The 98,026-nt window shown below is 64.7% G+C and carries 95 protein-coding genes, 2 tRNA genes and 2 pseudogenes (1 of these 99 cut by a window edge); 22 read left to right on the top strand and 77 right to left on the bottom strand.

What is annotated here, in order from left to right:
• The 14 genes and pseudogenes from V5F77_RS10555 to V5F77_RS10490 form a co-directional block, all read right to left on the bottom strand.
• Positions 1-213: pseudogene (locus V5F77_RS10555) on the bottom strand (hypothetical protein); the annotation flags it as partial.
• Positions 210-467, bottom strand: coding sequence for a hypothetical protein (locus V5F77_RS10550; protein ID WP_429005305.1), 258 nt, complete (start codon positions 465-467; stop codon positions 210-212). The gene V5F77_RS10550 and the pseudogene V5F77_RS10555, both read right to left, overlap by 4 nt.
• Entirely contained in the window at positions 464-868 is a 405-nt protein-coding gene (locus V5F77_RS10545) for a thermonuclease family protein (protein WP_429005304.1), read from the bottom strand. Before V5F77_RS10545 ends, V5F77_RS10550 begins: the two co-directional genes overlap by 4 nt.
• On the bottom strand, positions 865-1,416 hold the full coding sequence (locus V5F77_RS10540) for a helix-turn-helix domain-containing protein (RefSeq protein WP_429005303.1): 552 nt from the start codon (positions 1,414-1,416) through the stop codon (positions 865-867). The genes V5F77_RS10545 and V5F77_RS10540 overlap by 4 nt, the downstream gene beginning before the upstream one ends.
• Positions 1,413-1,613 (bottom strand): hypothetical protein, encoded by a 201-nt coding sequence (locus V5F77_RS10535; RefSeq protein ID WP_429005302.1) that lies wholly within the window; start codon positions 1,611-1,613, stop codon positions 1,413-1,415. The genes V5F77_RS10540 and V5F77_RS10535 overlap by 4 nt, the downstream gene beginning before the upstream one ends.
• 10 nt (positions 1,614-1,623) lie before the next feature.
• Positions 1,624-2,280 (bottom strand): DUF3164 family protein, encoded by a 657-nt coding sequence (locus V5F77_RS10530; RefSeq protein ID WP_429005301.1) that lies wholly within the window; start codon positions 2,278-2,280, stop codon positions 1,624-1,626.
• Positions 2,267-2,590, bottom strand: a complete 324-nt coding sequence (locus V5F77_RS10525; protein ID WP_429005300.1) for a hypothetical protein — start codon at positions 2,588-2,590, stop codon at positions 2,267-2,269. Before V5F77_RS10525 ends, V5F77_RS10530 begins: the two co-directional genes overlap by 14 nt.
• A complete protein-coding gene (locus tag V5F77_RS10520; RefSeq protein WP_429005299.1) occupies positions 2,587-2,892 on the bottom strand; it encodes a hypothetical protein in 306 nt (101 codons plus the stop codon). The genes V5F77_RS10525 and V5F77_RS10520 overlap by 4 nt, the downstream gene beginning before the upstream one ends.
• 10 nt (positions 2,893-2,902) lie before the next feature.
• Complete coding sequence (locus tag V5F77_RS10515) at positions 2,903-3,868, bottom strand: AAA family ATPase (RefSeq protein WP_429005298.1); 966 nt, start codon at positions 3,866-3,868, stop codon at positions 2,903-2,905.
• 42 nt (positions 3,869-3,910) lie between these two features.
• Positions 3,911-5,842, bottom strand: coding sequence for a transposase domain-containing protein (locus V5F77_RS10510; RefSeq protein WP_429005297.1), 1,932 nt, complete (start codon positions 5,840-5,842; stop codon positions 3,911-3,913).
• A 23-nt stretch (positions 5,843-5,865) separates the two neighbouring features.
• Positions 5,866-6,339 carry a DNA transposition protein gene (locus tag V5F77_RS10505; RefSeq protein WP_429005296.1) on the bottom strand — a complete coding sequence of 158 codons (474 nt, stop codon included), beginning with the start codon at positions 6,337-6,339 and terminating at the stop codon, positions 5,866-5,868.
• A complete protein-coding gene (locus tag V5F77_RS10500; protein ID WP_429005295.1) occupies positions 6,336-6,497 on the bottom strand; it encodes a hypothetical protein in 162 nt (53 codons plus the stop codon). The genes V5F77_RS10505 and V5F77_RS10500 overlap by 4 nt, the downstream gene beginning before the upstream one ends.
• Positions 6,497-7,324: a ParB N-terminal domain-containing protein gene (locus V5F77_RS10495; protein WP_429005294.1), complete on the bottom strand. Its 828-nt coding sequence runs from the start codon at positions 7,322-7,324 to the stop codon at positions 6,497-6,499. Before V5F77_RS10495 ends, V5F77_RS10500 begins: the two co-directional genes overlap by 1 nt.
• A 2-nt stretch (positions 7,325-7,326) precedes the next feature.
• Positions 7,327-7,644, bottom strand: coding sequence for a helix-turn-helix domain-containing protein (locus V5F77_RS10490; protein ID WP_429005293.1), 318 nt, complete (start codon positions 7,642-7,644; stop codon positions 7,327-7,329).
• Positions 7,645-7,881: 237 nt separating this feature from the next.
• Here V5F77_RS10490 and V5F77_RS10485 point away from each other — a divergent pair, with 237 nt between their 5' ends.
• From V5F77_RS10485 to V5F77_RS10475, 3 genes are all read left to right on the top strand, one after another.
• The gene (locus tag V5F77_RS10485) at positions 7,882-8,349 is read left to right on the top strand and encodes a helix-turn-helix domain-containing protein (RefSeq protein WP_429005292.1); all 468 of its coding nucleotides are present in this window, start codon (positions 7,882-7,884) and stop codon (positions 8,347-8,349) included.
• A 293-nt stretch (positions 8,350-8,642) separates the two neighbouring features.
• Positions 8,643-8,990 (top strand): hypothetical protein, encoded by a 348-nt coding sequence (locus V5F77_RS10480; protein WP_429005291.1) that lies wholly within the window; start codon positions 8,643-8,645, stop codon positions 8,988-8,990.
• A 37-nt stretch (positions 8,991-9,027) separates the two neighbouring features.
• Positions 9,028-9,534: a hypothetical protein gene (locus V5F77_RS10475; protein WP_429005290.1), complete on the top strand. Its 507-nt coding sequence runs from the start codon at positions 9,028-9,030 to the stop codon at positions 9,532-9,534.
• A 316-nt stretch (positions 9,535-9,850) separates the two neighbouring features.
• Here V5F77_RS10475 and V5F77_RS10470 read toward each other — a convergent pair whose 3' ends face one another.
• Both V5F77_RS10470 and V5F77_RS10465 read right to left on the bottom strand, forming a co-directional pair.
• On the bottom strand, positions 9,851-10,876 hold the full coding sequence (locus tag V5F77_RS10470) for an ABC transporter substrate-binding protein (protein WP_429005289.1): 1,026 nt from the start codon (positions 10,874-10,876) through the stop codon (positions 9,851-9,853).
• 86 nt (positions 10,877-10,962) lie between these two features.
• Positions 10,963-12,042: a LacI family DNA-binding transcriptional regulator gene (locus tag V5F77_RS10465; protein ID WP_429005288.1), complete on the bottom strand. Its 1,080-nt coding sequence runs from the start codon at positions 12,040-12,042 to the stop codon at positions 10,963-10,965.
• 604 nt (positions 12,043-12,646) lie between these two features.
• Between V5F77_RS10465 and recA the strand changes: the two genes are divergently transcribed.
• The 3 genes from recA to V5F77_RS10450 all read left to right on the top strand — a co-directional run bounded on the left by recA (position 12,647) and on the right by V5F77_RS10450 (position 18,520).
• A complete protein-coding gene (recA, locus tag V5F77_RS10460; protein WP_429005287.1) occupies positions 12,647-13,729 on the top strand; it encodes a recombinase RecA in 1,083 nt (360 codons plus the stop codon).
• A 295-nt stretch (positions 13,730-14,024) separates the two neighbouring features.
• Complete coding sequence (alaS, locus tag V5F77_RS10455; protein ID WP_429005286.1) at positions 14,025-16,673, top strand: alanine--tRNA ligase; 2,649 nt, start codon at positions 14,025-14,027, stop codon at positions 16,671-16,673.
• A 116-nt stretch (positions 16,674-16,789) separates the two neighbouring features.
• Positions 16,790-18,520, top strand: a complete 1,731-nt coding sequence (locus V5F77_RS10450) for a cation:proton antiporter domain-containing protein (RefSeq protein ID WP_429005285.1) — start codon at positions 16,790-16,792, stop codon at positions 18,518-18,520.
• 82 nt (positions 18,521-18,602) lie between these two features.
• On the opposite strand, the gene V5F77_RS10445 is transcribed toward V5F77_RS10450, so the two are convergent.
• Positions 18,603-19,817, bottom strand: a complete 1,215-nt coding sequence (locus V5F77_RS10445) for an NADP-dependent isocitrate dehydrogenase (RefSeq protein ID WP_429005284.1) — start codon at positions 19,815-19,817, stop codon at positions 18,603-18,605.
• 197 nt (positions 19,818-20,014) lie between these two features.
• On the opposite strand from V5F77_RS10445, the gene V5F77_RS10440 reads away from it, so the two are divergent.
• Positions 20,015-20,878 carry an RNA methyltransferase gene (locus V5F77_RS10440; RefSeq protein WP_429005283.1) on the top strand — a complete coding sequence of 288 codons (864 nt, stop codon included), beginning with the start codon at positions 20,015-20,017 and terminating at the stop codon, positions 20,876-20,878.
• Between the two features lie 127 nt (positions 20,879-21,005).
• Positions 21,006-21,082: transfer RNA gene (locus V5F77_RS10435), tRNA-Met, on the top strand.
• Positions 21,083-21,432: 350 nt separating this feature from the next.
• Here the strand turns inward: V5F77_RS10435 and sucD are convergent.
• The 6 genes from sucD to V5F77_RS10405 form a co-directional block, all read right to left on the bottom strand.
• On the bottom strand, positions 21,433-22,335 hold the full coding sequence (gene sucD / locus V5F77_RS10430; RefSeq protein ID WP_429005282.1) for a succinate--CoA ligase subunit alpha: 903 nt from the start codon (positions 22,333-22,335) through the stop codon (positions 21,433-21,435).
• Entirely contained in the window at positions 22,332-23,459 is a 1,128-nt protein-coding gene (locus V5F77_RS10425) for a succinate--CoA ligase subunit beta (RefSeq protein WP_429005281.1), read from the bottom strand. Before V5F77_RS10425 ends, sucD begins: the two co-directional genes overlap by 4 nt.
• Positions 23,456-24,895, bottom strand: a complete 1,440-nt coding sequence (gene sauS / locus V5F77_RS10420; RefSeq protein WP_429005310.1) for an acylating sulfoacetaldehyde dehydrogenase — start codon at positions 24,893-24,895, stop codon at positions 23,456-23,458. The genes V5F77_RS10425 and sauS overlap by 4 nt, the downstream gene beginning before the upstream one ends.
• Positions 24,896-25,189: 294 nt before the next feature.
• Entirely contained in the window at positions 25,190-26,698 is a 1,509-nt protein-coding gene (locus V5F77_RS10415) for a tripartite tricarboxylate transporter permease (protein ID WP_429005280.1), read from the bottom strand.
• Between the two features lie 35 nt (positions 26,699-26,733).
• The gene (locus V5F77_RS10410) at positions 26,734-27,291 is read right to left on the bottom strand and encodes a tripartite tricarboxylate transporter TctB family protein (RefSeq protein WP_429005279.1); all 558 of its coding nucleotides are present in this window, start codon (positions 27,289-27,291) and stop codon (positions 26,734-26,736) included.
• Between the two features lie 89 nt (positions 27,292-27,380).
• Complete coding sequence (locus V5F77_RS10405) at positions 27,381-28,244, bottom strand: tripartite tricarboxylate transporter substrate binding protein (RefSeq protein ID WP_429005278.1); 864 nt, start codon at positions 28,242-28,244, stop codon at positions 27,381-27,383.
• A 352-nt stretch (positions 28,245-28,596) separates the two neighbouring features.
• Between V5F77_RS10405 and V5F77_RS10400 the strand changes: the two genes are divergently transcribed.
• Positions 28,597-29,532 (top strand): LysR substrate-binding domain-containing protein, encoded by a 936-nt coding sequence (locus V5F77_RS10400; protein WP_429005277.1) that lies wholly within the window; start codon positions 28,597-28,599, stop codon positions 29,530-29,532.
• 469 nt (positions 29,533-30,001) lie between these two features.
• On the opposite strand, the gene xsc is transcribed toward V5F77_RS10400, so the two are convergent.
• Positions 30,002-31,795 (bottom strand): sulfoacetaldehyde acetyltransferase, encoded by a 1,794-nt coding sequence (gene xsc, locus V5F77_RS10395; protein ID WP_429005276.1) that lies wholly within the window; start codon positions 31,793-31,795, stop codon positions 30,002-30,004.
• Between the two features lie 313 nt (positions 31,796-32,108).
• On the opposite strand from xsc, the gene V5F77_RS10390 reads away from it, so the two are divergent.
• Positions 32,109-32,870 carry an IclR family transcriptional regulator gene (locus tag V5F77_RS10390; RefSeq protein WP_429005275.1) on the top strand — a complete coding sequence of 254 codons (762 nt, stop codon included), beginning with the start codon at positions 32,109-32,111 and terminating at the stop codon, positions 32,868-32,870.
• A gap of 367 nt (positions 32,871-33,237) precedes the next feature.
• Here the strand turns inward: V5F77_RS10390 and benD are convergent, their stop codons facing one another.
• The 5 genes from benD to V5F77_RS10365 all read right to left on the bottom strand — a co-directional run bounded on the left by benD (position 33,238) and on the right by V5F77_RS10365 (position 37,947).
• The gene (benD, locus tag V5F77_RS10385; RefSeq protein WP_429005274.1) at positions 33,238-34,038 is read right to left on the bottom strand and encodes a benzoate diol dehydrogenase BenD; all 801 of its coding nucleotides are present in this window, start codon (positions 34,036-34,038) and stop codon (positions 33,238-33,240) included.
• 66 nt (positions 34,039-34,104) lie between these two features.
• Positions 34,105-35,034, bottom strand: a complete 930-nt coding sequence (locus tag V5F77_RS10380) for a dioxygenase family protein (RefSeq protein ID WP_429005273.1) — start codon at positions 35,032-35,034, stop codon at positions 34,105-34,107.
• A gap of 53 nt (positions 35,035-35,087) precedes the next feature.
• Positions 35,088-36,260, bottom strand: a complete 1,173-nt coding sequence (locus tag V5F77_RS10375; RefSeq protein ID WP_429005272.1) for a muconate/chloromuconate family cycloisomerase — start codon at positions 36,258-36,260, stop codon at positions 35,088-35,090.
• A 79-nt stretch (positions 36,261-36,339) separates the two neighbouring features.
• Positions 36,340-37,689: an MFS transporter gene (locus V5F77_RS10370; protein ID WP_429005271.1), complete on the bottom strand. Its 1,350-nt coding sequence runs from the start codon at positions 37,687-37,689 to the stop codon at positions 36,340-36,342.
• Between the two features lie 9 nt (positions 37,690-37,698).
• Positions 37,699-37,947: a hypothetical protein gene (locus V5F77_RS10365; protein ID WP_429005270.1), complete on the bottom strand. Its 249-nt coding sequence runs from the start codon at positions 37,945-37,947 to the stop codon at positions 37,699-37,701.
• A 459-nt stretch (positions 37,948-38,406) separates the two neighbouring features.
• Here V5F77_RS10365 and V5F77_RS10360 point away from each other — a divergent pair, with 459 nt between their 5' ends.
• Complete coding sequence (locus tag V5F77_RS10360) at positions 38,407-39,291, top strand: LysR family transcriptional regulator (RefSeq protein ID WP_429005269.1); 885 nt, start codon at positions 38,407-38,409, stop codon at positions 39,289-39,291.
• Positions 39,292-39,503: 212 nt separating this feature from the next.
• Here the strand turns inward: V5F77_RS10360 and V5F77_RS10355 are convergent, their stop codons facing one another.
• The 32 genes from V5F77_RS10355 to V5F77_RS10200 form a co-directional block, all read right to left on the bottom strand.
• Positions 39,504-39,794, bottom strand: coding sequence for a hypothetical protein (locus tag V5F77_RS10355; protein WP_429005268.1), 291 nt, complete (start codon positions 39,792-39,794; stop codon positions 39,504-39,506).
• 161 nt (positions 39,795-39,955) lie between these two features.
• Complete coding sequence (arsC, locus tag V5F77_RS10350) at positions 39,956-40,390, bottom strand: arsenate reductase (glutaredoxin) (RefSeq protein ID WP_429005267.1); 435 nt, start codon at positions 40,388-40,390, stop codon at positions 39,956-39,958.
• A gap of 17 nt (positions 40,391-40,407) precedes the next feature.
• Positions 40,408-41,226 (bottom strand): phosphonate ABC transporter, permease protein PhnE, encoded by an 819-nt coding sequence (gene phnE / locus V5F77_RS10345; protein ID WP_429005266.1) that lies wholly within the window; start codon positions 41,224-41,226, stop codon positions 40,408-40,410.
• Positions 41,226-42,032 carry a phosphonate ABC transporter, permease protein PhnE gene (phnE, locus tag V5F77_RS10340; protein ID WP_429005265.1) on the bottom strand — a complete coding sequence of 269 codons (807 nt, stop codon included), beginning with the start codon at positions 42,030-42,032 and terminating at the stop codon, positions 41,226-41,228. The genes phnE (V5F77_RS10345) and phnE (V5F77_RS10340) overlap by 1 nt, the downstream gene beginning before the upstream one ends.
• Positions 42,029-42,883 (bottom strand): phosphonate ABC transporter ATP-binding protein, encoded by an 855-nt coding sequence (phnC, locus tag V5F77_RS10335; protein WP_429005264.1) that lies wholly within the window; start codon positions 42,881-42,883, stop codon positions 42,029-42,031. The genes phnE (V5F77_RS10340) and phnC overlap by 4 nt, the downstream gene beginning before the upstream one ends.
• Before the next feature lie 25 nt (positions 42,884-42,908).
• Positions 42,909-43,844: a phosphate/phosphite/phosphonate ABC transporter substrate-binding protein gene (gene phnD / locus V5F77_RS10330; RefSeq protein WP_429005309.1), complete on the bottom strand. Its 936-nt coding sequence runs from the start codon at positions 43,842-43,844 to the stop codon at positions 42,909-42,911.
• A 104-nt stretch (positions 43,845-43,948) separates the two neighbouring features.
• Complete coding sequence (arsJ, locus tag V5F77_RS10325; RefSeq protein ID WP_429005263.1) at positions 43,949-45,226, bottom strand: organoarsenical effux MFS transporter ArsJ; 1,278 nt, start codon at positions 45,224-45,226, stop codon at positions 43,949-43,951.
• Positions 45,226-46,266 carry an ArsJ-associated glyceraldehyde-3-phosphate dehydrogenase gene (locus V5F77_RS10320; RefSeq protein WP_429005262.1) on the bottom strand — a complete coding sequence of 347 codons (1,041 nt, stop codon included), beginning with the start codon at positions 46,264-46,266 and terminating at the stop codon, positions 45,226-45,228. Before V5F77_RS10320 ends, arsJ begins: the two co-directional genes overlap by 1 nt.
• Before the next feature lie 87 nt (positions 46,267-46,353).
• Positions 46,354-47,244 carry an arsenate reductase/protein-tyrosine-phosphatase family protein gene (locus V5F77_RS10315; protein ID WP_429005261.1) on the bottom strand — a complete coding sequence of 297 codons (891 nt, stop codon included), beginning with the start codon at positions 47,242-47,244 and terminating at the stop codon, positions 46,354-46,356.
• Positions 47,245-47,295: 51 nt separating this feature from the next.
• A complete protein-coding gene (pstS, locus tag V5F77_RS10310; RefSeq protein ID WP_429005260.1) occupies positions 47,296-48,324 on the bottom strand; it encodes a phosphate ABC transporter substrate-binding protein PstS in 1,029 nt (342 codons plus the stop codon).
• A 287-nt stretch (positions 48,325-48,611) separates the two neighbouring features.
• Positions 48,612-51,074: an arsenate reductase (azurin) large subunit gene (locus V5F77_RS10305; protein ID WP_429005259.1), complete on the bottom strand. Its 2,463-nt coding sequence runs from the start codon at positions 51,072-51,074 to the stop codon at positions 48,612-48,614.
• An 11-nt stretch (positions 51,075-51,085) separates the two neighbouring features.
• Positions 51,086-51,607, bottom strand: coding sequence for an arsenate reductase (azurin) small subunit (locus tag V5F77_RS10300; RefSeq protein ID WP_429005258.1), 522 nt, complete (start codon positions 51,605-51,607; stop codon positions 51,086-51,088).
• A 171-nt stretch (positions 51,608-51,778) separates the two neighbouring features.
• A complete protein-coding gene (locus tag V5F77_RS10295; RefSeq protein WP_429005257.1) occupies positions 51,779-53,101 on the bottom strand; it encodes a sigma-54-dependent transcriptional regulator in 1,323 nt (440 codons plus the stop codon).
• Positions 53,091-54,542, bottom strand: a complete 1,452-nt coding sequence (locus V5F77_RS10290; RefSeq protein ID WP_429005256.1) for an ATP-binding protein — start codon at positions 54,540-54,542, stop codon at positions 53,091-53,093. The genes V5F77_RS10295 and V5F77_RS10290 overlap by 11 nt, the downstream gene beginning before the upstream one ends.
• Positions 54,543-54,547: 5 nt before the next feature.
• Positions 54,548-55,423, bottom strand: coding sequence for a substrate-binding domain-containing protein (locus V5F77_RS10285; protein WP_429005255.1), 876 nt, complete (start codon positions 55,421-55,423; stop codon positions 54,548-54,550).
• A 199-nt stretch (positions 55,424-55,622) separates the two neighbouring features.
• A complete protein-coding gene (locus V5F77_RS10280) occupies positions 55,623-55,844 on the bottom strand; it encodes a hypothetical protein (protein ID WP_429005254.1) in 222 nt (73 codons plus the stop codon).
• A gap of 171 nt (positions 55,845-56,015) precedes the next feature.
• Entirely contained in the window at positions 56,016-56,315 is a 300-nt protein-coding gene (locus V5F77_RS10275; RefSeq protein ID WP_429005253.1) for an ArsR/SmtB family transcription factor, read from the bottom strand.
• 336 nt (positions 56,316-56,651) lie between these two features.
• Entirely contained in the window at positions 56,652-57,932 is a 1,281-nt protein-coding gene (locus tag V5F77_RS10270; protein WP_429005252.1) for a UxaA family hydrolase, read from the bottom strand.
• Positions 57,933-57,940: 8 nt separating this feature from the next.
• A complete protein-coding gene (locus V5F77_RS10265; protein ID WP_429005251.1) occupies positions 57,941-58,261 on the bottom strand; it encodes a UxaA family hydrolase in 321 nt (106 codons plus the stop codon).
• Positions 58,262-58,401: 140 nt separating this feature from the next.
• On the bottom strand, positions 58,402-59,400 hold the full coding sequence (locus V5F77_RS10260) for an ABC transporter substrate-binding protein (RefSeq protein ID WP_429005250.1): 999 nt from the start codon (positions 59,398-59,400) through the stop codon (positions 58,402-58,404).
• A gap of 60 nt (positions 59,401-59,460) precedes the next feature.
• Positions 59,461-61,095, bottom strand: coding sequence for a thiamine pyrophosphate-binding protein (locus V5F77_RS10255; RefSeq protein WP_429005249.1), 1,635 nt, complete (start codon positions 61,093-61,095; stop codon positions 59,461-59,463).
• Between the two features lie 38 nt (positions 61,096-61,133).
• Complete coding sequence (locus V5F77_RS10250; protein ID WP_429005248.1) at positions 61,134-62,864, bottom strand: L-aspartate oxidase; 1,731 nt, start codon at positions 62,862-62,864, stop codon at positions 61,134-61,136.
• A complete protein-coding gene (locus V5F77_RS10245; RefSeq protein ID WP_429005247.1) occupies positions 62,861-63,472 on the bottom strand; it encodes a fumarate hydratase C-terminal domain-containing protein in 612 nt (203 codons plus the stop codon). Before V5F77_RS10245 ends, V5F77_RS10250 begins: the two co-directional genes overlap by 4 nt.
• A gap of 23 nt (positions 63,473-63,495) precedes the next feature.
• A complete protein-coding gene (locus V5F77_RS10240) occupies positions 63,496-64,368 on the bottom strand; it encodes a fumarate hydratase (RefSeq protein WP_429005246.1) in 873 nt (290 codons plus the stop codon).
• Between the two features lie 9 nt (positions 64,369-64,377).
• Entirely contained in the window at positions 64,378-65,118 is a 741-nt protein-coding gene (locus V5F77_RS10235) for a sulfite exporter TauE/SafE family protein (protein ID WP_429005245.1), read from the bottom strand.
• Positions 65,115-65,474, bottom strand: coding sequence for a succinate dehydrogenase, cytochrome b556 subunit (locus V5F77_RS10230; protein ID WP_429005244.1), 360 nt, complete (start codon positions 65,472-65,474; stop codon positions 65,115-65,117). Before V5F77_RS10230 ends, V5F77_RS10235 begins: the two co-directional genes overlap by 4 nt.
• Positions 65,471-65,800, bottom strand: coding sequence for a succinate dehydrogenase (locus tag V5F77_RS10225; protein ID WP_429005243.1), 330 nt, complete (start codon positions 65,798-65,800; stop codon positions 65,471-65,473). The genes V5F77_RS10230 and V5F77_RS10225 overlap by 4 nt, the downstream gene beginning before the upstream one ends.
• Positions 65,797-66,549, bottom strand: coding sequence for a succinate dehydrogenase/fumarate reductase iron-sulfur subunit (locus V5F77_RS10220; protein ID WP_429005242.1), 753 nt, complete (start codon positions 66,547-66,549; stop codon positions 65,797-65,799). Before V5F77_RS10220 ends, V5F77_RS10225 begins: the two co-directional genes overlap by 4 nt.
• Positions 66,550-66,616: 67 nt before the next feature.
• Positions 66,617-67,624: an ABC transporter substrate-binding protein gene (locus V5F77_RS10215; protein ID WP_429005241.1), complete on the bottom strand. Its 1,008-nt coding sequence runs from the start codon at positions 67,622-67,624 to the stop codon at positions 66,617-66,619.
• Positions 67,625-67,800: 176 nt separating this feature from the next.
• The gene (locus V5F77_RS10210) at positions 67,801-68,691 is read right to left on the bottom strand and encodes an ABC transporter permease (protein ID WP_429005240.1); all 891 of its coding nucleotides are present in this window, start codon (positions 68,689-68,691) and stop codon (positions 67,801-67,803) included.
• Positions 68,684-69,454, bottom strand: coding sequence for an ABC transporter ATP-binding protein (locus V5F77_RS10205; RefSeq protein WP_429005308.1), 771 nt, complete (start codon positions 69,452-69,454; stop codon positions 68,684-68,686). Before V5F77_RS10205 ends, V5F77_RS10210 begins: the two co-directional genes overlap by 8 nt.
• A gap of 434 nt (positions 69,455-69,888) precedes the next feature.
• Positions 69,889-70,638, bottom strand: coding sequence for a GntR family transcriptional regulator (locus V5F77_RS10200; protein ID WP_429005239.1), 750 nt, complete (start codon positions 70,636-70,638; stop codon positions 69,889-69,891).
• Between the two features lie 203 nt (positions 70,639-70,841).
• Between V5F77_RS10200 and V5F77_RS10195 the strand changes: the two genes are divergently transcribed.
• Together V5F77_RS10195 and V5F77_RS10190 are read left to right on the top strand one after the other, a co-directional pair.
• Positions 70,842-71,774 carry a hydroxyacid dehydrogenase gene (locus V5F77_RS10195; RefSeq protein ID WP_429005238.1) on the top strand — a complete coding sequence of 311 codons (933 nt, stop codon included), beginning with the start codon at positions 70,842-70,844 and terminating at the stop codon, positions 71,772-71,774.
• Positions 71,771-72,790 carry an Ldh family oxidoreductase gene (locus tag V5F77_RS10190; RefSeq protein WP_429005237.1) on the top strand — a complete coding sequence of 340 codons (1,020 nt, stop codon included), beginning with the start codon at positions 71,771-71,773 and terminating at the stop codon, positions 72,788-72,790. The genes V5F77_RS10195 and V5F77_RS10190 overlap by 4 nt, the downstream gene beginning before the upstream one ends.
• Before the next feature lie 88 nt (positions 72,791-72,878).
• Here V5F77_RS10190 and V5F77_RS10185 read toward each other — a convergent pair whose 3' ends face one another.
• Complete coding sequence (locus V5F77_RS10185; RefSeq protein ID WP_429005236.1) at positions 72,879-73,232, bottom strand: hypothetical protein; 354 nt, start codon at positions 73,230-73,232, stop codon at positions 72,879-72,881.
• A 112-nt stretch (positions 73,233-73,344) separates the two neighbouring features.
• Positions 73,345-74,247, bottom strand: a complete 903-nt coding sequence (locus V5F77_RS10180; RefSeq protein ID WP_429005235.1) for a LysR substrate-binding domain-containing protein — start codon at positions 74,245-74,247, stop codon at positions 73,345-73,347.
• A 95-nt stretch (positions 74,248-74,342) separates the two neighbouring features.
• Here V5F77_RS10180 and V5F77_RS10175 point away from each other — a divergent pair, with 95 nt between their 5' ends.
• Positions 74,343-75,401 carry a YeiH family protein gene (locus V5F77_RS10175; RefSeq protein ID WP_429005234.1) on the top strand — a complete coding sequence of 353 codons (1,059 nt, stop codon included), beginning with the start codon at positions 74,343-74,345 and terminating at the stop codon, positions 75,399-75,401.
• Here V5F77_RS10175 and V5F77_RS10170 read toward each other — a convergent pair.
• Positions 75,398-76,453, bottom strand: a complete 1,056-nt coding sequence (locus V5F77_RS10170; protein WP_429005233.1) for a LacI family DNA-binding transcriptional regulator — start codon at positions 76,451-76,453, stop codon at positions 75,398-75,400. The genes V5F77_RS10175 and V5F77_RS10170 overlap by 4 nt on opposite strands.
• A 226-nt stretch (positions 76,454-76,679) precedes the next feature.
• Here V5F77_RS10170 and V5F77_RS10165 point away from each other — a divergent pair, with 226 nt between their 5' ends.
• The 7 genes from V5F77_RS10165 (at position 76,680) to V5F77_RS10135 (ending at position 83,321) form a co-directional block, all read left to right on the top strand.
• A complete protein-coding gene (locus tag V5F77_RS10165; protein ID WP_429005232.1) occupies positions 76,680-77,465 on the top strand; it encodes an ABC transporter permease in 786 nt (261 codons plus the stop codon).
• Positions 77,462-78,244 carry an ABC transporter permease gene (locus tag V5F77_RS10160; RefSeq protein ID WP_429005231.1) on the top strand — a complete coding sequence of 261 codons (783 nt, stop codon included), beginning with the start codon at positions 77,462-77,464 and terminating at the stop codon, positions 78,242-78,244. Before V5F77_RS10165 ends, V5F77_RS10160 begins: the two co-directional genes overlap by 4 nt.
• 6 nt (positions 78,245-78,250) lie before the next feature.
• Positions 78,251-79,039: an ABC transporter ATP-binding protein gene (locus V5F77_RS10155; protein ID WP_429005230.1), complete on the top strand. Its 789-nt coding sequence runs from the start codon at positions 78,251-78,253 to the stop codon at positions 79,037-79,039.
• Between the two features lie 51 nt (positions 79,040-79,090).
• On the top strand, positions 79,091-80,146 hold the full coding sequence (locus V5F77_RS10150; RefSeq protein WP_429005229.1) for an ABC transporter substrate-binding protein: 1,056 nt from the start codon (positions 79,091-79,093) through the stop codon (positions 80,144-80,146).
• Positions 80,147-80,220: 74 nt separating this feature from the next.
• Positions 80,221-81,534, top strand: a complete 1,314-nt coding sequence (locus V5F77_RS10145) for a sulfopropanediol 3-dehydrogenase (protein ID WP_429005228.1) — start codon at positions 80,221-80,223, stop codon at positions 81,532-81,534.
• On the top strand, positions 81,527-82,315 hold the full coding sequence (locus V5F77_RS10140; protein WP_429005227.1) for an SDR family NAD(P)-dependent oxidoreductase: 789 nt from the start codon (positions 81,527-81,529) through the stop codon (positions 82,313-82,315). The genes V5F77_RS10145 and V5F77_RS10140 overlap by 8 nt, the downstream gene beginning before the upstream one ends.
• A gap of 10 nt (positions 82,316-82,325) precedes the next feature.
• Complete coding sequence (locus V5F77_RS10135) at positions 82,326-83,321, top strand: zinc-dependent alcohol dehydrogenase (protein ID WP_429005226.1); 996 nt, start codon at positions 82,326-82,328, stop codon at positions 83,319-83,321.
• A gap of 18 nt (positions 83,322-83,339) precedes the next feature.
• On the opposite strand, the gene V5F77_RS10130 is transcribed toward V5F77_RS10135, so the two are convergent.
• Genes V5F77_RS10130 through V5F77_RS10120 form a run of 3 tightly spaced genes read right to left on the bottom strand, consistent with a single transcriptional unit; the run spans position 83,340 to position 86,090 of the window.
• A complete protein-coding gene (locus V5F77_RS10130) occupies positions 83,340-83,756 on the bottom strand; it encodes a GtrA family protein (RefSeq protein ID WP_429005225.1) in 417 nt (138 codons plus the stop codon).
• Between the two features lie 28 nt (positions 83,757-83,784).
• Complete coding sequence (locus V5F77_RS10125) at positions 83,785-85,101, bottom strand: NAD(P)/FAD-dependent oxidoreductase (protein ID WP_429005224.1); 1,317 nt, start codon at positions 85,099-85,101, stop codon at positions 83,785-83,787.
• Positions 85,102-85,112: 11 nt separating this feature from the next.
• Positions 85,113-86,090, bottom strand: a complete 978-nt coding sequence (locus tag V5F77_RS10120; protein WP_429005223.1) for an NAD-dependent epimerase/dehydratase family protein — start codon at positions 86,088-86,090, stop codon at positions 85,113-85,115.
• 105 nt (positions 86,091-86,195) lie between these two features.
• Between V5F77_RS10120 and V5F77_RS10115 the strand changes: the two genes are divergently transcribed.
• Positions 86,196-86,936: a M15 family metallopeptidase gene (locus V5F77_RS10115; protein WP_429005222.1), complete on the top strand. Its 741-nt coding sequence runs from the start codon at positions 86,196-86,198 to the stop codon at positions 86,934-86,936.
• Between the two features lie 12 nt (positions 86,937-86,948).
• Here the strand turns inward: V5F77_RS10115 and V5F77_RS10110 are convergent, their stop codons facing one another.
• The 10 genes and pseudogenes from V5F77_RS10110 to fdnG all read right to left on the bottom strand — a co-directional run.
• Positions 86,949-87,350: a hypothetical protein gene (locus tag V5F77_RS10110; RefSeq protein ID WP_429005221.1), complete on the bottom strand. Its 402-nt coding sequence runs from the start codon at positions 87,348-87,350 to the stop codon at positions 86,949-86,951.
• Positions 87,337-87,816: a hypothetical protein gene (locus V5F77_RS10105; RefSeq protein WP_429005220.1), complete on the bottom strand. Its 480-nt coding sequence runs from the start codon at positions 87,814-87,816 to the stop codon at positions 87,337-87,339. Before V5F77_RS10105 ends, V5F77_RS10110 begins: the two co-directional genes overlap by 14 nt.
• 113 nt (positions 87,817-87,929) lie before the next feature.
• Positions 87,930-88,025: transfer RNA gene (locus tag V5F77_RS10100), tRNA-Sec, on the bottom strand.
• A gap of 144 nt (positions 88,026-88,169) precedes the next feature.
• Positions 88,170-89,990: pseudogene (gene selB / locus V5F77_RS10095) on the bottom strand (selenocysteine-specific translation elongation factor); the annotation flags it as partial.
• A complete protein-coding gene (locus V5F77_RS10090; protein ID WP_429005219.1) occupies positions 89,987-90,880 on the bottom strand; it encodes a tetratricopeptide repeat protein in 894 nt (297 codons plus the stop codon). The pseudogene selB and the gene V5F77_RS10090, both read right to left, overlap by 4 nt.
• Entirely contained in the window at positions 90,867-92,303 is a 1,437-nt protein-coding gene (gene selA / locus V5F77_RS10085; protein ID WP_429005218.1) for an L-seryl-tRNA(Sec) selenium transferase, read from the bottom strand. The genes V5F77_RS10090 and selA overlap by 14 nt, the downstream gene beginning before the upstream one ends.
• Positions 92,304-92,310: 7 nt before the next feature.
• Positions 92,311-93,240 (bottom strand): formate dehydrogenase accessory protein FdhE, encoded by a 930-nt coding sequence (gene fdhE / locus V5F77_RS10080; protein ID WP_429005217.1) that lies wholly within the window; start codon positions 93,238-93,240, stop codon positions 92,311-92,313.
• 173 nt (positions 93,241-93,413) lie between these two features.
• Positions 93,414-94,106, bottom strand: a complete 693-nt coding sequence (locus V5F77_RS10075) for a formate dehydrogenase subunit gamma (protein WP_429005216.1) — start codon at positions 94,104-94,106, stop codon at positions 93,414-93,416.
• Positions 94,103-95,044: a formate dehydrogenase subunit beta gene (gene fdxH / locus V5F77_RS10070; RefSeq protein WP_429005215.1), complete on the bottom strand. Its 942-nt coding sequence runs from the start codon at positions 95,042-95,044 to the stop codon at positions 94,103-94,105. The genes V5F77_RS10075 and fdxH overlap by 4 nt, the downstream gene beginning before the upstream one ends.
• 13 nt (positions 95,045-95,057) lie before the next feature.
• Positions 95,058-98,026: the 3' portion of a formate dehydrogenase-N subunit alpha gene (fdnG, locus tag V5F77_RS10065; RefSeq protein WP_429005214.1), read on the bottom strand. The gene runs 118 nt beyond the window's last position; only the last 2,969 of its 3,087 coding nucleotides appear in the window; the start codon falls outside the window, past its right edge; its stop codon occupies positions 95,058-95,060.

The following is a 98,026-nucleotide window of genomic DNA, read 5'->3' as shown; positions in this document are numbered from 1 at the left end:
TGGCGCGGCATCCGGCGCTGCCGGTGCCGGATTGGTCCACAGCTTGAGCTTTTCCTGGACCTTCCAAGCAGCGTCTGAGGAAAGCCCCTTCGCGGTGCGCTGGCCGGTCTCGGCCTCCAACAGGTTGCGATAGCTGTCGTCGTCGAGGCCGAGTTTCGCCGCCATCGCGTGGATGGCGCCGATCTGCTTCGCACTGGCGGGCGCGGCGCTCATCGCTCCCCCCGATAGGTCAGCAGGCGCGGCGGGGCGGCGATTGCGCCCGCGCCTCGCTCGGCCTTCTTCGGCTTGTCGGCGCCCTTCTGGTCGCGCTGGATCTCGGCCAGATCCTGCAGGAGCATGCCGAGGCGGAGCGGGTCGAAGACCTCGATCTCGATTTTCACCAGGGCGCCGCCCTTGGCCTGTGTCGCCGCCGAAAAGGACTTGAGGCGGCCATCCTCGCCCGGCCAATAGATGCTGCGCAGGGTCATGGCCGCACCCCACACCAATGCGCTGCGCGCGCGGCCCACGCGTCATGCCCAGGCCGCCACGCGATGGCGAGGCCATCGGCCGAGAGCAGCGCGCCGACGTCGCGGCCGCCGACGGTGAGACGGGCGAGCGTGCGGCCGTACCGGTCGCGGCCGTGGCGGACGATCTCCACCGGCCGGCCGCGCAGCAGCTCCAGGAGCCGCGCCTTGGCGGCGAGGCCGAGCACAAGCTCGCTCTCGCAGCGCGGGTGGGCGGTCTCTGGCGCATCGATGTCGAGCAGGCGGATATGCTCGGTGCCGAGGGCGACGGTGTCGCCATCGATCACGCGCAGGCGGTTGCCATCGAGCGCGAGGGCTGGCGTGGCGGCCAGGAGCGCGGCCAGCAACAGCAATCGGGCGATCATGATGCGGCTCCCGCTGTCGCGTCGGCGCGATCGCGGATCATCGCTTCCAGGCGATCCAGCTCGGCCGCGTATGAGGGATCGCACAGCCGCTCGCGCACCGCTCTGCACGCGTGCGAGACGGTGGTGTGGTTCAACTCGAAATGGGCCGACACCGCTTTGTTGTTCTTCCCCGCGAGGCGCAGGGCGAGATAGACCGCCAGTTGCCGGGCGCGCACGACATGATATGCGCGACGCGCCGAGTGGATATCGACGAGACTGACCTGGCAGTGCTCGGCAACCACCGCTTCCACGGTATCGATCGTGATGGGCGCGGCATCCTCCCCCGGCACCGCGCGCAGCGCCGCGAGCAACACCGTGCGCACGGCACGCGGGCCCACCAGCGTGCTCATCTCCAGCGTTCCGGCGATCAGCGCATCCATGTAGGCCCGCATCTGCGCGGCAGGGGTGAGCTTCGACGCCGGCGCCGGCGCACCGCGATTGAGGCGGAGCGATGTGGAGCGGTAATGCGCCTGCAGCTGTGCGGCCGAGTTGAATTGCATCGCCGTCATTGCACCGTCTCCTTCCGCTCGATCTGCGGCTTGCCGGGTTGGATCAACAGATGTCCAGTCTCCAGACCGTCCGCGAACTTTTCGAACAGCCATTCCGCTTGCGCTGGGGTTTTGCACGTGACCGTCAACCGCACGACGTCATCGTCCAACAGCTCAAGCTCGACTTGTTTGACTTGGGCGGTGTTTGAATCGCTCATATTCGCCCCCTCACGCCGAAGCCAGATCGAAGGACACGGGTTTCCAGGCATCCGCGACCGTCGCGCGCCGGTAGAACCGCACGTATTCCTTGGTGCCCATGGGCTTCATGCTGGCGCGAATGGCGCGCATCGCTTCCTTCCAGCGCGCGTCCTCGATGTCGAGGCGCAGCAGAGAAAACAGATCGGCCTTGTTCACCTTCCCCGCCTGATCGACGTTGAAGGCGCGGCTGATGATGGCGCGGATCTCGGTGCGGCTTTCGGCCGACCACTCCCGCAGACATTCATCCACCAGTGTCTTCGCGGTTTGCAGCTGGCCCCGGAATTCGATCAGATCAGCGATCGCAACCTGGACCTTCTGTAACCCGTCGAAGCTGGTCAGGGTGACGTTGCCCTTCTCCCCGCCGGACTTGGCGCCGTATTCTTGCGCCAGCAACGCCTGGTAGCCCCTCACGTCGGCGAACGTGTGCTCCTTGAAGCGGCGCATCTCGGCCGACAGCGGTTCGGCATAGCCGAAGATCTTGCGCACCACCTCATCTTCCAGCCGATCTTCGGCGCTGATGCCTTCCAGCGGCACGAGATGGGCGCGCGCATCGTACATGTAGAGATGGCCGGATACTTCCACCACACCGGGCGGGATGGTGGCGGGAGCGACGTCAGTCGTTTCCATGTGCGGGTTCCTCTTCGACAAGGGTGACGTAGCCGAGCGTTACAAGCGCGGCGGTGAGTTGTTCCGTCGCCGCTTCCAGTGCGTCGTCCATGAGGACGCACTCGGAGAACGTGTCGGCATCGAGCATTTTTGACCGTGCGGCGAGCAGGTCGGCGGCGAGGCGCGCCACCTGATCGAGCGCGACCGTGGCGCGCGCCAGATCGACCAAGCGGTCGACCGGTATGCCGACGGCCTCGCGGCGCGGGTTCTTGTGCTCGGCGATCTGGCGGGCGTCGGCGACGCCCCGGCGGCAGATGTCAGCGGATGTCATGCGGCATCGCCTCCGCCGCTGTGGTGCTGATCCGACGGGCGGAACAGGATCACGACATTGCTGCCAGCCACCGGCACCGCCAGCGTCTCCGCTCGGGTGCGGCCGACGGCATCGAGGTCGCGGGCGACCTCGTCCATCTGTGCCAGATCGCGCTCAAGGTCGCGGGCCCGATCGACCATCGCGCTCATCATGAAGATGAGGGTCTGCACCGCCACGGCATGGAGTTGCATGCCGGCCGACTCGTACGGCTTGAACTGATCCCGCAGGGTGGCAAGGCTCTCGCTGAGGGGAGGATTTTGCATCGCCGCCCCCTCACGCCGTTTCGAGCTGCGATGAGGACAATTGCCCCCACGCCTGCCGAATATGGTTCGGGCCGAGCCCTTCGCCGCTGCTGCTCGCGAACATCCCGGCGAGCCGCAGCGTCTTCGTGAGGTTGCGCAGAGCGCCCGGCTTGCGGCCGATCTCCTTCAACAACTGGCCGGCGGGGGCGGCGCCGTCAATGCCCCAGGCCGCGAGGATTTCGCAGATGTCTTTTGCGCGCGCTTTCGGCTGTACGATCCGCATGCCCACTCGCGAATGCAGCTGCGCGAACTGGGCGCCGCGTGCCTCACCGCCCTGCAGGCGGCCGAAGACGCTCTCATTGCCGGCGATGGCGATGCCGCACTTCGCAAGATCATGCACCGTGCGCAGCTGATCGAGCGCCTTACTCTCCAGGTGCTGTGCCTCGTCGATGATGATCAGCGCTGCCGCGTTCTTGAGGCGGGCAACGACGGCGCGAGAGACGCGGTTTGTCGACCGCTCCACCACACCGACAGCGTCGGCGACTGCGGACAGCAGATTGTTGGGCGAGGACAAGCAAGGTTCGGCCGTCACCACAAAAACGTTGGAAGACCGCTTCTGATATTCCTCAATCGCCGTCGTCTTGCCGATCCCGGCGCCGCCCACCGCGACCACGAAGTCGGGTGCCGACTGTGCGAACGCAAACAGGTCGAGCATGGCGGAGGCGGTGGGCGTGCGCACGAAGCCGGGCGCCGTGGGCAGCACCATCGCGGTGCGCTCGCGCTCCCGGCGTGTCTCCAGCCAGCGCGAGACCTTTGCAGCGATGCCGGAGTTGTCGCCCTTGTAGGTGCCGCCCATCCACGGCGTGAATGTGCCGTAGGCCATGCCCGCTTCCTTGGCGATTTCCACCTGCGTCAGACCTTCTGTGGTCATGATGAGGCGCACTTCTTCCCGCACGTGGTCCAGTGGATCGGCAGGTTTTTCGATGGCGTCGTTCATGCTATGCTTCCTTTGCAACAGACTTTCAGCGGCGCGTGACGATCAATCGTCCGCGCCGTTCTCTTTTCTGACCACGTGCAGCTTCCTGACCGCGCGGCCGAACATTTCGAGCACCTCTTCCTGATCGTGCTCGTATGCTTGCTTGAGGGCGGTGCCGCCGGCGCCGAACAGCGGGCGCACCACCTTGTTTTCCGGCGGCTCCGGCGCCTCGATCTTGGCCATGAGGGCGCCGACCTGCTCGGGCGTGAGCTTGCGCTCGGCGGCCGCTGCGGCCTTGGTGGCGCGTAGGAAATCGTTGCGGGCGCGGGCGTGGACGCGGCTCGCGGCGGTGCTGAAAAAGCCAGCCGCCTCAAGGCAGGGCGCCTCGCCCAGGAACGCGCCGTCGGGCCGGTAGATGTAGACGCGGTCGTGCAGGGCGTCGGGATCGAACCGGACCATCACCTTTTTGCCCATGTGGCCGACCAAGAACTCGGACCAGTAGCGGTTGCCTTCCAGCCACACGGCTCCGTCCGGCGCCCGCGCGGTCACCAGATCGCTGGTGAGCAGGAGGCGGCGCAGCTGCTGCTCGGACGCCCGCTTGATCAGGGCGCCGTTGGCGATGGACAGGGCGTAGGCCTCGGCAAAGGAGAGGCGCCCGGCACAGACCTCCGTGCGCCGGCCGGCGCGGGTGTTGTGCTCGATGATGCCTTCGGTCACGATCGCCAAGAATGTTTCCAGCGGCACGGCCTTGGTGCCGTAATTCTCCGGCTTGTTCGCCACCGAGTTGCCGGTCCAGGCGCCGGCGAAACGCGGATCGCGGGCGACGTTTTGCGCGAGATCGCGCCACGCGCGCTCGATCGGTTTCGCCTGCCCGTGGTACGGCGTCGCCCAGTGCACCTCGCAGCCGAAGGCGGTGATGATGCCTTCCGGTTCCTCGTCCTTCACCTTGAAGCGATAGCGATTCTTCTGGCCGCCGGTGATCTGTTTCGAGGCAAAGGAGCGGCCGTTGTCGAACAGGACGTGTTCCGGGATGCCGTAGGTTTCGACCAAATCAGAGAACGCGAGCCGCACCAGATCCTTGTTTTCGCTGGTGTCGATGCGCCAGGACAGGATCATGCCGGAATGCAGATCCTGAAAGCCGACCATCCAGGGGCGGCAGATTTCGCCGTTCGGGAACTCTACGAACACGTCCCAATTGTGCCCGTCGGCGTTCACTGCTTCGAGGGCATGGAGGGTGCTGCGGTCGCGTTTCTGCGCCGGATAGAGGCGCTTAAGAGCCTCTTTGCCCTGGCGATAGAACACCACGATGGCGGGATCGAGCTTGGCGAGGCGGCGTTCCAGGGTCTTGCAGCTGGGGATGATCCAGCCCTGTTCCTTGGCCACTTTTTCGAGCTGGCGAAAACAGTGCGCGGCGGTCGGCTGCGACTGGGTGAGATAGGCGCCCTTCATCCATTCCCAGGCCGCCGGGTCGCAATCCACCGTGGTCTGCCGGCCGGCGTAGCGGGGGGCGAGATAGGCGAGCCAGTCGGCGCGGTCGATGCCGTGCACCTCGGATGCCCAGTTGTAGAGGGTGCGCAGGGACACGCCGACCTCCGAGGCGACCACGATCATGGCGAGGTCGCGCTCCTGCCCGGTGCGGGTGAGCGCATCCACGGCTTGCAGGGCGTCCAGCTTTTCCTTGGCCCGGGCCTTGAGGCGGTCCGGCAGGCCCTCAAACCAGTCCCACCGATTGCTCCGCTGTTCTTCCCGCGCGGCGGTGACGACGGGCGCAGGCGCGGCCTTTTCGGCCTGCTTTTGCCGCATGATCAGCGTGGTGCGGGCGCGCAGCGGCAGGCAGCTGTAATGATATTCATAACCGCCGCCGCGCCCCTCGCGCCGCCGCCAGTGACCCTTGGGATTCGCAGGGTATTCGTGCTCCGGCTGGCGCCAGTTTTCTGCCTTGCGCGCGATGTTTTCGCGCTCTCCAGGCATATCCGGCAGTCGTGCTTCAGCCAATTCCGCCGGTGTCCACCACTCTTTCACCGGATGACCCCCGTCTCTTTCAGAGCGCGCCGGCTCGCGTCGATGTCCCGGTCAAGTTTGGCGCGGGCTTCGATCTGTTCGGCCATGGCGATCGCCGGCAAATAGCGCCGCTCGATCACCGCCCACTCGAACTGGGCTGCCACAAGCTCCAGCAGCCGCCGGTCGCGGGTGACGTGGATCAGGGCGATGAAGCGCACCAGATTGATGATGTGCTCGCCGCGTGCCTCGGCCGCGTAGGCGTTGAGCATGTTCTCGGTGACGGCCTCGTCGAGATACTCGGACATGAGGCGCGCAACATCCGTGCGCGGCCGGCCGCAGGCGCGCAGCGAGGCACTCACCGCCTTTGAGATGCTCACGGCGATGGAGGCGCCGCGCACCTGTTCGGCCGGAAAAGCGACAACCGGATTGCTCGGCTGCCAGTCCCGCAGGAGGTCCATTTGCCCTGTCGGTGCGGCGCGGCGTCGGCTCATGGCAGCACCTGCAGTTGACGCAGGACCGCATAAATGGCGGCGAACACGGTGGCGCCCATCAGCAGGGCGGCCACGGTGCCCATGACGGCGGCGGCCTGCCGGCGCGCCCGGTGGAGGCTGGCATGTGCCGCCTGGATAGGGTGGATGGGGGCGGCCATCACGCGGCGTCCCGCTGTTCGCCCGAGGTTTCACCCTCGGATTTCAGGTAGGAAAGAAAGCGGTCGCGGGCGCGGCGGTCTGCCCTGCGCCAGCCCTTCAAGAGCGCGGCGTACTGCGCATCCGTCTCGTCCACCGGCGCGCCGGCGGCGCCATCGCCGCGCATCTGCTTCACGGCGGCGGCAATGCCCATGGCGGGGACGCCATCGCTCAAGGCCCATTGCACTGCGCTGCGCTGCTCTTCGGGCGACAGACGCGCCAGCGCGTCCAGTTCCGACCCGGTGTTGGCGATGGATGTCCCCGCGATCCGGTCGCGCACGTCCGGCACGATGGCGGCGCGGGCGATGATCCGTTGCAGGGTTCGCTCCGAGCAGCCGAGCCTCTCGCAGGCCTCCTCGGTAAAGCGCGGCAGCAAGTCGCCAAAGATGGCGACTTGCTCGGAACGGCGGTCGCCGCCGTGCTTGGCCTGCGGGTTCAGCTTCTCGTAAAGGCGCTTCTTCTCGCTGAGGAACACCGCCCGGTCGAGGTCGGAAAGCTCGGCGCGGTAAAGGTTTTCATCGATCTCCCGCATCCGCGCCTGATCGGCGGTGATGTCGAGGATCTCGGCGTCGATCTCGGTCCATTCGAGGAGCTTTGCGCCGCCAAGGCGGTGCCCGCCTGAGATCAGGGCATATCGGCCCTTCTTCCCGACCGGGCGCACCTCGATCGGATAGCGCTGCCCGTCCACTTTCATGCTGGCCGCCAGCAGCAGGGCTTTGTCCGGATCGACGCGGCGCAGGCGGTCGTCTGCGTCGATCAGATCGATGGCGATTTTTCTGCGTTCGGCCATGTCTAGGTTGCCCCGGTGATTTGACGGTGACTCGGCGCTTGGCGGCGGCTAGGTTTTTGCCGGCGAGAGGAGCGGGGCTGCCCGCTTCGGTCGTAGCGGCTGGGCCAGATGTCCTGAGGCCGCATGTCGAGGGCGGATGCGATGATGCCTTCGACGGCGGGCCAGGGGCGCACCAGGGCCTTGTAGAAGGACGAGGGCTCGTAACCCGCCTGCTCGGCCATCGAGCAGAGGGTTGCACCCTTCATGCGTACCGCTGCCTTGACCTGCTCGCGGTGCCAGTCCTTTGGCTCTGGGCGCTTTTTTGGACTAGGCGTCGTCATTAATCTCCACCTCAGCAGATCCCGCCCCGGCGTGATTCGCTGGGTGCAAACTGTCTGGTTTCGGAGTTAACGTGACACATAAAAATGAGTCATTCAAGGCGGAAAACCACGTCACGGTTCCAATGGACGATAGAGCCGGGCCTGATGCGGTCAACGCGTTGGTTTTTATGTGTTTTCTGCAATTTTATCATACGCAAACGGCACATTTTGCGAATGACACAGATCTGGAGGCGAGCTGTGTCACGTGATAAAATCGCCGAACGTCTGAGGATGGTGCGTGATAATTCACGCTTGTCACAACGTGCGTTGGCCACCCGTTTAGGTATCGCCTATCGGACATGGCAGGATATCGAGAATGGAAAGCACGTCCCCAGTGGAGAGACGCTGCTCAAAATCGCCGAACTCGGCATCAACCCCGGCTGGGTTCTGTTGGGCACAGGACCGATGCGTTCTGACGACTTCACCGGGGCCAGCGAGTTGCCTTCTGGCGGCCAAGCTGCACCCCAGTCGTTGGACACCGAATTATTGAAGTTAGCGCTTGAACTTGTGGACGTTTGGCTGCTGCAAAACCGGCGGACCCTGGCCCCGGAGAAGAAGGCGAACATCGTAACCATGATCTATCAGTTCGCCGCTGAAGACCGTGCGCGCGGCAAAGAGCCAATTGACAGCCACCGCGTTGCGCAGTTCCTTCGGTTAGTTGCCTGATGGCAACTACGCGCGGGGGGATTGTATGGACAGTGACGGGAGTGACCGAATTTCACAAATTCGGGAAGCACTATTAGCCGATGCCGCGCTGGGTAGCGATGATGACAATCAAATGACAAGTTTGAACACCTGCCGAAGGCAGACGAACATTGTCTTTTACGACTTCACCGGCGCTGTCATACATGGAAACGTCATAATGAGCGGGTCAGACGCGCCCGCCGAGGACTAGAGTTGCGGTGGAGCACGTCCCCAGACAGCTTGAACTGCGTCATAAGCACAGATCGAAGGGCACCATGCGAAAAGCTCGGCTCGCATTCATTGGGTTTATCGCAGTTGCGCCGGCGGTGTGCGGAAGTGCACAGGCGCAAGGTCTGCCGCCAGACCGTATTGTACGCAACGTAATTGGCTGCAGAGAGTGGGATGTCTATAAGAAAATGATGCGCTTTGTTGCCGACGGCGACCGGGAGGCCTTCGGCAAGATCGTATATCCATCGATCGCTGCCGGCATGTGCCGACGCTTTGTCGAGGGTGAAACAGTGCGGCTCACGGATTCAGCCGCCCTTTCGCTAGCATCCTGCGTCAGGCCGAAGGGCGCGACTGACTGTTTCTGGATTCCCTCCGACGCCTCAAAAATGGACTAGCCAGGCTATAGGCTTTGGAACGCAAGGATATAGGGAGATGGACGTACGCTTACTGGCCCGGATAGCCTGTTCAATTATGTTTGTCGCGTTACCCTGCTCGGTCATCGCTGCACCTCTTGGAGGGAGCGTCGATCAATTCGCCACGCGATTTAATGCTCAGGCAAAGAAGCTTGACGTTCTCGACAATGTGGCCGTGGCAAAGAGATCATGTCAGTCTGGGGTAAAACAGGCCTGCACTTATGCCGTTGCTAACGGTCTATCGATCGTCGCATCGTCATCTGAAGACAAGTCGACGCTGAATTCTCTGACGCTCATTATGACATCCAGCGAGAGCGATGCGACTTTGGCGTATGTTTTCACAATGGGTGTCATCATGTCCATATATGCGCCGGATGCCTCGGCCAGCGAGAGGGGCGTAATTCTCAAGCAGCTCGGCGCCGGATTGAAGGGGAGTACCGGCGGGACAGCGGAGCTGCACGGTATATCTTTCGCCCTCAAAGGGCTTGAGGGGATGGGGCTGACCACGGTCATAACGAGAGAGTGATGCGCGTTAAGAGGCAAATTATAGAGTCTACAGAGCAGCTTGAGCGCCGCGCCCCCGTCTGCAAGACTATGTGTCGCAAAGCGCCGATTTAGCGCCATCTGAAAGACATGGGGCGACGAAGCCAATTTTGCCCCGCCGCCCCATCAACGCCGATGAACGCTCACTTCGTCCCGCAGGATCCCGGCCAATCCCACCTAATCCCGCCACTGCAGATATATGTGTCTTCACTCACTCTCGCGGCGTGCTCCCTGCGCGCCGGGGGATGCCGCTTGCCCCCTCCCAACCCTCCCCCGCAAGCGGGAGAGGGCTTTGCGGGCTATTTCACCTCGGAGAGGTAGCGGTCGGAGAAGCCCTTCTGCACGCTCTCCATCTTGCCGTAGTCGACCGGCTTGGCGCGGGCGTAATCGGCGGCGGGTAGGAAGCGGTCGGCGACTTCCTTCGGCAGCGGAACGTCGCGCACCGGGCGCAGATAGGCGGCGGCCCACATGGCCTGTCCCTTGTCGGACAGAACATAGTCGAGCACCTTCTTGGCCGCCTCGGGGTGCGGGTCGTTCTTCACCATGGTCATCACATAGGGCACCACGATGGAGCCCTCGCAGGGGATGACGAAGGCGAAATTGCCCTTCTCGCTGTATTTGGCGCGATAGGCGTTGAAGTCATAATCGAACAGGATCGGGATCTCGCCGGAAACCACGCGCGCATAGGATGTCTGCTTCGGCACGATCGGCTGGTTGGCCGCGAGCTTCTTGAAGTAGTCGAGGCCAGGCGCGAAGTTTTCCAGCGAGCCGCCGAGCGCATTGTTCACCGCCACCGCGCCCACATAGCCGACGAAAGCGCTGGACGGGTCGAGATAGCCCACCATGCCCTTGTATTCGGGCTTCAGCAGGTCCGACCAGCAGGCCGGCACGGGGGCGCCGCCGAGCGCGTCCTTGTTGATGAACAGGCCGAGCGTGCCGGAATGGATGGTGAACCAATGGCCCTCGGGATCCTTCAGGCCGGCCGGGATCTGCGAGAAATTCTTCGGCTCATAGGCCTGGGTGACGCCGGCATCCTTGGCCTTGATGCCGAAGGTCACGCCGAGATAGGCGACATCCGCCACCGGGCTCGCCTTCTCGGCGAGGATCTGGGCCAGGGACTGGCCGGAATTCTTGTTGTCGGGGGGCACCTCGACGCCGGTATCGGCCTTGATGGCCTTGAGCATGCTGCCCCAATCGGCCCATTCGGTGGGGCAATTGTAGCAGATGGCATCGGCCGCCTTGGCGGGCGAGACGGCGGCGGCGGAAAGCATTGCGGCCGCGAGCAGCGGCGCGGCAAGCAGGGACTTCATCGCTGGGATGGTCATGCCTTGGTCTCTCAGATGGTCGCACAAAAGGGTCGCCCGGGCCGTTGAGACCGGACGGGGTCGGGACGCGGGTACGAAATGGACCGCTAACGCGCGGGTTCGGGCGACACGCCGGTCGGCGGATCGCAAGCTTGGAAAGCGGCGCCGCGCACCGGCGGCGCGACCGCAAGTGTGCCGGCGAGGCGCAATTGGTAGGGCAGGTGCTCGACGGCCCGGTTCGTGGTGCCCTCGAACATGTCGAACAGCCGCTCGATGGCCCGTGCCCCCATGAGGCGGGTCGGCTGATCCACGGTGGAGAGTTCCGGCGTCACCAGACGGCCGATGGCGATGCCGTCGAAGCCTGCCACCGACATGTCGCCGGGCACATCAAGCCCCATGGCGCGCACGGCGGCGATGATGGAGAGCGCCAGCAGGTCGTTGGAGCAGATCATGGCGGTCGGTCGCCCCCGGACGGCGAACAGTGCCTCCAGCGCGGCGCGATGGGCCGGGGCATCGGCGATATAGTCCAGTTCCAGCACCGGCTCGGGCAAAAGGCCGGCCGCGCCCATGGCGGCGAGATAGCCCTGGTGGCGCAGGCGCGAGCGATCGGAGGTGGAGAAGCGACCAGCGATGAACAGGATGCGCCGGTGTCCCCGCGCGATCAGTGCAGAGGTCAGCGCGTGGGTCGCGGCTGCATTATCGACCGTCACGGCCGGCCGGGGAATGCGCTGGGGTTCATTATAGACCAGCACATAGGGGATGCCCTCGGCATCCAGCATGTCGAGGGTGGAATTGGTGTCGGGGTCGGCCACCGTGAGAATCAGGCCGGCGACGCTCTGTGCCACCAGGGTGTCCACTACCGCGCGCTCACGGGCGGGGTCATAATCGGTGGCGGTGACCAAAAGGGCATGGCCGCGCACCCGCGCTTCCGCCTCAATGCCGGCGACCGAACTGGCAAAGACCGGGTTGGTCAGGCTCGGGATCACCACGCCGATGGTGCGCGTGCGCAGGGTCTTGAGCGAACGGCCGATTTCGCTCGGCCGGAACTCCAGTTCGGCGATCGCCGCCCGCACCCGCGTCTCGGCCTCCACGCTGGCCCGCGCCGTGCCGTTGATCACCCGGCTCACTGTGGCGATAGAGCAGCCGGCGCGTTCGGCCACGGTGCGGATGGTGACAGCGCGTGCCAAGGTCGATCCTGTGGAGAGAGGTGTGTAACCGTTTTCACAGCCTCTCTAGGGCCGACGTGTTACAGCCATATGACGCGTCCGGCCGGCATGGCCAGACGGCGATGGCGCGTCCGCCAGCGCGCAAGGCGCTGGTCGGCTCTTGGATCCGCGAGACATCGGTGGACCGGATTCTGAGAAGCAAGCGGCCCGCTGCCAGTGCCGTCGATCCGCATCCCCCCGGCTGCCACCGAAGGGCGCCGAAGGGATGCGTTTCGCACCGGCCTCAGGACGCGGCGACGTCCGAGCCGGTGATTGGCTGGTCGACGCTGAACGGGTAGTTCCGCGCCGCCTCCCTCCGTTGATACCGCCCCTCCGACCGGCGGCACAAGGTCAAAAGAGTTGGACGTTGGTTTATGCCGACACGAATTTGGGGGAGGAATTTATCTGCGAAGGGACGAGACGGCGTTGGCGAGGGCTCCCCGGGGGCGGCGCTTGTGCGGTTTCCTGAACTTCTGCGGAAAATGGAGAAAATTAACCGAAATCAGGAGAACATATTGCGAACATCGAACAAAACAGGTACAAATTCTCCCACACAATATCCTTGCACCTGGCGGAGACCACAGCGATGACTCAGTCCACACTCAGACTCGTCGAAGGTTCCTCCATGGATAAGACGAAAGCGCTCGACGCCGCGCTCTCACAGATCGAGCGGCATTTCGGCAAGGGCTCGATCATGCGGCTCGGCAAGAGCGGCAAAGCCATTGAAATTGAAAGCATTCCTTCCGGATCCCTGGGGCTGGACATCGCGCTGGGCATCGGTGGCCTGCCGCGCGGGCGGGTGGTGGAGATCTTCGGCCCCGAATCGTCCGGCAAAACCACGCTCGCCCTGCATACCGTTGCAGAGGCTCAGAAAAAGGGCGGCGTCTGTGCCTTTATCGACGCCGAGCATGCCCTCGATCCCATCTACGCCCGCAAGCTTGGTGTGAATCTCGACGATCTCCTTATTTCTCAACCGGATGCGGGCGAACAGGCGCTGGAGATTTGCGACACGCTGGTGCGTTCGGGCGCGGTGGATGTGCTGGTGATCGATTCGGTCGCTGCCCTGACCCCCAAGGCCGAGCTGGACGGCGAGATGGGTGACAGCCAGCCAGGCATGCAAGCTCGCCTGATGAGCCAGGCCCTGCGCAAGCTGACCGCCTCCATCTCCAAGTCCAACACCATGGTGATCTTCATCAATCAGATCCGGATGAAGATCGGCGTGATGTACGGTTCGCCGGAAACCACGACCGGCGGTAATGCCTTGAAATTCTATGCGTCCGTCCGCCTCGATATCCGCCGCATCGGGATGATCAAGGAGCGCGACGAGGTGATCGGCAACCAAACCCGCGTGAAGGTGGTGAAGAACAAGCTCGCCCCTCCGTTCAAGCAGGTTGAGTTCGATATCATCTATGGTGAAGGCGTCTCCAAGACCGGGGAATTGATTGACCTCGGCGTGCGTGCCGGCGTCGTGGAAAAGTCGGGCTCCTGGTTCTCCTATGACAGCCAGCGGCTTGGTCAGGGGCGCGAGAATGCCAAGACTTTCCTGAAGCAGAATCCTGAAGTTGCAGGGCGAATCGAGGCGGCTGTCCGCCAGAATGCCGGCCTCATCGCCGAACAGATTCTCGCCGGCCCCTCTGAGGAGGATGACGCCTCGCCAGCCGAGGAGTGACGCGCCGCGTTGCCCAGAGGGAAAGACAGAAAAACTTGTTTTTCCTCTGGGTGTGTTTGATTTCCATCGAACGTGCGGCAGTCTTCCTGATTGCCGCACGTCCCATCTTCCCAGCACATGGACCGCGTCCGACGCTGGTGGGTTAACGCTTTTCTGGACAAGCGGAAACGGCATCGTTAAACGATCTTCGCTTGTGCGTGGCGCTTTTGGAGTTCGTCCGGGCGTCCCTGCGAGAACCGGAGCCGTGCCTATCCGCGCGCCGGGCAAATCCAGTCAAGGGTATGGTGGCCGGCACATGAGCGGCGTGAATGAGATCCGGTCGACCTTCGTCGATTATTTCGTGAAGCAGGGGCACGAGGCCGTGCCGTCCTCGCCGCTGGTGCCCCGCAACGATCCGACACTCATGTTCACCAATGCGGGCATGGTGCAGTTCAAGAATGTCTTCACGGGCATGGAGAAGCGCCCCTATTCGCGGGCGGTCACCTCGCAGAAATGCGTGCGCGCGGGCGGCAAGCACAATGATCTGGACAATGTCGGCTATACCGCGCGGCACCATACCTTCTTCGAAATGCTTGGGAATTTCTCGTTCGGCGATTATTTCAAAGATCGTGCGATCGAGCTTGCGTGGAATCTGGTAACGCGCGAGTTCGAGCTTGCGAAGGATCGCCTCCTGGTCACGGTCTATTCCGAGGATGACGAGGCCCACGCCCTCTGGAAGAAGATCGCCGGGCTTCCCGACGACCGCATCATTCGCATTTCCACCTCCGACAATTTCTGGGCCATGGGCGACACCGGCCCGTGTGGTCCCTGCTCGGAAATTTTCTTCGATCATGGCTCGCACATCCCCGGCGGGCCCCCGGGTTCGGCCGACGCGGACGGCGACCGCTTCATCGAGATCTGGAATCTCGTGTTCATGCAGTATGAGCAGTTGCCGGGCGGGGAACGCCTGTCTCTGCCGCGCCCGTCGATCGATACCGGCATGGGCCTCGAGCGCATCTCGGCCCTCTTGCAGGGCACCCATGACAATTACGAGACCGACCTCATGCGGGCGATCATCGCCGAGGTCGCTGAACTGACGGGCGTTTCGCCGGACGGTCCGCAGAAGGCGAGCCACCGCGTGATCGCCGACCATCTGCGGGCTTCAGTTTTCCTGACCGCAGATGGCGTGCTGCCCTCGAACGAAGGCCGCGGCTATGTGCTGCGCCGCATCATGCGGCGGGCCATGCGCCATGCGCAATTGCTGGGCGCGCGCGACCCGTTGATGCACCGTCTGGTGCCGATCCTGGTGCGCGAGATGGGCCGGGCCTATCCGGAGATCGTTCGCGCCGAGGCGCTCGCCACAGAGACACTGCTGCTTGAGGAGCGCCGCTTCCGCCGCACGCTGGAGCGCGGCCTGCTGATCCTGGAAGAAGAGAGCGCTGGCCTCACCAGCGGCGCGCGCTTTCCCGGCGATGTCGCCTTCAAGCTTTATGACACCTATGGTTTCCCCCTCGACCTGACTGAAGATGCCTTGCGCGGGCGTGGCATCCATGTCGATACCGACGCGTTCAAGACCGCGATGGAGCGGCAGAAGGCCGACGCGCGTGCAGCCTGGCAAGGGTCGGGAGAGGCCGCGACCGATGCGGTCTGGTTCGCCTTGCGCGAGCGCGAAGGGGCCACCGAATTCCTGGGTTATGACACCGAGAGGGCCGAGGGCGTGGTGCGCGCACTGGTCCGCGACGGCATTGAGGTGGATGCGCTTTCCGCCGGCGAGCAGGGATATCTGGTGGTGAATCAGACGCCCTTCTATGGCGAATCCGGCGGTCAGGTGGGAGACACCGGGGAGGTGGCAGGTGAGGGCGGCGTTTTCGCCCACGTTACAGCGACCCAAAAGAAGCTGGGTGACGTGTTCATTCATGATGTTTCGGTAAAGGAAGGCACGCTCCGGGTCGGGGCTCCGGTGTCGCTGGTGGTGAACCACGAGCGTCGTTCAGCGGTTCGGGCGAACCATTCCGCCACCCATCTGCTGCATGAGGCGCTTCGCCGGGTGCTGGGCGACCATGTGGCCCAAAAAGGCTCGCTGGTTGCGCCCGATCGGCTGCGTTTCGATTTCAGCCATCCCAAGCCGGTGACCGAGGCTGAACTGGCCGAGGTCGAGGATATCGCCAACACCTATGTGTTGCGCAACGAGCCCGTCGACACGCGCCTGATGGCGGTAGACGAGGCCATCGAATCCGGCGCCCGGGCGTTGTTCGGCGAGAAATATGGCGACGAAGTGCGCGTGGTGTCCATGGGGACGGACGCCGGCAACGGCGCTCCTTATTCCGTGGAATTGTGCGGCGGCACCCATGTGTCGCGCACCGGCGATATCGGGATTGTCTCCATCGTTTCGGAAAGCGCCGTGGCGTCCGGTGTCCGCCGCCTCGAAGCTCTGACTGCGACTTCGGCGCGCCGTCATCTCAATGCTGCCAATGCGGCGCTGCAATCGGCTGCGGCCAGCTTGAAGACCGTTCCGGGCGAACTCGATTCCCGCATCACGGCGCTGGTCGAGGAGCGCCGTAAGCTGGAGCGGGATCTTGTGGATGCGCGTAAGCGCCTGGCCATGGGCGAGGCTGGTGGCGAGGAACCCCTGCGCACCATCGGCGAGGTGAAGCTGATGGCGAAACAGGTTTCCGGTATCGAGCTGAAGGATCTCAAAAGCCTGGTGGATGAGGGCAAGAAGCGCCTCGGTTCCGGCATCGTCGCCATCGTGGGCGTGACGGATGACGGCAAGGCCGGATTGGTCGTGGGCGTCACAGCCGATCTCGTCGCACGGTTCGATGCGCAGAAGCTGGTTCGCGCCGGCGTCGAAGCGCTCGGCGGCAAGGGCGGCGGGGGCCGCCCGGACATGGCGCAGGGCGGTGGACCTGATGCGAGCAAGGCGGATGCCGCTTTGTCCGCGATCGAGCGCGCGATTGCCGGCTGAGGCCTTTCTTTCCATCGGAGTGCGCGCGTTTGTGCCCTATGTGCGTGCCGCTGGGAGAGGCTTTATGTTCGCTCGGTGCGGGTGATTTTTAGAAAGCCGCGGGATTTGGGGCAACGATGGATCAGGCCTCCGGGCTGAAGGATGTGCTGGTCTATCTGGTGGCAGCGGGCGTGCTCATCCCGCTGTTCCACCGGGCGCGGGTCAGCGCGGTGGTAGGGTTCATCCTTATCGGCGCGGTCATCGGTCCCCATGGCCTTGGGCAATTGGCGGGACAGTTTCCGCTGGTTTCCTACGTCACCATTGCGGATGTGCATCGGGTCGGTCAGTTCGGCGAACTTGGCGTGGTGGTTCTGCTGTTCTTGCTGGGCCTTGAGTTTTCAGCGGGAAAGCTCTGGTCACTGCGGCGCGAAGTGTTCGGCCTCGGGCTGCTCCAGGTGCTATTCTGCGGCGCCGTCCTGGCCATGGGCACTTATCTTAGCGGACTTGCGCCGGCCACCAGCATCGTGGTTGGCTTTGCCCTCGCCATGTCCTCCACCGCCCTGGTGATGCAGCTTCTGCTCGCCGAACGCCGAGCTTTGGCGCCCCTGGGGCGCACAGCTTTGGCGGTGCTGCTGTTTCAGGATCTCACCGTGGTGCCGGTTCTGCTCGCTGCCGAACTGCTGGGGCAGGCGGGCGGGGGCTTGGTCGTGCTGATTTTGACCGCCATAGGGAAAGCAGCCGCTGCCATCGGCATCATCCTGCTTGCCGGTCGCTTCCTCATTGCGCCCCTGGTCGCAGCGGCCGCCGGAACCGGCGCCCGCGATCTTCTGATGGCAGTCACCCTGGTGGTTGTCGCGGGAACCGCAGGTCTCACCCATGCGGCCGGGCTCTCCGCCGCGCTCGGTGCATTCCTGGCCGGAATGCTGCTCAGCGGCACCGCCTATCAGCACCAGATCAGCGTGGATCTCGAACCCTTCAAGGGATTACTCATCGGCGTATTCTTCGTATCGGTGGGCATGAGCCTGGATATGGCGGCGGTGGTGCCGCATCTGCTGGTGATCCTTTTGGCGGCGGCGGCGATCATTCTGGTCAAGCTCGTGCTCACCTTTGCCGCCGCGCGGCTCTTCAGGACAGACCGCCCGCTTGCGGGAGAGCTTGCCGCCCTGCTGGCGCAGACCGGTGAATTTGCTTTCGTCGCCATTGGCTTGCTCCGGGTCAGCGGCGCATTGAACGTCACCCAGGCCGGCATTCTGGTGGCGGTGGTCACGCTGACGCTGATCGTGACGCCGCTCCTGGCACGGATGGGAGGGCTTCTGCGCACGCGGCTGGAACATCAGCAGCAGGATGGACAGAGCATGGAGTTCGATCCGCCGCCTGAAGGGCATGTGGTCATCGGCGGCTTCGGCCGGGTGGGCCGCATCGTTGCCGAGGCGCTGGAGGACGAAGGCGTCCCATTCATCGCGCTGGATGCCGACGCGGGGCGGGTGAGGGCGGAGAGGGCAGCGGGCCGGCAGGTGTTTTTTGGCGATGCCAGCCGGCAGGAGATTCTCGGCCGGGTGATCGGGGCGCGGGCAAGCGCCTTTGTGGTCACGCTGGATGCCGCTCCGGCTGCAGAGGGCATGGTTCGCGCGGCACGTGCCCTCCAGCCGGATGCCATCATCTTGGCGCGGGTGAAAGATGCCGCCCATGCCCAGCGGCTGGCGCGCCTCGGCGCCAGCAATGTCATTCCCGAGACCGTGGAGGCGAGCCTGCATCTGGCTGGCATGCTTTTGCAGACGCTCGGCTTGCCGGAAGAGGCTGTGGCGCGGCGGATCGACCAGGCGCGGGAGCGCGAACGCGTCCGCTTGACCTCGGTGTCGAGCGAGTGAGCCGACACGCCGGCGCCGGGCGGGGAAGCATAAGGGGCCTCGCCCGCCGCGTTCGGCGGCGGGCGAGGCGGTTTTGGCTCGATCAGGCCGCCATGGCCTTGTTCAGATTTTCGGAAATCTTGTCCAGGAAGCCGGTGGTGGAAAGCCACTTCTGGTCAGCGCCCACCAGCAAGGCGAGATCCTTGGTCATGTCGCCGGCTTCGACGGTATCGACGCACACCTTTTCCAGCGTGTCGGCGAACTTGGCCAGTTCGTCATTGCCATCAAGCTTGGCGCGATGGGCGAGGCCCCGCGTCCAGGCGAAGATGGAGGCGATGGAATTGGTGGAGGTTTCCTTGCCCTTCTGATGCTCGCGATAATGGCGGGTCACGGTTCCGTGGGCGGCTTCCGCTTCCACGGTCATGCCATCCGGTGTCATCAGAACGGAGGTCATGAGGCCAAGCGAACCGAAGCCCTGGGCCACGATGTCGGACTGCACGTCGCCGTCATAATTCTTGCAGGCCCACACATAGCCGCCGGACCATTTCAGGGCCGAGGCCACCATGTCGTCGATCAGGCGGTGTTCATAGGTCAGCTTGCGCTTCTCGAACTCCTCCTTGAACTCGGCGTCGTAAATCTCCTGGAAGATATCCTTGAAGCGCCCGTCATAGGCCTTCAGGATCGTGTTCTTGGTGGAGAGATAGACCGGATAGTTCCGGTTCAGGCCGTAGTTCAGCGAGGCGCGGGCGAAATCGCGGATCGACTCGTCAAGATTGTACATCGAGAGCGCAACGCCAGCGCCGGGGTACTTATAGACTTCCTTCTCGATCTTGGTGCCGTCCTCACCCACGAAGGTGATGGTCAGCGTGCCCTTGCCGGGAACCTTGAAGTCGGTGGCGCGGTACTGATCGCCGAATGCATGGCGGCCGACGATGATGGGCTGGGTCCAGCCCGGGACCAGACGCGGCACGTTCTTGCAGATGATCGGCTCGCGGAAGATGACGCCGCCGAGGATGTTGCGGATGGTGCCGTTGGGCGACTTCCACATTTCCTTCAGGTTGAATTCCTTCACGCGCGCTTCATCCGGCGTGATGGTGGCGCACTTCACGCCAACGCCGTGCTTTTTGATGGCTTCAGCGGCGTCGATCGTCACCTGGTCGTTGGTGGCATCGCGGTTCTCGACCGAGAGATCGTAATATTCAAGGTCGATATCGAGATAGGGGTGGATCAGCTTGTCCTTGATGTACTGCCAGATGATCCGCGTCATCTCATCGCCGTCAAGTTCGACGACAGGATTTGCCACCTTGATCTTCGCCATGTGGACGACCTTTCGGGGCGCTCTGAGAGCGTAAAAGAGGGTCAATGGGTGATGGCGTATCGGCCCGCGCCCCGCTGGCGCCGACGACACCCCGCCCGGCGAGGTCGCTATAGCATTCACGCTTCAGAAGAAGAAGCGTGTGGGACCTCGACTTTGGCGAAGGGGGCATGCAAGAGAGCCTGCAAAAGGGAAAATGGATGCCCGGCGCAGGAACTGACAGCACGAAGCCGTGGATCGATGGCGGTCCGGTGGTGATTCTGGTCGAGCCCCAGCTCGGCGACAATATCGGCTCGGCCGCCCGCGCGATGGGCAATTTCGGCCTGTCCAGGCTTCGCCTCGTCAATCCGCGCAATGGCTGGCCGGATGAGCGGGCGCGAGTCTTCGCGGCTGGGGCCGACCGTATCCTTGAGGATGCGGTGGTCTATCCCGACATGCGTTCCGCCCTTGGCGACGTGAATTTTGCGATTGCCGCCACCGCCCGAGAACGCGGCATGGCGAAGCGGGTGCTCAGTGCCGATGCCGCTGCAAGCGAGGCTGCCGCGCGGCTTGCCCAGAACGAGGATGTGGCGCTGGTGTTCGGCCGCGAGCGCACCGGCCTCTATACGGAGGAGGTCTCGCTCTGCGACGTCATCCTCACCTTGCCGGTGAACCCCGCTTTTGCCTCCCTGAACCTTGCGACCGCGGTGTCAGTGGTTGCCTATGAATGGTTCAAGCTGTCCACCGGCGGCGTGCTGCCCTTTGCCACGGCTGAAAAATCGCCTGTGGCGGAGAAGAAGGATCTGCTGGCGTTCTTCGATCATCTGGAATCGGAGCTCGAAGCCGCAGCATTCTTCCGCTCGGCGGACAAGCAGCCCTCCACGACCCGCAACATCCGCAACATCTTTCACCGCATCGCTCTTTCCAAGCAGGACCTCGCCACGCTCCACGGCATGATCACTTCCCTCGTCGAGGGGCGGATCGGTCGGGAAAAGCGCAAAGCAGAGCGCAATGAGAAGGCCGCCGCGAAGAGAGAGCGGGGCGTTGCGGGTGCTGGATCTTCATCTGAAGACGGGGAGGAGTGAGTTCAAACCGTCCACAGGCAAATGAGATGGCTTCGCTTTTTTTGCCTGCAGGGGTTTCCTTCCCCGGTCACCATTGTTACATACACGCCACTGACACGCCGGTTCGCCGGCAAATCGTCAGCTCTGACGCGGGGTGGAGCAGCCCGGTAGCTCGTCAGGCTCATAACCTGAAGGTCACAGGTTCAAATCCTGTCCCCGCAACCAACGGTTCTTGCGAAAGCAAGGCAGCCAAAACCCCGGCCGTCCGAAAGGACGCCGGGGTTTTTCTTGTTCGCTGCAAACCGCAGGATCGCGGGTCGCCGCGCAGCACGATTGCCAGCGCGGCCTCGTCGGGCGCGAGCGTTACCTGATCGATCAGCGCCCGGAAAACTTCTGTAGCTTCGGCTTTGCCATCCTCGTTCTGCAGGCCCTCATAGAGTGCCGCGATCCGCTACCGATAAATCTCCGCCATTTGGATGCAGGAGGGGCGGTTATGGCTCGACCGCGACAGATGGGTTCCCATCTGTCGCGGTCGAGCTACGAGGAAGCGACCGGGCGCACGGGAGGTCTCCGCGTCAGATCATGGCCAGCGCTTGAGGCCCCATCGCCGGGAGCCGGGCCGAGAGCGCATCGGTGATCTGCGCCGGTGTGTCGACCACAACAATGCCTGCCGCCTCGAGGGCCGCGCGCTTGGCGGGATAGCCGCCGGAACTGCCTGTCACGATCGCGCCGGCATGCCCCATCTTCTTGCCGGGCGGCGAGGCGCGGCCGGCGATGAAGGCGACGACCGGCTTCTTCATGTTGGCCGCATATTCCGCCGCCTTCTCCTCCATGTATCCGCCGATCTCGCCCACCATCACCACGGCGTCGGTGCCGCGGTCCTCGTCGAGGGCCTGCAGCGCGTCGCGGGTCGTGGTGCCGATCATCGGATCGCCGCCGATGCCGAGAAAGGCGGACTGGCCGAGGCCCGCGCGGGTGAGATTGAGGCAGATCAGCGTCCCGAGACTGCCGCTGCGCGAGATCACGCCGATGCGCCCGGGCTTGAAGATGTTCGGATTGTGCCCCGGCATGATGCCCACGAACCCCTCGCCGGGGGTCACCAGCCCCGCCGTGTTGGGGCCGACGATCCGGGTGCCGCTCCGCGCCGCAGCGCGGTGCATGGCCATCACATCGTGGGCCGGGATGTGCTCGGTGAGCACCACCAGGAGCCCGGCGCCGGCATGTATGGCATCAAGCGCGGCTTCCTTGGCCGCGGCGGGGGGAATGAACATCACCGCCACGTCGAACGGTACGGCGCGTGCCGCCTCCTGCGCCGTGGCGAAGAGAGGCACACCGAGATGGGTCTCCCCGGCCCGCTTGGGATTGACGCCAGCGACGATCTGGGTGCCTTCCCCCATCATCTTTTCGGCCCAGAACGAGCCCTGCTTTCCGGTAAGGCCCTGGACGAGCACGCGGTAATGCTTGCGAAAGATGATCATCGGGCAGCCTCCACCGCGGCCTTGACCGCGTCCTCCATGAGATCGAACGGCTCTATGCCGAGGCGCTCGCGCACTAGGCGCACCGCCTCGTCCTCGCCGGTACCGTGGATCGAGAAGTAGACGGGCAAGGTCGGCTTCAAGGTCTCCCATGCCTTGACCACCCCCTCCGCCATCACATCCGTTCGCGCGAAGGCGCCGCAGAAGTTCACGACGAGGCTCTTCACGCCGGGATTGGAGAGCACGAGGTCCAGCGCTGTTTCCGCCTTGGTGTAGGCTTCGCCGCCGATCTCCAGGAAATTGGCGGGCCGGCCGCCGAAATGGGCGATGACGTCCATGGTGGTCATGGTGAGCCCAGCGCCGTTAGCGAGCACGCCGACATTGCCGTCGAGCTGGATGAACTTTAGCCCGGTGGCGGCACCGCGCCGCTCCAGATCGGTCGCGGGCTCGCTGGCCGCGGCGGCGGCTAGCTCGGGCTGGCGAAAGGCGGAGGAATCGTCGAGCGTAAACTTGCAGTCGAGCGCCACCACCTGCCCGTCCGAAAGCTCGGCGAGCGGGTTGATCTCGATCAGTTCCGCATCGCTGGCGACATAGGCGTCATAGAGACGCGCGAGCACGTCCGTCACCTGCTCACTCGCCTGGCCGAGGTCGAGACCACGCACCAAAGCGGCGGCATCGGTCCGCCTGAAACCGGCCTCGGGATCAACGAGGGTGCGCCGAAGCGCGTCCGGCCGCGATGCCGCGACCTCCTCGATGTCCATGCCGCCCTCGGTCGAGAATAGCACGAGAGGACGCCGGCTCGCGAAGTCGGAAAGAACGGCGGCATAGAATTCGCGTGAGATCGCGGCGCACGCCTCGACCAGGACGGCTTCGACCACATGGCCGTCGATCGACATGGCCAGGATCGCCGCGGCCGCGGCCTTGGCGGCCTCCGGCGTGTCGGCCCGCTTGATGCCCCCGGCCTTGCCGCGCTTGCCGGTCGGCACCTGCGCCTTGACAACGCAGGGGCCGATGATCCGGCAGGCGTCGGCCGCCTCCTCGGGGGTGAGGCAGAGGATGCCTTGGGGGATCGCAATCCCTGCAGGCGCGAGGACGAGGGCCTTGGCGGCCTGCTCTACGAGGTTCATCGACCTTGCTCCCTGGTAGCGTCCACTGGGCCGATCTTCTGCCAATGGGGGCCGAACAGCTCCTCCTCGGTGGGCCTGTCCTCGGGGATCGGAGTCACGAGATGGGTGATGTTCATGAAATGGCGGAAGCTCAAATTCTCCGAGATGGAATTCTTCTGCCAGGAGCCGCAGCCCATGGAGAGGGTGAAGCCCAGGCCGGAGTCGAAGCCGCCGCCATTGCCGAAGGTGTGTGCGAAGTTCACCAGCACGCGCACCACCTCAAGATCTTCCGCGAGCTCGCGGGCGCGATCCATGTTCTTGGTATGGAGGCCCACCGAGTGGCCTTTGCCTTGATGGTCGAGGACCTTGCGCACCTGCTCCTTGGCGGCCGCGAAGTCTGGCACCTTGTAGACGGTGAGCACGAGCGCGAGCTTCTCCCCGGAGAACGGGCGATCGCGTCCCACACCGTCGTCCTCCACGAGAAAGAAGGACTTGCCTCTGGCTTCGGGGGAGAGCTCGAACGCCTCGGCGAGCACGCCGGCGTCGCGGGCGATGAGGTTGCGGTTGAGCTTGCCCTTCACCCACAGGCGCTCGGCGATGCGCGCTTTCTCCGCGCTGTCGCAACGATGGGCGCCCGCCCGTTCCAAAGCCGCGATGGCCTCCTCATAAACGCTCGCCACGATGGTGACCGAGTTCTCCGAGGAGCAGGACGTGGAATTGTCGAAGATCTTGGAGGCGCGGATCTTGACCGCCGCGGCATCGAGATCGGCGGTCTCATCGATGATGACCGGCACGTTGCCCGCGCCGACTCCGATGGCTGGCGTACCGCTGGAATAGGCGCGGCGCACATTGTCCTGCGAGCCCGTGACCACCACGAGATCGCAGGCCTTCATCAGGGCGTCGGTGCTCTCCTTGGTGACCGGGTGCGGCAGCACCTGGACGAGGTCGGCGGGCAGGCCGATGCGCTCCAACTCATCACGCATGAGGGCCACGGTGCGAGCGGTGGTGGCGTATCCCGCGGGCGATGGGGCGATGACAATGGCGTTGCGCGCCTTGATCGCCATCATGGCCTTGTTGACGGGCGTCGCGGCCGGATTGGTGGAGGGGGTCACCGCCCCGATCACCCCCATGGGCTTGGCGTATTTCACGATGCCGAGGGCCTCGTCATGCGCGATGACGCCCACCGAGCGCCCACGCAAGAGATCGCGCAGGGTGCCGAAGGTCTTGCGCTGATTCTTGATGATCTTGTCGGGCACATTGCCGAGATGGGTGTCCGCCACCGCCAGCTCGGCGAGGGCGCGGGCATTTTCCGGTTTGTAAATGGCCCAGGCGATGGCCCGCACGGCGGCGTCGGCAGTCTCCTGGTCTACGTTGGCGAACTGGCCCTGGGCCGCGCGGGCGGCGCGTACGGTGCGATCGACCGCAGCGCTCGCGTCATCTACGGCTTCGAGCGGCATTATGGCAGCCTGTACCATTGTTTGTCTCCCTTGCGTTGTTTCGAGTTGCAAGATGTCCTCTGGCAAAGGCCTGCACGACCCCCGCTCCAGGAACCGCGCAAACTCAGACCAAAGAGTATTTAGATGCCGCGTTGCGAAAGAGACCCAGTGGGCCGACTCCGCCTCGGCCTCAATGTCTGACGTGGTCTGTCGCCTCCCGGATCTCGCCCCGGAGGGCAGCGGAACCAGACTTGAGGCACGCAAACGTCGGGCGAAATTTACTGTCTGAACTTCTTCACTCACACTGCGTGTGATCTATTCGGCCGGTGCGTGGCGCCGGCCGGGAATCAGGTTGCTGATCACGGGCAGTAGCAGCGTCAGGATCACGAGCCCGAGGATGGTGCCGGAGATCGGGCGCGTGAAGAACACGGTCCAATCGTTCTGGAACGAGATCATGGAATTCATAAAGGATTCCTCGGCCAGAGGTCCGAGGATCACGCCCAGCACCATAGGCGCGATGGGAAAGCGCATGCGCTCGAATATGTAGCCGACCACGCCGAAGCCGAGCATCAGCCAGAGGTCGGTGACGTTGGAGCGGATCGACAACGCGCCGATGAAGCAGAAGACCATGACGAAGGCGGAGACGACCGCCTCGGGAAAGTCCATGATCTTCACCAGCGGGCGAATGGCAAAATAGCCCAGCGCGCACATCCCGACGATGCCGATGAAGAGCGAGGCGAAGATGGTGTAGACCATTTCCGGCGAGGTGATCATCACCTGCGGGCCTGGCTGCACGCCGTGCAGCATGAAGGCGCCGAGAATTGCCGCCGTGGCACCGCTGCCGGGGATGCCGAGCGCGAGGAGGGGAATCAGCGCCCCGCCCACCGAGGCGGTCGCCGCGCTCTGCGGCGCGACGATGCCCTCCGGCACGCCACTCCCCATGCGGGCGCGCTGACGGCCGAACTGGCTCTCGATACCGTAGCCGACGAACGAGGCGATGGTCGCGCCCGCTCCGGGTATGATGCCGACCACGTGACCGATCAGCGTCGAGCGCAGGAGCATTCCCTTCAGTCCGGAGATTTCCTTGAGACTCGGCAACTTTGTGCGAGTGTCGCTCACGCCCTGGAGCGGGACCGAGGCGAAGCCGATCTCAAGCCGTGCGAGCACCTCTGCCACGCCGTAGGCGCCCACCATCACGACCAGGAACTCGATGCCGTCGGCGAGGATCGGCAGGCCGAAGGTGAAGCGGTAGGAGCCATAGATCGCATCGGAGCCGACGCAGGCGACAAGCAATCCCACCGACAGGCTGATCAGCGCAGAGGACAGCGAGCCCTTGCCGAGCGAGATCACGCTGGCGAGCCCGAGCAGGACGATGGCGAAATATTCGGGGGAGGAGAATTGCAGCGCGAAATGCGCCACCGGCTTGGTCAGGATCACCATGATCGCGGCGGAGATTAGACCGCCGATAAGCGCCGCGATCAGCGTCCAGCCCAGAGCCTTCGCCGGCTGACCCTTCTTGGCCATGGCATAGCCGTCCCACAGCAACGGCACATGGATCGGCTCGCCGGGAATGCGGAACAGGATCGACGTGAAGGCGCCGCCATAGGTGCCCGAGACATACATGGCAGTCAGCAGGATGATCGCCGAGGTGACGTCCATCTGATAGGTGAAGGGAAGGAACAGAACGACCCCCATCACCAGCGTCAAGCCGGGCAGGATGCCCACGACGAGGCCGACGACGAGGCCGACGAACAACATCAGCATGTGGTTTGGCGTGAGACAGGCGATGAAGCCCGCGCCGAGCTGCGTGAGAGTGTCGAGCATGTGAGGCGCCTTTGCAGGGATCTGGTTTCGCGGGCTCAGGGCAGGCTGACGATGAGGTCGGTGATGATGTCGAACGGCGGCAGGCCGCGCGGCAGCGAGACGTAGACCACCTTCAGGAACAGGACGCTGAGCACCGCGCTGCCGATGAAGGCTGCGGCCCAGATCGTGCCGTGCTTGCGGAACCGGCCGAGATACATGAAGCCCGCGAGGAAGAAGAAGGTGGCGAGCGGAAAGCCGACGATGCCGAGCGCCAAGCCGTAGACGCCGCACATACCCATGCCGCCCAAAAGGAGGGGCAGGCTGCGGTCCTGCAAATCCTCCACGCCGGCCGAGGGCTCGGAGGCTTCGAGCTGATCGGCGATGCCATGCGCTTCCTTATGGTTCGGCGAGACGACCGCCCGCACCAGTTCGATCAGGCTGACGACGCCCATCAGGCCGATGGCCAGCTTGGGCCAGAAATCGGGACCGAGCTCGCCGGGCCGGGCGGCGAAGTCGATCTGGTTCGCGAAATGCCATAGCGCGGCTACAATGACGATGAGCACGCCATAGGGCAGTGCCGCTGAGATACGGTTCGTCAGCGCGTGCGTGGTCATGCGACCCTCCTCGACGCGAAAGTGGACTGTGCTGTGGAACCCCTTGCGAGGGCGAGCGCCCGGACAGCGTGACCGGGACGCAGGCGCGATCAGGAGGGCTTTGCGAGCGCCTTCATCTCTTTCAACTGCTGTTCGAGGAACGCCGTTGACTGGCTCGCCGATAGGTAGCTGGCGGGATCGGCGATCTGCTCGCGGAGGAACTTCTTGTATTCCTCGGTTGCCGCCACTTTGCCCAACACGGAATCGATCTTGGACATGGCTGCTGTCGGCGTGCCCGCGCGCAGGATCACGGCGCGGAACTGCGGCAACGCCACCTCGTATCCGAGCTCATAGGAGCAGGGGATGTCCTTGAAGTCGGGGAAGCGCTTCTTGCCGAACACCATAAGCGGCCGCATCTGCTTGCCGTTTAGGAAGCTGCCGACGTCGCCCGCCTGCTCGTAGAGGGCATCGGCGTGGCCGCCAAGGATCGAGATGTACCGTTCGCTCGGCTTGGAAAAGGGGACCTGGATGACGCTGACGCCCTTCCCCGCAAGATAGTTGAGCGAAAAATCGTCGACGCTGCCGAATCCGAGTGTCGCCACCTTGAGCTTGTTGGGGGTGGCCTTGGCTTCCTTCTCGAAGTCGGCCCAGGTCTTGAAGCGGCTGTCTTGCGCGACAAAAATGAAGGACGGCGCCTGGATCATTACCGCTGCAGGCGCGATGTCGGAAAGCTGCCAGCGCGGGTTTGTGCCGGCAAGGAGGGCGTGGGCGTCGGCGATATAGATCGCAGCCGAATAGCCATCCGCCGGCGTGGCGAGAAGCTTGGCCATGCCGGTGGCGCCGGTGCCTCCGGGCACGTTCACCACCGGAATGCCCTGGCCGAACATCGGTTCAGCGAGCTTGCCGACCTGACGGGCGAGCTGATCTGCTCCCCCGCCCGGCCCCCAGGGCACGATCATTTCGATCGGCCGCACCGGGAACTTCTCCTCGGCGGCAAGCGCAGGTCCGCACAACGAGGGTCCCGCCACAGCAATGGCGCCCCCAGCGTATAGAAAATGGCGTCGTGATAGGTTCACTTGAAATTCCTCCCTATCCGGTCTTTGCCATCCGTCGGTTGACCCAACGTGATGCTGCCCGGATGCTTTTGCGCGACTCGTTTCGATGACTACCGACGGACTGAAGACAGAATGGTTGGTCCGAAGATGGGCCAGAGGGCTTGGCGTGATCCCTTGGCCCGACGCGACAACAGGGTAGACAAAAAAACAGTACAGTCACCATGCGATACGTCGAAATTTATTGTATTGATCGCAATCATTCGCAATTCTTATGACCATGATCCCTGACCTCGACATTGCCTTGGTCCGAACCTTCCTCGCCATCGTGGACACGGGGGGCCTGACTTCGGCTGGGCGGGTGGTTGGCCGGACCCAGCCGGCCATCACGCAGCAGATCAAGCGGCTCGAGGATACCCTGGAGCGCCCGCTCTTCGACCAGGATCGGCGGCATCTGAGGCTGACGCCCGATGGAGAAGTGTTCCTCGAATACGCGCGCGCAATTCTGCGCCTCAACGATGAGGCCCGCGCGCGCTTCGGCGCTCCGGATATTCACGGCGCGGTCACGCTTGGCGTGCCGGATCTCTACGCCGCTTATCTCCTGCCGCAGCTCCTGCGCCGTTTCGCGCGCGCCCATCCGCATGTGGAAATCGAGATGCGCTGCATGCGCAGCGTCCATCTTTACGAGGCGATGCAGCGCGACGAGCTGGACCTCGTCATCGCCACGCTTCAGCCTGACGAGAAGATCGGTGCGGTGGTGCGCCGGGAACCGCTGACATGGGTCGCGGGGCCGCATGATCTGCCGGAGGCGGAGGAGGTGGTGCCGCTCGCTGTCCTGCCGCCAGGCAGCGTCTATCGCCAGCGGGCACTGGAGGCGCTTGGTCGCGCCGGCCGGCGCTGGACCATCACCTCCTTCAGCGAGAGCTTGGCCGGGCTTCAGGCGGCGGTGTTCGCGGGGCTCGCCGTCTCAGTGTTCCCGCGCTGCGCGGTGCAGCCCGGCATGCGGTGCCCAGGGCCGGCCGAGGGGCTGCCCGATCTTCCGGCGATCGAGCTGGTGCTGCACCGCCGTCCTATGGCGCTGAGCGCCGCCGCCGAGCATCTCGGCGACTTCGTCGAGCGCGAGCTGGCACAAATCTCGCCATTTCATCCCACGGTCGTTGTGGACGGATCGCCCTCCCTGCCGCCGCGCCTCGGCGTGGTGCGGGGCTGAGGAGGAGGCAGGCTGGGCGGGCCACCTTGCTTGCGGTCACGGCAATCGCATTCCCGCGATCTTCCGGCGCGCGCGCCTACTCCTCGATGCTTCTCGGCATGCCGGCATTGATCACCGGCTCACTGATTCCGGCTCGACGGCTGTTCGCGCCGCGACGTGCCGCGCGGGGCCCGCACCTCAGGCGAGACCTTGTCCGTCGTCCTGCTCATCATAGCCCCATTCTCTCAGGAGTTGGGGCGTCCGACAAACCCGGCGCGGTTCACTCCATAGACGTTACTCCATAGAATCGGTGAACCGCCCCCCAGCTTATTGAATAGAGACAGCTTCACTGCCCATATTGAGTCGCCTGGGCGATTCAATATTGAGCAGATCCGGCCCTCGGGACATGGCGAAGTCCTTGGAGCCAATGTGAAAAGGCTGGGTGGGCGCCTTGGCGCCCACCCAGCCGGGACCCGGGGGCTCGTGAATTTCACTCGGCCGCTTCAGCCCAGATCGGCCGTTGCGGGCGCATGTCGGCCTTGTCGATGCCGGCGACACGCACCGGCTTCTTCATGGCATCGCGGCGGAAGGGCTCGCCCAGTTCCTGGTTCAGGATGATCTCGATGAAGGTGGTGATCCCCTTCTTCTGGTCCTCGGCCGCCGTTTTCAGTGCCTCGGTGACCTCCTGCGGGGTGCGCGCCGCCACGCCCTTGAAGCCGCAGGCCTCCGCGATCTTCGCGTAGCTCAGCTTGAGGTCGAGCTCGGTGCCGACGAAGTTGTTGTCGTACCAGAGCGTCGTGTTGCGCTTCTCCGCACCCCACTGATAGTTGCGGAACACCACCATGGTGATGGCTGGCCATTCCTCGCGACCGATGGAGGTCATCTCGTTGATGGAGATGCCGAACGCTCCGTCGCCCGCAAAGCCGAACACCGGGGTGTCGGGGGCGCCGATCTTCGCGCCGATGATGGATGGGAAGCCGTAGCCGCAGGGTCCGAACATGCCCGGCGCGAGATATCTGCGCCCCGCCTCGAAGGTGGGATAGGCATTGCCGATGGCGCAGTTGTTGCCGATGTCCGTGGAGACGATGGCATCGTGCGGCAGGCCCACCTGGATGGCCCGCCAGGCTTCGCGGGGCGACATGCGGTCCTTATCCCGCTCGCGGGCGTCGGCATTCCAGCGGGTGCCCGGATCGTCGTCCTCGTGGTCCATGGAGGACAGCGCCTGCAGCCAGGCGGACTTGGTGCGGTGGATCAGCGCCTTGCGCTCCTCGCGGCCGGTATCGCCCGCTGCGTTGGAGAGCTGGTCGAGGATCTGCTGAGCCACCTGCTTGGCGTCGCCGCAAATGCCCACCGAGATCTTCTTGGTAAGGCCGATGCGGTCGGCATTGATGTCGACCTGGATGATCTTGGCGTCTTTCGGCCAGTAGTCGATGCCGTATCCGGGCAGTGTCGAAAAGGGATTGAGACGGGTGCCCAGCGCCAGCACCACGTCCGCCTGCGCGATGAGCTCCATCGCCGCCTTCGAGCCGTTATAGCCGAGCGGCCCCACCGCCAAGGGATGGCTGCCGGGGAAGGAATCATTGTGCTGGTAGCCGCAGCACACCGGCGCCGACAGGCGCTCGGCCAAAGCCGCGGATTCGCCGATGGCTTCGCCGATCACCACGCCGCCGCCATTGAGGATAACCGGGAACTTGGCTTCCGACAGGAGCTTGGCCGCTTCCGCGATAGCGCCCTTGCCGCCCGAGGAGTGCTCGAGTCGCACGATCTGCGGCAGCTCGATGTCGATCTGCTGGGTCCACATGTCCCGCGGCACGTTCATCTGCGCCGGAGCGCAGCCGCGCCAAGCCTTCTCGATAACCCGGTTCAGGACCTCGGCGACGCGGGAGGGATCGCGCAGCTCTTCCTGGTAGCAGACCATGTCGCGGAACAGGGCCATCTGCTCCACTTCCTGGAAGCCGCCCTGGCCGATGGTCTTGTTGGCCGCCTGGGGGGTCACCAGCAGCATGGGAGTATGATTCCAGTAAGCGGTCTTCATGGCGGTCACGAAGCCGGTGACGCCAGGGCCGTTCTGGGCGATGGCCATGGCCATCTTTCCAGTCACGCGGCTGTAGCCATCGCAGATGAGGCCTGCATTGGTCTCATGGGCGCAGTCCCAGAAGCAGATGCCGGCGGCGGGGAACAGGTCGGACACGGGCATCATGGCCGAGCCGATGATGCCGAAGGCATGCTCGATGCCGTGCATCTGCAGAACTTTTACAAACGCCTCTTCGGTGGTCATCTTCATGGTGCTTCTCCTTGGCCGGGCGGACTGACACGGACATCACCCGCGCGAGGCGGCGCCCGGTGCGAGGTCCCAAAATCGGTACGTCCCTCAGTTCTTTGCGACGTCTCGTCGGATCACGCGGCGACCGTGGCCGGTGCCAGTGCGCCCTCCCTTGACTTTAGCCATGGAGTTCATCGCTAGCTTCCGCGGAACATGCGGCCTTCGAACCGACGCCGCACGCCGGAAATCTGACCGCTGTCGATCCTCGCCGCAAGAGATAGTTTCAATTTTTAGCTCAAAATGCGATAAAAAACGGAATATGAGATCTGAGAAGATGGACGATATCCCTGACGCCCCACCCGCAATGAAGGCATTCGGCCTCCTGGAGGTCATCGCCTCCATGGACCATGCCCCGACGCTGGCGGAGCTTACAGAAGTGGCGGACCTTCCGAAGCCGACCCTTCACCGGTGGCTGGCGATGCTGGAGAACGCCGATCTGATCCACCGCCTGCCCGATGGGCGCCGCTATGAGCTGGCGTCGCGGGCGACCACGCTCGCCTTCTCCATCCTCGCGAACAGCCCGGGCTCGGTGCGGCGTCATCAGATCCTGCAGAAGGTGGCCGCCGACCTCGGGGAATCCTGCAATTTCACCGTGCTACAGGGCTATGAGGTAGTCTATCTCGACCGTGTCGAGGCCTCCTTGCCCTTGCGGGTCGCGTTCCAGAAGGGCTCCCATGTGCCGGCTCACTGCTCGGCGTCGGGCAAATTGTTCCTGGCCATGATGTCGCCGGCCAAGCGCTTACGGCTGCTGCACGCGACGAGCCTTGAGCGTTACACTCCCAACACCCTTACCGATCTGGCCGCGCTCGACGAAGAGTTTGCTCAGGTGAAACGGCAAGGCTACGCGCTGGACGATGAGGAATTCCTCTCCGGCCTTTTCTGCATCTCCGTGCCCATATTCGATCTCGCCCGGGGCGAATGCGTGGCTGCCTTGGCGCTCCAAGCCCCCATCGTGCGCCTGTCCCGCGCCAATGCCGATGAGCGCCTTCCCGCGCTCCGATCGGCAGCGGAGGCCCTGGCGACAACGCTGACATGACCTGAACTTTCGATCGGAGAGCACACCAACATCGATGCTGGAGATGAGCGCTTCCCAACCCTTGTCGCTATGGAGGATGCGGGCGGCGGGCATCTGCTTCAGGAGAGCCGACCCCGCCGTGCAATCAACGACTTGGGCTCCGGTGAGCAGGAAGGCGATTGGCCGATAGTAGCGGCCCGTCAGCGCGTGGATCCGTGAGCCAGAAACGATCCCGATTCAACCGTGCTTCCTCCCGGAAGCCGTGAATTACGCCAAGCCCGCGAAGACAACCATTTTATGGGTCCCAGCCCTGGACTGCACGCCCTGCACGCAATGGCGCTGGCGATGACGAGCGCGACGCGGGCAGGACCCGTGGTCAAGGCATGCCTCACCCCTGGTCGCCGCCGCCGACGGGCAGCACGGTCCCCGTGATGTAAGAGGCCTCGTCCGAGGCGAGGAACAGGATCGCCGCCGCGATCTCGCGAAGCTCGCCGTAGCGGCCGAGATGGGTCGCGCGTACGGTCTGATCCACCACGTCCTGTATCCAGGCCTTGTCCTGCTCGGTGGGGACATCCGAGCCGCGAGGGATGCGGCGGGGTGGGGCGGTGACCCCCCCCGACGCGACAGCATTGACCCGGATTCCCGTGCCGGCGAGCTCGAAGGCAAGTGAGGCGGTGAGCGCATTTACTCCACCCTTCGACGCCGAATACGGGATCCGGTTGATGCCCTTCGTGGAGATGGAGGAGACATTGACGATCGCGCCGCGCTCCTGCGCGAGTAGGTAGGGCAGCACGGTCCGGCAGCCCCACAGGGTGGGGAACAGCGAGCGGCTGATCTCCGCCGTAATCTGGCGTTCGTCGAACTCCTGGAACGGCCGCATCCAGATGGCACCGCCCACGTTCGTCACCAGCACGTCGATGGCGCCGAACGTGGCATTGGCGTGCGCCATCACACGTTCATTGGCCGCATATGTCTCGAGGTCCTCCTCCAGTGCCGTGACGCGGCCGGCCCCGTGCGCCGCCTCGATCTCCCGCGCCACCTCCTGCACGAGGCCGGAGCGGTCCACGATGACGAGGCGCGCGCCTTCAGCCGCGGCGTCGAGAGCGACCTGCTTGCCCACGCCCTGCGCCGCGCCGGTGACGACGACGCTCTTGCCCTCGAAGCGTGGGGCGGGTGTCGGATGTGCCATGAAGTGTCCTCCGGGGCGCTTGCGGCCCGTCAGCACGGGCTCGCCTTGCTGGATGGGGTCGAGGGCTCAGTGAGCCGGGACGTGGGTGCGGTTCACCACCGTCTGCGGGGCATTCTCGCGCTCCTTCGTCAGCACGATGTCGAAACCGGTGCGGGCGAAGGGCTGATTGAGCCCGGCGGCGTGGATCTCCTCGGCACTGGTGACGCGCTCCAGCGCGACGACTAGCTCGTCGCGGGTGCCGAAGGCGAAATCCGTGTAGAGATACTTGTCACCGATGAAGTTGAACTGCGTCGTCAGCTGCCGGTGGCCCGGGGCCGAAATGAAATAGTGGACGTGCGCGGGGCGCTCGGCATGGCGGCCAAAGGCCATCATCAGCTGGCGCGTGGCGCTCTCTGGCGGGCAACCGTAGCCGTTCGGAACGATCGTGCGGGCGCGGTAGCGACCGTTCTCGTCCGTTTCGATGCGGCGCCGCAGATTGTAGGGCGCCTGCTCGCCATCGATGAAGGAATAGCCGCCCTTGGAATTGGCGTGCCAGATGTCCACGATGGCCCCGGGGATGGGCTTTCCATCCTCGTCTGTCACTTGGCCCTCGATGATGAATATCTCTCCGGGGTCGGTGCCGTCGTCCATCCGAGCCTCGCCCTTGGAGAGCGGCGCGCCGGCGACGTAAAGCGGTCCCTCGATGGTGCGGAGGGTGCCGCCGGCGAGGCCGGCGAGGCGTTCCGCCTCGTCCAGGCGCAGGTCGAGGAAATGCTCAATCGCGACGCCGGGCACCAGCAGGCCCAGTTCGTCGTTCTTTGCCGCCTTGCCGATGAAAGCGACTGCGGCCCAGAACTCGTCCATCGAGACATCGCACTCGTCGATGATCTGCATGATGCGATAGAGAAGCTTCTCCGTTACTTCCTTGACGCGCGCGTTGCCCTCGTCGGTGTCGGCGCCCGCAGCGCGCGCTGCAAGGGCCTTCATTTCATGGTCGGGGATCAGGTTTGCAGGCATGGCGTTTCCTAGTTTATTTGATTGACGCGGATGATGAGAGAAAAGACCCTCGCCTAGTGCCCTGGCTTCGTGCTGGCAACGACGTGGAGCGAACGCTCCGCGCGGTCGCGGCGGAAGCGGTTCAGCTGCTGCTCGCAGAGCTTCACGCCGAGACCGGGGCCGGTGGGGACGGCGAGGCCGAAGTCAGCATAGTCCAGCGGCGTCTCCAGTATTTCCTCGGTGAGCAGGAGGGGACCGAACAACTCCGTGCCCCATTCGAGCCGTCCGAGGGTGGAGAAGAGGTGCGCGGATGCGGCCGTACCGATGCCGCCTTCCAGCATGGTGCCGCCGTAAAGGCCGATACCGGCGGCTTCCGCGATGGCGGCCACCCGCCCTGTGGCGAACAGCCCTCCCGACTGCTCGATCTTAAGCGCGAACACGTCGGCCGCCGCGTTGGCGGCAAGGGCGAATGCGCTCTCCGGCCCGGTGAGCGCCTCGTCCGCCATGATGGCGACCGAGGTCTCGCGCGCGAGGCGGGCGAGACCGGCCACGTTGCGCAGGGCGATGGGCTGCTCGATGAGGTCCACGCCTGCGTCCGCCAGCAAAGGCAGCATGGCGGAGGCGGTGGCCTCGGACCACGCCTGGTTCACATCCACCCGCACCGAGGCGCGCGGGCCCAGCGCCCGCTTGATGGCGGCGACATGGGCGACGTTGGCCCTCGGGTCGCCCCTGCCGATCTTGAGTTTGAATATGTTGTGGCGACGCCGCGCCAGCATATCCTCCGCCTCGGCGATGTCGCGCTCGGTGTCTCCACTCGCCAGAGTCCAGGCAACGGGCAGGCGGTCGTGCTGGCGACCGCCGAGCAGCTCCGACATGGGAAGCCCCACGCGCTGGCCCACGGCGTCCAGCAAGGCGGTTTCGACGGCACACTTGGCGAAATGATTCCCCTGCACCGAGGTGGCGATGGTTGCCATGGCACGGGCGACGCGGGTCGGATCGCAGGCGAGCAGGAGAGGTGCCATATAGGTGTCGATGGCAAGCTTCATCCCCTCAGGGCTTTCCGCCCCGTAGGCGAGGCCACCGATGGTCGTACCTTCGCCGATGCCCACGATGCCGTCCGACATCCACAGCCGCACGATCATCATGACCTGATGGCGCATGGTCGCCATCGCCAGCTGATGCGGGCGAATGGTTGGCAGGTCGACGAGAAAGGTCTCGATCTGCTGGACTCTCACGGCCTCGGACACTGTTTTGCTCCTGGATTCTCGGCGAGGAAGGGGAGAGGCGACCGCGATGGCGTGTCGCGGTCGCCTCGGGACGCCGACCTCAGTGGGCGGTGGGGACTGGGACGGCATTCTCCTCGCCGGCGGGGCGCACCATCATCGTGGCGAGCGCGGCGATGGCGAGCGGGATGGCCAGCGTCATGAAGTAGCCGGACGGCCCGGCACCCGAGAGCAACTGCCCGCCGATGGCGGAGCCAACGATGGCACCCGAGCGACCGATGCCAATGCCCCAGCCGGTGGCGGTGGCACGCAGCTGCGTCGGATAGGCGTTGGCGATCAGGTAGTTGAGCACGAGCTGCTGGCCGCCGATGCCGAAGCCGGCGAGTGCGATGAGCGCGAAGACCACCGGCCAGCGATCCCCAGCCATGCCGAGGCCGATGGCGACGCCGATCCCGACCAGGAACATGAATACCAGCAACTTGCGCGGATCGACCTTCGGCAGGAAGGACGAGAGCGGTAGTGCCATGGCGATGAAGGCGGCGTTGACCGTCACGGTGCCGTAGGCTGCTTGCGCCTTCTCGAGACCGAGGGCCGTCAGCGCAGTGGGCAGCCACTGGAGCAGCAGGAACCAAGCGATCCAGTTGAACAGGTAGACGGCCGAGATCGCAAGCGTGACATTGCGGTAGCGATTCTCGAACAGGCCGGCAATGGAGCCAGCATGCTGCACCTTAGCCGGGCTGACGAGGCGCACGTCGGCGGGGATGGACTGGCCGGTCATCTGCTGCAGCAGTTTGCGGGCCTGGGCCTGGCCGTCATTCTCCTTGCGTGAGATGAGATAGGCGGGGGATTCCGGCAGCAGGAAATAGATCACCGCCATCAGCGCCAGGGGGATCGCGCCGCCGAGTAGGAAGATGCCGCGCCAGCCCAGCACCGGCAGCCAGCTGGCCGCGATGAGGCCGCCCAGCATGGCGCCGGCCGGAAGGCCGAGCAGCACGCCGGTAATCATCATGCCGCGCTTGGAGGCGGTGCTGTATTCACCCGCGAGCGCCAGCAGCGAGGGGGTGGCGCCGCCCATGCCGAGGCCGATCAGGAAGCGCAGCACGATGATCTGCGTCGGCGAGGTGGCATAGGCGCCCATCAGCGAGAACAGACCGAAGAGAAAGACCGCGATCAGAATGGCCTTGCGGCGCCCGAAGCGGTCACCGAAGCTGCCGAGACCGATGGCTCCGAGGGTCATGCCGATGATGCTGGCGGTGATGACCCACGTCATCTCCGCCGGCTTCATGCCGAATTCCTGGGCGATGGCCGGGCCGATGAAGGCGATGGACTGGGTGTCGAAGCCATCGAGAAGGGCGATTACGAAGCACACCCCCACGACCGCCCAGCGGCGGCCCGTCATCGAGCCGGCATCAATGATATCCTTGATGTCCTTTGTGGTGGTTGGACTCGGCATGGTGTCTCCTCACATGTTCTGTTGTTGTGGAAAGGACGTGGCGAGGGCTCGGCGCAGCTCGGCGGCAACGCCCTCCGGCCGGCCCACCGCGAGAAGGTGGGCTGCGGGGTCTTCCTGCTCCGCGAGGATCGGAGTGGGCAAGCGCACCAACTCCTGGATCGGGCGCAGGTCCATCCGTCCGACGGCCTCGCAGTCGTCGGCGTAGCCGTCCACGTCTATGGAGTGGAAACCGCCCGCGACGGCCTCGACCGCCGCCAAGCCGGGTCCCACGGCGGTGCATGGCAGCCGCGCGCCTGAAGGTGCTTCCACACCGGCATGATCAGGCGTCCGCGCCCGGATAGCGGCGCCTGGCGCCACTCCTGTCCGAGGACCCATGGATGCCGCCTCGACCGGCGCATGTATGGCGGATGGTTGACATGACCCCTCCCACGGCTTGCGCGCCGTGATTCTGGTTCGAAGCGGGGCCTTGCGGCGCCTCTGATCGAACGTTTCTTCCCGGCGAGGAAGTTACGCGCGAGCGCTAAGGGGAGATAAGATCAATTTGGTGTATTTTCATACCTTATAGGTATAGTCGCAGGTATGGGCTCTGGGACAATGCGTGTCTTATCCGCGCATATTGGCGTCTGAATGCATCGTAACCGTAGCCGGCCGGAGACGAAGGGCGGGGCGCCGCCATCATACTCGACGGGTATCCGTCACATGGAGCGGGAGCGGACCATGGACCTGCGCCACCTGCGCTACTTCACCACCGTCGCCCTGGAAGGCTCGTTCAGCCGCGCGGCGGAGAAGCTCAACATGGCGCAGCCGCCGCTCAGCCGGCAGATCCAGCAGTTGGAGGATGAGCTTGGCGTCCGTCTGCTGAACCGCGGCCGACCGCTCACGCTGACGGACGCCGGGCGCCATCTCTTCGAGCAGGGCGCACAGGTGCTTCAGCGTGTGGAGGAAATAAAGGCCACCACCCGGCGCATCGGGATGCGCATTGTGTTTCAGTTCAACATCGGCTTCGTCGCATCCACCCTTTACGACACGCTTCCCGAACTGATCCGCGAGTTCCGCATTCACTCGCCGGAGGTGGAGGTGCAACTCATCGAGATGACAACGCTGGAGCAGATCGCCGCCCTCAAGGACGGGCGCATCGACGTAGGCTTCGGCCGGCTGCGCTTCGAGGACGACGCGCTGGTGCGCGAGGTGCTGCGCGAGGAGCCGCTGTGCGTCGCCATCGCCGAGTCGCATGAGCTCAAGGCTGCCACGGATCGCCCACGGTTCGCGGACCTCGAAGCCGAACCCTTGATCCTTTACCCCCACTCGCCACGGCCCAGCTATGCTGACCAAGTGCTGTCCTTCTATCGCGAGGCGGGGGTCACGCCGCGCATCGGCATGGAAGCGCGCGACGTGCAGACTGCACTGGGGCTGGTGGCCTCGGGCGTGGGAGTCTGCGTGGTTCCGGCCTCCATCCGTCGTCTTGGCCGCAGCGACGTGCGCTTCCTCGACATCGACGAGCCGTTTTCAAGCCCCATCATTGTGAGCCACCGCCGCAATGACAGCTCCGCCCTGCTGCGGCAGCTTCTCCAGCTCACACAGCGGCTGAAGACGCGCGGGTGAAAGCGCGCCGCACCCTTCACGCGGCGTGTCTTCACCCGCCATTCCGGCTAAGGCGTGCCCTTGCGTCTTCGCACCGGCATCAGGGAGGTGCCCGGCGCCCGGGCCGGCCCGGACGGCAGGCAGGCGGCGCACAGATCAGAACGCGCGGCGCTGGGATGCGTGGGCGCCCGCAACTGCCCTCTCGCCGGTTCCGGGTGCGGTGCGCCCGCGCTTTACCACCAGCGCCAGCCACGCTCCGGCTCGTAGCAGGTGTAGCCGATGAAGCACTGAGGATTGTCCCGGCTGCGCACCCACTGCGGCCGCAAGGCTTCACCCGGCATGCAGAAGGTGATGTCGCGCACATAGCGGTCGAATGTGGTGGGGGAGGTGCTCAACAGAACGGCGCCGCGGCTGTTCACCAGCCCCGCCACGCTCGCGCATGCCATCGTGTAGCTGGCGGGCCGCGCCGCCGCCGCCGAAATCCCGGCGCACAGCAGCATAAGGCTCAGAATTATCCTGTTCACGGTCTTTCCTCCGGCAGGAGTGAAGCGTCGCGCCACCACGCTTCCTCAATAAGCCGGCACGGGCGTTACAGTTCCACCGGGACATCAGACCGCCCCACTGGACCTGCTCATCGCCCCTGGCCATCAGAAAGGGGAGAGGGCGGCCATAAGTGTCCTTGGCTTTAACAAACGCGCCGTCCCTCGGCGTCGATCACCACTTCCCCGTCCTCCTTGGTGAATGGCCGCTTCTGCGGCATGGGAAGAATGTCCAGGACCCTTTCCGATGGCCGGCACAGCCGCACGCCGAGCGGCGTGAAGACGAACGGCCGGTTGATGAGGATGGGGTGGGCCATCATGGCATCAAGGAGGGCATCGTCGGTGAGGGCGGGGTCGTCGAGGCCGAGTTTGGCATAGGGCGTGCCCTTCTGGCGGGTCGCGGCGCGCACCGTGAGGCCCGCCGCGGCGATGGCGGCGGCCACCTCCTCTCGCGCGGGCGGCGTCTTGAGATATTCGACGACGACCGGCTCGATGCCGGCATTGCGGATCATGGCGAGCGTGTTGCGCGAGGTGCCGCAGGCCGGGTTGTGCCAGATGGTGACATGGGGCGGCTCGGTCATCGTTCAGGCTCCGAGGATCAGATGATGGCGTGGCGGACCTTGGCGGATACCCATTCGCTCAGCACCACCGTGGCGAGGATTAGCAGCAGGATCAGCGTCACCTGCGGCCAGGCCAGCGTATTGAGCGAGCTTTCCAGATTCAGCCCGATTCCCCCCGCGCCCACGAGCCCCAGCACGGTAGATTCGCGGATGTTGATATCCCAGCGGAATACGCTGATGCCGGCGAAGGCGGGCATGATCTGCGGCACGATCCCGTAGGCGAGGGTCTGGGCGCCCGAGGCGCCGGTGGCGCGGATCGCCTCCACCTGGCGCTCGTCGATCTCCTCGATGGCCTCGTAGAGCAGCTTGCCGATGAAGCCGATGGAGCGCAGCGCGATGGCGACAATGCCCGCCAGAACGCCGGGCCCCAGGATCGCCACCAGCAGCAGCGCCCAGATGATGGAATTGATGGAGCGCGAGGCGACGATGAGGAACAATGCCAGAGGCCGTATGAAGGCGGCGCTGGGCGTGGTGTTGCGCGCCGCAAGGAAAGCCACCGGCACTGACAGAGCAATGGCGGCCAACGTGCCGAGGGTGGCGATGTTGAGCGTGTCCCACAAAGGCTTGAGCAGCGCCGGAAAATAGGACCAGCGCGGCGGCACCATGCGCCCGCCGATGTCGGCGGCCTGGGTAGGAGCGTCCCAGACGAAGGCCCAGATCGTGCCTTCCGTCATCACCCGCCAACAGAACACGGTGAAAGCCACGGCGATGAGCCAGCCGAACCACGCGGCGATCTGGCCACGCGGGGTGCGCCGTTGCCAGGATTTGCGGCCTTCGGGAAGGGCGATGACGGGCATTATTTCACCCGCCCGCGTATGATGCCGGAGACATATTCGCTCGCCATGACGATGGCGATGATGAGGATGAGAATGGCGGCGGCGCTGTCGAATTCGTAGCGGTCGATGGCGGTGTTGAGCGTCGCCCCGATCCCGCCCGCGCCGACGATGCCGACCACGGCGGATTCGCGGAAATTGATGTCGAGCCGGTAGAGCGACAGCCCGAGAAGGCGCGGCGCCACTTGGGGCAGAACGCCGAAGGCGATCAGCGACGGCCACGGCGACCCGGTGGCGCGGATCGCCTCCACGGGGGCGGGGTCTATGTCCTCAATGTCTTCCGCCAGCAGCTTGGAGAGGAAACCGATGGTGGCGAAGGACAAGGTGAGGAAGCCCGCGAACGGGCCAAATCCCACCATGGCCACTAGAAAGATGGCGACGATGATTTCCTGCAGGGAGCGCGACACGGCGATGATCGCCCGGCACAGATAATAGACCGGCCGCGGCACCAGGTTGCGCGCGGCGCCGATGCCGATCGGAATCGAGATCGCGATGCCCACCACGGTGGAGGTCACCGTCATGGTCAGGCTCTCGATCATGCCCTGGACGATGTCGTCCCAGCGTCGCGAGAAATTTGGCTCCAGGAAGCCCGAGACGAAGCGCAGGCCGCGCGCCCAGCCATCCGACAGGCGTGCCCAATTGACCTCGACGCTGCCGAAGGCGAGTGCGAGATAGAGTGCCGCGCCGGCGAGCAGCGCATAACGCAGCCAGGGATTGGCGATAAACGGCGAAGGGCGCCAGCGGCGCGCGAGGGCAGGATCGGCGTTCACAATGCCCTCGCGACGGCGGTGGGCGTCGTCTGTGCTCGCACGAGCCGGGCCGCATCCTGGGCGGCGGCTTCTTCGACCGCATCGTCCTCGGCTTCGCGAATGGTGCGCGACCAGTCTTCTTCGCCATAGATGGCGGTGAGGGCCGCCGTATCGAGTGCGTCCGGAGGGCCGTCGAACACGACGCGCCCGGCCTTGAGGCCGATGATGCGCTGAACGAACATCTGCGCCAGCGCCACGTCGTGGATGTTGACGATGGCCGCAAGCTGGCGCTCGGCGCAGACCTCCACGATCAGGCGCATGATCTGGCGGGAGGTCTTGGGATCGAGGCTGGCGGTGGGCTCGTCCACGAGCAGAATGTCGGGTTCCTGTACCAGCGCGCGCGCGATGCCGACGCGCTGGCGCTGGCCGCCGGAGAGCTCATCGGCCCTCTTGTCCACGTGATCCATCAGTCCGACGCGATCCAGCACGGCGAAGGCCCGGTCAATGTCGGCTTGGGGAAACCGGCGCAGGAAGGCGCGCCAGAAGCCCACATAGCCGAGCCGCCCGGAGAGAACGTTCTCCATGACGGTCAGGCGTTCCACCAGGGCATATTCTTGGAAGATCATGCCCATGCGCCGCCGCGCGCGGCGCAGGCCCGCCCCGCCGAGGCGGGTGATCTCGGTGTCGCCCAGGCGGATGGAGCCGGACGAGGGCTCCACCAGCCGGTTCACGCAGCGGATGAGGGTCGACTTGCCGGCACCAGAGGGACCGATCAGCCCAACCACTTGGCCGGCGGGAATGCCGAGCGAAACATCGTCGAGGGCCTTGTCCCCCTTGGCGTAGCGCTTGGACAGGCCGGCGATGGTCAGCATCCCGCAATCTCTCTCTCGCCGGAGCTTACTTGCAGGTGTAGCTGACGCCCATGGCGTCATCGATCTGCCGCACCACTGCCCAAGTGTCCTTGAAAGTGATGGGGATGAACTTCTCCTGCGGCGGCTCGGCGGACTGGAACTCCTTCTGCAGGGCTGTTCCCTCCCAGTTGAAGCCGAAGAACGCCTCTTTCACCTTGGCGGCCAGCTCGGGCTTCAGATTGTAGACATAGCCGTAGCCGGTGGTGGGAAAGGTCTGTGACTTGTAGATCGTCACCACCTGCTCGGGCTTGATGACGCCGCGGGCGATCATGCGCTTCATCACCGAATTGGCGACCGCCGCTGCCGGATAGTCCTTGTTGGCCACGCCGATGATGGAATTGTCGTGCTTGCCGGAGAACACCGGCTCGAAGTCCTTGCCCGCCTCCATGCCGAACTGGGACTTCAATAGCGCGGACGGCGCCTTGTAGCCGGAATTGGAGGTCTCCGAGGTGAAGGCCAGCTTCTTGCCCTTGATGTCCTCGACCTTGGTGATGCCGGAGCCGGGATAGGTGATGATCTCCATCTCGTAGCCGTAGGCGCCGTCCTTCGCCGCCATCATGGTGAAGGGCACGAAGCCGGCGCAGGCTACCGCGATGGGGTTGGAGCCGGTATTGAAACCGGCCACGTGCAGGCGCCCGGCGCGCATGGCTTCCAACTGCGCGGCATTGGACTGCACGGGGAAGAACTGCACCTTCTTGCCCGTCACCTTGGCGAGATGATCGAGGAATTCCTGCCACACCTTGGCGTAGACGGCAGGATCCTCCACCGGGGTATAGGCGAAGATGAGGGTGTCGGGGTCCAGCTGCTTCGCCGGGTCGGACGGCGTATCAGCCACCATGTCGCCGTTGGCGTCGGTGAAGCGCGGATCGAGCTTGAACTCGGCATGGGCAAAACTGGGGGTCAGCATGGTCGCCGCGAGCATGGCGGCACACGTCAGGGAGCGCAGGAGCGACATGGCTTCATCTCCGATTGGATCGCAGGTTCAATACGACTGTTGTGTGACGCGCCGACTACGACGCAGCGGGATCAACCGCCCGCCGGGGCGCGGCGCGGGTTTGTGTTCTCGGCGGCATTGGCATGGGTCGGCAGCAGCAAGGTTGTCAGCAAGCAGACGGCGAGCATCAGGGCCGACCCACCCAAGCAGGCGAAGATTCCGCCAATCTGGTAGAGCAGGCCGGAAAGTAACGTGCCGATGAACCGTCCGGCGGCATTGGCCGCATAGTAAAAGCCGACGTCCTCGGCGGCCTTCTCCGATCCGGCATAGGCCAGGATCAGGTAGGAGTGCAGGGAGGAGTTCACGGCGAACGCGATGCCGAAAATGGATAGGCCCGCCACCAGCACGACGTCCGCATGGGGCGGTGCGAAGGCAAGCCAGCCTGCCATCGCGACCGGAATCAGGGTGAGGGCGAGGGCCCACCATCGCGCTGCGGGGACCTCCCGGGAGAGCCCGTCCGGACTGCGGGTCACGACGGCGGGTGCGGCAGCTTGGACGATGCCGTAGCCGATGGTCCACAGGGCCAGGAAGCCGCCCACCATGATGAAGGTCCAGCCAGACCCGTAGAGGAAGACCGGCACGCCGACGACGAACCAGACGTCGCGCGCGCCAAACAGGGCCACGCGGGCCAGGGCGAGCAGGTTCACGCCCCGGTTCTTGGCAAAGAGCTCCTTCATGCTCTTGCTTGACTTCGCTTTTCCCAACATGGGCGGCAACGACAAGACGACACCGGCCAGGACGAGGGCGAGCGCGCCAGCCATCAGCCACAGTGCGGGACGGAAGCCGATGAGTTCGAGGAGCGCGCCGCCGAGCAGAAAGCCGAACCCCTTCATGGCGTTCTTCGATCCGGTGAACCACGCCACCCAGCGGAATAGGCGGCTGTTCGCGTTACCCCCTTTGGCGTCGGCCTCGGTCACCTTGATGGCGGACTTGGATGCGGTCTTGGTCAGATCCTTGGCGACGCCGCAGACGCCCTGCGCGGCGACGACCCAGGGGACCAGCAGGGCGGTCTCCCAGGACGGGGAGACCGCCGACAGGATCAGAAAGCCGGAGATCTGCGTCGTCAGGCCGACCGTGAGCATGCGCGTGATGCCGAAGCGGCCCGCGAGCCAGCCGCCGATGAAGTTCGCCCCGATGCCGGCCGCCTCGTAGAGCACGAAGAGAAAGGCGAGCGTGAAGGGCGAATAGCCGAGCTTGAAGAAGGTGAAGAGCACGATCATCCGGAGCGCGCCGTCCGTCAGCGTGAAGCCCCAATAGGCGGCTGTCACGATGGCGTAGTTGCGGATGCCGGAGGAGGAGGGGGCTGCCATCACAGCCCCGCCTGTTCGAGATGGCAGGCCAAGTCCACCATACGGCAGGCATAGCCCATCTCGTTGTCGTACCAAGCATAGACCTTGAGCAGGGTGCCGTCGGTCACCAGCGTCGAGGGGCCGTCCACGATAGAGGAGCGGGTGTCGCGGGCATAGTCCGCCGAAACCAAGGGACGCGGCTCGAAGCCGAGGATGCCGTTGAGCGCGCCGGAGGCCGCCTCGGCGAACAAAGCGTTCACCTCCTGCGCCGTCGTCTCGCGGTTGAGCTCGAACACGCAATCGGTGAGCGAGGCGTTGAGCACCGGGGCGCGCACTGCATGGCCGTTCAGCTTGCCCTTCAGTTCGGGATAGATGAGGGCGATGGCGGTGGCGCTGCCCGTCGTGGTGGGCTGAAGCGAGAGCATGGCCGAGCGGGCGCGGCGCAGATCCTTGTGGGGCGCATCCACGACCACGTTGGTGTTGGTGGGATCATGGATGGTGGTGATCTGACCATGGCGGATGCCGATGGCCTCATGCACCACCTTCACCACCGGGGCGAGGCAGTTGGTGGTGCAGGAGGCGGCGGTAACGATGGGGTGCTTCTCGCGGTCATAGAGATGCTCGTTGACCCCCACCACCACGTTGAGCACAGAGGGATCTTTCACCGGCGCGGCGACGATGACCCGCTTGGCGCCGCGCTTGAAGTGGCCTTCGAGCACCTGCGGCGTCAGGAACTTGCCCGTGGATTCCAGCACCACGTCTACGCCAAGATCACCCCAGGGGATGTCATCGGGGGCGGCATGGGAGGAAAAGGACAGGGTCTTTTCCCCGATGCGCACGCTTGCCTCATCAAAAGAGATGGGCGCGCGCCAGCGGCCTTGCACGCTGTCGAATTCAAGGAGATGGGCGATGGCTTCGGCGCCGCCCTTGATCTCATTGAGATGGACAATGTCGAGCCGGTTATTGCCGCGGGGGTCGTTGTCCGGGCGGTGCGCCGCCCCCATGGCCGCGCGCAGCGACAGCCGTCCGATGCGGCCGAGGCCGTTGATCCCTACTCTCATGGCACCGTCAGTCCCTGTGATCTTGAGAAGGTAAGCTTTGCCGCGATGGCCTCGGGCGTCTGGCGTGGCCGGCGGCGTCCGCTGTCGTTACGCGGCTTGTCCCGAGAGCGTGAGGTCCGTCGCGCCCTCCATCTTCCCGATCTCGCCGATGCGTTCCTTGAGCGAACCAAGATCGAGCTGCTCGAACGGCAGGTTGACAAAGGCGGAGACGCGCCCGGCAAGATGGCGATAGGTGGCGAGGAAGGCCGCCTTCTGCTCCACTTCGGTTCCCTTCACCAGGATCGGGTCGGGAAGGCCCCAATGGGCCTGCAGGGGATGACCAGGGAAAGCCGGGCAGATTTCGCCTGCCGCTGCGTCGCACGTGGTGATGATGAAATCCATCTCCGGTGCGTCCGCCACGGCGAACCCGTCCCAGCTCTTGGACGCCAAGTTCACCGTGTCGTAGCCGAGCGATCCCAGCAGATCGAGCGTCATGGGATGCGGCTTGCGTTTCGGTCGGCTGCCGGCCGAATAGGCTCTGAAGCGGCCGCGGCCCTCCCGGTTCAGCAACGCCTCCGCGATCACCGAACGCGCAGAATTGCCGGAGCACACCAGCAGGACACTGTAGACACGATCATTGGCAGCCGCAGGGCGCACCTGCGGAAATGCGGACTGCACGGCGCCGCGCCGAGAGGTGAGCGTGAAGCCCATCTCGCTCATGAGGTGCCCCAGCGCGGGGGCGGCGAGCACAAGGCTCGCCGCATAGATGATGGACCGACCCTCGCGGCGCGCCGTGACAAGGTTGGCGCGTTCAAGCAAAGCGAGATGGGTAGACATTGTGTTGTGCGGCACCGCGAGAAGGCGGGCGATGTCGCCGGCGGGCAAGCCGTAGGGGGCATAGCGCAGCAGGAGGCGATAGGTCTCGAAACGCGTGCCTTGCGACAGCGCATCGAAGATCTTGATCGTGTCTTCCGCGTTGAGCCTCGTTTCATCCATCATTTTCCGCCTTCTCAAACGGCCTGTAGGAAACGCCCGCGCCGTACAGTGCTCTCAGGCCCCGCCCTTAAAGGTTTTTGCCCAATAGTCCTTCACCTGCTGAACCAGAGCCGGCGGCAAGGGAACGTAACCCAGCTCCGAAGCATATTTCTCGCCCTCGCCCAGGGCAAAGCGCCAGAATTCAAAGGTGGCCTGACTGTTGGCGGGAACCTTCGGCTCCTTGTACATCAGCGCGAACGTGGTCGCGGCGATGGGGTAGGCGCCTTCAGCGGTGGAATCGTTGATGATGACGAAGAAGTCCTTCGCATTCGCCCAGTCGAAGCTCATCGCTGCAGCCTGGAACGACGCCGCGCTCGGTGCGATGAACTTGCCCGCCCGGTTCTGCACAAGTCCATAAGCAAGCTTCGCTTGAACCACATACGTATATTCGACATAGCCGATGGCGTTGGCGACCCGCTTGACCTCTGTGGAAACCCCTTCGTTGCCGCGCGCGCCGGTTCCCACCGGCCATGCGACCGCGCTGCCTTCGCCCACCTGCTGTTTCCATTCCGGGCTTGCCTTGGCAAGGTAGGACACCCAGTTGAACGTGGTGCCGGAGCCGTCGGAACGGTGCACCACCGCGATCTTGGCGTCGGGCAGCTTGATGTCGGGATTGAGGGCCTTGATGGCAGGATCAGACCAGGTTGCGACCTTGCCGAGATAGATGTCGGCTAGAAGGGAGCCGGTGAAGCGGATCTGGCCGGGCGCCACGCCCTCCAAATTGTACACGGGCACAACGCCACCGAACACGATGGGGAACTGGCCAAGGCCATATTTCTCCAATTCCTCCGGCTTCAGCGGCTTGTCGGAGGCGCCGAAATCCACGACGCCGTCCCTGATGCGGTTGACCCCCGCAGAGGAGCCCACCGATTGGTATCCGACCAGGTGGCCCGTGCGCTCGCGGAATGTCTCGGCCCACTTCCAGATGATGGGATAGGCAAAGGTGGAGCCGGCGCCCCGTACTTCCGCCGCATGCGCGACAGGCGTGAGCGTGGATAGGGCCGCGAGCGCCGCTGCGGCTGTCAAGGCAAGTATGCGATTCACGGCTGGCCTCCCTTGCGTCCTCCCGACACCCCATTCGGGTGCTGCCCGAATGAGTCATTATGTCGATAGGTATGGACAGATCGATATCCGACGTTCGTGTCAGGCGTGTGACGCCGCGCGGCGCCTGTGCCCATCGGCTCCGGTGGATATGATGTGACCAACCGCATCTTCACCAACCCGACCGAGGAGCGCACGCGCGCCTACATCACCGGCCCGTTGGGCTGAGATGTTTGGCTCGGGGGGAGGGGGACGGCCGACGCCTGGGCGCCGGCCGATGGCGTGCGCCGTCAGACAGGATATTCCTTCGACTTGAAGGTCAGGTGCCGCACCCCTTCAGGTGCGTCCGCGATCTTGCGGATGTTGCCCCACGTCTGCTTGTAGTTGGGGATGATATCCTCATTGACCCCGGCTGAGACCGTATTGCCCTGCACGCCGGTCGGAAAGCCAAACAGCATGAAAGTCTCCTTCCGCTTCGCCGTGGGTGTGGGATAGGCCATGGCCTGGGTCGAGCCGTTCTCGTTGTAGACTTCCACGAGATCCCCGCTCTTCAGGCCGAGTTCGCCCATGTCCTGGGGGTTCATCTCGATGAAAGGATAGGGCCAGCGGTCCATCACCAATTCGTTCTCGACGTCGAGATAGGCGCTCTGCCAGACGAGGTTCGCCCGCCCGTTATTGATGAGGAAGGCGAATTTATCCTTCTCCGCCTGCTTGCCGGGGGCCTGGAGCCCGCGCCATTTGGTTTCGGCGAACACCGCCTTGCCATCGGGCTTGTTGAACTTGCCATCGGCAAACAGCCGCTTGGTGCCGACGATCTTGCCATCTGCGAAGGCCGTGGCGGGCTCCTGGAAGCCGTTGGTGCCCATGGTCCGCAGGCGATCATAGGTGACGAACGTGCCGCCCTTTTCATTCTTGGCGTAGCCGTCCATGAAGGCGTCTTCCTCGGTCTTCCAATCGAAGCCCTTGAACTTGTCCGCCACCTCTGTCTTCCCCATGGAACGGAACACCCGCTCCATGTGATTGGCGATCCGTGCGGCGATGAGGCAATCAGGCATGGCCTGGCCCGGCGGGTCCATGTAGCGTTCGGTGAGGCGCATGCGCCGCTCGCCGTTCATGGAGGTCAGGTTCATCTCGCCGGAGGTGGCGGCGGGCAGCATCACATGGGCCGCCGCGCCGATATGGGTCGGCACGATGTCCACATCGACGCTGAACAGCCCGCCTTTGCGGATGGCGCCCATGATGGCGGCCACCATGGCGTCGCGGTCGCCATAAGGAACCCCATTCATCGCGTCCTTCACGAGGTCCGTGCGGGTCTTGTACGCACGCTTGAAGGCCATGGCGTTCAGCGTGGTCTTGTAATGATCGCAGCCCCAAATGTGGTGCACGCCGCCCTTGCCCTCGATCAGCAGCTTGTCCACATAGGCCGCCGGCCGGCCCACATGGGCGTCGGACGGGCGGCAATAGCCCTCCTGGTGGCCGCCCATGCGCACGCAGCCGCCGCCCGGACGGCCGATATTGCCGGTGGCGAGGGCGAGATTTACCAGCGCCTGATTGGTGCGGTAATTGTCATTGCCCCAGATGAGGCCCTTCTCATAGGCGAACATGGCGCGCCGGCGTGCCGCGCCGGCCTTGGGCTCGGCGATCCATGTGACTGCCTTGATGATATCCGCTTCGCTGAGGCCGGTAGCGCTCGCCGCTTCCGCCACGCTCACCTTGTTCGCGGCCAGGGCCTTGTCGAAATCCTTCGTGGAGGCGGCGATAAAGCCCTTGTCGATCCACCCCTTCTCTGCCGCATAAGTGAGCCAGGCATTGAACAGGATCAGGTCGGTTCCCGAATTCAGCGCGAGATGGAGCACGTTTTCCTTGCCCGCTTCCACCTCGCAGGCATTCGCCGTGACGGTGCGGCGCGGATCAACAATGACGATGCGTGCCTTTGCCACCGGCTCGCTGCCAAACTCCGCCTTCTTCTTGTCGAGAGAGGTTCCGCGCAGATTGGGGACCCAGTGGTTGAGGAAATAATTGGTCTGGGTTTCGAGCGCATTGGTGCCCACCGCCACGAGCGTGTCGGCAAGTTCCGCGTCCTCGTAGCAATTGTTGAGTTCACCCACCCCCATGTCGCGCGAGCCGTGGACTTCGGAATTGTAGGCCGGGCGATTGTGGATGCGGATGTTTTTGACCTTCATGGCGCCGAAATAGAGCTTTCCGGTACCCCAGGTGTTCTCGTATCCGCCACCCGCGCCGCCGTGATCGAAGGCGGACACGAACAGACCGTCCTCGCCTTGTTCCGCGATGACCGCGGCGGTGACCCGCGCGACGAGGTCGAGGGCGTCATCCCAGCTTGTGGGCTGGAGCTGCCCGTAGCGCCAGACTTGAGGATCGGTGAGGCGCTGGAGCTGGGTGTTGCGCTGACGTGAATAGCTCATCTCCGCGATCCGGGCCCCGCGCACGGAGCCGAGGCCGGAATTCACGACGCATGCCTTGTCGGGCTTGATAACGATGTGCACGTCCCGCCCGCTCTGCCTGACGATGTTGTACATGGACGGCGCATACCAAGCGGCGGTTTCTGCCGGCTGCTGCTTGGAAAGATCGACGCCGAAAGCATTCTCGCTCGGTGCCGTGCCGCCCTCGTATCGGGCGTCCCAGCTATAGGCCTTGTAGCCGCAGCCGACGATGCAATAGTGGCAGACGACGTTATGGACGGTCGCATTGGCCGGGATGATGGGCAATTGGCCGATCTGGCGCTTGTAAGCCATGGTGTCCTCCCTCAGAGCACGTTCGAAAGGCGGCCGTAGAGCAGCTCATCCACGCCTTCGGCATAGATGTCGCCCTTCGCGTCCACACGCAGCGCGTATTGCGGCAAGTTCTGCGTTGACTGGCCCCAGATCTGCTGCCCTCCCTTCTCGCAATCGAAACGCGAATAATGGCCAGGGCAGTTCAAAGTCTTGTCTGTCGTGCTGAATGAAAGCGGGAAACCCTTGTGCGGGCAGACGGCGGTGAAGCCGACGATGTCTCCGTCGGGGCCCGCGCCCCCGGGCACACGTGTCCCGAGCTTCAGCAGCACGCCGGGCGCATCGGCGTCCGGATAGGCCACATCCAGCGGCTCGTTGAGCTTCAGGTCGGTCACATTGGCAAGCCGGTTGGCGGGATATTTCACCAGCGCGAGCGAAGGGGCCGCCTTGGCTTGGGCAGGCAGGACGGCGGCGACGGCGGCGCCTGCGGTCGCAAGGCCGGCGCCGGTCAGGAAGCTGCGGCGGCCGGCATCGATGAGGCTCGGACATCTCTTCATGGAAGCTCCTCCCAGAGGGTAGTGGTCCTTTCGGACGCAAAACACCCTGCAGAAGCCGCGCCATGCGGAGCAGGGGAGAGAATTCAATGATTTAAGGCGCGGGCCAAGGCGTGCACGTCCGCCATCCCGAACATGCTGCGGCGCCGTCTGTCCGGAAGTGCGAACGTCGCCTCAGCCGCCGCTGCCGAGGCCGAGGCGGCGCATCTTCTCCCACAGGGTGGTGCGCCCAACGCCAAGCAGCCGGGCGGCGGCGGAGAGTTCGCCCGCGGTCGCGTTCAGCGCCCGGAGGATGTGACGCTTCTCGGCCTCCTGGCGCGCGGATTCCAATGAGCCGATCCGCGCGCCACTGATTGCGCCATCGCCCTTCAGCTCGGGAAACAGATCGCCGGGCATGAGCCAGGGTCCTAGAGCCAGAGCCACGCCGCACTCCATGCGATTGCGCAGTTCCCGGATGTTGCCGGGCCAAGGATGCTGTAGCGCTGCCTCCTCAGCGAGGGCGCTGATCCCTTTCAGGCTGGTCTCGGTGCCGGTGCTAAATTCCGAAAAGAAGCGCTCCATGAGCCAGGGGATATCTTCAAGACGCTCCCGCAGAGGTGGCAGGCGAATGCTGACCGCATTGATCCGATAAAGAAGATCCTCGCGGAATTGTCGGCCGACCACGCGCTGCGCCAGATCGGCGTTGGTGGCCGTCACGATGCGGCCGGCGAAGGTGATCTCCTTCTCCCCGCCCACCCTTTTAAACGTCTTGCTCTCGATCAGCCGCAGGAGTTTTGCCTGCAATTCCGGACGCAATTCCCCAATCTCGTCAAGAAACAACGTGCCGTCGCCGGCGCGCTCGGCGTAGCCGAGATGGCGCTGCGCGGCACCGGTGAAGGCGCCGCGCTCATGGCCGAACAGCTCGCTTTCCATGAGGTCGGCGGGAATGGCGGCGCAATTGACCGCGATAAATGGCGCAGCCGCCTGCCGCGAATGCCCATGGACGAAACGGGCGGCCACATCCTTACCCGTCCCTGTCTCACCCGTGATAAGCAGATTGGTGGACAAGCGGGCCACCCGGCATAACAACGCCTCCACCTGCCGAATGGCGGGCGAGACACCGAGCGTGCCACCTTCCATGGCCCCATGCGGCATCAGCAAATCGGTAAGCCGCGCCAGGAAGTCGTCCATCTCGAACGGTTTGGTGACGTAGTCCGCCGCGCCGGACCGCATCAGGCGCACCGCTTGGTCGATGTCGCCATGACCGGTGACGAAGAGGAAAGGCGGCGTCTGCGGCACGTGCGCCGCCTCGCGGAACACGGCCTCGCCATCAAGATCGGGAAGGCGAATGTCGCACACGATCGCCTCGAACCGGATCTTCCGGATATCCGCCACCGCAGCGCGGCCGGTCCGCCACCAATGCACCGTCATTCCTTCCAGACCGAGCCGTTGGGCGAGGCTCTCGCCCATGATAGGATCGTCTTCCACGAGGCCGATGATGGGAGGCTCAGGCGACATGGGCCAACTCCACGGGGGCGATGAGAGGGAAGAGAAGGTGGATCCGCGTTCCCCCGGATAAGGGCCGCTCGACCTGCGCCGAGGCGCCAAGCTCATCCAGGATGCGCCGTGTGGTCCACAAGCCGAGTCCGCCGCCCCAGGGTGGGCCGCCGGCTTCTCCGCCAGCCGCAAGAAGGCGCGCCGCAAGGTCCGGAAGGCCATCTCCGTGATCCGATACGACCACATGCAAAGCGGTCGGCCCGACCGATGCCTCCACCGCCACTTCGCTTCCCGGCGGAGCGGCGGAGACCGCATTCAGCAGCAGGTTCAAAACGGCCTGGCGCACTGGTGTGCTGGGCAGGGCAAGCGACACGTCGAGAGGGCCGGAGAACTTCAGATCGACGCCCTTCCGCCGTGCCGCGGGCGCCACCAGCAGCCGCAGGTCCTCGAAATCGGCCATGGTGAGGGGCCGTGGCGCCTGGTCCGGCCGATACAAAGCAAGGGTTGTGCGCACCACGTCGCGGATACCGACAAGGCCACGTTCGAGAAGGCCGAGGGAGGATTTTCGGACCGCCGCATGGTGGCCATGGGTCTTCAGCGTCGCAAGCGCATTGAAGAGGCCTCCCAGCGGATTGTTGATTTCGTGGGCAAGCGCCGAGGTGAGCCGCCCGAGGCTACCGAGCCGATGCTCGTCCGCCAATTGCCGGGTCAAATCTTCCCGCTCGTACATGGACTTGACCAGCGCATTATAGGCGAGGAACAGGCGCGCGAATTCCGCGCCGGTGCGTGCGACCGCCTCCGGGGGCACGGGCGTCGCCCGCCCTTCGCTCGCAGCGCCCAGATAGCGCGAGAGCGTACGCACCGGCGCCATCATGCGGGCGACGAGCAGCCAGCCGGCAACGGCGAGCAGGAGCGTGACCATTCCGTTTGTGGCCGCGAGCGCAAGGACGACGTTGCGCCGCTCCAAAGCGAGATGGCTGGTATCAAAGGTGGCGTGGATGATCCCGACGATACGCCCGGGATAGGACAGCACCCGCGTCGCGCTGGCGTCGCGCGCACCGGCTTCGAAGGTAAAATCCCGCCCCGCGCCGCGCGCAGCCAGATCGGTCGGGAAGCGCGCGCCCAAAGGAAAGCGGCGGGGATCGGATGCCGCGATGACGCGGCCCTCCGCATCGGTGATGACCGCACTCAGCGGATGCAGGCTCTTGTTGAGATCTTGTGCCCGCATGATGGCATCATAGACTTCCCAGACATCATCTCTCAGGATCGCTGGCGCGACCGCCGACGAGAGGCTGTCCAGATAGGTCTGCGCCAAAGCGCGCAACTGACGCTCCTGCGTCTCCCCCAATCGGCTTAGCACGCGCTCGGAGAGTGCAAGCCCCACCAGCACCATGAGCGCCGCAACGGCCAGGGGCACCTTGAGGGTAACAGGCCACTGGCGGGGGTCGAGGCGCGCGATCATGGATCTCACCCGGTGCCCGCGACGAGCGCCGCCTTTGCGGCGATGGGGTCGAACAGGCTTGCCTCCAGCGGTACGAACCCGTCGAGCCGCAGCATGGCGAGCACCGCCTGGCCGTCCTCGTCCTCGTTCATGCGTGAAAACGCCTCCGTCAGCGCGGCGAATGCCTGTGGGTCTGCCGGATGGCGCGGGGCCGCGATGGGGGGAAACCCGAGCCATTCGGATCGGCGCAGGATGGCGACCCGCGACGTCAGTTCCGGCTCTATCTCCCGCATCACCTCCAGGACGTAGCCGTCCACGGAGCCGGATTGGGCAAGACCTGAGGCAACAGCACGGATCACGTTGCGATGCCCGTAGGTGAAGAAGGTGCGGGAGAAAAAGGCCGCTGGGCGCTCGCCGTGCTCCGCGAGAAGCGCTTGGGTGACGAGGAAGCCGGAATTGGAATCGGGATCCGAGAACGCGTGGATGTCACCCCTGAGATCCCGGAAGTCCCGCGCTTCGCGGTCCCGATCGACGATGAGATAGGATTGATAGAGCGGCTGCCCGCGCCATAGCGGAGTTGCGACCAGCTGGAGTGCGGCGCGATGGGCGACAAACGGATAGCCGCAGATCCACGCGGCATCGAGCTGGCCCGACACCAGCAATGCGGTGATCTCCTGGTAGGTCCGGCGGCTGACGAGTTCCACCGGGAAGCCGGTGGCGCGCCGCAAATAAATCTGAAGCCGGCCGAGCAATTCAAGATCGGACGTCAGAAATACCGGAGTCAGGCCGAAGCGGATGGTGCCGGCCGAAGCGCGCGCCAATCGGGGCGCGAGTATCGTGCCGGCAATGGAAGCAGCAGCTGCAAGGACCGCCCTGCGGTCGATGCACAAACTCGCGCCCATCCGCCTGGGTCTCCCCGTTTTGTAATTCTTCTTAAATCGAAGAATAGCGCGGATGGGAGGGAAGGCAAACGCGTATCGAATCTATTCTACAGCCTGCGGTGTTTATTGCGGAGGACAATGCGCAAAGCCGCCGCCGATGCCCAAGGTGATAACGTCGAGTGCCCCGCCGGGCCTTGGTGGGGGCAGGGCTTCGTAAGGCTTACGTTTTCCTGCGGATTGTCCCGTCCAATCGGGTCGCTTCCGCCACGGTGTTCGAAATCGTGCCGTACTTGCGAACGTTGGTGTGGAGCAAAGCCAGGCGCTGCTCCGTCTCATCCGTATCGATGATCAGTTCGTAATCCACGGAGATGATTTTCGGCGGTGCGTCCTGCCGAACGGCATGGAGCGTCACTTCCACCCCGCGCAACTCGAATTTCAGCATCGGGGTCACCCGCTCGATGCACCGGCAGGCGCGCCACCAGCCATTGGGAGAAGAGCGCAAGCTGGGCATAGACCACAAACCAGAGCGCGATTGCCGCGAGCGTTGCCAACCCCCAGGCCAGAGGCGACGCATCTCGTGGCGGTTTGCGCTCGGTCAATGACAGGTCGGCGCTCATGCCGCTCTCCTGCTCGATGAAGCGTTCAGGCTTGAGAGGACAGCATCGACGATGGCCGCCTGCTCGGCCGGCAATTCGGGATTGCGGCGGTAGCGCACCCATTGAGCGTCCCGCCGATCCACCACCACGCCGGCCTGCTTGAGCACCGCCATATGGCGCGACATGCGGGACTGGGTGACACCAAGGACGCGCACGAGCTCGCAGACGCAATGCTCGCGCCCGTCCCACAGAAGGCGGACCGCCGCGAGGCGGTTAGGTTCGGCCAGGGCCGACAGAAGGGTGAGGGCAAGTTCCATAGAGCTTTAATACGCTCATGCGCATATGCGGGAAAACGCATTTATAGTGTAAACGTGTGCTCCTGAACCCAGCGCTGCCCTTATTTGAGGGATCTCGCCTTCAGCGGCGCAATATCCGCCGGATGGCTGTTGTTTCCTGCTTTACTGGAGCGGTGAGCTGATCTTTAGATCTTGCTTGATCGCGCAAAGCAGGCTGCCTGCACATGGCCGCTTTGATCGTCCGTTTCTGACAAGCGGTTGTCGCGGCCCAAACATATCGCGGCCCCAAGTCCACGCGAACCCAGTTCTTGCAGAGTCGCATGGGCGGACCGCAGGGTCCGTCCATGCGAAGGTCGATCACGCGCTGCGATAGAGCTTGGTCATGACGAACTCGCGGTGGCCGAGGGATTCGGCTGCCGTGAGCCGGCCATTGGCGGTGCGCACGATCATGTCGATGAGCGCATCTCCGGCCTGCGGGATCGTCATGTCCCGGCGCAGGACGCCGGACACGTCCACGTCGATATGCTCGCCCATGGTGCGGACGGTACGCGGATTGCCCGAGATCTTGATGACCGGCACGATGGGATTGCCGATCACATTGCCCTGCCCGGTGGGGAAGGTGTGAACGACGTATCCAGCCGCTGCCATCAGGGTCACGCATTCGGCGGCAGCCGAGGACGTGTCCATGAAGTACAGGCCGGGTCCCTTGGCAGGGGCCTCCGCAGGCTGGAGCGCATCGATATAGCTGCACTCGTGGCCAATCTTCTCGAGATTACCGAGGGCCTTTTCCTCGATCGTGGTCAGGCCGCCGACAATATTGCCCTTGGTGGGCTGGCTGTCGGACAAGTCATCGGTCTTGTGCGCTTCGATGACGTCGTCCTGATAGGCCTTCCACATCTTAAACCACTTATCCGCGATCTCAGGTGTGGCCGCCCGTTCCTTGCAAAGATGCTCGGCGCCGGTGATCTCGGAGGTCTCCCCGAACACGCCATAGATGCCGTGCGGGATCAGCTTGTCGTACATGTTGCCGACGGTGGGGCAGGAGGAAAGGCCCGTCGTGGTGTCGGATTCACCGCACTTGGTGGAAATCCACAGGTCGGTGATCGGGCATTCCTCGCGCTGCAGCTCGGTCGCCCATTGCAGGAAGCGCTTGGCCTGGTAGCTGGCCTTGGCAATGGTCGCGATATCGCCATGGCCTTCGATGCCGAAGCCCACGACCGGCTTGCCGGTCTTGGCAATGCCCTGAACCACGCGGTTGGTCCACTGGTCCTCGATGCCGATGACGATGACAGCGGCGACATTGGGATTAGAGCCGATGCCGATCAGGGTGCGGAAATGGATTTCCAGATCCTCGCCGAACTGCAGGCGCCCATAGGCGTGCGGCAAAGCGAGCGTGCCCTTTACGGTGTTCGCCACGGCCTCGCAGGCCGCGTTCGAAAGATCGTCGAGGGGCAGGATGACGACGTGATTGCGAACGCCCACCCGTCCGTTTTCGCGCCGCCAACCCATGATGGTGGCATTGGCATAGTCATTGGAAGCCCGGTCCGCCGACAGAGCCGGGGTGACGAGCTGGTCGGGCGCACTGCCGGCGAACGGGTTCGTCGGGCTTTCGCCGTTGATTGTGATGTTCTCGGACATGTTCGGCCTCACCAGCGCTTCGTCTTGGCATTGTGAACGTGGACGTGCTCGCCCTTGGCGATGTCGGCGACAATCCGGCCGACGTCCTGTCCGTACTTGATGATCGTGTCGCCGCTCTTCAGGTCCACGAGGGCCACTTTGTGGCCGATCGGGATGTCGTTTTTCACGAACACGTCGAACGTGGAATTGTCCTCGGTGATAACGCCGAAGGCCTGCGTATTGGCGCTCAGCCCCTCGATCACCGCAACCGCCACATTGTCCTTCGGGCTGTGCGCGAGGACGTGCGGAATGCCGTCCCCGTTTCCTCGCGTTTCTTGATTGGCGCTCATTTTTTGCGGTCCTCCTTCGTCGGCCAGGGGTCGAAGGCTCGCCCCCGAATTCCCATGTCTTTTATAAGACATAAGATATGATAAAACGTCAATCGCCTTTTGCGGGGAACCCGCTCTTACCCCCGCTGCAGACCTCGAAATCAGTTTCCAGGCTTGTCGTGCATGTTCGCGAAGAACAGCTCTTTCCAGCTTTCCGCGCGGCGGCGGATCGCCTTCGTCCGCGCCATAAAGTCGATATATTGCTGAATACTCTGCGGCGTCGTGGTGAACGTGACCTGGGGATCCGTGAGGATCTGTTGGATGAGGGCGAGGTCGCTCGCATCCTTCGTGAGGCGCACATAGGTCGCGGCAGCGGCCGGCTTGTCGGCATTGATGATGCCGATCGCCTTTTCCAGGGCGGCCGTGAAAGCCTCGTAGATCTTCGGATTCTGCTCGACAAAGGAAGAAGACGCCCAGATCACGTTGAAGGTGGAGGGGCCGCCAAGGATATCGAACGTATTGAGCACCGTGTGCACGCCCGGGCGCTTCAGCTCCAGCTCTTGAATCGGAGCGGCGGTGAAATGGGCGGTGACCTGGCCGGCAATCATGGCGGCCATGCCATCGGGGTGGGAAAGGGTGACGGTGAGCTTGTCGAGATCGTTGCGATGGGCTTCGCCCAATTCTTTTTCCGCAGCCATCTGCAGGAACATGGCCTGCACCGACACCTTCACCGCCGGCAACGCGATCTTGTCGGAATCGGTGAAGTCCCGCAGCGTCTTGATGTTGGGATTGGTGGTGTTCATCAGCAGCGGCATCGAATTCATCGCCGCCACGCCCTTGACCTGCATCTTGGTGCCTTCGGTCTTCGACCACAGCAGCACCAGCGGCGGCACGCCGCCTGCGGCGAACTGGATCGCACCCGAGAGCAGGGCGTCGTTCATGGCGGCGCCGCCGGCAAGCGTGGTATAGCCCACCTTGAGGTCGGGGATGCCGCGCGTCGCGGCTTCCTTTTCCACCAGATTCTGGTCTTCCATGATCATCAGCGGCAGATGGCCGAGGCTGGGTTGCCGCGCGATACGCACCTCGGCCATTTCGGCCGATCCGGCGCCGACCCCCGCCAGCAGGATCGCCGCGGCCAATATCCCTCGTGTCCCGAACATGCGTGTCACTCCCTTTGCTTTTTGGTCTTGATGGGCACGTGTTCGCTGCGGACGGGGCGCCTATCCGGGCGCGGCGCGGCGAATGACGGGGGCAGGGACGCTCTCGATCATCACATTGATGCAGGCGGGCCTGCCGCTTGCATGGGCGCGTTCGAGGGCATCGGGTAAGTCGTCCACATGGGTCACGCAGGCACCGAAACCGCCGAGTGCGGTGACAACCTGATCGTAGCGTGCGGGCAGCAGGTCGCAGTGGCGGGCGCGCGCGGCGCCGAAGCTGCGGAGCTGGATCTGATATTCGGCGTTCCATCGAGCGTCGTTGCCGACCACCGCGATGATCGGCAGGCCGTAGCGTACTGCGGTGTCGAACTCGGCCATGTGGAAGCCGAACGTTCCATCGCCGAGGATCGCCACCACCGGCGCCTGCGGATCGAGCGCCTTGGCGGCGATGGCGAACGGAATGGAGACACCGATGGTGCCGGAAACCCCATTGACCAGCCGGCGCTCGGTCTGGATGAGCGCCTGCGGCCACTGGCCAATCTCGCCACCATCGCAGATCAGAGTTCCGCCGGGATACCCGTCGAGAAAGGCGCTGACTGCCCGGCACAATTCCACAGGATGCACGCGCCCCGGCGAGCCGGCGGCGCTATCCCAGGCCGGTGGGACGTAGCGCAGGGCGTCCCGCACCTGGGAGAGCCAAGGGCCGCTATCTCGCACCCCCGCAAGCGCCGTGCCGAGGTCCGCCAACGTCGGGCGAGGATCGGCGATGCCGGACGCCAGAAGACGCGGTCCCTTGCTTCGCGCGGCGCGGGCGATCAGCTCGGCATCGGGATCGAAGACAATGAAGGTGCAGGTCTCGGGCACGGCGGGCGCATCGCCGAATTTCAAGGTGAAGTCGAGCGCCTTGCCGACCAGAGCGACAACGTCCGCCTGGGCCAGGATCTCGGCGAAACTGCCGAGGCTCGGATCGTTGATGCCGCGCGGGCTCTCCATGCCGATCACCGGAATGCCGGTGGCACTCTCCAGCGCAAGCATGGCGGCTTTGCCGGAGATGTCGCAGAGCGCGGGACCGCACAGGATCAATGGCCGCTCGGCGCGGCGCAGGAGATCGGCCGCCTTCGCAAGGGCCGCAGGCTCGGGATGGCGCATGGAAACGGGTTCGGGGGAGGGGGGCACGAAGCCTGTGCCATTCACGCTTGCCTCCAGCAGATCCACCGGCAAGCTCAGGTGCACCGGACCCGGACGTCCTTCCCGGGCGATGCGCACCGCCCGGGTGAGGTCCTCGGCGAGGCCCGCGGTTGTGGCGGCGGTCCAGGAGGCCTTGGTCATCGGGCGGGCGATGTCGGCCTGCGCCATTTCCTGGAACGCGCCACGGCCGAGTTCCCTCAGGCCGGCATGGCCTGAGAGCAGGAGAACCGGGGATTCGGCACCGAGCGCGGTGAACAGCGCGGCCGCACCGTTGGAATGGCCCTGGCCCCCGGTCACCAGCGCGACGCCCACCTCGCCCGTCAACCGCCCCCACGCGTCAGCCATATGCACGCAGGCAGCTTCCTGGCGCACATGGATGATCTCGATGCGCGTCGACAAAAGCGCGTCGAACACCGGCATGATGTGGTTGCCCGACAAGGTGAAGATGCGTGTCACGCCGAGGCTTTCGAGCGTCCTGGCGACGATGTCTGCCCCACGGAGAGTGGTCATCTGGTGTTCCCGCAATGGAGATGCGCGCGAAATTCGGCTTACGCCGCTTCGTTCAGGAGGGATTGGCCGGGGCGAACGCGCGTGAAGGCGACCGGCTCGGTGGTGATGGAGAGATCATCGCCATCCCGCCGCACCTGGGTGTAGCGCGAGGTCGCAAGATCCGAGCTCTCGGGAAAGTCCTCGCGGAAATGGGCGCCCCGGCTGTCGGTGCGCGCCAGTGCGGCGGCACAGATCGCCCGGCTCACCGACACCAGGTTTTCCAGGTTTAGCCGGTCCATCCAGGTGAGATTGTAGCGCCGCTCGCCATCCGGTGCGCCGCACCGCGCCACGGCATCCGCGAGCTCCGAAAGCGCGGCCCCGGCGCGCCCAAGGCCTTCTGCGGTGCGCAAAATGCCCACATCGTTCCACATGGTGTCGTAGAGCGCGGCACGGATGGCGGGCAAGTCGCGGGAGGGCCGGCCGAGCGGTCCGAACGCGCGCTCCAAGCTGCGGGTGATCGCACCGCTGTCGGGGTCGGCGAAGCGGCCCTCGCGCGCCACCGCCTGCGCCATCGACCGACCGGCGACGCCGCCGAACACGGTGGAATTTGCAACCCCATTGCCGCCAAGCCGGTTCGCGCCATGCACCCCGCCCGTGTCCTCCCCCGCCGCATAGAGGCGGGGCATCTCGGTCCGGCAATCGCCGGCGAACTCGACCCCGCCCATCATGTAATGGGCGGTGGGGATCACCTCCACGCGTCCGCCGGCAAGGTCGAAGCCGCAATCCGCGCAGCGTTCCACCATGCCCTTGAAATTCTTCGCCACCTGCGCCGGGCCGAGATGGCTCATCTGAATATGGACGCCGCCGTTTGGCGTGGCATAGCCGTCGCGGATGCGACGGATGATGGAGCGGCTCACGACGTCGCGCGTGGCGCGTTCGCCGCGTTGGTCGTAGAGATGCATGAAGCGCTCGCCGGTGGAATCCAGCAGCCAGCCGCCGGCCCCGCGCAAGCCCTCCTCCAGCACCGTGCCGGTCATGCGGGTGTCCTCACCCGCCAGCAGGCCGGTGGGGTGGAATTGCACCATCTCCATGTCGCGCAGCGGCAGGCCCGCCCGCAGGGCCATGGCGAGGCCATCGCAGGTCTTGTCGCCCGAGGGGGTGTGATATTTGTACATGGTGGGACCGCCGCCGGTGGCGAGCAGGGTCGCCCGCGCCCGCACGAACACAGGCTCGCCGGTGCGCATGTCCAGCATGACGACACCTGCGAGGCCGGAGCCGTCGGCGGCGGGAATCAGGTCCAGCGCCCGATGATCCTCCAGCCGCCGCACATTGCGCCGCCACACCTGCTCGGAGAGGCGGTTGATGATTTCGATGCCGGTCAGGTCGCCCTTGTGCACCGTGCGATCGAAGGTCTGCCCGGCAAAGGCCTTCTGGTGGACGCTGCCGTCGGGATTGCGGTCGAAAAAGCAGCCCAGCTCGTTCTCAAGCTCGCGGATGCGCACCTGTGCTTCGGTGACGAGAGTCCAGGCGAGATCCTGGTTGTTGAGCCATTTGCCGCCTTCGATGGTGTCCATGAAGTGGCGCTCGACGGAATCGCCCGGGGCGAGGGCGACATTGTAGCCGCCCTGCACCATGCGGGTGCACCCGCATTTGCCGAGCAGCCCCTTCACCGCCACCGTGACATCAAGGTCAGGCGCGGTCTTCTTGGCATGGAGCGCCGCGAACAGGCCGGCGCCGCCTGCGCCGAGGATGAGGATGTCGGTATCGAGGGTCGGCAGGGCGGGGGTCATTCGCTGGCTCCGATGCTGGCGAGGATCGCGTCGCGGCGAGCGGCGACGGCGTCCTGAACATTCGCGAACAGCGAGCCGCCATGGGAATCCATGCCCACCAGCAGCGGGCCGAAATCGCGGATGCGGAAGCGCCACAGGCTTTCGGGGTGTAGATCGTCCATGTCGATATCCTCGATCTGTTCGATCCAGGTGGTCTCCAGCGCGGCGGCTCCACCGACGATGGCGAGATAGGCGCCACCAAGATCGCGGAACGCCTCCAGCGTCGCCGGCCCCATGCCGCCCTTGCCGATGATGAGCCGCACCCCTTCGCGCTCCATCAGGGCACGGGTGAAGCGCTCCATGCGCATGGAGGTGGTGGTGCCGATGCAGAACGGCGTGTAGCCCACCGGCGCTTCCGCCGAGACCGGCACCTTGTGCACGTTCGGCGCGGTGTGGATCACCGCATGGCCGTTGAGGTCCAGCCTTGTGCGGCGATCGCGGTCGAACATGTGGATCAAGGTCGCGTCGCGGATGCCGTACAGCGTGCGCCGCAAGGTGACGGTATCGCCGATCTTGAGGCTGCGCGCGGTATCGGCGTCGATCGGCATGTCGAGGACATGATGGGTCATGGGGGAGTTCCTCGCGCGGGTGTTCAGCTGAAGGCGATGGCGCCGGGGGTAACGGTTGCCAAGGCGCGGCGTGCCGAATGGCATTGGATGTTCACGGCCACCGGGTTCTGCGTGATGTGGGTCGCGGCTACTTCCACATGCACGGCGAAGCTGGTGGATCGTCCGCCGAGGCCCTGCGGCCCGATGCCCAATTCGTTGACGGCCTGCGACAGCTCCGCCTCGATCTTGGCACCCTCCTCGTCGGAGCAGACAGTGCGCAAGGGGCGGGTTGCGGCGATCTTGGCGAGATGCATGCACAGATCGGATGTGCCGCCGAGGCCGACGCCGACGATGGTGGGTGGACATACCCGGCCGCCCAGTTCCACCACCCGGTCGATGACGAAGCGCTTGGCCGCCTTGATGCCATCGGAGGGCAGCAGCATCTTCAGGAACGAGCCATTTTCCGAGCCCGAACCCTTTGGGATCATCTCGATGCCGACAGTTTCCTCGCGAGCGTCGAAATCCACATGGATGATGGGCACGCGGATGCCGCAGGAGGTCTGATCGTTCTTGCGGGTGATGGGGTGCACCACCGAGGAGCGAAGGGAGTTTTCCTTCGTCGCCCGCTCGCAGCCGCGCCGGATCGCGGCTTTCAGCTCGGCCCCGTCGAAACGCACGTTGCGGCCGATGGTGACGTTGTAGATCGGAATGCCGGTGTCCTGGCACAGGATGTTCTTGGTCCGCTCGGCAACTGCGATGTTCTCGACCATGGTGCCGAGAATGGTCTTGCCCGTGGCGTCCGTCTCATTCTGTACAAGGGTTTTGAAGCCGGCCTTGATATCCGGCGGCAGGATCTTGAGGGCCTGCACGTACAAGGCTGCGCAGACCTCTTCGACCGCACTCATGTCCAAGTCCATGGCTCACTCCTAAATCAGAAAAAGCACGCCCGAGGCGAGGATCATGAGGGCCAGCATCTTCTTGAAGCGCACCTCGTCGAGGTGTCCGTAGATGCGCAGCCCGACCCAGGCCCCGAGGCACAGAGGCGGCAATGCCAGCAGGAAAAGGACAAACCCGTCCTGATCGACAGCGAACGCGCCCACGAGGGCCAGCGTCAGCACGTGTGCGAACAGGATGAACGGCTGGTAGACCCCACGAGCGACAGATTTCGGCCAGCCGCGCAATTGGGTCCAGATGGTGGGCAGCAAGCCGGAATAGCCGCCGAGGCCGCCCATGATTCCACCGAAAAAGCCGATTGCGATGTCGGCCGCCCTTCCGCCACCCGCGACGTGCGGCAGGCGCGAGGCGAGCAGGGCATAAATCCCATAAGCCGCCATGCCGCAGCCGAGCGCGAGCTTAAGGGTCGCGGAATCCACGCGGGTCAGCATGACCACGCCGATGGGAACTCCAATCAGCGCGCCCAGCAGGAATGGCGAAAGGCGCGCGCCCTCGATGGACGCCCGGATCGGCCAGACCAGGCTGATGTGGAGCAGCGTGCCGCAAGCGACGATCAGCGCCGTGGTCTGCAGCGGATCGAGCGCGTGCAGCCAAATCGCCGAGGCGGCAATCGCAAACGCGAATCCTGTGCCACCCGCCGCGAGGGCGCCGATGAAGGCCCCCGCCCACAGCACGGAAAGGGTGGTGAGGGGGATGCCGAACATCGTCGTCATGCCCCGCTCAACAGAAAGGCGAGGCCGACCGCCAATGCGCCGGCGCAGCAGGCCGACACCAATGTGCCAGTGCGGGTGCGCAGCGAAAACCACTCGATGGCGAGCACGCGCAACCCCAGCGCCATGTGCAGGGCGAGCGCGCTCACCATGCCCCATTCCGCCACCCGCACCGGCCAGTAATGCGTGATCTGAAGGAAGGCATCGAGCTTGTCCGCGCCGCCAAGCGCCGTGCCAAGGGCGATGAAATGCATCGGCAGGAATATTGCGAGCGCAACCCCCGAGGCCCGGTGCAGAACGGCAGCAAGGAAGCCAGGCTTGCGCCGCGAGGCGCGTAGATGGGTGTGGGCGATGCTCATGGCTGGTAGACCGCGAATGCCGCCCGCAGGCCGAGCACGAGGATGAGCAGGCAGAAGGCGACCATGGCGAGATCGAGCGAGCGCCCGCGCCATGCCGTCCATTCCCGCAGCACGCTGCGCAGCCCGATGGGGGCGTGGATCGCGGCGGCGATGACGAAGACGCCGTAGAAGGTCAGGAACCAGCGGTTGCCGCTGGTGCGGGCGAGGATCTCGCCCGCCGACAGGCCGCCGCGCACCGCATAGATCATGGTTGCGAGGTGAACGCTGACGGCAATCGCGAGAATGAGGGCGGTCGCGCGTTGGGCGAGATACAGAACCGGAGTCATCGTCCGCCCCTCCAGATTCGCTTGGCGGTTGCCCGCTTCAACCCTGCAATGGAGAAGGTCGGCGCCAGCCCCTTCGGGCAATATTCGGTGCAGCTCATATGGCTGTGGCAGGAGTGGCAGCCGGCATCGCCCGACACCGCCGCCAGCCGCGCATCCTGGCCCTGGTCACGCACGTCATTGACGAGCGTCCAGGCGCGGTTCAGGGCCGCCGGACCGAGATATTCGGGGTTCCAGGAGACCACATCGCAGGCGGAATAGCAGACGCCGCAATTGATGCACTCAATGCCCGCGTCGGCCTCCTGCCGCTGCGGCTCGCTGGGGGCCACCGGGACGAAATCCGCCGGCGGTTCCGCGCCCGGCTCGAAATAGCCATGAGCCGCGGTCCATTTCTCGAAGAAGGGCTGCATTTCCACCGCCAGGTCCTTCACCACCGGCAAGTTGCGCAGCGGCTCCAGCGTGAGCAGACCATCTTCTTCCACCTGTTCGACGCGGGTACGGCAGGTCCAGCGCGGACGGCCGTTCACGACCATGGCGCAGGAACCGCACATGCCGACCCGGCAGGCGAAGCGATAGGAGAGCGTGGGATCCTGCTCGCGCTGAATCTCGGTGACGACATCGAGCACGGTCTGATTGGCGCGGCGTGGGGTGGCGAAATCCTGAAATCCGCCAGCCTCGGCCCCGCGCCAGACGCGCACGGTCAGGTCTCCGCCGCTTGTCACAGCGGCTTCGGTGGTGGTTCGAGCGTTCATCGGTCTTCTTCGGTTCGAATGAGGGCCGCCGGGTGCGGCGGCCCATTGCGCCGGTCAGATGCCGCGGTCAGCTTCCCGAAGCCGAGTGGATCGGGGCGAAGAACAGATCGCGCCAATCATTCGCTTTCGCGGTCACGAGGCCCGCCCGGTTCATGTAGTCGAGATAGGACGTCATCTTCTTCGGCGTGGTCGTCCACTCGTTCTGCGGCGAGGTGATGAGGGCCACAGCCTCGTCTTGCGACATCTTCGAGTTTTCCGCCTTGAGCCAGAGCGCGGCGATGCCCTTCGGGTCGGCCTTGATCCGCGCCATGGCGTCTTCAAGGGCGGCCAGGAAGGCCTTCATGACCTTGGGGTTGGAGTCGGCGAACTTGGTGGTGGTCCACACCAGGTTGAAGGTGTGGGGCCCGCCGAGCACATCATAGCTGTCCAGCACCTTGTGGGCGCGGGGGTCCTTCAGCTCAAGATCCTGGAACGGGGAGGAACCGAAATGGGCAGTGATCTCCGAGCGTCCCCCCATCATTGCGAGCTGCGCATCGGGGTGACCCATGGAAATGGTGAGGGGATCCAGCTTGTTCTGCTGGCCCGCACCGAATGCCTTCTCGGCGGCCATCTGCAACGTCACCGCCTGGATCGAGGTCTTGACGGTGGGAAGAGCGATCTTGTCGTTGGCGGTGAAGTCCTTGATGGTCTTCACATTGGGATTAACCGTGACAAGATACAGCGGCATTGCGTTGAGCGCCGCGACGCCCTTCACGCCGATGTTTTTCTGCGTGCGGCCCCAGATGGTGAGCATCGGGCCGACGCCGCCCGAGGCGAAGTCCAGATTGCCCGAGAGCAACGCCTCGTTCATGCCCGAGCCGCCGGTGAAGCGCAGCCATTCGGTCTTCACGTCTAGACCGAGGTCCTTGGCATGCTTCTCCAGAAGCTTTTCTTCTTCCATCACGGTGAGCGGCAGATAGGAAATGCCGAACTGCTTGGCGAGGCGGACCGTATCCACCTCCGCCGCAGCTGCGCCAGCGAAACTGACCGCGATTGCAGCAGCGAACCCGAGAGTCTTCAGAAGTTTCCTGGTCATGCGCGCCTCCCTCGCCGCGACTTTGCGCGGCTATTTTTGTGATTTTATGAGCGTTTTCAAAGCGTACAGTTCAAGTCGATACTGTCAACCATCTTACATCATATATATGATGCAAGACATTTCCGAAGCCGAACGGATACCTGGCGAAGTCGGGACATGGCGAGCCATGTGCCGGGTCAGGCCTGCATGCCCCAGCGAGCAATGGTGCGGCGCTCGATCGTCTGAAAGATCAGGTTTTCAACAATGAGGCCGATAATGATGACGGTCAGCAGGCCGGCGAATACGTTGGGAATATCCAGCATATTCTTGTTCTCAAAGATGAACCAACCCAGACCGCCGGACCCGGAGGAAACACCGAACACCAGTTCCGCTGCAATCAGCGTGCGCCAGGCGAACGCCCAACCGATCTTCAAGCCGGTGAGGATGCTGGGAAATGCCGCCGGGATCAGGATTTTCCAGATGAAGCGCGGGCCGCCCAGGCCGTAATTGCGCCCCACCATTTTTAGCGTCTTGCTGACGGAGAGGAAGCCGGAATGGGTATTCAAGGCGATCGCCCATGTCACGGAATGGACCAGAACGAAGACAAGGCTTCCGTTCCCCAAACCGAACCAGATCAGCGCCAGCGGAAGCAAGGCGATGGCCGGCAGAGGATTAAACATGGACGTCATGGTTTCGAGAAAGTCAGTCCCAATCCGCGATGCAATGGCAAGGGCGGTGAGAACTGCGGCGAGCAACACGCCCAGTGCGTAGCCTGCAAGCAGAACCTTGATGGACGCCCAAGCCCGGGCCGGCAAGACGCCATTCATCACATTCTGAAAGAAAGCGGTAACGGTTGCGCTGAACGTCGGAAAGAGCAGGTCGTTGTTCAGGATTCGACCGTAGATCTCCCAGATCACGGCGAGCGCGATCAAGATCATGATCTTTCGCACCGTGGCGATGTTGTAGATCATCTCCAGCGTCGAGAGCGGCTTTTCGACGATCGTCATCGTCGAAACGGGCTCTTCCTCGCGCACGATCTCGGGGCGCAACGCGTGCACGTTCGAGAGGACATTCGCAGAGTCACGCATCGGCCGCTTCCTTCATCTCACCGGAAAACAGCATGTGCTGAATTCGCCTCTCAAGCAGCGCGGCAGCGGGGGAGTCCGTCGTGCTGTTCAATTCCGCCTTGACCCGCCCGGGATGCGGCGAAAGCAGGAGGATGCGGTTGCCGATCTTGATCGCCTCGGCAATGGAATGGGTGACGAAAAGCACCGTAAATTTGGTGTCCTCCCACAGCATGAGCAGTTCATCCTGCATCTTGCGGCGGGTGAGGGCATCGAGCGCAGCAAAGGGCTCGTCCATGAGCAGGATGTCCGGCTCCATGGCCATGCCGCGCGCAATGGCGACGCGCTGCTTCATGCCGCCGGACAGCATATGCGGGTAACTGTCCGCGAATTTCGTGAGATTGACCTTCTCGATGTAGTGCATTGCGCGCTCATCGGCCTCGCGTCCATGGAGGCGGCGAGAGGCCTCGAGCGCGAATGCTACGTTCTGGCGCACGGTCTTCCAGGGGAGGAGTTGGTCAAATTCCTGGAACACCATCATCCGGTCCGGGCCGGGGGCATGAATGACGTGCCCCTTGAGACGCATTTCGCCTTCGGTCGGGGCCATATAGCCGCCCACCGCCTTCAGAAGGGTCGACTTCCCGCAGCCAGACGGGCCGAGCAGGATGAAGCGGTCCCCCCTCATGACGTTGAAATCGACCCGATAGGTCGCGGTAATCAGGAGATGAGGGGTTTTATATTGCAGCGTTACGCCCTTGACCTCCAGAAGAGGTTCCTGTGCGTCCATTATGGACCTCCCTTGGGATAAAGCAGCTTCTGCTGCTTTGTTCTTCTGGTTTTTGTTCTGCGAAATCGAAACTGAAAGACAGATTCGAACGCGGGTCTTTCCCGCGGTCATGCCGCAGGGTTGGTATGGGTGAATTAGCGAGGGCGCTTCGGCGTTGGCATCAGGTCACCCCTTTTCCTTCGTCGAACGGTTGAGCGTGTGTGGCGACGGGCCTCTCATGGACCCCAGCACGCTCTATTCCCTGTCGTCTTCACGACGCTAAAGGAGCCTCCCTCAGATGTAAAGTGGTCTAATATCATTTATAAGACTTGACCCAGCGCAGTGCGTTGCGTGCAGTGGCGCAAGACTTTCGGGGGCTTGGGAATGCGCCGCTACTGAAGCCGGGAGCCGCGCTGGGAAATTCGCAAGGGCGACGGGACGGCCCGCCAACAGGCTCAGCTCAATTCTGAGAGATAGTGAAAGCCTTCGGTGAGGCAGATGCTCACGCGCCATTCGATCGGCGTCTGCTCAAGGGAAAGGGCCAGCCGGTCGATGAGAAGGGCAGGGGTGCCCGCGGCGACGCCGAGCGCGAGGGCATCTTCAGCAGTCACTGCGATGGCCTTCAACTTTTCGCGCGCGCGACCGATACCGATGCCGAACTTGCTGGCGTATAGGCCGTAAAGATTGTTCGGTAACGGAGCATCACCGAGGCCGGGAAACAGGCTCTCCGGAAGGGTAATGTTCTCGACGATCAGAGGCACACCGTCGAGCCGGCGGATGCGGCGGATGCGGATGATGCGCGCGTCCTTCGGCAGGCTGAGGGCCTCGCGTTCGGCAGCGGTTCCGCGCCCACGAAATGTAGCCACCACCTGGCTTTCCGGGAAGCGGCGCTCGCCGTCGTCGGCCACCAGCTTGAAGAATTGGAACAGGATGCGGTCTTCGTCGTGGCTGGCGACGAACGTGCCCCGGCCCTGACGGCGCACCACCAGATTTTCGGCCGCCATCTCGTCCAGCGCCTTGCGCACCGTGCCCTGGCTCACGCCCAGTTCGGCGGCAAGCTGCATCTCGCTCGGCAGCGGCTGACCGGGCGCCCAGACGCGGTCCACGAGGCGGCGGATGAGGGCCTCCCGCACTTGGCGATAGAGCGGTCGGAAGCCGAAGCTCTCCGGCTTTTCCGACACTTCCACGCTAGGGCCCCGTGCCATCCCGCTTCCATCGATTCTCACGTGATGCTCCTTTTATGCATGAGCCGGACGTGTCACACCAGAGGTGGATCAGTGTCGATTTCATCTTGTGTCATCTGTCTTATATATAATAGCGTAAATATCGCTGCCCGCCAGCCCAATCCGGATCTTCCGCCACGCGTGCCCCCGGGGCACGGGCGTTGCCAAAATTCCCTGGAAATCCCATGCCCGAAATCATCGTCACTGAATTCATGGATGCCGCTGCACTCGATGCTCTGCGGGCGGATCACGACGTCCATTACGATCCGGCATTGGTGGACAAGGCCGAGGCCCTGGAAGATTTGGTGCAGGGGGCCCGCGCCTTGATCGTGCGCAACCGAACCCAGGTGCGCGGGCCGCTGCTGGGCAAAGCCTCGAAGCTCGTCGTGGTGGGCCGGCTGGGGGTCGGTCTCGACAATATCGACGTCGTCGCCTGCAAACAGCGTGACATTGAAGTTTATCCCGCGACCGGCGCGAACGACGTTGCAGTCGCCGAATATGTCGTCTGCGGTGTGATGATGCTTTTGCGCGGGGCCTATCATGCGAGCGCCGAGGTGGCTGCCGGTGCGTGGCCGCGCACCCGCCTGATGGGTCGGGAGGTGAGCGGCAAGCGCCTCGGCCTTGTGGGCTTTGGCGCCATCGCCCGAGAGACGGCGCAGCGCGCCCGGGCCCTAGGCATGGAGGTCGTGGCCTTCGACCCGTTCGTTTCCAGCGAGGATCCCGCTTGGCGCGCTTTTGGGGTTGCTCCGCAGTCGCTTGATGACCTGCTTTCGGGCTGCGATGCCGTCAGTCTCCATGTGCCTCTGACGCCTCAGACCCGCGATCTGATCGACGAGGGCGCGCTCGCCCGCATGAAGGGTGGAGCGGTGCTGATCAATGCCGCGCGGGGCGGGGTTATCGAAGAGGCTGCCCTTGCCTCCGCGCTCAAAAGCGGGCGGCTTGCAGGTGCGATGCTCGACGTGTTCGAGGCCGAACCCCTTCCGGCGGGGACCTGCCTCAGCGACGTGCCGAATCTCATCCTGACGCCGCATATCGCCGGCGTCACGGAAGAATCAAACGTGCGGGTGAGCGCCCTCATCGCTGCAAAAGTCAGCCAGTTTCTGAAAGATCGGCCATGAACGCCCCGACTTCGTCAGCCCTTTCCCTCGATGCTGCCCGCGACCTTGCTGTGGCGGCACTCCTGGCGTCCCGCACCGGCGAACATAATGCCCGTGTGACCGCCGCTGCGCTCGTTGCCGCGGAAGCCGACGGCATTACCAGCCACGGACTTGCGCGCCTGCCCGCCTATGCCCAACAGGCCATCTCCGGCAAGATCGATGGCTTTGCGGAACCGAGCCTGGACTGGACCGGCCCCTCCACCTTGCGGGTGGATGCCAAGACCGGATTTGCGTTTCCCGCCATCTCCCTTGGCCTGGAGGCAGCCGAAGCGCGCGCCAGGGAAACCGGCATGGTCGCGGTCGCGGTGCGGGCCTCCCATCACGCCGGGGTCATGGGCCACCACGTGGAATGGCTGGCGGACCGAGGGCTGGTGGGCCTCGCCTTTTCCAATTCGCCCTCGGCGATTGCTCCCTGGGGCGGTGCGCGGGGCTTGTTCGGCACCAATCCCATCGCCTTTGCCGTGCCTCGTGGGCAAGGGCCCGCGCTGGTCATCGACGCGTCGTTGAGCAAGGTGGCGCGCGGCAAAATCATGATTGCGGCGCAGAAGGGAACGCCGATTCCCGAGGGCTGGGCGCTCGACGCGCAGGGAGCGCCGACGACCGACGCCAAGGCCGCGCTCACCGGTACGATGTTGCCGATTGGCGACGCCAAAGGCGCGGCGTTGGTGCTGATGGTGGAAATCCTCGCCACGGTGCTCACCGGCGGGCAGTTCGGATTCGAGGCGAGTTCGTTCTTTACCGCCGAGGGGCCGGCGCCGCGGATCGGGCAGTTGTTCCTGGCCCTCGATCCGGTCCGGCTCGGGGGTGCGGATTTTTCCGCGCGGCTTGAAGTCCTGCTCGCGGCGATCCTCGGCGAGAAGGGCACGCGCCTGCCGGGCGAGCGGCGCATCACAGCACGACAGCGCGCCGCGCGGGAGGGAATTCAGGTGGACCCGGAAATCCTGGCTGACTTGCACAGGCGCGCCGGCCGAGGCTGAAGGGGCCGAGATCGTCCCGCGCATCTGATCACTCTGTGTCCAGAGGAGGGGCGCCGCGTCTTTAGGCGCGGCGCGCTGCGTGAGATTGTCAGTCGGCAAGGCTCCAGCGCGAGAACGCCACGCCTTCGACTTCGAACGCCTCGCGCCGGATCCGCAGGCCCACTGGGCTCTCGCGGCACTCGCGTTTCATTGCGATATCCAGCATTTCGCGCGCGCCGAAGCTGAGCACGACGCGCTGCCGCACCGCGTGCGCATCTTCGATCTCGACCATATCAGGCGCGCAAAGCGCGGTGATCCGGAATGTGGGCTCCTTGCGCGCATCGCCGGATCTATCGCTTTCGCTCAAGCCCAGGTGGGGGACGGACGCTCGCACGCCGGGTGCGCGCGCACCGACCGTGTCGAGCACCGTTGCGAGCAAATTCTGCACAGCGATTTTGGTCATATGAGACAAAGCACAAATCCACTCATCCGAAGCGGAAATATACCTACATGATTTTGTGAATATAAAAAATAACAAAAAATTCGAGTTAAAATAGCCCGCCCTGGGCCAGAACTTATGTGGGCTGAATGTCTGGCCGGCAGATGAAGGCTTCGAACGCGGCTGCGGCAAAGCGCAGATGCTGTCCCTTGAGCGTCAGCCGGTAGAGCGGGCGGCGCACCACGAGGCCCTCCACGGGCACCACCTTGAGCACCCCGAGTGAAATCTGATCCTTGGCCGCAGCGGCGGAAACAATGGCGATCCCGAGCCCCGCCGCCACCACCTGCTTGATGGCTTCGGTGCTTCCAACCTCCATGACCATGCGTGGCCGCACGGCAAATGCCTCGAGCGCCAGAACCACCACGTCGCGGGTCCCCGATCCCGCCTCGCGGACGATGTGGCGCGCGTGGTCAAGATCCGAAGGCAAGACCGGTCCTTCCATCTGCGCCAGGGGATGGTCGGGAGCGGCGATGACCACCAATTCGTCCGTCAGCCAGGGATGGGAAATCAGGCTCGGATGTTCAACCGGCCCTTCCACCAGAGCCACGTCAATGTCACGGGACAGCAATCGATCGGCGATGTCCTGGGTGTTGGCGCTGGTCAGGCGAAGGTGCAAATCCGGGTGAATGTCCTGGAACGCGCCCAGCAGGCGCGGCAGCACATAGGTTGCGATGGTCGTGCTTGCCCCCACATGCAATTCGCCTTGGGCGAGACCGCGCAGGGCCTGGAGCTCCTCTTCGGCGCGCCGCTCGGCGGCGAACAACGCGGTCGCATGCGAGAGCAGGACGCTGCCGGCTTCGGTCAGGCGGACGCCGGCGGGACTGCGCTCCAGCAGCACGCAATGGAGCTGTCCCTCAAGTTCCCGCACCCCCTTGGAGACCGCGGGCTGGCTGATGTTGAGCACCTCCGCCGCACGGGAAAAGCTGTGCTGCTCCGCCACGGAAGTAAATAGACGAAGTAAATGGAGATTTATCGCCATAACCGCACTTCATGATGGAGTGAGCAAACTGTATTTGCGCTTCTGGCCCGTGCGTGTGCACTAGAACCCCTAAGAACGAACAGGTGAGTTGCGCCGTGCCAAAAGCCTCGAACTGGCTGCTTGATGTTATCCCAGGTGTGGCGCTGTGCGCAGCGGTCACGGGGGTGGCCTACGCCATTCAGATCATTGAGGAGCACCTCAGCGGCCATCCCTACGTGGAAGCCTTGGTGCTCGCCATCCTTATTGGCACCCTGCTGCGCACCCTGTGGACGCCCGGCCCGCGTTTCAAGCCGGGAATAGCCTTTTCCGGGAAGATCCTGCTGGAGATTGCGGTGATGTTTCTCGGCGCCTCGCTGAGTGCCGCAGCGCTTGCGGCCGCTGGGCCGGCACTGCTCGTCGGCATTGCCGGGGTGGTCGCGGTGGCGCTGTTTGCCTCCTATGGCGTCGGGCGACTGCTGGGCTTGCCGCACAAGATGGCGCTGCTGATTGCCTGCGGCAATTCCATTTGCGGAAATTCCGCTATCGCTGCAGTCGCTTCCGTGATCGAAGCGGAAGGCGACGATGTGGCCTCCTCGATCTCCTTCACCGCCATCCTTGGCGTCATCGTGGTGCTGAGCCTGCCGCTGCTGATTCCCATTCTTGCTTTGTCGGATACCCAATATGGCGTGCTGGCGGGCCTCACGGTCTATGCTGTGCCGCAGGTTCTTGCGGCCACTGTGCCCATCGGACCCCTTGCGACTCAGATCGGCACGGTTGTGAAGCTGGTGCGGGTGTTGATGTTGGGGCCGGTGGTGTTCTGCGCCGCGCTGGCTCATGGCCGCTCGCTCGCTTCTCCGAGGGCCGTGCCGGTGGGCGCATCCGTGGTGGCGCAGCCGCCGCGCCTTCCGCTCCACAAGCTCGTGCCCTGGTTCATCGTTGGCTTCATCCTGTTCGCAGTCCTGCGATCCCTGGGCCTGCTTCCCCAAGCCCTGCTGGGGCCGCTGGCGCTGGTGACGACGGTCTTCACCGTGCTCTCCATGGCCGCGCTCGGGCTAGGGGTGGACCTGCGGGTGCTGGGTCGGGTCGGCGGGCGGGCAACATTGGTCGTCACGCTCTCGCTGGCGCTGCTGTTGATCGCCAGCATCATCCTGATCCGCGTCCTGGGTGTGGTCTAACCTTCGGCGCTCGCGGGGAATTCCTTCGCCTTATCACCTCCCCCGGCGGGTGCGGCGGTGGATTTGCGCACGACAAGTTCAATCGGCAGTTCGGTCCGTTTCGCCTGCGGCATCCCTTTCAGCTCCGCGAGCAGATGGGCGGCGACGGTGCGGCCGAGCTGGGCCGTGGGCAGGTGAACCGTCGTCATGGGCGGGGTGACATGGGTGGCGATCTCAAGATTGTCGATGCCCACGATCGAGACCGCCTGCGGCACGGCGATTCCACGCGCCTGGGCTTCGAACAGAGCACCCACGGCCAGCAGGTCATTGCCGCCGATGATCGCCGTGGGGGGAAGGGCATGGCCCATCAATTCGTTCATCCCCACGCGGCCCCCGGCGAGCGTAAAGGGTTGCTGGACGACGCAGGACTCAAGCAATTCCAATCCTTCGCGCGCCAATGCGGCGCGCACGCCGGCCACCCGGAGGCGGGCGCGATCGTTGGAGGTGGTATAACCAGAAATCATGCCGAATCGGCGATGGCCAAGGCCGAGCAGGTGCTCCGCCACCCTTCGGCCCGCCGCCTCATTGTCGAAGCCGACCGATGCGAAGCGGGGGTCGAAGGACCAGCTCAGGATCACCGGCACCGTCGCGCCGCCCAGCAGATCCCAGGTCTCGTCGAGATGGTCGGCACCCACCACCATCAAGGCATCGACGCCCCGTGCGAGCAAGGCGCGGACCGAGACCGCTTCCTGCGCGGGAGAATATTCATGAGCTGCGACAAGGAGTTGGTATCCGTTGGCGGCGAGTTCCGTCTGCATGGCCTGGATCGCGCGGGCGAAGATGGCGTGGTCCAGCGTCGGTACCACCGCGCCAATCGTCAAGGTGCGCCCAGAGGCCAGGGCGCGGGCGGCGCCGCCGGGCACATAGTTCAGGCGACGCACCGCATCGCCCACCTTCTCGCGCGTGTCCCGCTGCACCAGGTCGGGGCGGGAGAGGGTGCGCGAGACGGTGGCGGTGGAAACCCCGGCCAGCCGGGCCACATCGTCGAGGGTCGCTTTGCCCTTGAAGTTCATGCGTGTTCGCCGCTTTTCACCGGATGTTCTGCAGATGTATCCGCTTTTCCGCAGAAGTTCTCGCGATTAAACTTCAGGACTGAAACAAATCCCAAGCGAAAAATCTGCGCCGCGCGGTTGACAGGCAGGCGCCGTCTGATAGCGTAAATGAAAGCGCTTACATTGGTTCAGTCATGAAGTGCGGGACGCCTCCGTCAGATGAGGCGCCTGATATAGGGAGGAAGAGATGCCGCTCGACCGGAGGTCTGCGGTTGGTCTTGCGACGATCGTCGTCCTGGTGGCGGCGTGGTATCTCGCGACCAGCGCAACCGGATTGATTTCGCCCGGCCGGTTCCCTGCGCCGGCGGATACGTTCGCCGCCGTGACCCAATCGCTCGGCCGGGGCTATGCCGATGCCACCTTGCCAATCCATATCCTTCAGTCGCTGAAGCTGGTGGTGTTCGGCTTCCTGGCTTCCATCCTGGTGGGCGTGCCGCTCGGCCTGTTGATGGGCTGGAACCCGGTGGCCGAGGCGCTGCTGAACCCGGTGTTCCTTCTGCTGCGGCCGATCCCGCCTCTGGCCTGGATCCCGCTGGCTATTCTTTGGCTGGGTCTTGGTGATTCCGCAAAAATCATGGTGATTTTTTTCGCCGCCTTCGTCCCCTCGGTCATCAATACCCATGCCGGGGTGCGCAATATTGATCGGCCCCTGATCGAGGCGGCGCGCATGCTCGGGACGCCGCGCGCCCGGTTCGTGTGGGAGGTGCTGGTGCCAGGTGCGGCGCCGATGATCTTCACCGGTCTGCGCCTTTCGCTCCAGGCGAGCTGGACCACCCTGGTCGCCGCCGAACTGGTGGGTGCGCTCGCCGGCCTCGGCCATGTGCTGAACGTGGCCCAGCAGGACCTTTTCCCCGGCATGATCCTGGTGGGCATGATCTCGGTGGCAGTGTTCGGTGCCCTTACCACAGGCCTGCTCGCTTATGCCGAGCGCCATGTGGTGACCTGGGTGCGGGTGAAGGGAGCTGCCGCATGATCGCGACGCTCTCGCCGCTCCATCGTCTCACGCTCGGGGTCGTCGGCTTTCTCGCCTTCCTTTCACTGTGGGCCGGGCTTGCCGCGAGCGGGCTCGTGAATCCGGACTTCCTGCCCGGACCGGTTTCGGTGGTGGCGCGATTGCTGACGCTGCTGACGACCCCGTTCGCCGGCGGCACGCTTCAGCTCCACCTCGCCTCCAGCCTTCAGCGGTTCGCCAGCGGCTATCTCCTGGCGGTGGCCATCGGCGTGCCCTTGGGCCTGCTGATGGGGCGTTTTCGCCTGCTGGACGATATCGTCACGCCGATGTTCGATGCGCTGCGCTTCATCGCGCCCATCGCCTGGGTTCCGTTCGCGGCCCTGTGGTTCGGCACGGGTTTCGGGGGCCCGGTGCTGATCATTTTCTCCGGCGCATTCCCGCCCTGTCTCATCAATGCCTATCGCGGCGCCCGCTATGTGGATGCGCGCTATCTGGAGGCGGCCGAGATGCTCGGCACCCCCAATTGGAGGATCATCCTGGAGGTGCTCCTTCCGGCCTCGGTGCCGTCCATCGTCGCCGGCCTGCGCATCAGCGCCGGGCTCGGCTGGCAGTCACTCGTGGGCGCGGAACTGATCGTCGCGTCCACGGGTGTCGGCTACCTGATGGTGCAGGCGCAGAGCGCGGTTTCAACCACCACCGTGATGGTCGGCATGCTGGCCATCGGTTTCGTCGGCGTCCTGATCGACGTCGCCCTTCGTATGGTCGAAGCGCGCATCGGCCGCCGGCTCGGAAAAGTGTGAGGAACCATGAGCAGCATCCGCTTCGACGCTGTCGGCAAGACGTTCGGAAATGCGGTTTCCGTTCTCGAAGGCATCAATCTCGACGTCGCAGACAAGGAATTCCTTGCCATCGTGGGCCCGTCCGGCTGCGGCAAGACCACCTGCCTGCGCCTCGCGGCGGGGTTTGAATTTCCCACCTCCGGCCGGGTGCTTGTTGGCAACAGCGTGGTCACGCGGCCGGGGCCGGATCGGGCCGTGGTGTTCCAGCAGTTCGCCTTGTTCCCCTGGAAGACGGTGGCCGAAAACATCGAACTTGGCCTGCGCAACAAGGGCATGGCGCGGGAGGAGCGGCGTACCCGCGTCGCCGATGCGGTCGGCATGATCGGCCTCGGTGGCTATGAAGAGGCCTATCCCCATCAATTGTCCGGCGGCATGCAGCAGCGCGTCGCCATCGCCCGCGCCTATGTGCTCGACCCCCAGGTGCTGCTGATGGACGAGCCGTTCGGCGCGCTGGACGCGCAGACCCGCGTGGTGATGCAGGAGGAATTGGTGCGCCTTGCCCGCCGCAATCCGCGCACGGTCCTGTTCATCACCCACGGTGTCGAGGAAGCAGTCTATCTCGCCGACCGGGTGGCCATCATGAGCAAGCGGCCCGGGCGCATCAAAGAGATCATCGACGTCAAATCGGTGCGCCTTGCCGACAATTGGGAGCGTCACAGCCGCATCGAGGATGTGATGGATCTTGAATCCTTCGTCCATCTGCGCACCCACATCTGGAAGTCACTGCGCGAAGAAAAGGCAGGCACCGACCATTGAGGACGGGCCGCCATTGAGAGCCGCAAAGCGGCCGATCTGGGAGGAAACCACATGAAGACGAGCTTTAAAGCAGCAATCCTGGCCCTTGGCCTCGCCACCGCCCTCGCTCCTGCGGCGCGGGCCGAGGAGCAGAAGATCAACATCTCCTACCAGCCCTCGCTCTATTGGGCGCTGCCGTTCTACATCGCCTCGGAAAAGGGCTGGTGGAAGGACGTCGGGCTTGTGCCCTCGTTCGCCACCTTCCCGGCGGGCGCACCGCAGGTTGCGGCGGCACAGGCCAGTTCCTGGGATGTCGGCGGCACCGGATCGGTGCCCGCCGTGCTCGGCGCGGCGCGCTTCGGCCTGATGACGATCGGCGTCACCAACGACGAATCCAAGACCAATGCCATCATGGCGCGCGGCGACAAGGTGGAGGCCCTGCGTAAGGACCCCAAGAAACTGGTCGGCCAAAAGCTCCTGCTGACCACCAATTCCACCGCCGATTATGCCGCCCGCAACTGCCTGAAGAAGTGGGGCATGTCTTCCTCCGACATGCAGTTCGTCAATCTTGGACAGGCGCAGATCATCTCGGCGATGATTTCCAACAACGGCGACGTGGTGGGCGTGTGGGCGCCCAATACCTATACGCTGGAAGAAAAGGCCGGTGCGAAGGTGCTGTGCTCCGGCGCCGATGCCGATGCGGTGGTGCCCGGCGCCCTCGTGGTGCGGGCGGATTATGCCAAGCAGAATCCCGAGGCGGTGGCGAAGGTGCTCGCGGTCTATGTGCGGGCCTGGAGCTGGGCCAAGGCTAATCCCAAGGAGGCGAAGGCGCTCGCCAAGCAATTCTACGCCCAAGGCGGGGTCGAGGCGTCGGATGCCGCCATCGACCAGGAATTTGCCCTGCGTCCCACCTTCTCCCTGGGCGAGCAGCTTCACCTGATGGACCGCGCCAAAGGCGCCTCCGAACTGGACGGTTGGCTGTCGCGGATCGGCACCTTCATGAGCGATGTCGGCACCATTTCGGCCTCGCCGGACCCCAAAAGCTATGTGAGCGACAGCTTCATGAAGCGGGTTGCCGCAGATCCCAAGCTGAAGGCGTTCGCGACCGAATTCGACAAGTCGAACTGACGCCGCACGCAGCGGCGCCGGAATTTTCTGACCCAACCACCGGCGCCGCTGGCCGGACCCCATGGAGACTGAAGATGGCGATCGAGTATCTGAAGCGGGCCACCAAGACCCCCGAGAGCGAAACCGGCACGGCGCGCGAGGTTGTCACGGCAATGCTCGGCGAGATCGAGCTGCGCGGCGAGCAGGCGGTGCGCGACTATGCCCTCAAGCTCGACAAGTGGGACGGGGAGATCCTCGTCACCCGCGATGAGATGGAGCGCCGCGCCGACGAGGTGCCCGAACTGGTGCGCCGAGACATCGATTTCGCCGCCGCCCAGGTGCGCCGGTTCGCCGAGGCGCAGCGCGATAGCGTGCAGGATTTCTCGGTGGAATTGCTGCCCGGCCTCGTTGCCGGCCAGAAGCTGGTGCCCTGCACCGTCGCGGGATGCTACGTGCCCACCGGCCGCTATGCCCACATCGCCTCTGCCTACATGTCGGTGGCAACCGCCAAGGCGGCCGGAGTGGAGACGGTGGTCGCTTGCTCGACCCCGTTCCGCGGGCAAGGCATCCATCCTTACGTGCTTTATGCCATGAAGGTGGCGGGCGCGGACATTGTGATGACGCTCGGCGGCGTCCAGGCCATTGCCGCCATGGCCTTCGGCCTGTTCACCGGCAAGCCGGCGGACATCATCGTCGGCCCCGGCAACAAGTTCGTCGCCGAAGCCAAGCGCATGCTGTTCGGCAAGGTCGGCATCGACGTATTCGCCGGCCCCTCCGAAGTGGCGGTGATCGCCGATGAGACGGCGGATGCCCACATCGTCGCCGTGGATCTGGTGGGGCAAGCCGAGCACGGGCACGAAAGCCCGGCATGGCTGTTCACCTCGTCCCGCGCTTTGGCGGAAGACGTGATGCGCCGCATTCCCGGCCTGATCGCCGAACTGCCGCCGACCGCTCGCGATGCCGCCACCGCCGCCTGGAACGATTACGGCGAGGTGATCGTGTGCGACAGCCGTGCGGAACTGGTGGAGATTTCCGACCGCTATGCCAGCGAGCATCTGGAGGTGCACACGTCCGACCTCGACTGGTGGCTGGCCAACCTCTCGAACTACGGCTCGCTGTTCCTAGGGGAGGAGACCACCGTGGCATTCGGCGACAAGACCTCGGGGCCGAACCACATCCTGCCCACCAAGTTCGCGGCGCGCTATTCCGCTGGCCTCTCGGTGCACAAATTCCTCAAGCCCCTGACCTGGCAGCGCATGGACCGCAATGCCTGCAAGACCATCGCCCAGGCGACGGCGCGGATCTCGCGGCTTGAAGGCATGGAAGCCCATGCGCGCACCGCCGACGTGCGGCTCGCGAAATACTTCCCCGGCCATAATTTCGATATGGGTGCGCCGGTCGATGCCTGAGGATGGTTCAAACTTCCGCCTGCACTCCCTGTTCGACCTGACGGGGCGCACCGCCCTCATCACCGGCGGCAATTCCGGCATCGGGCTCGCGCTGGCGCGCGCGCTCGGGCTTGCGGGGGCAGAGGTGGTGCTCGTGGCGCGCCGCCCCGCGGATTTGGAAACCGCCAGCGCAAGCTTGCGGGACGACGACATTGCGAGCCAGTGGATTGCCGGCGACCTCGCCTTGCCCGACGGCCCGGACGCCATCGCCGCCGTGCTGACGCAACGCGGGGTTTCCCCCGACATCCTGGTGAATGGTGCCGGCATCAATCTGCGCCAGCCGTTCATGGAGGTGACGCAGGACGCCTTTGACCTGCACATGGCGGTGCATGTGCGGGCGCCTTTCCGCCTGGTGCAAATGTTCGCCCCGGACATGGCGGCGCGCGGGTATGGGCGGATCGTCAATATCGCCTCGCTGCAATCCTTCCGGGCCTTTCCCAACTCCGCCCCCTATGGCGCGGCGAAGGGGGCGATCGTCCAATTGACGCGCGCCATCGCCGAGGAATGGTCGCCGCGCGGCATCACCTGTAACGCCATCGCGCCCGGCTTCTTTCCGACCCCGCTCACCCAGGCCGTGTTCGACGACGATGTGCGCGCCGCCCGCAACGCGGCACAGACTGCCATCGGCCGCAACGGCGCGTTGGAAGACCTGTATGGCGCGGTCGTGTTCCTGGCCTCCGACGCCGCCGCGTATGTCACCGGGCAGGTGCTCGCGGTGGACGGCGGCTTCACCGCCAAATGATGGAATTGTCATGAGAGCCCTGGTCTATACCGGCCCCCATTCCCTGGAACTGGGCGAGGTGGCCGAGCCCGTGCCCGGCAATGACGAAGTGCTCGTGCGGGTCGAGGCGGTCGGCATCTGCGGGTCCGACATGCACGCCTATCACGGCCATGACGCGCGCCGGCCGGCACCTCTGGTACTTGGCCACGAGGCGGCGGGGCGCATCGCCAGCGGGCCGCGCGCGGGGGAGCGGGTCACGGTGAATCCGCTCGTCGTGTGCGGCACCTGCCGCGCCTGCGAGGCCGGGCGGCCGCATCTGTGCCCCTCGCGGCAGATCCTCTCCATGCCACCGCGCCCCGGCGCCTTCGCTGAACTGGTGCGGGTGCCCGAGCGTAATCTCGTCGTGATCCCGGAGGATTTTCCGGTCGCGAAGGCGGCGCTCGCCGAGCCGGTGGCGGTCTCCTATCACGCGGTGAACCAGGGGGCGCGGCTCCTGGACATGCCGCTCTCCGCCGCGCGCTGCCTCGTGATCGGCGGTGGCGCCATCGGCCTTGCCGCCGCGCTGGTCCTGGCCATGCAGGGGGCGGCGGAGATCTTTGTCGCCGAACCCCATGCGGGACGACGCGCGACGCTGGCGCGGGCCGGAAATTTCCGCTATTACGCGCCGGGGGAGGCGGGTGCGCCGCAGGAGGGCAGCATCGACCTCGTCATCGACGCGGTAGGCGCCGCCGCGACGCGGGCCAGCGCCAGCGCCCTGGTGCGACCGGGCGGGGTGATCGTCCATGCCGGCCTGCTGCCGGGTGTGGACGGGTTCGACGTGCGACGCATCACCTTGCAGGAGATCATCGTCACGGGCACCTATTGCTACACGCCCGCCGACTTCCGCGCGACGGTCGATGCCCTCGCCTCGGGTCGCCTGGGGGCGCTGGACTGGTTCGAGGAGCGCGGCCTTGCGGAGGGCATCGCCGCATTCCAGGACATCGATGCCGGTAGGGCTGCCGCCGCCAAAATCATCCTGCGGCTTTGAAACCGCACCGTGCCGCGGTCACGACGGGCTGCGGAAGGTGATGAATTTGTGCGCGGCGAAGTTCACGAACACCGGCATGATGATGGCGATGCCGTGCGCGGCTGCCTCGGCGATCCATAGCGGCGCGATATGGGAGAACGCCCGCTCCAGCCCTACCGCCACCGCCAGCACCGGGGGAAAGGCTAAGGCGTTGAACAGGAAAAACCACGCCATTTCCCGATGCAATGCCTTCCCCGAGGCGGGAAACACGAACAGGCGGTTCAGCGTGAATGCGGTAAAGAACCCGACCAGATAGGCGAGGCTCACGGAAATCCAATAATTGAAGAACAGGTCGAAAATGAACCTGCTGCCGAAGTTCAAGCCCGCCGCCAACCCGCCTGCGAGCAGGAATTTGCCGAACTGGCCGTTCATGTAAAAGGCGATCAGGCGCTTCATGTCATCTCTTCATTAGGCGCCGTGCGCCTCATCCAAATACCGGTTCGCGGCGGGGCACGTGGTCTGTGCCGATGGCTGCCGCCATCTCCTTGGCGAGCCGCGTACCCTCCGACACCCCACGGTCCTCGGGGTAATAGAAGCAGGTATCGGCCACCTGGAGGCCGGCGATGGGCGTTCGGATCGGCGGGATTTTTGCGGCGAAACCCGGCTCGCACAAAGGCTGGGCATAGCGCAGTCGCCCGACGCGCGAGGACAGGCGGTCGCTGTCGGTCAATTGCGGATTGACGCGCTTGAGATAGCCGAAGCTCTCGGCGATCAGGGCTGCGTCGTCCCACTGCCATTTCGGTTGGTCGGCGGGCATGTAATAGGGCACGTAGACCACCGGATCCGGCATCGCCCGCAGGTTGGAAAACTCGATGATGCCGGGGATCTCGATTTCTGGATCGACGATGTTCACCCAGAAATGGGGTGTCACCGAGCGCTTCAGCTTATGCAAAACGCAGATCACGCCGATGTTGCGGATCGCGTCATAGGCGTCCTTGGAGGCCTGCGGCAGGTCCGGCACGAGTTCGGAGACGAACGGGGTCGGCACGGTCGAGATCACCGCTTCGGCGGGAAAAAAGCGCCCGCCGGCGTGGACGCCGGTCACCTTGCCGTTAACCGTCTCCACCCGTTCGCAGGGCGTCGAGAGGTGCACCCGCCCGCCACGCCCCTCAATGGAACGCATCAAAGCGTCCACCAGGGTCTGCGATCCGCCCTGGATATGTCCCAGTTCCTCCTGGAACAAGGATTTGCGGGAATTGCCGATGCGCCGCACCCGCGTCGCGATCCAGGCGGCCGAGACGTCGTCGGCATATTGATAGAATTTCAGCTCCATCAGGCGACGCCAGAGCTTGTCGTAGACGCTGGCACCGGACCCCTTTTCGATCCAGTCGCGCGCGGAAACCGTCTCCAGGTCGTCGAATGACGTGCGCTTGGAGGTGGCGAACATCTGCAGTCCGTAGCGCAGCTTCTCCAGCGGATTCAGCAGGGAGGTGGCCAGCAGGGAAATGGGGTCGCCCCATTTGTGCAGGGCGTTGTCCTTGAAATAGGCCATGGAGGTCGGACGCCAGCGCATCTTGTCGGCGATGCCCAGTTCGGACATCAGGGCGAAGGTGGGGGCGTCCGGCTTGCAGATGAAATGATAGAAGCGCTCGATGGACAGACCGTCGAAGTCGAAATGGGCCGCCATGCCGCCGGCCACAGAATCGGCCTCCACCACCTCCACCTCGTGGCCGAGGGAGAGGGCATAATGGGCGGCGGCGAGCCCCATGGCCCCAGCGCCGATGATCACGGTCTTTACCATGTGGGCCGCTCCTAGAAATCCAGCACGATCTTGGAATAGCGCGGATCGAGGAAGGTTTCCTCAAGAGCCTGTTTCAGCGGCGTTTCCGGCACGTTGAAGATCTTCGGCCAGTCGATCACCGGAAACACTTCCGGGATCACCAGCGCCTGGAGCTGGTTGACGGTGAAGGGCGGGTTCTTGTCCACCAGCGCATAGGTCTTCAGGAGGGCATAAAAGGCGGCATAGGGAATCTTGACGATCCGCGCCTTGGCGCCGGTGATGCTTTTGATGAGCCGGATGATGTCGATATAATCGATCTCGGTCCGGCCCGAGATGTCGTAGGTGCCGGTGATGCGGCTCTCGATGGCCGAAGCGATGATGGCGGAGAAGTCGCCCGCATAAAGCGGCTGGCGGCGAAACTTGCCGGAGCCGGGGATCGGGAACACGGGCACACGATCCATGAATCGCCGCAGCCAGCCGAGATGCTTGCGGTCGAACCAGCCGAACATGAGCGTTGGGCGCAGCACCACATGGGGCGTCTTGACCGTATCGACGAAGCGCTCCTGCGCCGTCTTGGTCTCCACATAGAAGTCCTTGGCCTCCGAATTCACCACGGAGGAGGAGATGGCGACGAAATAGGGGACGTCATGCTTGCGCACCGCATCAATGATGCGCTCGGTGGCCGTGACGTTGTTGGCGACGAATTCGGACCGGTCGAGCCCGCCGATCTGGGCCTGGTTGATCACCACCGCATCGGCACCGGCGAAGGCGTCCATCCAGGGGCCGGGAGCACTGAGATCGGCCTCCATCACCTCGATATCGGGATGGAGCTGGCGCAGCCGGGCGGTATTGGCTGGGTGCTTGTCGATGCCGATCACCCGATAGCCACGGGACTTCAGGCGCGGAACGAGATTCTGTCCGACAAGACCGGCGGCTCCGGTGACGATGATGGTCTTCATGAATGGCCCGAGCCGATGCGGGTTGATGGGTGCGGTATATTTGGCCTTCACATGCCAGAGCCGTCCCCCCGGCGCAATGGCTGGGGCTCGCCAGCCACAAAGAGAAACCTAGGCTCCCCCGGGGGCGCGGTCTCCACGCGGTGGGATGGCGCCGGCGTGCAGGTGGTTTATTCTGCCGACCTTCCCCCCGCGCTTGACCGGACGCCCATGATCGACCGCATCGTCAAACCCGCCGCGTTTGCCCTCGCCATGGGCGGCCTCATGCCTGCCGCGCGCGCCGACGAGGCGCCGCCCAGCGATTTCGTTGACGTGGCATCTGTGGTTCCGAGCGCGCGCTTCGATGTGCGCTATCACGGCGCCGACAATTTCGTCGGCACGCGCGTGGACGGTTATGAGGCGCCGCGCTGCTATCTCACCCGTCCGGCCGCCGCCGCCGTGGCCGCCGTCGCGCAGGACGTAGGCAAGGACGGCCTCGCCCTGCTGATCTTCGATTGCTACCGGCCGACCCGTGCGGTGGCGCATTTTGCCCGCTGGGCGGCAGATCTCGCGGACCAGCACACCAAGGCGGAATATTATCCCGACGTGGACAAGAAGGACCTGTTCGCCGAAGGCTACATCGCCGCCCGCTCCGGCCATTCGCGCGGCTCCACGCTCGACCTGACCCTGGTCGAGGCGGCCGGCGGGCGGGAATTGGACATGGGCACGCCGTTCGATCTGTTCAGCCCGCGCTCCTGGCCCGCCGATCATTCGGTCAGCCCGCAGCAGCGCGCCAATCGCCGCCGGCTCACCTACGCCATGATCCGCAACGGCTTCGTGCCGTTCGAAAAGGAATGGTGGCATTTCACCCTGGCGGAGGAGCCGTTCCCGGACACCTATTTCGATTTTCCGATCCGCTGAAGCCTCCGCGTCTCAATGGGCGGTGGCTTCCTCGACCTTCAAGCGGCGGCCCCAAGTGTCGAAGAATTGGCCCTCGTTCAGCACCAGCCGGTCTGCCTTCACCCGCGCTTCCAGGGCGCGCAGGCGGCTGCGGGCTTCCCCATTGAGCAGAGGGCCTCCGGCATCGAGCACGGGGAAGAAGGCGCATCCGTCCCATGTCTTGCCCGAGCCGGCGAACAGCGCCACGATCTGCGGCCAGCGGATCTCGTCGCCGATGATGTTGAAGAAGGTGGAGGCTAGCGGCGCCACCTCCAGCCCGCCGATCCGCACCAGCACCACCAGGGCGGTGAAAGGTCCGTGCTGGGCGAACGCATCGCGCAGCCACTGGTCGAATTCGGTGAGGTCCGCCCGGCCCTTGCGGCTAGTAGTCGACACGCGGCGTCTCCGGAATGTAGTGCTCGAAGAGATACCAGAACGGGCTTTCCCGCGTCTCGCCATACCAGGTTTCGAATACGGCAAGAGCTTGTGCGGGGTCGGTGGAGGACTCGGCCCCGGACGTCGCGGATTCCACCTCCGATTCCGGATGGGCGGCCGCGAACAGGGCCAGAGCGACCGGCGCGAAATGGGTGAGCACGGCGTCTCGGGCATCGCTCATGTCGTCCCAGCCAAGCCGCACCCGCAGGTGTGCCTGAATGGCGGCAACGGCCAGTTCCGGCGACTCGGCACCCTCGGCGAGGGTGGCGAATGTCGCCATCAGATTGCTGCGGCGATGGGCATGGGCGCGGGCGTTGGCCAGCGCGGCGGCGTGCGCTTCGGTCTCGCGGCGGAACTCGACCTCGGCCCGCTCGGCCGCTGCCGCTGCCGTTTCTAGGTCGGCGAGATAGGCGGAAAGGGGGGTCATCTGCGTCCTCGCGTGGCCTTGGCGGCATGCGGTCCGGTGCGGACGGGCGATGTCCTGTCGGCCGGGGCCCCGTTTCCGGCAGAAGAATCGTTCCGGTCGGAGCTCGGAGATTTTGGCGGAAGAGAGTGGGAGTCGAACCCACCAAGGACCGGCTCGCGGCCCCTCCCGGATTTGAAGTCCGGACGCCCCACCAGGGACGCTTCTCTTCCAATGGCTGCCGGCATGTTTGCCGGTTCCTGCGCCGGCGCATCATTGCCTACAGGACGGAACAGGTCCAGCCGATGGGGATTGATGCGGCGCAAATCGCCCCGGCGCAAGGTGACGCCATGGCGATCGAAAAATTCCAGGATCTGGATCGCGACCTTGCGGCCGTTGTCCACCTGGTCGCGAAACTGCGCGGCGGTGAAGGTGCCGTGCGCCGCACCGAGCTGAACCAGGATATCCACCATTTCCGCCACCGTGGTGCGCAGGAAGAAATGATCGTGGGCGATCTCGTCCACCCGCCCCATGCGGCCGAGCAGCTTGAACATGCGTCGCACGTCGGCTTCCGGCTGGGCGCGCAGATTGGCGATGTCCCGCACGCGGGGCGGACGGAAGCGCTCGCTGCCCTGGAGCAGCGGCACGGCGGAGGCCCACAAGGTTTCGTCGCTCGGGGTGAGACGGACCTCGAACCCGGCGCGCCGCACCCAGGCGCCATCAAGCGCCACTGTGCCCGCGCGCGCCATCACCTGCAAAGCGGCCAGGAAAGCCGGGGCGGGGAGGCGCGGCTGCAATTGCAGGCGCAGCCGTTCACGGCCGATGCCGGCAAGATCGGGATTTTCCGCGTGATAGGTATCGAGACGGGCGATCAGTTCATCGCGGAAGGCCTGCCAGCGCGCGGCGGAAAGCGCGAGCACGGTTTCGCCGAGGGGCAGGCGCACGAGGCCGAGCGCCTCTGCGATCACATCAGCCTCTCCGGCCGCCAGCGCGCGGTCGCGGACGAAGGCGGGAAGATCGAGAAAGAAGGGGGCGGTCTCGCAGAGCGCGCGCACCGCGTCGCGCGGGTCGACCAAAGCGTGGGCGGACAATTGGGCGAGGCGCTCGGGGCTGCGACGCTTGCGGCTCGGCGCTCGCAGGTCCAGCAGCCGACCGCCGCCGATGGTGCGCTGGGCGGAGGTGTCGCGCACCACATAGCGATCGCCTGCCGCCGCCGCAATCGGCCGCTCCAGCACCAATTGCACAAGTCCGCTCTCGCCGGGGGCGATGGTATCGCCCAGCAGAACGACCCGCGCACCCAGTTCCGCCGAGGCGGTGTGCAGGCGCACCGGGAACCATTGGCCCACCCCCTTCGCCTCGCTGGCGAGCACGGTGAGGGTGGCATCGATATGGTCACAGGGTGCGTGCAGGCTCGGCTCAAGCACCACGTCGCCACGCGCGATTGCTTCCTTGGTGATGCTGTCGCCAGCCAGGTTCAGGCCGCAGCGGTCGCCCGCCCGGCCTTCGTCCGCCGGCTTGTCCTGGGCGCGAATGGAGCGCACCCGTGCGGCGAGGCCGGAGGGGCTTACAATCACCCGGTCGCCCACCCGCACCACACCGGACAGCACCGTTCCCGTCACCACGGTGCCCGCCCCAGACAGGGTGAAGGAGCGATCCACCGCGAGGCGGAACCGCCCGGTATCGGCGCGCTGGGCGCGCTGCCGTGCCGCTTCGGCGAGGCGGGCGCGCACCTCATCCACGCCTTCCCCGGTGATGGTGGAGACCGGGATGATCTCGGCGCCCTCCAGCGCGGTGCCGACGAGGGTGGCCGCGATCTGCGCCGTCACCTGCGCCCGACGGGTGTCATCCGCCAGATCCGCCTTGGTGAGCGCCACGAGGCCGTGGGAGACGCCAAGCAGATCGACGATGGCGAGGTGTTCGCGGGTCTGGGGCATCACCCCATCATCCGCTGCCACCACCAACAGCACGAAATCGATGCCGCTCGCCCCGGCCAGCATGGTGTGAACGAAGCGCTCGTGGCCGGGCACGTCGATGAAGCCCAGCGTCTCCTCATTCTCCTGCGGCAGATAGGCAAAGCCGAGGTCGATGGTGATGCCGCGTGCCTTCTCTTCCTTCAGGCGGTCGGTCTCAACGCCGGTCAGCGCGCGCACCAGCGCCGTCTTGCCGTGGTCGATATGGCCGGCTGTGCCGATAATCATGAGGCCGCCTCTGCGACCGTCGTGGGCGGAGACTCCGGCGAGGGCTGCTCGGGCAAGGGCAGCTCAGGCAAAGGCAGCCCAGGCAAGGGCAGGGCGGCCCGGCGTTCCGCCTCGGCCTGCTGTTCCTCCGACAAAGCAGCGCGCACCGCATCCATGAACGGCGTGGCCAGTCCGCTGCCGCCGTTATAGCCGCGCAATAGCCATTCATAGGCGGCAAGGGGATCGCGTGGAACGCCCGAGCCGAGATGCACTGCCGCGCCCAGCATCGCCTGCCCGTCGGCATCGCCGCGTTCGGCTGCACGCTGCCACCAGCGGGCAGCTTCCGAGGGGTCGCGCTCGACCCCGAGCGCATTGTGGTGGAGCATGCCGAGGCGCGTCATGGAGGAGGCAATCCCCTGGTCGGCGGCCAGCAGCGCATAGCGGCGGGCGGCGGCGGCATCGAAGGGCACGATTTCGCCCTCCAGCAGCATCCAGCTCAGCATATCCTGCGCCGACGCGTCCCCCTGGTCGGCGGCAGCGCGATACAACTCGGCGGCGCGCAGATAATCCTGCGGCGCGCCCTCGCCCTTGAAATAGAGCGCGGCCAGATTGCGCTGGCCAACGGGATCGGCGTTCTCGGCGGAGAGGTGCAGCCAGCGGAAGGCCAGGGCTGGATCGCGTTCCACCCCGAGCCCTTCCGCGAAGCAGGCGCCGATATTGTTCTGCGCCCGTGGGAGTCCGCCCCGCGCCAGTTTTTCCCAGAGGAACAGGGCGGTCTCGTAATCTCCCACCTGGGCGGCGGAGAGGGCGTCGGCCATCATCTGCGCGGGGTCAAGAGGTTCAGCAGATGATGTGGCGGGGCCGGGCGTCGCCGCCTTGCGGCCGCGCAGAAGAACATCAAGCCACCCCATGTGACACCTCCTGCGGCGGCGCGGCGAGTTCGGCGATGGTGGCGCAAAACCCAGCCTCGTCCAGTAGGCAGCGCAGATCCAGCACCAAGGCCCCGTCTTCGATGCGGCCGATGATCGGCACCGGCAGTGCCCGCAAGGCGCGGGACAGTGCATCCAGCGCGCGCCCGCTTCCGTCCGCCGGGCGAAGCGCGAGTGCGACGCTTGCCAAGGTTTCCAGCGGCAGGGCGCCGGAGCCGATCTGGCTCTTGCAGGGCGCAACGGCAATTTCGAACGCGGCGCCGAGCCGCTGCGCGATCAGCGGCAGCAGCCGCGCGGCCAGCGCTTCCATTTCCGCGCGCGGGCGCGCCAGCAGGCGCAAGGTCGGCAGGCGGGCGGCGAGGCGGTCGGGATCGCGATAGAGCCGCAAAGTGGCTTCCAGCGCGGCAAGGCGGATCTTGTCCACCCGCAGCGCCCGCTTCATGGGGTTCCTATTGATGGCGGCGATCAAATCGCGCCGGCCGACGATGAAGCCGGTCTGCGGCCCGCCCAGCAGCTTGTCGCCGGAGAAGGTGACGATATCGGCCCCGTCTTCCACGCATTCGCGCACGGTAGGTTCGTGCACCAGCCCATAGCGCGCGAGATCCGCCAGAGTGCCGGAGCCGAGATCGTGGAACAGGGGGACCTCACGCTCGTGGGCAATGTCCGCGAGATCGCGCGGCGTGACCTCGGCGGTGAAGCCCTCAATGCGGTAGTTGGAGGTGTGGACCTTCACCACCAGCCCGGTCTCGGGGCCGATCGCGCCGACATAATCCTTGGGGTGGGTGCGATTGGTGGTTCCCACTTCCACCAGCTTGGTGCCGGCGCGGGCCATGATGTCCGGCATGCGGAAGGCGCCGCCGATCTCGATCAACTCGCCGCGCGAGACGATGGAGTCCTTGCCCAGCGCCAGCGTGTTGAGCACCAGTAGCACAGCAGCGGCATTGTTGTTGACGACGGTCGCGTCCTCAGCCCCGGTCAGTTCGCACAACAGGCCGCGCACATGGTCGTCGCGCTCGCCGCGCTTGCCGCTATCCACGTCGAATTCCAGCGCCACGGCGCTGCGCATGGCGCGGGTGGCCGCCTCGACCGCTTCCTCGGCCAGGATGGCACGGCCGAGATTGGTGTGGAGCACCGTGCCCGTGAGGTTGAAGACCGGCCGCAGGCTCGTCCTGGCCCTGGCCTCCAGCAAGCGAAGGGCGACGCCCGCGATCTCCGCAGCGCCGATCGGTCCGCCGCCGGCGCGGGTTGCGGTGCGGGCGGCATCGAGGGCGGCCCGCACGGCATCGGTCGCCGCCGCGCGCCCATGCCATTCCAGCGCCGCCTGGGCGATATCGAGCTTGAGCACTTGGTCCACGGAGGGGAGGGCGCGCAATGCCGCATGCGCCGTGCCGGCAGGATCGCTCATGGCCGCCTCAATAGCCGAGCAGGAACGGATTGAAGGTGCCACGCCGATAGGGACCATCGCGCATCAGCAGGTCCAGTCCAAGCCAGGCCACATCGTCCGCCACCGGCTCGGCTGCGGGATCCTTATTCTGGTAGAACAGCTTGGAGTAGGAATGGCAGGTGTCGCAGGTCTCGGCCTTGGCGACGCCCGAGGCGCCCTCCACCTCCTGCAGGCCGATGCCCTTCGTGGAGCCGCAGAACACGCAGCGGACCCGCACCTGATTCCACAGGGTGCCGCACAGCGCACAGGCGCAATAGCGCGCGCCCGGTGCGCTCGGCCATTCCACAATCAGGCTGGACACGGGGGGGCCGCCGCAGGAGGGGCAAAGGCCGTCGCCGACGTTCACCAGCCGGTCGGCGTCGAGCCGCGCCGAAAGCCGGGCGAAATGCACCTGAAGGGCGGCTGCCACATAGACATGCTCCGCCATGGCCTCCACCGGGATGGAATCCGCGAGCACGTTCAGGATCATCGCCTCGCGGGCGACCGGCGTGGCGCGCACCAAGGCGTCGAGCGCGTTTTGCGCTGCCTCCGGCTTTTCCACGCCTTGCATGGTCTTCAGCAGGCGGTCGAACGTTGTGCCAAACGCGTCGTCGAAGGTGAATTGGCTGCGATCCAGCGGCGGCATGGCGAATTCCGCCGCGCGCTTGCGGGCCGTTTCGTCGGGAACCGACGGTTCCGGCAATCCGTCCTGGATGTCGTGCTGGGCCTGAACCAGATCCGCCAGGAACAGGAGATAGGGTCGAAGCTCGCTGTGGGGCGCAAGATCGCGGAAGCGTTGGGCACGCTTGGCGAACAAGGTGGCGGGATCGGGAAGCACCGCGAGAGGCGGCTGGGCGATGCCGCCGATGAGGCTCGGATCGGGTTCAATGGCGCCCGGACCGCCGGAAAACTCAGACATGACCATCCTCACGAACCCCACGGGCCACGTGGTTAAGCTTAAGGATACGAAGCGAATGCAGGGGGCGGAGAAGCCTTCCGGCGCTCCGCCCCCCAATGATTTTCCACCTATGAGCCGCTTGCGGCGAATTCAAGAGGGACGCGGGAAAGCGCCGCCTACGTGCCGCTCGCGTCTCACTCTGCCGGAGTGCGGCCCGGCTTGTCCTTCGAGACCAGTTCGCGCAACCATTTGCGATGGTGGCGCCACGCCCATCCACCGGTCACCTGACCCTTGGTCATGGCGCCGATGGTGCCACGCACCCAGATCGCCGCATAGACGTGCACGATCCAGACGCAGATGATGGCGATGGCCGCCAGCGCATGCACCAGGATCGCCACCCGCTTCTGCGGAATGGTGGTGAACTGGTAGAAATACTGGTCCCATACGGCAAAGCCGCTGATGATCAGCACGATGATCAGGAGCGACATGCCCCAGAAGACGAACTTCTGGCCGGCATTGTATTTGCCGACTTCCGGTAGCCGCTCCTCATGGCCCCCGAGCACGTCGCGGATGCGCGCGAGCCAAGTGCCATCCTCGCTCTTCCAGAGGTTTGCCCTCCAGAAGCGGAGGAACAGTCCGGCGAAGGAGAAGAACAGGACGACGCCGATCCAGGGGTGGATCGCGCGCGTCCATTGCCCGCCGCCGAACAGGGCGGTGAGGAAGAACAGCTTCGGGCTGAACAGGGCCATGCCGGAGAGCGCCAGCAGGATCAGGCTGATGGCCGTCACCCAATGGTTGATCCGGGCACCGAGCGTGTAGCGATCGACGGTGACGGGGTGGCCCTTGTGGACCCCATCGCCGGTTTCGACATCATATTCGCTGCTCATCGCCGGTCACTCCCGGTCAGTTTCTCAGCATTCTCCTCATCCTCGTTGCTGACCTTGTTGGGGCCGTTCACGAGATGGTGGAGCACGCCGAACGCCGCGGCAAAGCCGATGGCGGCAAAGCCGACATATTTGGTCATGCCCTTCCAGATCTCGACCACAGGGCTGATGGTCGGATTGTTGGGCAAGCCGGCATAAATCTCCGGCGTGTTGGCGTGTTGCAGCACATACATGACGTGGGTGCCGCCGACGCCCGGAGGATCATAGAGGCCGGCATTGGCGTAGCCACGCGACTTCAGATCCTTGATACGCCCGTCGGCCCACTTCTTCATGTCGTCCTTGGTACCGAAGGCGATCGCCTGGGTGGGGCATGCCTTGGCGCAGGCCGGCCACTGGCCGACCGCGACACGGTCCGAGCACAAGGTGCACTTATAGGCCTTGTGGTCCACCTGCGAGATGCGGGGAATGTTGAAGGGGCAACCCTTCACGCAATAGCCGCAGCCGATGCACTTATCGTGGTCGAAATCCACGATGCCGTTGGAATATTGCACGATCGCGCCAGGCGCCGGGCAGGCCTTCAGGCAGCCCGGGTCCTCGCAATGCATGCAGCCATCCTTGCGGATCAGCCATTCCAGGTTCTGCGTCTCCGGATTGGTCCATTCCGTGAACCGCATCAGCGTGAAGCTCGCCGGAGTGAGGTCAGGCGGGTTGGTATAGGTGCCGTTGAATGTCCCGATCTCCTCATGGAGATTGTTCCATTCCAGGCACGCCGCCTGGCAAGCCTTGCAGCCGATGCACTTCGACACGTCGATGAGCTTGGCCACTTCAGTCTGGCGCTGGGCGGGCGGCGTTATGGTGGACGCCGACCGACGGATCAGATCCTGTTGCCCGTATTTGGGGGCAACAGGGGCAACCGGGGGATTTGGGGCTGGGGGAAACATTATCTCACCTCCCTCACGCCACCGGCCCGGTCGTGGGCTCGATGTTGACGCAGAACGCCTTGTATTCCGGCGTCTCGATGTTGGCGTCGCCGACGAAAGGCGTCAGTACATTGGCGGGGAAGCCCTTCTTGGCCGCTCCGACGAAGCCCCAGTGGATCGGAATGCCGACAATGTGCACTGTCTTTCCGTCGCAGACGAGCGGCTGGATGCGCTTCGTCACATAAGCTTTCGCGAACACAGATCCACGCTTCGACCACACGCGGACCCATCCTGCGTTGGCTATGTTCTTTTCCTTCGCGAGCTGTTCGGAAATCTCCACGAAAAATTCCGGCTGCAGGACCGAGTTCACATGATTGTTCTTGGTCCAGTAGTGGAAATGCTCCGTGAGGCGATAGGACGTCGCCGCATAGGGGAATTCCGCCGAGCCCACGTCGGCGAACTGGGCGAAGTCGTCCTTGAACACGCGCGCCACCGGATTGCCTCGGATCTTCGGGGCGATCACATTGGCGATCGGGCTCTCGAACGGCTCATAGTGCACTGGGAAGGGGCCTTCGCGCATCATGCCCCGGGCGAACAGGCGCGAGACGCCTTCCGGGTTCATGATGAACGGGCCGACATCCTGCGGCTTGGCGGTGGGTGCGATGTCCGGAACGTCGTATCCGGTCCATTTGGCGCCGTCCCACCACAGCAGCTTGCGGGTGTCGTCCCAGGGCTTGCCGTTAATGTCGGCCGAGGCGCGATTGTAGATGATGCGCCGGTTGGCCGGCCACGAGAAGCTCCATTTCGCATAGGCGCCGGTGTCGCCGGGGTCGCTATTGTCCCGGCGCGCCATCATGTTGCCCGCCTCGGTGAAGCAGCCGGAATAGATCCAGCAGCCGCCGGCGGTGGTGCCGTCGTCGCGATAGGCCGCGAAGCTCGGCAATTGCTTGCCGGCCTCGAGTAGTTTCTTGGTCGGATCGTTGGGATCGGCCACGTCGCTCACGACATAACCGTTCATTTCCTTCGCGAGCTCCTCGGGGGTGGGCTCGTTCGGGTCTTTGTAGTTCCATTGCAGGTTGACGATGGCGTCCGAGAACGCGCCGCCTTCCTTCTGGTACAGGGCTTTGAGCCGCAGGAAGATCTGCGCCATGATCCAAGAGTCGGTCTTGGATTCGCCCGGAGGCGAGCCGGCGGCCCAATGCCATTGGAGCCAGCGGCCGGAATTCACCAGCGCGCCTTCGTCCTCGGCGAAGCAGGTAGTCGGAAGCTGGATCACTTCGGTCTGGATCTTGGCGGGATCGGCGGGATTATAGACCCCGTGATTTTCCCAGAACCGGGCGGTTTCGGTCTCCAGCGGGTCCATGATGACCAGCAGCTTCAGCTTGCCGAGGGCCTCGGCGAGCTTGGCCTTGTTGGGGAACGCCTGAAGGGGGTTGAAGCCCTGGCAGAAATAGGCGTTCATCTTGCCCTGCTTCATGAGCTCGAAGGCCCGCAGGACGTCATAGGCGGGCACATCGAGCTTCGGCAGGTAATCATAGGCGAAATTGTTTTCCGCCGTCGCAGCCGGCCCCCACATGGCCTTCTGGAAACTGACGAAGAACTTCTTGTAGTTCTGCCAGTAACTCATCTGGTTCGGCCGCAACGGCTTGAAGCCGCGGGTCGACATATAGGTGGGGAAGTCGGCTTCCTTCTCGGTCGGCAAGGTGAGATAGCCGGGGATCAGGTTCGACATCAGGCCGATGTCGGTCAGTCCCTGGATATTGGAATGCCCGCGCAAAGCATTCATGCCGCCGCCGCGCACGCCGATATTGCCCAGGATGAGCTGGAGCATCGCCATGGTGCGGATGTTCTGGGAGCCCTTCGAGTGCTGGGTCCAGCCGAGCGCGTACATGGAGGTCATGGTCTTGGTCGGCGTGGAGCACTCGCCGATCATCTGCGCCACCTTCAGGAACTTGTCCTTCGGCGTGCCGGTGATCCGTTCGACCATCTCTGGGGTATAAATGGAGACGTGCTGCTTCAGCAGGTTCCACACGCACCGGGGGTTCTGCAGCGTGTCGTCGACCACGGCATAGCCATCGGCGCCGATCTGGTAGTCCCAGGTCGAGCGGTTGTAGTCCCGCTTGCTCTCGTCATAGCCGGTGAATAGGCCATCCTTGTACTCGAAGCCGTCCTTCACGACATAGGTCGCGTTGGTGAAGGCCTTCACATACTCCCACTGCACCTTGTCGTTCTGGATGCAGTAATTGATCACGCCGTTGAGGAACGCGATGTCGGTTCCCTGGCGGATCGGGGCGTAATAGTCGGCGACCGCCGCGGACCGCGTATAGCGCGGATCGACGACGACGAGCTTCGCGCCACGGTTGGCTTTCGCCTCCGTAACCCATTTAAACCCGCAAGGGTGCGCTTCGGCGGCATTGCCGCCCATGATGACAACCAGATCCGTGTTCTTGATATCAGTCCACGAATTGGTCATCGCGCCACGGCCAAAAGTTGGGCCCAAACTGGACACCGTGGGGCCGTGTCAAACCCGCGCTTGGTTGTCGAATACCAGCATGCCGGCGCTGCGCACGACCTTGTACGTGCACCAGGCAGTTTCGTTGGTGGTGGCCGAGGCGGCAAGGAAGCCGGTGGTCACCCAGCGGTTGACGGTCACGCCGTCATTGTTCTTGGCGATGAAGTTCTTGTCGCGATCGTCCTTGAGGACCCGCGCGATCTTGTCCAGCGCCACGTCCCAGCTCACCTGCTCGAACTTGTCGGAGCCGGCCTTGCGCAGCATCGGAGCCTGCAGGCGGCTCTTGGAATGGACGATGTCCAGGAGGGCCGCGCCCTTCGGGCACAGGGTGCCGCGATTGGTCGGGTGGTCGACGTCACCCTCGATATGGGTGATTTCGGCCTTCTCGCCCTTCTTCAGGTCACCCTTGGAATAGATCAAGATGCCGCACGCAACCGAGCAGTACGTACAAGTATTGCGCGTCTCAGTCGTGTTGAACAGTCGGAACGGGC

The organism is Roseixanthobacter psychrophilus (assembly GCF_043195195.1).
In the GTDB taxonomy this organism is placed as follows: Bacteria; Pseudomonadota; Alphaproteobacteria; order Rhizobiales; family Xanthobacteraceae; genus NCEH01.
Note: the sequence above shows the minus strand (reverse complement) of the source record. Positions and strands in the feature narration are given on the sequence as shown.

Bases quoted from the DNA above. Each gene is read 5' to 3' on its own strand.
- V5F77_RS10550 (WP_429005305.1), bottom strand. From the start codon at position 467: ATGACCCTGCGCAGCATCTATTGGCCGGGCGAGGATGGCCGCCTCAAG.
- V5F77_RS10545 (WP_429005304.1), bottom strand. From the start codon at position 868: ATGATCGCCCGATTGCTGTTGCTGGCCGCGCTCCTGGCCGCCACGCCA.
- V5F77_RS10540 (WP_429005303.1), bottom strand. From the start codon at position 1,416: ATGACGGCGATGCAATTCAACTCGGCCGCACAGCTGCAGGCGCATTAC.
- V5F77_RS10535 (WP_429005302.1), bottom strand. From the start codon at position 1,613: ATGAGCGATTCAAACACCGCCCAAGTCAAACAAGTCGAGCTTGAGCTG.
- V5F77_RS10530 (WP_429005301.1), bottom strand. From the start codon at position 2,280: ATGGAAACGACTGACGTCGCTCCCGCCACCATCCCGCCCGGTGTGGTG.
- V5F77_RS10525 (WP_429005300.1), bottom strand. From the start codon at position 2,590: ATGACATCCGCTGACATCTGCCGCCGGGGCGTCGCCGACGCCCGCCAG.
- V5F77_RS10520 (WP_429005299.1), bottom strand. From the start codon at position 2,892: ATGCAAAATCCTCCCCTCAGCGAGAGCCTTGCCACCCTGCGGGATCAG.
- V5F77_RS10515 (WP_429005298.1), bottom strand. From the start codon at position 3,868: ATGAACGACGCCATCGAAAAACCTGCCGATCCACTGGACCACGTGCGG.
- V5F77_RS10505 (WP_429005296.1), bottom strand. From the start codon at position 6,339: ATGAGCCGACGCCGCGCCGCACCGACAGGGCAAATGGACCTCCTGCGG.
- V5F77_RS10500 (WP_429005295.1), bottom strand. From the start codon at position 6,497: ATGGCCGCCCCCATCCACCCTATCCAGGCGGCACATGCCAGCCTCCAC.
- V5F77_RS10495 (WP_429005294.1), bottom strand. From the start codon at position 7,324: ATGGCCGAACGCAGAAAAATCGCCATCGATCTGATCGACGCAGACGAC.
- V5F77_RS10490 (WP_429005293.1), bottom strand. From the start codon at position 7,644: ATGACGACGCCTAGTCCAAAAAAGCGCCCAGAGCCAAAGGACTGGCAC.
- V5F77_RS10480 (WP_429005291.1), top strand. From the start codon at position 8,643: ATGCGAAAAGCTCGGCTCGCATTCATTGGGTTTATCGCAGTTGCGCCG.
- V5F77_RS10475 (WP_429005290.1), top strand. From the start codon at position 9,028: ATGGACGTACGCTTACTGGCCCGGATAGCCTGTTCAATTATGTTTGTC.
- V5F77_RS10470 (WP_429005289.1), bottom strand. From the start codon at position 10,876: ATGACCATCCCAGCGATGAAGTCCCTGCTTGCCGCGCCGCTGCTCGCG.
- recA (WP_429005287.1), top strand. From the start codon at position 12,647: ATGACTCAGTCCACACTCAGACTCGTCGAAGGTTCCTCCATGGATAAG.
- alaS (WP_429005286.1), top strand. From the start codon at position 14,025: ATGAGCGGCGTGAATGAGATCCGGTCGACCTTCGTCGATTATTTCGTG.
- V5F77_RS10450 (WP_429005285.1), top strand. From the start codon at position 16,790: ATGGATCAGGCCTCCGGGCTGAAGGATGTGCTGGTCTATCTGGTGGCA.
- V5F77_RS10445 (WP_429005284.1), bottom strand. From the start codon at position 19,817: ATGGCGAAGATCAAGGTGGCAAATCCTGTCGTCGAACTTGACGGCGAT.
- V5F77_RS10440 (WP_429005283.1), top strand. From the start codon at position 20,015: ATGCCCGGCGCAGGAACTGACAGCACGAAGCCGTGGATCGATGGCGGT.
- sucD (WP_429005282.1), bottom strand. From the start codon at position 22,335: ATGATCATCTTTCGCAAGCATTACCGCGTGCTCGTCCAGGGCCTTACC.
- V5F77_RS10425 (WP_429005281.1), bottom strand. From the start codon at position 23,459: ATGAACCTCGTAGAGCAGGCCGCCAAGGCCCTCGTCCTCGCGCCTGCA.
- sauS (WP_429005310.1), bottom strand. From the start codon at position 24,895: ATGCCGCTCGAAGCCGTAGATGACGCGAGCGCTGCGGTCGATCGCACC.
- V5F77_RS10415 (WP_429005280.1), bottom strand. From the start codon at position 26,698: ATGCTCGACACTCTCACGCAGCTCGGCGCGGGCTTCATCGCCTGTCTC.
- V5F77_RS10410 (WP_429005279.1), bottom strand. From the start codon at position 27,291: ATGACCACGCACGCGCTGACGAACCGTATCTCAGCGGCACTGCCCTAT.
- V5F77_RS10400 (WP_429005277.1), top strand. From the start codon at position 28,597: ATGACCATGATCCCTGACCTCGACATTGCCTTGGTCCGAACCTTCCTC.
- xsc (WP_429005276.1), bottom strand. From the start codon at position 31,795: ATGAAGATGACCACCGAAGAGGCGTTTGTAAAAGTTCTGCAGATGCAC.
- V5F77_RS10390 (WP_429005275.1), top strand. From the start codon at position 32,109: ATGGACGATATCCCTGACGCCCCACCCGCAATGAAGGCATTCGGCCTC.
- benD (WP_429005274.1), bottom strand. From the start codon at position 34,038: ATGGCACATCCGACACCCGCCCCACGCTTCGAGGGCAAGAGCGTCGTC.
- V5F77_RS10380 (WP_429005273.1), bottom strand. From the start codon at position 35,034: ATGCCTGCAAACCTGATCCCCGACCATGAAATGAAGGCCCTTGCAGCG.
- V5F77_RS10370 (WP_429005271.1), bottom strand. From the start codon at position 37,689: ATGCCGAGTCCAACCACCACAAAGGACATCAAGGATATCATTGATGCC.
- V5F77_RS10360 (WP_429005269.1), top strand. From the start codon at position 38,407: ATGGACCTGCGCCACCTGCGCTACTTCACCACCGTCGCCCTGGAAGGC.
- arsC (WP_429005267.1), bottom strand. From the start codon at position 40,390: ATGACCGAGCCGCCCCATGTCACCATCTGGCACAACCCGGCCTGCGGC.
- phnE (WP_429005266.1), bottom strand. From the start codon at position 41,226: ATGCCCGTCATCGCCCTTCCCGAAGGCCGCAAATCCTGGCAACGGCGC.
- phnC (WP_429005264.1), bottom strand. From the start codon at position 42,883: ATGCTGACCATCGCCGGCCTGTCCAAGCGCTACGCCAAGGGGGACAAG.
- phnD (WP_429005309.1), bottom strand. From the start codon at position 43,844: ATGCTCGCGGCGACCATGCTGACCCCCAGTTTTGCCCATGCCGAGTTC.
- arsJ (WP_429005263.1), bottom strand. From the start codon at position 45,226: ATGGCAGCCCCCTCCTCCTCCGGCATCCGCAACTACGCCATCGTGACA.
- V5F77_RS10320 (WP_429005262.1), bottom strand. From the start codon at position 46,266: ATGAGAGTAGGGATCAACGGCCTCGGCCGCATCGGACGGCTGTCGCTG.
- V5F77_RS10315 (WP_429005261.1), bottom strand. From the start codon at position 47,244: ATGATGGATGAAACGAGGCTCAACGCGGAAGACACGATCAAGATCTTC.
- V5F77_RS10305 (WP_429005259.1), bottom strand. From the start codon at position 51,074: ATGGCTTACAAGCGCCAGATCGGCCAATTGCCCATCATCCCGGCCAAT.
- V5F77_RS10300 (WP_429005258.1), bottom strand. From the start codon at position 51,607: ATGAAGAGATGTCCGAGCCTCATCGATGCCGGCCGCCGCAGCTTCCTG.
- V5F77_RS10295 (WP_429005257.1), bottom strand. From the start codon at position 53,101: ATGTCGCCTGAGCCTCCCATCATCGGCCTCGTGGAAGACGATCCTATC.
- V5F77_RS10290 (WP_429005256.1), bottom strand. From the start codon at position 54,542: ATGATCGCGCGCCTCGACCCCCGCCAGTGGCCTGTTACCCTCAAGGTG.
- V5F77_RS10285 (WP_429005255.1), bottom strand. From the start codon at position 55,423: ATGGGCGCGAGTTTGTGCATCGACCGCAGGGCGGTCCTTGCAGCTGCT.
- V5F77_RS10280 (WP_429005254.1), bottom strand. From the start codon at position 55,844: ATGCTGAAATTCGAGTTGCGCGGGGTGGAAGTGACGCTCCATGCCGTT.
- V5F77_RS10275 (WP_429005253.1), bottom strand. From the start codon at position 56,315: ATGGAACTTGCCCTCACCCTTCTGTCGGCCCTGGCCGAACCTAACCGC.
- V5F77_RS10270 (WP_429005252.1), bottom strand. From the start codon at position 57,932: ATGTCCGAGAACATCACAATCAACGGCGAAAGCCCGACGAACCCGTTC.
- V5F77_RS10265 (WP_429005251.1), bottom strand. From the start codon at position 58,261: ATGAGCGCCAATCAAGAAACGCGAGGAAACGGGGACGGCATTCCGCAC.
- V5F77_RS10260 (WP_429005250.1), bottom strand. From the start codon at position 59,400: ATGTTCGGGACACGAGGGATATTGGCCGCGGCGATCCTGCTGGCGGGG.
- V5F77_RS10255 (WP_429005249.1), bottom strand. From the start codon at position 61,095: ATGACCACTCTCCGTGGGGCAGACATCGTCGCCAGGACGCTCGAAAGC.
- V5F77_RS10250 (WP_429005248.1), bottom strand. From the start codon at position 62,864: ATGACCCCCGCCCTGCCGACCCTCGATACCGACATCCTCATCCTCGGC.
- V5F77_RS10245 (WP_429005247.1), bottom strand. From the start codon at position 63,472: ATGACCCATCATGTCCTCGACATGCCGATCGACGCCGATACCGCGCGC.
- V5F77_RS10240 (WP_429005246.1), bottom strand. From the start codon at position 64,368: ATGGACTTGGACATGAGTGCGGTCGAAGAGGTCTGCGCAGCCTTGTAC.
- V5F77_RS10235 (WP_429005245.1), bottom strand. From the start codon at position 65,118: ATGACGACGATGTTCGGCATCCCCCTCACCACCCTTTCCGTGCTGTGG.
- V5F77_RS10230 (WP_429005244.1), bottom strand. From the start codon at position 65,474: ATGAGCATCGCCCACACCCATCTACGCGCCTCGCGGCGCAAGCCTGGC.
- V5F77_RS10225 (WP_429005243.1), bottom strand. From the start codon at position 65,800: ATGACTCCGGTTCTGTATCTCGCCCAACGCGCGACCGCCCTCATTCTC.
- V5F77_RS10220 (WP_429005242.1), bottom strand. From the start codon at position 66,549: ATGAACGCTCGAACCACCACCGAAGCCGCTGTGACAAGCGGCGGAGAC.
- V5F77_RS10215 (WP_429005241.1), bottom strand. From the start codon at position 67,624: ATGACCAGGAAACTTCTGAAGACTCTCGGGTTCGCTGCTGCAATCGCG.
- V5F77_RS10210 (WP_429005240.1), bottom strand. From the start codon at position 68,691: ATGCGTGACTCTGCGAATGTCCTCTCGAACGTGCACGCGTTGCGCCCC.
- V5F77_RS10205 (WP_429005308.1), bottom strand. From the start codon at position 69,454: ATGGACGCACAGGAACCTCTTCTGGAGGTCAAGGGCGTAACGCTGCAA.
- V5F77_RS10200 (WP_429005239.1), bottom strand. From the start codon at position 70,638: ATGGCACGGGGCCCTAGCGTGGAAGTGTCGGAAAAGCCGGAGAGCTTC.
- V5F77_RS10195 (WP_429005238.1), top strand. From the start codon at position 70,842: ATGCCCGAAATCATCGTCACTGAATTCATGGATGCCGCTGCACTCGAT.
- V5F77_RS10190 (WP_429005237.1), top strand. From the start codon at position 71,771: ATGAACGCCCCGACTTCGTCAGCCCTTTCCCTCGATGCTGCCCGCGAC.
- V5F77_RS10185 (WP_429005236.1), bottom strand. From the start codon at position 73,232: ATGACCAAAATCGCTGTGCAGAATTTGCTCGCAACGGTGCTCGACACG.
- V5F77_RS10180 (WP_429005235.1), bottom strand. From the start codon at position 74,247: ATGGCGATAAATCTCCATTTACTTCGTCTATTTACTTCCGTGGCGGAG.
- V5F77_RS10170 (WP_429005233.1), bottom strand. From the start codon at position 76,453: ATGAACTTCAAGGGCAAAGCGACCCTCGACGATGTGGCCCGGCTGGCC.
- V5F77_RS10165 (WP_429005232.1), top strand. From the start codon at position 76,680: ATGCCGCTCGACCGGAGGTCTGCGGTTGGTCTTGCGACGATCGTCGTC.
- V5F77_RS10160 (WP_429005231.1), top strand. From the start codon at position 77,462: ATGATCGCGACGCTCTCGCCGCTCCATCGTCTCACGCTCGGGGTCGTC.
- V5F77_RS10155 (WP_429005230.1), top strand. From the start codon at position 78,251: ATGAGCAGCATCCGCTTCGACGCTGTCGGCAAGACGTTCGGAAATGCG.
- V5F77_RS10150 (WP_429005229.1), top strand. From the start codon at position 79,091: ATGAAGACGAGCTTTAAAGCAGCAATCCTGGCCCTTGGCCTCGCCACC.
- V5F77_RS10145 (WP_429005228.1), top strand. From the start codon at position 80,221: ATGGCGATCGAGTATCTGAAGCGGGCCACCAAGACCCCCGAGAGCGAA.
- V5F77_RS10140 (WP_429005227.1), top strand. From the start codon at position 81,527: ATGCCTGAGGATGGTTCAAACTTCCGCCTGCACTCCCTGTTCGACCTG.
- V5F77_RS10135 (WP_429005226.1), top strand. From the start codon at position 82,326: ATGAGAGCCCTGGTCTATACCGGCCCCCATTCCCTGGAACTGGGCGAG.
- V5F77_RS10130 (WP_429005225.1), bottom strand. From the start codon at position 83,756: ATGAAGCGCCTGATCGCCTTTTACATGAACGGCCAGTTCGGCAAATTC.
- V5F77_RS10125 (WP_429005224.1), bottom strand. From the start codon at position 85,101: ATGGTAAAGACCGTGATCATCGGCGCTGGGGCCATGGGGCTCGCCGCC.
- V5F77_RS10105 (WP_429005220.1), bottom strand. From the start codon at position 87,816: ATGACCCCCCTTTCCGCCTATCTCGCCGACCTAGAAACGGCAGCGGCA.
- V5F77_RS10090 (WP_429005219.1), bottom strand. From the start codon at position 90,880: ATGGGGTGGCTTGATGTTCTTCTGCGCGGCCGCAAGGCGGCGACGCCC.
- selA (WP_429005218.1), bottom strand. From the start codon at position 92,303: ATGAGCGATCCTGCCGGCACGGCGCATGCGGCATTGCGCGCCCTCCCC.
- fdhE (WP_429005217.1), bottom strand. From the start codon at position 93,240: ATGTCTGAGTTTTCCGGCGGTCCGGGCGCCATTGAACCCGATCCGAGC.
- V5F77_RS10075 (WP_429005216.1), bottom strand. From the start codon at position 94,106: ATGAGCAGCGAATATGATGTCGAAACCGGCGATGGGGTCCACAAGGGC.
- fdxH (WP_429005215.1), bottom strand. From the start codon at position 95,044: ATGTTTCCCCCAGCCCCAAATCCCCCGGTTGCCCCTGTTGCCCCCAAA.